100 protein-coding genes and 4 pseudogenes (1 of these 104 running past the window's edge) are annotated in these 115,343 nt (G+C 39.4%); 15 read left to right on the forward strand and 89 right to left on the reverse strand.

Features of this window, described 5'->3' with window-relative positions:
* Nucleotides 1-376 precede the first annotated feature (376 nt).
* On the forward strand, nt 377-1,579 hold the full coding sequence (locus tag QRD39_RS04275) for an IS110 family RNA-guided transposase (RefSeq protein WP_285955781.1): 1,203 nt from the start codon (nt 377-379) through the stop codon (nt 1,577-1,579).
* A gap of 219 nt (nt 1,580-1,798) precedes the next feature.
* On the opposite strand, the gene QRD39_RS04280 is transcribed toward QRD39_RS04275, so the two are convergent.
* The 4 genes from QRD39_RS04280 to QRD39_RS04295 all read right to left on the reverse strand — a co-directional run bounded on the left by QRD39_RS04280 (nt 1,799) and on the right by QRD39_RS04295 (nt 13,904).
* The gene (locus QRD39_RS04280) at nt 1,799-6,400 is read right to left on the reverse strand and encodes a glycoside hydrolase family 70 protein (RefSeq protein WP_285955782.1); all 4,602 of its coding nucleotides are present in this window, start codon (nt 6,398-6,400) and stop codon (nt 1,799-1,801) included.
* A 424-nt stretch (nt 6,401-6,824) separates the two neighbouring features.
* Nucleotides 6,825-11,303, reverse strand: coding sequence for a glycoside hydrolase family 70 protein (locus QRD39_RS04285; RefSeq protein WP_008534376.1), 4,479 nt, complete (start codon nt 11,301-11,303; stop codon nt 6,825-6,827).
* 267 nt (nt 11,304-11,570) lie between these two features.
* Nucleotides 11,571-12,593, reverse strand: a complete 1,023-nt coding sequence (locus QRD39_RS04290) for a glycosyltransferase (protein ID WP_037600596.1) — start codon at nt 12,591-12,593, stop codon at nt 11,571-11,573.
* Between the two features lie 33 nt (nt 12,594-12,626).
* A complete protein-coding gene (locus QRD39_RS04295) occupies nt 12,627-13,904 on the reverse strand; it encodes a carbohydrate-binding domain-containing protein (protein ID WP_285955783.1) in 1,278 nt (425 codons plus the stop codon).
* A gap of 323 nt (nt 13,905-14,227) precedes the next feature.
* Here QRD39_RS04295 and QRD39_RS04300 point away from each other — a divergent pair, with 323 nt between their 5' ends.
* A complete protein-coding gene (locus tag QRD39_RS04300; protein ID WP_285955784.1) occupies nt 14,228-15,007 on the forward strand; it encodes a polyphosphate polymerase domain-containing protein in 780 nt (259 codons plus the stop codon).
* On the forward strand, nt 15,000-15,683 hold the full coding sequence (locus tag QRD39_RS04305) for a DUF4956 domain-containing protein (protein WP_285955785.1): 684 nt from the start codon (nt 15,000-15,002) through the stop codon (nt 15,681-15,683). The genes QRD39_RS04300 and QRD39_RS04305 overlap by 8 nt, the downstream gene beginning before the upstream one ends.
* A 154-nt stretch (nt 15,684-15,837) precedes the next feature.
* Here the strand turns inward: QRD39_RS04305 and hisE are convergent, their stop codons facing one another.
* From hisE to QRD39_RS04390, 18 genes and pseudogenes are all read right to left on the reverse strand, one after another.
* Complete coding sequence (gene hisE, locus QRD39_RS04310; protein WP_285955786.1) at nt 15,838-16,152, reverse strand: phosphoribosyl-ATP diphosphatase; 315 nt, start codon at nt 16,150-16,152, stop codon at nt 15,838-15,840.
* Nucleotides 16,153-16,160: 8 nt separating this feature from the next.
* Nucleotides 16,161-16,499 (reverse strand): phosphoribosyl-AMP cyclohydrolase, encoded by a 339-nt coding sequence (gene hisI, locus QRD39_RS04315; RefSeq protein ID WP_285955787.1) that lies wholly within the window; start codon nt 16,497-16,499, stop codon nt 16,161-16,163.
* Nucleotides 16,496-17,254: an imidazole glycerol phosphate synthase subunit HisF gene (gene hisF, locus QRD39_RS04320; RefSeq protein WP_285955788.1), complete on the reverse strand. Its 759-nt coding sequence runs from the start codon at nt 17,252-17,254 to the stop codon at nt 16,496-16,498. Before hisF ends, hisI begins: the two co-directional genes overlap by 4 nt.
* 1 nt (nt 17,255) lies before the next feature.
* Nucleotides 17,256-17,975, reverse strand: coding sequence for a 1-(5-phosphoribosyl)-5-[(5-phosphoribosylamino)methylideneamino]imidazole-4-carboxamide isomerase (gene hisA, locus QRD39_RS04325; protein ID WP_285955789.1), 720 nt, complete (start codon nt 17,973-17,975; stop codon nt 17,256-17,258).
* Between the two features lie 48 nt (nt 17,976-18,023).
* Complete coding sequence (gene hisH, locus QRD39_RS04330; RefSeq protein WP_285955790.1) at nt 18,024-18,632, reverse strand: imidazole glycerol phosphate synthase subunit HisH; 609 nt, start codon at nt 18,630-18,632, stop codon at nt 18,024-18,026.
* The gene (gene hisB / locus QRD39_RS04335; protein WP_008534357.1) at nt 18,629-19,213 is read right to left on the reverse strand and encodes an imidazoleglycerol-phosphate dehydratase HisB; all 585 of its coding nucleotides are present in this window, start codon (nt 19,211-19,213) and stop codon (nt 18,629-18,631) included. The genes hisH and hisB overlap by 4 nt, the downstream gene beginning before the upstream one ends.
* 19 nt (nt 19,214-19,232) lie before the next feature.
* Nucleotides 19,233-20,516, reverse strand: a complete 1,284-nt coding sequence (gene hisD / locus QRD39_RS04340) for a histidinol dehydrogenase (RefSeq protein ID WP_285955791.1) — start codon at nt 20,514-20,516, stop codon at nt 19,233-19,235.
* Entirely contained in the window at nt 20,513-21,163 is a 651-nt protein-coding gene (gene hisG, locus QRD39_RS04345) for an ATP phosphoribosyltransferase (protein ID WP_002883998.1), read from the reverse strand. The genes hisD and hisG overlap by 4 nt, the downstream gene beginning before the upstream one ends.
* A complete protein-coding gene (locus tag QRD39_RS04350; RefSeq protein WP_008534354.1) occupies nt 21,156-22,136 on the reverse strand; it encodes an ATP phosphoribosyltransferase regulatory subunit in 981 nt (326 codons plus the stop codon). The genes hisG and QRD39_RS04350 overlap by 8 nt, the downstream gene beginning before the upstream one ends.
* The gene (gene hisC / locus QRD39_RS04355; RefSeq protein ID WP_285955792.1) at nt 22,133-23,185 is read right to left on the reverse strand and encodes a histidinol-phosphate transaminase; all 1,053 of its coding nucleotides are present in this window, start codon (nt 23,183-23,185) and stop codon (nt 22,133-22,135) included. The genes QRD39_RS04350 and hisC overlap by 4 nt, the downstream gene beginning before the upstream one ends.
* Before the next feature lie 771 nt (nt 23,186-23,956).
* A complete protein-coding gene (locus tag QRD39_RS04360) occupies nt 23,957-24,346 on the reverse strand; it encodes a hypothetical protein (RefSeq protein ID WP_008534352.1) in 390 nt (129 codons plus the stop codon).
* Nucleotides 24,327-25,250 carry a phosphodiester glycosidase family protein gene (locus tag QRD39_RS04365; RefSeq protein ID WP_008534351.1) on the reverse strand — a complete coding sequence of 308 codons (924 nt, stop codon included), beginning with the start codon at nt 25,248-25,250 and terminating at the stop codon, nt 24,327-24,329. The genes QRD39_RS04360 and QRD39_RS04365 overlap by 20 nt, the downstream gene beginning before the upstream one ends.
* 154 nt (nt 25,251-25,404) lie before the next feature.
* Nucleotides 25,405-26,043 (reverse strand): annotated as a pseudogene (locus QRD39_RS04370) (peptidylprolyl isomerase).
* 109 nt (nt 26,044-26,152) lie between these two features.
* Nucleotides 26,153-27,415: a tryglysin-associated MATE efflux transporter WgkD gene (gene wgkD, locus QRD39_RS04375; protein WP_285955793.1), complete on the reverse strand. Its 1,263-nt coding sequence runs from the start codon at nt 27,413-27,415 to the stop codon at nt 26,153-26,155.
* The gene (gene wgkC / locus QRD39_RS04380; RefSeq protein WP_008534348.1) at nt 27,415-27,735 is read right to left on the reverse strand and encodes a PqqD family peptide maturation chaperone WgkC; all 321 of its coding nucleotides are present in this window, start codon (nt 27,733-27,735) and stop codon (nt 27,415-27,417) included. The genes wgkD and wgkC overlap by 1 nt, the downstream gene beginning before the upstream one ends.
* Nucleotides 27,732-28,850, reverse strand: a complete 1,119-nt coding sequence (gene wgkB / locus QRD39_RS04385; protein ID WP_285955794.1) for a radical SAM/SPASM peptide maturase WgkB — start codon at nt 28,848-28,850, stop codon at nt 27,732-27,734. Before wgkB ends, wgkC begins: the two co-directional genes overlap by 4 nt.
* 56 nt (nt 28,851-28,906) lie before the next feature.
* Nucleotides 28,907-28,999 carry a tryglysin family RiPP peptide gene (gene wgkA, locus QRD39_RS10170; RefSeq protein WP_434556763.1) on the reverse strand — a complete coding sequence of 31 codons (93 nt, stop codon included), beginning with the start codon at nt 28,997-28,999 and terminating at the stop codon, nt 28,907-28,909.
* Nucleotides 29,000-29,049: 50 nt separating this feature from the next.
* Nucleotides 29,050-29,912 (reverse strand): annotated as a pseudogene (locus QRD39_RS04390) (helix-turn-helix domain-containing protein).
* A gap of 290 nt (nt 29,913-30,202) precedes the next feature.
* Here QRD39_RS04390 and QRD39_RS04395 point away from each other — a divergent pair.
* Nucleotides 30,203-30,499, forward strand: coding sequence for a transposase (locus QRD39_RS04395; protein ID WP_008534345.1), 297 nt, complete (start codon nt 30,203-30,205; stop codon nt 30,497-30,499).
* 194 nt (nt 30,500-30,693) lie between these two features.
* Here the strand turns inward: QRD39_RS04395 and QRD39_RS04400 are convergent, their stop codons facing one another.
* From QRD39_RS04400 to cdaA, 18 genes and pseudogenes are all read right to left on the reverse strand, one after another.
* Nucleotides 30,694-31,428, reverse strand: coding sequence for a PHP domain-containing protein (locus QRD39_RS04400; RefSeq protein WP_037609112.1), 735 nt, complete (start codon nt 31,426-31,428; stop codon nt 30,694-30,696).
* A gap of 8 nt (nt 31,429-31,436) precedes the next feature.
* A complete protein-coding gene (locus QRD39_RS04405; protein ID WP_008534343.1) occupies nt 31,437-32,081 on the reverse strand; it encodes a TIGR01906 family membrane protein in 645 nt (214 codons plus the stop codon).
* On the reverse strand, nt 32,071-32,844 hold the full coding sequence (locus QRD39_RS04410) for a TIGR01457 family HAD-type hydrolase (RefSeq protein WP_008534341.1): 774 nt from the start codon (nt 32,842-32,844) through the stop codon (nt 32,071-32,073). The genes QRD39_RS04405 and QRD39_RS04410 overlap by 11 nt, the downstream gene beginning before the upstream one ends.
* 1 nt (nt 32,845) lies before the next feature.
* Complete coding sequence (locus QRD39_RS04415) at nt 32,846-33,589, reverse strand: acyl-ACP thioesterase domain-containing protein (RefSeq protein WP_008534340.1); 744 nt, start codon at nt 33,587-33,589, stop codon at nt 32,846-32,848.
* Nucleotides 33,590-34,726, reverse strand: coding sequence for a radical SAM family heme chaperone HemW (hemW, locus tag QRD39_RS04420; RefSeq protein ID WP_008534339.1), 1,137 nt, complete (start codon nt 34,724-34,726; stop codon nt 33,590-33,592).
* A 95-nt stretch (nt 34,727-34,821) separates the two neighbouring features.
* Nucleotides 34,822-35,556 carry a hypothetical protein gene (locus QRD39_RS04425; RefSeq protein ID WP_285955795.1) on the reverse strand — a complete coding sequence of 245 codons (735 nt, stop codon included), beginning with the start codon at nt 35,554-35,556 and terminating at the stop codon, nt 34,822-34,824.
* A 204-nt stretch (nt 35,557-35,760) separates the two neighbouring features.
* Nucleotides 35,761-36,843, reverse strand: coding sequence for a hypothetical protein (locus QRD39_RS04430; protein WP_286657710.1), 1,083 nt, complete (start codon nt 36,841-36,843; stop codon nt 35,761-35,763).
* A gap of 64 nt (nt 36,844-36,907) precedes the next feature.
* The gene (gene rfbB / locus QRD39_RS04435; protein ID WP_003096936.1) at nt 36,908-37,954 is read right to left on the reverse strand and encodes a dTDP-glucose 4,6-dehydratase; all 1,047 of its coding nucleotides are present in this window, start codon (nt 37,952-37,954) and stop codon (nt 36,908-36,910) included.
* Between the two features lie 202 nt (nt 37,955-38,156).
* Nucleotides 38,157-38,750: a dTDP-4-dehydrorhamnose 3,5-epimerase family protein gene (locus tag QRD39_RS04440; protein ID WP_008534332.1), complete on the reverse strand. Its 594-nt coding sequence runs from the start codon at nt 38,748-38,750 to the stop codon at nt 38,157-38,159.
* A complete protein-coding gene (rfbA, locus tag QRD39_RS04445; protein WP_002888905.1) occupies nt 38,750-39,619 on the reverse strand; it encodes a glucose-1-phosphate thymidylyltransferase RfbA in 870 nt (289 codons plus the stop codon). Before rfbA ends, QRD39_RS04440 begins: the two co-directional genes overlap by 1 nt.
* A gap of 201 nt (nt 39,620-39,820) precedes the next feature.
* Complete coding sequence (locus QRD39_RS04450) at nt 39,821-40,909, reverse strand: NAD(P)/FAD-dependent oxidoreductase (RefSeq protein ID WP_008534331.1); 1,089 nt, start codon at nt 40,907-40,909, stop codon at nt 39,821-39,823.
* 66 nt (nt 40,910-40,975) lie between these two features.
* Nucleotides 40,976-41,803: pseudogene (locus tag QRD39_RS04455) on the reverse strand (ZIP family metal transporter).
* A gap of 12 nt (nt 41,804-41,815) precedes the next feature.
* Nucleotides 41,816-42,604, reverse strand: a complete 789-nt coding sequence (locus QRD39_RS04460; protein WP_008534326.1) for a Nif3-like dinuclear metal center hexameric protein — start codon at nt 42,602-42,604, stop codon at nt 41,816-41,818.
* Nucleotides 42,594-43,280, reverse strand: coding sequence for a tRNA (adenine(22)-N(1))-methyltransferase (locus QRD39_RS04465; protein WP_008534325.1), 687 nt, complete (start codon nt 43,278-43,280; stop codon nt 42,594-42,596). The genes QRD39_RS04460 and QRD39_RS04465 overlap by 11 nt, the downstream gene beginning before the upstream one ends.
* Before the next feature lie 96 nt (nt 43,281-43,376).
* The gene (locus QRD39_RS04470; RefSeq protein WP_037608797.1) at nt 43,377-43,817 is read right to left on the reverse strand and encodes a GtrA family protein; all 441 of its coding nucleotides are present in this window, start codon (nt 43,815-43,817) and stop codon (nt 43,377-43,379) included.
* A gap of 2 nt (nt 43,818-43,819) precedes the next feature.
* A complete protein-coding gene (gene glmM, locus QRD39_RS04475) occupies nt 43,820-45,172 on the reverse strand; it encodes a phosphoglucosamine mutase (RefSeq protein WP_008534323.1) in 1,353 nt (450 codons plus the stop codon).
* Between the two features lie 224 nt (nt 45,173-45,396).
* On the reverse strand, nt 45,397-46,362 hold the full coding sequence (locus tag QRD39_RS04480; RefSeq protein ID WP_008534322.1) for a CdaR family protein: 966 nt from the start codon (nt 46,360-46,362) through the stop codon (nt 45,397-45,399).
* Nucleotides 46,359-47,210 (reverse strand): diadenylate cyclase CdaA, encoded by an 852-nt coding sequence (gene cdaA / locus QRD39_RS04485; RefSeq protein ID WP_021152019.1) that lies wholly within the window; start codon nt 47,208-47,210, stop codon nt 46,359-46,361. The genes QRD39_RS04480 and cdaA overlap by 4 nt, the downstream gene beginning before the upstream one ends.
* Nucleotides 47,211-47,311: 101 nt before the next feature.
* On the opposite strand from cdaA, the gene murT reads away from it, so the two are divergent.
* Nucleotides 47,312-48,655 (forward strand): lipid II isoglutaminyl synthase subunit MurT, encoded by a 1,344-nt coding sequence (murT, locus tag QRD39_RS04490; protein ID WP_037608795.1) that lies wholly within the window; start codon nt 47,312-47,314, stop codon nt 48,653-48,655.
* A complete protein-coding gene (gatD, locus tag QRD39_RS04495; protein ID WP_008534320.1) occupies nt 48,655-49,443 on the forward strand; it encodes a lipid II isoglutaminyl synthase subunit GatD in 789 nt (262 codons plus the stop codon). The genes murT and gatD overlap by 1 nt, the downstream gene beginning before the upstream one ends.
* Before the next feature lie 56 nt (nt 49,444-49,499).
* Here the strand turns inward: gatD and mprF are convergent, their stop codons facing one another.
* The 6 genes from mprF to udk all read right to left on the reverse strand — a co-directional run bounded on the left by mprF (nt 49,500) and on the right by udk (nt 56,410).
* Nucleotides 49,500-52,055, reverse strand: coding sequence for a bifunctional lysylphosphatidylglycerol flippase/synthetase MprF (gene mprF, locus QRD39_RS04500; RefSeq protein ID WP_285955797.1), 2,556 nt, complete (start codon nt 52,053-52,055; stop codon nt 49,500-49,502).
* Nucleotides 52,052-52,771 carry an alpha/beta fold hydrolase gene (locus QRD39_RS04505; protein ID WP_285955798.1) on the reverse strand — a complete coding sequence of 240 codons (720 nt, stop codon included), beginning with the start codon at nt 52,769-52,771 and terminating at the stop codon, nt 52,052-52,054. Before QRD39_RS04505 ends, mprF begins: the two co-directional genes overlap by 4 nt.
* A gap of 387 nt (nt 52,772-53,158) precedes the next feature.
* Nucleotides 53,159-53,398, reverse strand: a complete 240-nt coding sequence (locus QRD39_RS04510) for a hypothetical protein (RefSeq protein WP_021145608.1) — start codon at nt 53,396-53,398, stop codon at nt 53,159-53,161.
* Nucleotides 53,399-53,468: 70 nt separating this feature from the next.
* A complete protein-coding gene (locus QRD39_RS04515) occupies nt 53,469-53,729 on the reverse strand; it encodes a YiaA/YiaB family inner membrane protein (protein ID WP_143568146.1) in 261 nt (86 codons plus the stop codon).
* Nucleotides 53,730-53,818: 89 nt separating this feature from the next.
* Entirely contained in the window at nt 53,819-55,738 is a 1,920-nt protein-coding gene (locus tag QRD39_RS04520; protein ID WP_285955799.1) for an ABC-F family ATP-binding cassette domain-containing protein, read from the reverse strand.
* 36 nt (nt 55,739-55,774) lie between these two features.
* A complete protein-coding gene (gene udk, locus QRD39_RS04525; protein WP_002888889.1) occupies nt 55,775-56,410 on the reverse strand; it encodes a uridine kinase in 636 nt (211 codons plus the stop codon).
* Nucleotides 56,411-56,501: 91 nt separating this feature from the next.
* Between udk and QRD39_RS04530 the strand changes: the two genes are divergently transcribed.
* Nucleotides 56,502-57,584: a DEAD/DEAH box helicase gene (locus QRD39_RS04530; RefSeq protein ID WP_285955800.1), complete on the forward strand. Its 1,083-nt coding sequence runs from the start codon at nt 56,502-56,504 to the stop codon at nt 57,582-57,584.
* A 55-nt stretch (nt 57,585-57,639) separates the two neighbouring features.
* On the opposite strand, the gene QRD39_RS04535 is transcribed toward QRD39_RS04530, so the two are convergent.
* The 9 genes from QRD39_RS04535 to acnA all read right to left on the reverse strand — a co-directional run bounded on the left by QRD39_RS04535 (nt 57,640) and on the right by acnA (nt 69,463).
* Nucleotides 57,640-58,803: an ATP-grasp domain-containing protein gene (locus tag QRD39_RS04535; RefSeq protein WP_285955801.1), complete on the reverse strand. Its 1,164-nt coding sequence runs from the start codon at nt 58,801-58,803 to the stop codon at nt 57,640-57,642.
* Between the two features lie 40 nt (nt 58,804-58,843).
* A complete protein-coding gene (locus QRD39_RS04540; RefSeq protein ID WP_285955802.1) occupies nt 58,844-59,584 on the reverse strand; it encodes an esterase family protein in 741 nt (246 codons plus the stop codon).
* 50 nt (nt 59,585-59,634) lie between these two features.
* Nucleotides 59,635-60,462 (reverse strand): alpha/beta hydrolase, encoded by an 828-nt coding sequence (locus QRD39_RS04545; RefSeq protein ID WP_285955803.1) that lies wholly within the window; start codon nt 60,460-60,462, stop codon nt 59,635-59,637.
* Nucleotides 60,463-60,577: 115 nt separating this feature from the next.
* Nucleotides 60,578-62,011 (reverse strand): NADP-dependent glyceraldehyde-3-phosphate dehydrogenase, encoded by a 1,434-nt coding sequence (locus QRD39_RS04550; protein ID WP_002888882.1) that lies wholly within the window; start codon nt 62,009-62,011, stop codon nt 60,578-60,580.
* 212 nt (nt 62,012-62,223) lie between these two features.
* Nucleotides 62,224-63,957, reverse strand: a complete 1,734-nt coding sequence (gene ptsP / locus QRD39_RS04555; protein WP_143568150.1) for a phosphoenolpyruvate--protein phosphotransferase — start codon at nt 63,955-63,957, stop codon at nt 62,224-62,226.
* A 4-nt stretch (nt 63,958-63,961) separates the two neighbouring features.
* Nucleotides 63,962-64,225: a phosphocarrier protein HPr gene (locus QRD39_RS04560; RefSeq protein WP_002884015.1), complete on the reverse strand. Its 264-nt coding sequence runs from the start codon at nt 64,223-64,225 to the stop codon at nt 63,962-63,964.
* A 259-nt stretch (nt 64,226-64,484) separates the two neighbouring features.
* The gene (gene icd / locus QRD39_RS04565; RefSeq protein ID WP_285955804.1) at nt 64,485-65,660 is read right to left on the reverse strand and encodes an NADP-dependent isocitrate dehydrogenase; all 1,176 of its coding nucleotides are present in this window, start codon (nt 65,658-65,660) and stop codon (nt 64,485-64,487) included.
* A 13-nt stretch (nt 65,661-65,673) separates the two neighbouring features.
* Entirely contained in the window at nt 65,674-66,798 is a 1,125-nt protein-coding gene (locus QRD39_RS04570) for a citrate synthase (protein WP_008534297.1), read from the reverse strand.
* Between the two features lies 1 nt (nt 66,799).
* Complete coding sequence (gene acnA / locus QRD39_RS04575) at nt 66,800-69,463, reverse strand: aconitate hydratase AcnA (RefSeq protein ID WP_285955805.1); 2,664 nt, start codon at nt 69,461-69,463, stop codon at nt 66,800-66,802.
* A 321-nt stretch (nt 69,464-69,784) separates the two neighbouring features.
* On the opposite strand from acnA, the gene nrdH reads away from it, so the two are divergent.
* The 3 genes from nrdH (at nt 69,785) to nrdF (ending at nt 73,366) form a co-directional block, all read left to right on the forward strand.
* Nucleotides 69,785-70,009 carry a glutaredoxin-like protein NrdH gene (nrdH, locus tag QRD39_RS04580; RefSeq protein WP_008534294.1) on the forward strand — a complete coding sequence of 75 codons (225 nt, stop codon included), beginning with the start codon at nt 69,785-69,787 and terminating at the stop codon, nt 70,007-70,009.
* 91 nt (nt 70,010-70,100) lie between these two features.
* The gene (gene nrdE, locus QRD39_RS04585) at nt 70,101-72,260 is read left to right on the forward strand and encodes a class 1b ribonucleoside-diphosphate reductase subunit alpha (protein ID WP_285955806.1); all 2,160 of its coding nucleotides are present in this window, start codon (nt 70,101-70,103) and stop codon (nt 72,258-72,260) included.
* A 146-nt stretch (nt 72,261-72,406) separates the two neighbouring features.
* Complete coding sequence (nrdF, locus tag QRD39_RS04590) at nt 72,407-73,366, forward strand: class 1b ribonucleoside-diphosphate reductase subunit beta (protein ID WP_002887602.1); 960 nt, start codon at nt 72,407-72,409, stop codon at nt 73,364-73,366.
* 90 nt (nt 73,367-73,456) lie between these two features.
* Here the strand turns inward: nrdF and ileS are convergent, their stop codons facing one another.
* The 18 genes and pseudogenes from ileS to QRD39_RS04680 form a co-directional block, all read right to left on the reverse strand.
* Complete coding sequence (ileS, locus tag QRD39_RS04595) at nt 73,457-76,255, reverse strand: isoleucine--tRNA ligase (RefSeq protein ID WP_285955807.1); 2,799 nt, start codon at nt 76,253-76,255, stop codon at nt 73,457-73,459.
* Nucleotides 76,256-76,502: 247 nt separating this feature from the next.
* Nucleotides 76,503-77,378 carry a DivIVA domain-containing protein gene (locus QRD39_RS04600; RefSeq protein WP_021152032.1) on the reverse strand — a complete coding sequence of 292 codons (876 nt, stop codon included), beginning with the start codon at nt 77,376-77,378 and terminating at the stop codon, nt 76,503-76,505.
* A gap of 27 nt (nt 77,379-77,405) precedes the next feature.
* Nucleotides 77,406-77,570: pseudogene (locus QRD39_RS04605) on the reverse strand (DivIVA domain-containing protein); the annotation flags it as partial.
* 52 nt (nt 77,571-77,622) lie between these two features.
* Nucleotides 77,623-78,426 (reverse strand): YlmH family RNA-binding protein, encoded by an 804-nt coding sequence (locus tag QRD39_RS04610; protein WP_285955809.1) that lies wholly within the window; start codon nt 78,424-78,426, stop codon nt 77,623-77,625.
* A complete protein-coding gene (locus QRD39_RS04615; RefSeq protein WP_008534285.1) occupies nt 78,426-78,683 on the reverse strand; it encodes a YggT family protein in 258 nt (85 codons plus the stop codon). Before QRD39_RS04615 ends, QRD39_RS04610 begins: the two co-directional genes overlap by 1 nt.
* A gap of 3 nt (nt 78,684-78,686) precedes the next feature.
* Nucleotides 78,687-79,268 (reverse strand): cell division protein SepF, encoded by a 582-nt coding sequence (locus tag QRD39_RS04620; protein WP_008534283.1) that lies wholly within the window; start codon nt 79,266-79,268, stop codon nt 78,687-78,689.
* A gap of 4 nt (nt 79,269-79,272) precedes the next feature.
* Entirely contained in the window at nt 79,273-79,956 is a 684-nt protein-coding gene (locus tag QRD39_RS04625; RefSeq protein ID WP_285955810.1) for a YggS family pyridoxal phosphate-dependent enzyme, read from the reverse strand.
* 2 nt (nt 79,957-79,958) lie between these two features.
* Nucleotides 79,959-81,281, reverse strand: a complete 1,323-nt coding sequence (gene ftsZ, locus QRD39_RS04630) for a cell division protein FtsZ (protein WP_285955811.1) — start codon at nt 81,279-81,281, stop codon at nt 79,959-79,961.
* 28 nt (nt 81,282-81,309) lie between these two features.
* Nucleotides 81,310-82,692 carry a cell division protein FtsA gene (gene ftsA / locus QRD39_RS04635; protein ID WP_002887627.1) on the reverse strand — a complete coding sequence of 461 codons (1,383 nt, stop codon included), beginning with the start codon at nt 82,690-82,692 and terminating at the stop codon, nt 81,310-81,312.
* A gap of 126 nt (nt 82,693-82,818) precedes the next feature.
* A complete protein-coding gene (locus QRD39_RS04640) occupies nt 82,819-83,946 on the reverse strand; it encodes a cell division protein FtsQ/DivIB (RefSeq protein WP_285955812.1) in 1,128 nt (375 codons plus the stop codon).
* Between the two features lie 9 nt (nt 83,947-83,955).
* On the reverse strand, nt 83,956-85,026 hold the full coding sequence (locus QRD39_RS04645) for a UDP-N-acetylglucosamine--N-acetylmuramyl-(pentapeptide) pyrophosphoryl-undecaprenol N-acetylglucosamine transferase (protein WP_285955813.1): 1,071 nt from the start codon (nt 85,024-85,026) through the stop codon (nt 83,956-83,958).
* A 3-nt stretch (nt 85,027-85,029) separates the two neighbouring features.
* Nucleotides 85,030-86,382, reverse strand: a complete 1,353-nt coding sequence (murD, locus tag QRD39_RS04650; protein WP_285955814.1) for a UDP-N-acetylmuramoyl-L-alanine--D-glutamate ligase — start codon at nt 86,380-86,382, stop codon at nt 85,030-85,032.
* Between the two features lie 129 nt (nt 86,383-86,511).
* A complete protein-coding gene (locus tag QRD39_RS04655) occupies nt 86,512-86,781 on the reverse strand; it encodes a DUF3165 family protein (protein WP_285955815.1) in 270 nt (89 codons plus the stop codon).
* Between the two features lie 19 nt (nt 86,782-86,800).
* Complete coding sequence (typA, locus tag QRD39_RS04660) at nt 86,801-88,651, reverse strand: translational GTPase TypA (protein WP_285955816.1); 1,851 nt, start codon at nt 88,649-88,651, stop codon at nt 86,801-86,803.
* A gap of 141 nt (nt 88,652-88,792) precedes the next feature.
* Nucleotides 88,793-89,761 (reverse strand): ROK family glucokinase, encoded by a 969-nt coding sequence (locus QRD39_RS04665; RefSeq protein WP_285955817.1) that lies wholly within the window; start codon nt 89,759-89,761, stop codon nt 88,793-88,795.
* A complete protein-coding gene (locus QRD39_RS04670; protein ID WP_008534273.1) occupies nt 89,736-89,960 on the reverse strand; it encodes a YqgQ family protein in 225 nt (74 codons plus the stop codon). The genes QRD39_RS04665 and QRD39_RS04670 overlap by 26 nt, the downstream gene beginning before the upstream one ends.
* Before the next feature lie 108 nt (nt 89,961-90,068).
* Nucleotides 90,069-90,506, reverse strand: coding sequence for a Fur family transcriptional regulator (locus QRD39_RS04675; RefSeq protein WP_002887639.1), 438 nt, complete (start codon nt 90,504-90,506; stop codon nt 90,069-90,071).
* A gap of 88 nt (nt 90,507-90,594) precedes the next feature.
* Nucleotides 90,595-91,116, reverse strand: a complete 522-nt coding sequence (locus tag QRD39_RS04680) for a Dps family protein (RefSeq protein WP_021152040.1) — start codon at nt 91,114-91,116, stop codon at nt 90,595-90,597.
* Nucleotides 91,117-91,225: 109 nt separating this feature from the next.
* On the opposite strand from QRD39_RS04680, the gene QRD39_RS04685 reads away from it, so the two are divergent.
* Nucleotides 91,226-91,876 (forward strand): prepilin peptidase, encoded by a 651-nt coding sequence (locus QRD39_RS04685; protein ID WP_285955818.1) that lies wholly within the window; start codon nt 91,226-91,228, stop codon nt 91,874-91,876.
* A gap of 35 nt (nt 91,877-91,911) precedes the next feature.
* Here the strand turns inward: QRD39_RS04685 and QRD39_RS04690 are convergent, their stop codons facing one another.
* The 6 genes from QRD39_RS04690 to QRD39_RS04715 form a co-directional block, all read right to left on the reverse strand.
* Nucleotides 91,912-93,327 carry a serine hydrolase gene (locus tag QRD39_RS04690; protein WP_002887646.1) on the reverse strand — a complete coding sequence of 472 codons (1,416 nt, stop codon included), beginning with the start codon at nt 93,325-93,327 and terminating at the stop codon, nt 91,912-91,914.
* Between the two features lie 97 nt (nt 93,328-93,424).
* Nucleotides 93,425-94,030, reverse strand: coding sequence for a superoxide dismutase SodA (gene sodA / locus QRD39_RS04695; RefSeq protein WP_008534268.1), 606 nt, complete (start codon nt 94,028-94,030; stop codon nt 93,425-93,427).
* 94 nt (nt 94,031-94,124) lie between these two features.
* Complete coding sequence (holA, locus tag QRD39_RS04700; protein ID WP_285955855.1) at nt 94,125-95,159, reverse strand: DNA polymerase III subunit delta; 1,035 nt, start codon at nt 95,157-95,159, stop codon at nt 94,125-94,127.
* Between the two features lie 76 nt (nt 95,160-95,235).
* Nucleotides 95,236-98,058, reverse strand: coding sequence for a phosphoenolpyruvate carboxylase (gene ppc / locus QRD39_RS04705; protein WP_285955819.1), 2,823 nt, complete (start codon nt 98,056-98,058; stop codon nt 95,236-95,238).
* A gap of 176 nt (nt 98,059-98,234) precedes the next feature.
* Nucleotides 98,235-98,627 (reverse strand): DUF4430 domain-containing protein, encoded by a 393-nt coding sequence (locus QRD39_RS04710; RefSeq protein ID WP_008534264.1) that lies wholly within the window; start codon nt 98,625-98,627, stop codon nt 98,235-98,237.
* Nucleotides 98,624-99,097 carry a hypothetical protein gene (locus tag QRD39_RS04715; RefSeq protein WP_285955820.1) on the reverse strand — a complete coding sequence of 158 codons (474 nt, stop codon included), beginning with the start codon at nt 99,095-99,097 and terminating at the stop codon, nt 98,624-98,626. The genes QRD39_RS04710 and QRD39_RS04715 overlap by 4 nt, the downstream gene beginning before the upstream one ends.
* A 291-nt stretch (nt 99,098-99,388) precedes the next feature.
* Between QRD39_RS04715 and QRD39_RS04720 the strand changes: the two genes are divergently transcribed.
* From QRD39_RS04720 to QRD39_RS04735, 4 genes are all read left to right on the forward strand, one after another.
* Nucleotides 99,389-100,117, forward strand: a complete 729-nt coding sequence (locus QRD39_RS04720) for a metal ABC transporter ATP-binding protein (RefSeq protein WP_008534261.1) — start codon at nt 99,389-99,391, stop codon at nt 100,115-100,117.
* A complete protein-coding gene (locus QRD39_RS04725; protein ID WP_037608790.1) occupies nt 100,107-100,946 on the forward strand; it encodes a metal ABC transporter permease in 840 nt (279 codons plus the stop codon). The genes QRD39_RS04720 and QRD39_RS04725 overlap by 11 nt, the downstream gene beginning before the upstream one ends.
* A gap of 20 nt (nt 100,947-100,966) precedes the next feature.
* Nucleotides 100,967-101,893 carry a metal ABC transporter substrate-binding protein gene (locus tag QRD39_RS04730; protein ID WP_285955821.1) on the forward strand — a complete coding sequence of 309 codons (927 nt, stop codon included), beginning with the start codon at nt 100,967-100,969 and terminating at the stop codon, nt 101,891-101,893.
* Nucleotides 101,894-101,972: 79 nt separating this feature from the next.
* The gene (locus QRD39_RS04735) at nt 101,973-102,620 is read left to right on the forward strand and encodes a metal-dependent transcriptional regulator (RefSeq protein ID WP_285955822.1); all 648 of its coding nucleotides are present in this window, start codon (nt 101,973-101,975) and stop codon (nt 102,618-102,620) included.
* A gap of 48 nt (nt 102,621-102,668) precedes the next feature.
* Here the strand turns inward: QRD39_RS04735 and htpX are convergent, their stop codons facing one another.
* The 10 genes from htpX to QRD39_RS04785 form a co-directional block, all read right to left on the reverse strand.
* Nucleotides 102,669-103,568, reverse strand: a complete 900-nt coding sequence (gene htpX / locus QRD39_RS04740; RefSeq protein WP_164376425.1) for a zinc metalloprotease HtpX — start codon at nt 103,566-103,568, stop codon at nt 102,669-102,671.
* A gap of 1 nt (nt 103,569) precedes the next feature.
* Nucleotides 103,570-104,130, reverse strand: a complete 561-nt coding sequence (locus tag QRD39_RS04745) for a LemA family protein (RefSeq protein WP_285955823.1) — start codon at nt 104,128-104,130, stop codon at nt 103,570-103,572.
* 148 nt (nt 104,131-104,278) lie between these two features.
* Nucleotides 104,279-105,283 (reverse strand): DNA/RNA non-specific endonuclease, encoded by a 1,005-nt coding sequence (locus QRD39_RS04750; RefSeq protein WP_285955824.1) that lies wholly within the window; start codon nt 105,281-105,283, stop codon nt 104,279-104,281.
* Between the two features lie 143 nt (nt 105,284-105,426).
* Complete coding sequence (locus QRD39_RS04755) at nt 105,427-108,762, reverse strand: YSIRK-type signal peptide-containing protein (RefSeq protein WP_285955825.1); 3,336 nt, start codon at nt 108,760-108,762, stop codon at nt 105,427-105,429.
* 532 nt (nt 108,763-109,294) lie between these two features.
* Entirely contained in the window at nt 109,295-110,230 is a 936-nt protein-coding gene (locus QRD39_RS04760; RefSeq protein ID WP_285955826.1) for an Rpn family recombination-promoting nuclease/putative transposase, read from the reverse strand.
* A gap of 84 nt (nt 110,231-110,314) precedes the next feature.
* Nucleotides 110,315-111,400, reverse strand: coding sequence for a HigA family addiction module antitoxin (locus QRD39_RS04765; protein WP_285955827.1), 1,086 nt, complete (start codon nt 111,398-111,400; stop codon nt 110,315-110,317).
* The gene (locus QRD39_RS04770; RefSeq protein WP_285955828.1) at nt 111,393-111,731 is read right to left on the reverse strand and encodes a type II toxin-antitoxin system RelE/ParE family toxin; all 339 of its coding nucleotides are present in this window, start codon (nt 111,729-111,731) and stop codon (nt 111,393-111,395) included. Before QRD39_RS04770 ends, QRD39_RS04765 begins: the two co-directional genes overlap by 8 nt.
* A 120-nt stretch (nt 111,732-111,851) precedes the next feature.
* Complete coding sequence (locus QRD39_RS04775; RefSeq protein ID WP_285955829.1) at nt 111,852-113,456, reverse strand: type I restriction-modification system subunit M; 1,605 nt, start codon at nt 113,454-113,456, stop codon at nt 111,852-111,854.
* Between the two features lie 42 nt (nt 113,457-113,498).
* Entirely contained in the window at nt 113,499-114,251 is a 753-nt protein-coding gene (locus QRD39_RS04780; protein WP_285955830.1) for a hypothetical protein, read from the reverse strand.
* A gap of 27 nt (nt 114,252-114,278) precedes the next feature.
* Nucleotides 114,279-115,343, reverse strand: the 3' portion of a protein-coding gene (locus QRD39_RS04785) for a P-loop NTPase fold protein (RefSeq protein ID WP_285955831.1). Its footprint extends 837 nt past the window's final position; only the last 1,065 of its 1,902 coding nucleotides appear in the window; its start codon lies beyond the right edge, outside the window — the gene reads right to left on this strand; its stop codon occupies nt 114,279-114,281.

Consider the following 115,343-nt stretch of genomic DNA (forward strand, 5'->3'; position numbering starts at 1 on the left):
CGTCTGGGCTTCGGTTTTAGAAACTTTATTAACTTTAGGAAGCGTGTTTTCATCACTCTGAACATACAAAAAGAGAAGACCTATCAGGTCCTCTCTAGATGTTAGCTTTTCGTCACCCACTACAGTTGACAAACATACTAAGATTAGTAGTGAAGAAATCTCCGACGGGAGAGAGTACTCACTACTTTTTCTTTATGTTAAAGTAGTGGTGTCTTGTAAAGTCGTAGGGCTCTATGGCGCTAGACGTCGCTTGACAAACTGGCAAGACACCTTGTTTTAGGTGGAGTTTGATCAAAGTATGTAGGACGCTAAACGTCGCGTATTGAAAATAAAATCACTAAAACATGGAATTATTCAAGACAAAAGAGGTAATGTCATGCGTGCAGTATTTGGAATTGATGTTAGTAAAACAAGTTCTGAGGTGGCCATTTTAGTCAACGGTGAGAAGGTTCATGGCTACACCATACTCAATGATGCCATTGGATTCAATCGCCTGTTGGGCGACTTGAAAACTGTTCATAACCCTGAGATTATATTTGAGGCTACAGGCGTCTATTCTCGACGTCTTCAAGCCTTTCTTGAGGAATATAGTTACGCTTACACACGGCTAAATCCGCTGGAAGCTAAGAAGCAATTGGACAGTCTGCGAGTTCGTAAAACAGATAAAATTGACGCTGAAAAACTGGCTAAATCTCAGCTTGTGCACAATCGTAAACCAACTTACGTGCAGGAAGAAGTTTATCAACACCTGCGTGATTTAAGCCGTTTCTATCAAAATATGACAGAAGATCTTGTTCGAACTAAAAACCGTCTGCACAAGGTCCTACAAGTCACATTTCCTGAATTGGAAAATCTATTATCCACACCTACTGGAGAGCAATATTGGAACTTAGTGATGGCTTTTCCATGCAAAGAGGATGTATTAAGCCTATCTCAAAGTAACTTGTGTGAGATTATCCGTCAATCTACCTCCAAACGCATCTCTGAAAAACGTATTGCTTACCTAACTGATAAACTTATAAAACTCGCTAAACAATCTTTTTGTGCGGTCAAGAAAACCTCTCCAATGCTTGAAGAGGTTCGTTACTATGCTCAAGAATTGCTTCGTCTTTCTGAACGCAGACAAGTTGTCTTAAACGACATGGTAGCTCTAGCTCAGCCTTTACCAGAGTATGACATCTTACGGTCAATTCCTGGCATCGCAGAAACCACAGCGACATCTATCATTGGCGAACTGGGAGATATTCGTCGCTTTCAGTCTTCCAATCAAATCAACGCTTTTATTGGCATTGACCTGAGACACTACGAATCTGGGAACTTTCTCGCCAAGGAACACATCACTAAACGAGGTAACCCCTATGCCAGAAAAATCTTGTTCAAGTGCATTCACAACATCGCTTCAGCTAGTCATACTAATCCCTGCCATATCGCTGACTTTTATGAGAAACGAAAAAGACAATCGACAATAGCTTCAACTAAGCCACATACGATTGCCTCTATACATCGTCTCATTCGAACAATGTATTACCTCATTACGCATAACAAACTTTACGATTACTCTTTGACCCAAAATCGATAAGGCTGTCTATGCCGTATTATTGTAACACCTTGTTTCAAAAAATACCAGATGAGGTGTTTTTTTAGCATGCCCATTTATGGATAAAAAAGGGTTAAAAATAAGACAGTAACCTCAGAATAGATACTGTCTTATCTCTTTTTTTACTTAAAGCCTTGATAGACTTGACAAATGGTAGAAAAGAGCCGAAAAAAGAGAACCGAAGTTCTCCTTTTCAATCTATTAGTTTAACACTTTAGGTGGGTAAGCAAGACCAGTTTTATCAAAGTAAACGTAGACTCCTGGTTGGATTTCTACCCATGTGCTGATGGCTTTCTTACCACTATCACCATAGTAATAGCTAATACGACCATTACCAGCAGTTACCGTTTGTCCTTTTACTTGTTTACCATCTTTAGCGAAGTAATAAGTATCAGCACCAATTTTAACTTCACCAGTTACTGTCTTACCATTAGACCCAATATAATACCAATTGTTATCACCTGTTGTGAAGAATTCATTAGTCAAACGTTCACCTGTTGCAGTATCGTACTTGCTATAGGTACCATCTGCATTCTTAACAACATCGCCCTTAACTTGGCTTCCATCCTCTTTAAAGTAGAGGTGTTGTCCATTGATAACTTGAGCACCTGTAACAGTCTTACCGTTAGCGCCTGCATAGTACCATACATTTCCATCAGTTGTGAAGAATTCGTTAGTAACTAACTCTCCAGAACCGTCTTTGTACTTACTATAAGTACCATCTGCATTCTTAACAACGCCACCTTTGACTTGACTTCCATCTTCATTAAAGTAAAGTTTTTGACCATCGATAACTTGAGCACCTGTAGCGGCAACACCATTTGCATCAAAGTGGTACCATTTACCGTCGATGTTTCTCCAAGTGTTCTTGATAGCATTACCAGTATGAGCTTCGAAGTAATAAGTCTTACCTTTATAGGTTACTAACTTATCTTTGGCTTGGAAACCATCTTCACCAAAGTATTGTGTGAAACCATCAATAACCGTAATACCTTTGGCCATGACACCTTCTTTAGTGAAGTAACGGAATTTCACAACCTTAGATTCTTTACCATCTTTATCAGTTTCAGTTACATCAAATTTAGTGTAACCACCCTTATACATTTGGCCTTTATAGTTATAAAGGTAAGTATTACCGTTAGCATCAACATAGAAGGCATTGCTCAACATGATACCATTTGGCAAGAAACGATAAACATCTTTACCATTTGGTGAGTATTCACCATTTGTAACCATGTGACCACGTGCGTCAAAGTAATAAGTATTACCATTGAAGGTTACAAAGGCAGATTTAGCTTGAGTACCACTTGTACCGAAGTAAGTGATTCCTTTACCATCACTTGAGAATCCAGTAATAACCTTTTCTTTGCCTGTCAATTGAAGAGGGATGAAGTTACCATCTTTAGTGACAGTGAAGTATTTACCAGTTGCTTCATCGCTAAGTACATAGCCAACACCACGTTCAAGAACGTTTGTTCCGTTGAAGTATTCAGCCTTCCATTGTTTCAATTTAACAGAATCATCAATTGGTTTACCAGTTGAGATCATGTTTACCTTGAACATTTCAGGGTACTTAGCTTTAAGCTCAGCCAAGAATTCACCACCGTATTGAGCTTGGTAATCTTTGCCTGATGACTTAGTGTTAGCCACATAAAGTGAATGATCGATGATAGCGTCTGCAATTTTACGGCCGGCACCATCAGTACGAGTTGCTGTTACAACTTCTTTACCTGGCAATTGGTAAATTTGGTCTGGAACCCAGTCAGCGATTGCTTGGATACCAGCCTTGTGAAGTGCTTTAAGAGCATCACGTAAATCTTCTTTAGAACCGTATTTATTGTTCTTACTCATAGCAAGATCGTAACGGTCTGCAAAAGCATAACCATTTTGGATAACTGAGTCAAGGAAGGTACCATCGTCAGCAGAAACAAATTGAGGTGCCATTTCAAATGATGTTACGCCCCATGATTTGAACAAATCAACATTTTCAGCAATCTTACGGTTAGTATAAACTGAAGGATCTGAACCATCTGGAATAGTTTGGAAGTTAGAGAAACCTTCGTAGATCAATTGTGAATCATAAGCTTCAGTCGCTTTAAGAGTCAACTCTCCAGCTTTTTTAGCTTCTGTTGAAGGCGCTACTCGGATATCTTGATCATCTGAAGCTCCAACTGGAACCCAAACTGCTACGAAACCAGACATATCAAATGTTTCATAACCCTTGATGTCATTAGCACCGAAAGTCAAGACACCATTGCTGTCTGTTTCTTTCACATAACCTGCTGCGATTGCATCTGCATCAGATGTAAAGTTCTTGATACCATCAGCTGTACCAACAATCAAAGCACGGTATTTTTGGTTGGCATGGATTTTACCCATTTCAACATTTAGCTTAGCTGACTGATCCAAAGTCAATTTTGGATTGTTTGCTACAAGTGTCACCTGACCAGACGTACGGCTGTATTTAGAACCTTGAGTATCATCAGCTGTCATAATATCTTTACCATAACGGACTGACGTATAGACTTCATTTGTGCGGTAGAGTTCAACATCTGACTTGTCCATCTTGCCATCAGTTGGCAACCAGTATGAACATTGCGCTTGACCACCAGAAACATACTTGATACGGCTCTTCATCAAGTTAACAATGGTATCGTAGTATGGAGATTTGGTTTCCATATAGTTACCATCATCAGTGTAGAGATCACCATAATAAACACGAGTGATAGTTTCCATGTTTTGCAACATGACAGCATAGGCTGCTGGAATATTGTTCAAAGTGTATTTCTTATTATTACTGAGCATGTCTTTGTTATAAATCTCAAAGGCACGTTTCATCTCAGAATCAGTGATGGTGAAACCATCTGATTTTTCGTTGATTTCTTTCTTGATGATTTCAGCAATAATATCTTGAACGTTATTATCATGAGCACGGATAAAGACATAGTTTCCTGACGCATCACCGTATTTCTCATTGTATTTACCAATTGTAGACTGTTTAACGGTTCCGTCTTCATTATAAGCCTTGCTGCCATCCTTGTTAATCCAATCTGTCTTAACATCACGTTGTGTCGTGTTGAAGGTATTGTTATACAAAGGACTAACAGCTGGTGTACGTTCTTTGATTGGTTTAGCCAATGAGAAGAGGAGGGCCAAACGTTGTTTGTTTTCCATGGCAAGCGCAGCACCATCAGTCTTGTCATTGTAGTGGTTGTCATTAAGACTCCATGCTTCAAGAACAGAGATATGGGCAAGCGCATTTGCTTCAGACTTGTTCACGCCATAGTATTCACGGAAGTAGTTTGTATAGAGTTGGAGCATGTCAGCATTGACATTATCCACCGCATCAACACGGATACCATCAAAGTTAGCATCCTTGTCCCCCATAACGATTGAACCCCAGTTCATGAGGTAGTGGATTTGGTTCAATTGTTCCGCTTGAACTACTGGGTTTGACGTATCCACGTCATTGGCAAGCAAGAAATCAAAACCACCCATATGATTTGGATCTGACTGCTCATCAAGGACTGACTTATCAATCGTACCAGTTTGGTTAGTCGCCGTACGGTTCAAAAGACGGTAGTTTGAGTTCGCCCAAGGTGTACGAGGATCATTCACATAAAGAAGGGCGCCACCTTGAAGGTGGTCTTCTCCTCCACCTTTAGAAAAGTTTTCAGTTTCTTTGTTCCACTGTGGTTGTGTCTTCACAAATGCAGAAATCGCTTCACGCAACCATTGTGTTGATTTTTCAGATTGAATCTTTTGTTCAATCTTAACTTGAATGTTCTTGGCAGCACGGTTTAAGTCAACCTGCTTATCTGTGCTTGTGTATTTAGCATCCAAGTTGAAGACTTTAGACATGTAGTTCAAGTAGTTAACTTGTGTATCAACATTTGGCCACCATGCCATCAAAAGTGGACGGAAGTCTTCTTTAGTAGAGGCTTGCCAAGTCACACCATCCTTGATGATAGAGACTGGACGGTACCAGCTATCTGCAGTCAAATAACCATCAATCAATTCAAAACTTGCTTCAGATGAATCATAGGCACGGTTATTTTTTGAGAAGCCATCAACAATATTTGTTGTTCCTTGTGTGAAAGAGTATGTTGATGAGCTTGTAAGGGCACCATCTTTACCAAAGTAAAGCAGTTGACCATTTACAGTGATCGCAAAGTTTTCTTTGTGTGAACCATCTTTATTGACATAGTAGTATTTACCATCAATGTTTTTGATGTTTTTCAAGGAAAGCGCAGCTTCTACTTCTGAATCTTTCAAAGCAGCTTCTGGCGCTTTAACTTCTGTGTTTACAACTTCAGCCTTCACTGTTGCTGGTTGTTCTTCTGCTTTTTCAGTTGTAACAGCTGGTGCATCTGTTGTCACAACTGCTTCTTTATTTGGAACAGCTGCCACTGCTACATCAGCAGTAGTTGCTGTTTTAGCTACTTCAGCTGTTGCTTGTGTATTCGTTGTAGTTGCTGTTTTAGCTGCTTCAGCTGTTGCTTGTGTATTCGTTGTAGCTGCTGTTTCGACAGTATTTGTTTCTTTAGCAGGTGTCAAAACATCTGCTTCTTTTGTATTTGTACGTTTATCGACTTCTTTGGTTGCTTCAGTAGAAGTAACTAAATCGGCTGTTGTATCTGAATTTGGTTGAGTTACTGTCTTATCTTGAGTTTCATCCGCTGAAACTGAAGATGTTGTTGCAGACAATCCTCCTACGACAGTAGCAAGTGCTGCAGAGGCAACTGCAATTGTAACCCATTGCTTCTTAACTTTATGAAGCTTATAGTGTACCTTATTTTCCATTATAATTTTCCCCGTGATTTTATTTGTCAAAATCAGACTGAAATCTATCCGATTTCAAACAATTACATTATATCATTATTTTCTAACTATTTTTCAAATTAATTGTATTTTTATAAAATATATGTAATATAATAGTAATATTAGAAAGGTTTTGTAATGCGCCTGTTTCATAGGTTTTCAATTCTCATTTTATATCATTTGATAACTGAAACTATTTTTTAGAAAATGTCTAGAACACTTGATTTAATAACATTTGTAGCCTTTCTGACTCAAAATTGATATTTGTCAGATTTTTTTCTTTAAGGAGCAAAAAAAGGTGAAATTTCTTTAAACGATTCTCGTTTTCAAGAAATTTCACCTATAAATTCATGTCAAATCATATCGTTTTTCACTTAATCTCTCAGATTAAGATTAGATTGATTGATTATTTATCGAAATCAGCATAACCATTTTCATCGAAGAAGACAGTCTTACCGTCTTGGAAAGTGATCCATGTGTTTGTCACACGTTCGCCAAGAACTGATTCGTAGTATTCTACTCCTTTTGGTGTGCTGATTGGGCTACCTTTAACTTGGCGTCCCAATTTATCAAAGTAATATTCTTTACCATCGATATTTTGGCGTCCTGTTACAGCCTTACCATCTTTGAAGTAGTACCAAACATTGTTACCAGTTGTCAAGAAACGGTTATTGAGACGCTCACCTGAATCTTTATCATAGTAAGAGAGTGATCCGTCAGCATTCTTAACAAAGTCACCTTTGACTTGACTACCATCTTCTTTGAAGTAATAGTTTTTACCGCCAACACTATAGGCACCTGTCACGATTTCACCATTATCTTTGGCATAGTACCATGTCTTACCACCATCAAGAGTGAAGAAATCAGATTTAACTTGGCTACCATCAGCATTGAAGTAATAGTTAAGGTGGTCAATCGTTTGACGACCTGTGGCGAGGTTACCATCCTTATCAGCATGGTACCACTTGCCGTTCACTTCGAAGAACTTGTCTTTTACTTTATAACCGTTATCTACAGTGTAGTAGCTGATTTTACCGTTTTCAGTAACAAAATCACCTTTAACTTGGGCACCATTTGCACGGAAGTAGTATTCGTGACCATCCAAAGTAAGGGCACCTGTCACATTCTTACCAGCTGCATCACGATAGAACCATGTTGAGCCATCAGTTGTGTAGAATTCACCCTTCGTAGCTTGTGCATAGCCTTGATCGTTGAATTCATACCAGATACCATCGATTTCTGCCCAACGGTTTGTATAGGCATTACCTGAATTTTTATCGAAGAAGTAGAGTTTCCCATCTGGAGTCACATACTTAGTACCTTTAGCTTGGAAGCCATTTTCATCAAAGTATTGCAATCCTCCACCAGCATAAGTCAAGCCAACTGCCATTTCTCCAGTTGATGAGAAATAACGGAATTTAGCTTCTGTTTCTGAAGTACCTTCTTTCGGTACATCGAATACAAAGTAACCATCTTTGTACTGCTCACCAAAGCTACCAAAGTAATAATATTTACCATCCTGTTGATAAATAGAATCACGAAGCTGGATACCGTTTGGCAAGAAGAAATAAGTCTTACCATCGACATCTTGACGACCAGTTAACATATAACCTTCTTTATCGAAGTAATAGTAATTTCCAGCATATTTAATGAAGGCATTCTTAGCTTGGAAACCACTATTATCAAAGTAGGCCATACCCTTACCATCATAGTAGAAACCTGTCTTACCACCTTGATCTGTCAAAGGTTTTGGCAAGAAGATACCATTATCAGTAACTTGATAGTAGCGACCAGTAGCATCGTTGCTGAGAACATAACGACTACCACGACCAAGGATATTAGTACCATTCATGTACTTAGCAGACCATTGCTTGATTTTAACAGATGGATCAATCTTCTTACCAGTTGATATCATCACATCTTCAAACAACTGTGGATATTTCTTTTGGAGCTCATCAAGGAACTCACCACCATATTGAGCTTGGAAGTCCTTACCTGATGATTTAGAATTTGCAACATATAAAGTGTTATTGATATAAGCATTGGCCTTTGGAGTACCATAACTATTAGCACGTGTTGCTGTTACAACTTCTTGTCCTGGCAATTGGTAAAGTTGATCTGGAACCCAGTCAGCAATTGCTTGAATACCTTGCTTGTGAAGGGCTTTAAGTGCATCACGAAGATCTTCTTTAGAACCGTATTTGTTATTCTTGCTCATGGCAAGGTCATATCGGTCAGTAAAGGCATAACCATTTTGGATAACAGAATCAAGGAAGGTACGGTCATCAGCCGATACAAATTGAGGAGCCATCTCGAATGATGTGATTCCCCATGACTTGAAGAGTTCTGCATTTTCTGCAATCAATTTATTAGTATATTGGCTATCTTTTTCAACAAAATCTTGGAAGTTTGAGAAACCTTCATAGATAACTTGTGAGTCCAATGCTTCAGTAGCAGAAAATGTCTTGTCAAGTTTCTTATCTGAACCTTTAACACGGATATCTTGGTTATCAGGTGCACCTACTGGTACCCATACACCAAGATAACCTCTCATATCAACAGTACGATACCCCTTAATTTCATCTCCACTAAAAGTCAAGTTCCCTTCAGCATCAGTGTATTTAATTTTTCCAGCTGCTGCTGCATCATTTTCGTAAGTGACAATTCCCTTATCAGTACCAAGAAGTAATGGACGGTAGGCTTGGTTAGCATGAAGTTTACCCATGTTAACTTTCAAAGTACCATCACCCAGTGAGAAATCCTGATTATTGGCAATAAGGGTCAACATACCAGAATGTTTACTTGTTTCTGCTACACCCGTAGTTTGGTCAGCAGTCATAATATCTTTACCGTAACGAACAGATGACAAGATTTCTTTTCCATTGAACGTGTCGACTTTCATCGATTGTCCACCTGAAACATATTTCATACGGTTCTTCAAGAGCGTTGTGATAGCATCGTAATAAGGAGACTTGGTAGCCATATATTGACCGTTATCCGTATAAAGATCTCCATAATAAACACGAGTTACCTGCTCCATATTTTGAAGAATCAAAGCATAGGCGGCTGGAATATTGTTAATAGTATAACGTTTTTCTGCCTTCTTCATATCTTCATTATAGATTTCAAAGGCACGTTTCAATTCAGCATCAGTCATGGTATAACCATCTGATTTTGGATTGATCTCTTTTTGAACGATATCACGAATGATATCTTGAACAAGGTTATCATGAGCACGCGCAAAGATGTAGTTAGCTTGTGTATCTCCATACTTACTATTATTTGTACGGTCTGTCAAACTGCTAGTAATCAAATCTTTCAATGAAGAGCCCGATCCATAAAGTGCACCCATAATTGCATAACGAAGGTTATTATCCATGGCAAGGGCTGCACCATCATGTTTTTGATTATAAGCATTATCATTTAAATCCCAAGCTTCAAGGATAGAAATGTGAGCGAGTGCATTGGCTTCAGATTTATCCACACCAAAGGCCGCACGGAAGTAGTTTGTATAAACTTGGAGAAGGTCTGCATCGACATTGTCAACTGCATCAACACGGATACCATCAAAGTTAGCATCCTTATCACCCATAACAATTGATCCCCAGTTCACAAGATAGTGAATTTGGTTCAACTGCTCAGCTTGCACAACTGGATTTGAGTTATCAACGTCATTGGCAAGTAGGAATTCATAACCACCCAAGTATCTTCCTGTACCATTTAGAGAACCATCTTGGTTACTTGGTGTACGGTTAAGCAAACGATAATCAGAATTTGCCCAAGGTGTCTTATCATTATTGACATAAAGAAGGGCTCCACCTTGAAGGTGGTCAGCTTGTGTATAGTTTTCTGTTGCAACACTCCACTGCTCTTGTTCCTTAACAAATGAAGAAATTGCTTGACGAAGCCATTCTGTTGATTGTTTAGCAGAGATTTCTTGCTCAATCTTAATTTGAATAGTCTTAGCAGCTGCATTCAATTCTGATTGACTTTGGCTGGTTGAATAAGTTGCGTTAAGGTTAAAATGTTTAGAGAAAGTATTGAGGTAGGCCACTTGTGTATCTACATCAGGCCACCATGCCATCAAAAGTGGACGGAAGTCTTTCTCAGTTGACACGCGCCATTTTTCACCATTTTCCAAAATAGTGACTGGACGGTACCAGCTATTTGGCGTCAAATACCCATCTACCAACTCAAAGCTTTCTTTCTTAGAATCGTAAGCACGATTATGTGAAGAGAAAGAATCAACTAGATTAGTTGTACCTGGTGTGAATGAGTGTGTTGATGTGCTTGTCAAAGCACCGTCTTTACCGAAGTAAAGCAACTGGCCATTAACTGAAACAGCAAAATTTGTTTTGTATGAACCATCTTCTTTGACATAATAGTATTTTCCATCAACTTGCTTAATGTTGTCCAAAGAAAGCGCTGCTGTTTCTTCTTTTTCAGTAACACCAGATTTTGGTTTTTCAGCTACTGTAAGCGTTGTATCTGTCGCTACAGTTGCATTTGCTGGTGTTTCTGTAGCACCATTAGCTACTGCTGCACGATCAGTCGCTGCTGGTGCTGCCACATTAGTAGTTGTATCAGTTGTAGCCGTTGCTGGTGCTGGAGTTGCTACAGTATCTGTAGTTGTTGCCTTGTCATTTGTTACTGCTGTAACATCTGTCGTAGCAGTTGCTGCTGGAGTCTCTACTTCATGCGTTTCGACCACAACATCGCTTTCAGCTGTCGTAGTAGCAACTGGTTCTGTTGTTTCATCGGCTGAAACCTTTTGATTAGCTACTGTAGCACCACCTACAATAGAGGCAAGTGCTGCCGAAGTGACGGCAATCGTCACCCATTGCTTCTTAACTTTGTGAAGCTTGTAATGTACCTTTTTTCCCATTTTAGGTCCTCATTTCATTTTCCTAGTTTGAATGAAAATCTACATAATTCAAACAATTTCATTATAGCATATTTTTTTCAAGCATTTGGAGACTTTATCAGACCTTTTAACTTTTTAATCATAATGTAAATTGAAAAACATTTCGACAAATATTAAAAGCTACCGAATCTAGAAAACGGTAGTCTTTTTCTATTTTTTAGGAAAGTTTTTAGAGGTCATTGATTAAGCTATCTCTATGCAATCAGTTGGCAATTTTCAAGCCAGCTATTAAGCAAAAACCACGTTATGTTGAACCCTGTAACTGACTAAAAAGAGCAAGGTTTCTGTGACCAATTTTGCCAGAACCAGTCCCAAACCAATGGCAACTAGACTACTAAGTAAGAAATAATTACAAGCCAAGAGGACCAGGACCAACATAAAGTAGCGAACACTCGATCTAAAGAGGGAGCTTGTCGGATTGAAGACCACATTAGCGTTTAGTAGACACTGGCTGGAAGCCGAAATCACTCGAGCTAGCACGACCGAAAGGAGGAGATTTTTCGTCAAGGCAAAGAGCACAAATAAGGCGGTTGCATCAATGACTGAGGCCAAGACGGCCGTGCCAGAAAACTTTAAAAAAGGGCTGTAAATACGGATGGAATCACGAATGGGCCGAAAGTGCGAGCTTTTATTCTCCTCCAGATAAACGGTCTCGATAGGGACTTCTGAGATTTGGTGACCTGACTTTTTGGCTTCAAGCAACATGTTAAACTCGTACTCAAAACGATTGCCATCTAGATTAAGCAACCATGGAATCAGGTCCGTTGACATGCCTCTAAGCCCCGTCTGGGTATCCGTTACCTTCTGACCTGTTACTAGACGGAAAAGCCCCGCAGTCACTTTATTTCCAAAGCGACTTCGTGCTGGCACTTTACCAACAAAGGCACGCGCACCCAAGATAAGATGACTTGGATTTTCCTCGGTCGCCTTGGCTACACGGACAATATCCTTAATCAGATGCTGACCATCGCTGTCAACTGTTACTATAGGTTGAGCAGACAGATGTTGGCTGACCACTTCTTCTTGGATATAAGCGAAAGCAGTCTTTAAAGCGGCTCCTTTTCCTTTATTAATCGGGTGTTTAAGGACCGTAGCTCCAAAAAGGGCTGTTTCGTCGTAATAGTCGTTATAGCGTGGTCCACTCCCATCATTGACAACAATAATGCGTGATTTAGGGAGTTTTAAAGTAATATCTTGAACCACCTGAATCAGGCGAGTGTCTGGTTCATAAGCTGGAATAATAATATACATAGGCACTTCCTTTCTGTTTCATCCTATGATTCTTTAGTGACCTCCGCTAAAGCCACCTGGTTGCCCACCACCTTGGGGACCACCACCTTGAGGGCCACCCCCACCAGGCATTGAGTTTTCAATCTTAGTTTGTTTTTCACCATTGATAGTAATGTCACCACCGGTATAGGTCGCTGAACCGTCAAAGTCAAAGCCAGATTGACCGGTTAAGTTAATCGTTCCACCCGTAACGGTAATATCACCATTTGAATCAATTGGGTCTGTGTCACCTTGACCAACCTCGACATTAAGAGTTCCACCTGTCATCTTGAAGAAAATCTCACTTTGACTGGCATTACTATTAGCAGCATTGATACCGTCATCTGTCGCATAGACATCGATATTTCCACCATTAATAGTCACAGATTTACCTTCAATACCTTCGGTTGATTTTTCAACTTTGTAAGTACCGCTATCAATAATCAGGTCACCAGAGGCATGAATACCGTCGTCACCAGCCTTGATAGTCATGGTATTATCAGACAGATACATGGTCCCTACTGAGGTGTCGTCATCATTGTCGACCTTAACGCCATCTTCTTCGGCCTCAATAGTCATGGTTGTTCCTGTGATATTAAGTTCATCATTGACATTGAAGGCATCACCGACTGAAGTAATCTTGTAGGTACCGCCTGTTATATGAAGACTGTCGTTTGCTTTAATACCGTTGTTTTTCTTGGCATCAATGTTAAGAGTACCTGACCCATTAATTGTCAAATCTCCCTTAGAGAAAATCACGGCATCCGCATCTTCATCACTATTAGAACTTGAATCAGAGAGGGTGCTAGTGGTTCCATCTTTAAGCGTTAGGTAGACATGTCCGACTTTTGTAGCGTTGATTGGTGCATTTGTATTTGTCATGGTAGCACCATCTAGAACAATATGGACATCATCTGAATCCCCAGCATCCACCTTGATTTGCACACCATCAGATTTTCCAGAAATGACGTAAGTCCCAGCTTTGGAGATGGTTACGGTTGAATCTGATACCGTTATGCCATCACCTGAAACATCCGCAGATGAGCCTGATAACTTAATCTTAGAGGCAGAACTTTCATCATAAGATGTGTCCGAGTCTTTTGAAGTGAAATAGTTGCTGTTGTTATTAGTCGTTTTCTTACTAGTTGTTGCGGTTATAGCACTTGTTTTTGATGTCGTGCTTGACGTCGTCCCCGTTGCTTGACTGTTTGATTGGCTACAAGCTGTCATGACTGTTAGGGCTGTCGCACAGGTTACTAAAGTCGTCCATTTTTTTAGTCTTTTTGATTTCATATCTTTTTTTCCTCTCGGATTCGTTTTGATGATTACAGTTTACGGAACTTCCCTAAAACATTTCTGAAGGTTAACTAAAACTTTTCTTAAGTTAAGTTTGGTGAAAGTTTGACTTAGGCCTTCTTTCAGAAAAGTTCCATAGACTAATAGGCGAGCAAGTGAGTGCTATATAAAATAGTACATTTTCGCTCAACTTTTCTACTATAAAAAAGAATTAAAATAATAAGTCGACTGTTTAGGAATAGAAGTTTCTGCAATAAATTCCCTATTTTCCTGGGAGTTGCTTTACGGCTTTGTATCTTATCTATAAAAGGAGTTTTTTCATGGTTAAACAATTGGAAACACGTTTTAAACGCATTGAAACAAAATATATGGTCTCAAAGGAAAATCTTGAAGACCTGCTCACTGATCTTAAGGAGTATTTGGTAGAGGATGACTATCCGACATCTACCATTTCAAATATTTACTTTGATACGGATAATTTTGACGTCATCCAAGATGCCCTAGATGGTAATCACCGTCAAGAGAAAATCCGCATGCGTACCTATCTCGCCAATCCCAAAAGTGATAGCAAGGTCTTTCTAGAGGTCAAAGCTAAGGATGAGGAGGGAATCGGTCATAAGTTTCGTCTCGTTTCAACTCCACTTGCCATCACAAACTTGATGACAGACGGTAAGAATCATGGTCAAATCACTGACCGTCAGCTGTTACAGGATATTCACCAGTTACGCCAGCGCTATGATGAGGGCCTCAAACCTCGCATGTATATCTACTACGACCGTTTTTCAATGAAAGAAAAAGAGACTATCCAAGGCTATGCCTACAATAAAGTTCGTGTGACCCTAGACCAAAATCTGACTTACCGTGATGAAGACGTCAGTCTCTTCAAGGGAAATCATGGTTTTCCCCTTCTTGATGAAGATACGATTATCATGGAAATCAAGGCACCTGGTCAAAAGCCAGACTGGCTTCAAGCTATCTTAGACAAACATGGTTTGGAAGAGCAGAAATTCTCAAAATACAGCTGTGCCTATCATAAGTCTCAAGGTCTAGACTACGGGCCACATCCAGTTCAAGAAAAAGGAGCTGCTGCCTATGTCTAATCTCTTCAATTCTATCTTTAATGATGCAACCGCAACTGCAAGTCCCCTTCAACTCATGCTGGCCTTACTGGTCAGCCTTGTTTTAGGCTTGACCTTGACCTGGACTTACAAATACCGGACCCTCTACACCAGAGAATTTGTCATCAGTTTAACCCTACTTCCATGTTTGATGACCCTAGTGATCTTCCTTGTCAATGGTAGTTTGGGGACCTCTATCGCCGTGGCGGGGACCTTTAGTCTCATTCGTTTTCGTTCTGCTACCAGTGGTTCCAGAGAGCTAATCGCCGTCTTTATGGCCATGATTATCGGTCTGGCATCTGGGACAGGCTATTTGCTACTGGCCGTCCTCTTCACCGCCTTTCTATTGGCTGTTTGGCTTCTTTTGGAAAATCGTCAAAGTCGTACCGACAACCAACGTCGTAGACTCCTGACCATTAATGTCTCACATCAGGACTTGATTGATCAAAAAATCACTAAAGCCTTACTCAATTTCACCAGTGAATGCGACCTGATTTCCCTTAACACCACAGGTGGGGGTGAGAGCATGCAACTGGTCTACGAAGTGGACTTGAATCCCCAAGTGGACGACTTCCAATTGACGAATCACTTGATTTCAAATATTGAAAATTGTGATCTTGCCCTAACCAAAAAAGCTAAAAAGAAAAAGAATTTGTAATACACAAAAACATCTCCGACTTATTTCGGAGATGTTTTTGTGTATTACAAATGATTTCTCAAAGAGAAATGAATTACTTAAGCATTATTTGAATCTTTTTTCAATACAATCACTTCAAACTTTAATTCTTAGTCGCAATCGGTTGAGATAATCCTCAATAATCCGTTACTTCTTTTCGGTCATGGACATTGCTTTGCTTGCCTTGTCGTGCCTTAAGTACGGCTTCAACGTCTTCAGGGCTGACCCCTGTTTCAACGAGCATGACGGCTAGGTGATAGAGGACATCTGCTGTCTCGTTGGCAATTTCTTCTTTATCAGCATTCTTAGCTCCAATCACAACTTCTGTTGCTTCTTCGCCAACCTTTTTAAGAATCTTGTCTAGCCCCTTGTCAAAAAGGTAATTGGTATAAGACCCTTCTTTAGGATTATTTTTACGATCTAAGGCTTCCTTACAAAGTGTTTCTAACATAGCTACTCCTATCTATCTTGATTGTCATCATATATATCCGTAAAGAAACAGCTGTAGGCTCCTGTATGACAGGCTGCTCCTTCCTGTTCCACAGCGATAAGCAGAGTGTCCTGATCACAATCTGTCTTGATGCTTTTGACATGTTGGAAATGACCAGATGTGGCTCCCTTATGCCAAAGCTCGTTTCTAGAACGGCTCCAGTAATGCATTTGTTTGGTCTCTAGGGTCAACTGATAGGACTCCTCATTCATATAGGCCAACATGAGCACCTGCCCCGTCTTGTAGTCTGTCACAATAACCGGAACCAGTCCTCCTTGTTTCTCAAAATCAAGTTTAACCTCTGTCATCGTCTCACCTCAATTCCTGCATTTGCCAAGGCTTGTTTGGTATCACCTATATTTACCTCACCGAAGTGGAAGATAGAGGCTGCCAGAGCACCCGTCGCTGTTGTCTTTTCAAAGACCTCTACAATGTCCTCAATATTTCCCGCACCACCAGAAGCAATGATCGGAACATCGACGACTTCTGCCACACGATTGAGCATTTCCAAATCAAAACCAGACTTAGTGCCATCCTTGTCCATGCTGGTTAAGAGAATTTCTCCAGCCCCCAAGGCAACGACTTCTTGAGCCCATTGGATGAGGTCCCTACCTGTATCCTTACGGCCACCCGCCACAAAGACATGCCAGCTACCATCAGCCATCTTTTTAGCATCAATCGCAGCCACTACACACTGGTTCCCAAATTTTTGAGCACAATCAGCGATTAGTTGCGGGTTGGCAAGGGCCGAGGAATTGACGGCAACCTTGTCAGCACCGGCTTTGAGCATCTTATTCATGTCTTCAACTGAACGGATACCACCACCAACTGTGAAGGGGATAAAGACCTGATCGGCAACGCGTCGCACCATGTCAACCGTTGTTTCACGATTATCTGAAGTCGCTGTGATGTCCAAAAAAACAAGTTCGTCACAGCCAGCCTCATAATAGGCACGCGCAGAATCAACAGGATCACCAACATCTGTCAAATTCACAAAATTGACCCCCTTGACGACACGACCGTCCTTGACATCCAAACAAGGAATAATACGTTTTTTAAGCATCTTAACCTCCGAAAGACTTGAGTTGGTCTAATGTGATATTGCCGTTATAGTAAGCTTTACCGACAATGGTTCCTGCCACACCAATCTCTTCTAGGTAATCTAAGTCGGCTACTTCTGCAATCCCACCGGAAGCGATGACTTTGGCGGTTGTGAGTTCAGATACCAAACGTTTGTAGTGATCAAGATTGGGTCCTGTCAGTGTGCCATCTCGATCAACATCTGTATAGACAAAGAGGGTTACGCCCATCTTTTCCATTTCCTTGGCCAAGGTAATATAGTCCACATTGCTGGTTTCTAGCCAACCTTCAGTAGCGACAAACCCTGCCTTGGCATCAATACCCACGACAATTTTATCAGCACCAAATTCCTCTAAAGCTGCTCGAACGAAGTCAGGATTTTTAACCGCCATTGAACCGATAATGATACGGTCGATGCCAACTGCCAAATAGTCACGAATCTGCTCCAAGGTACGGATACCGCCACCAACCTCAATGCCAAGTCCAGAAATCCTCTTGACTTCTGCAATTAAGTCACGGTTAGTGGCTCGACCATCAAGGGCACCGTCCAAGTCGACGACGTGAATAAATTGAATGCCAGCATCCTTAAAGGTCTTTGCCTGCTCAATAACATCTGGATTGACAACGGTTTGTTGGTTGAAATCTCCTTTGAAGAGACGAACAGCCTGTCCATCCTTTATATCAATTGCTGGTAGAATTTGCATCTCCCCTACCATCCTTTCTAAGTGAAAAAACTTTGCTCTCAAGAGCTTTTAGGCTTTGCATAAACCTACAAATTTTTCAATAATCCCTAAACCAATATCACCTGATTTTTCAGGATGAAATTGGGCACCATAAACATTGTCTTTATGGATCATGGCTGGTACTTCAATACTATAATCTGCAGTGACATCAATATATTGGATAGGGACATCCGTGAAATAACTGTGAACGAAGTAGACGGCTTGGCCGTCTAAACCATCTGTCAAAGGGCTGGTTTGCTTAAGAGCCAAATCATTCCACCCCATATGTGGGACAGGTTGCTCCTTGCTGGCTGGAATAGCACGACAGACACCTGGAATAAAGCCGAAACCATCTGTTTCCTCATGTTCCAGTCCTTTTTCCGTTAAAATCTGCATGCCTAAGCAGATTCCTAAAAGTGGAACTCCCATTGCTACGGCCTCTTTGATCACAGCTACCAAACCTCTACGCTCCAATTCTGCCATGGCTGTTGGATAAGCACCCACACCAGGTAAAATCAACCCATCAGCCGCTAAGATTTTGTCTTTATCGGCAGACAATTCTGCCGTCACACCGATTTTTTCAAGGGCCCGCAGAACATTGGCGGTATTCCCCGCATCGTAATCAATGACGATAATCATAGCATCCCCTTTGTCGAGTTTACGCCGTGAATGTCAGGATTGACTGTGATGGCTTCACGCAAGGCACGTCCTGTTGCCTTGAAGAGACTTTCTGACTTGTGGTGATTATTTTTTCCGTGGAGAATCTTGAGGTGGAGATTCATTTGAACATTGAAAGCCAAGGCTTGGAAAAATTCTTCGACCAGTTCTGTGTCAAAATTACCCAATTTTGGATTATCAAAACTAGCATCAAAGACCAAGTAGCTACGTCCAGACAAGTCTAAACTTGCCATGCCGAGGGTTTCATCCATAGGGACAAAAGCCGTTCCATAACGGTTGATACCTGCTTTATCGCCCAAGGCCTCTTTAAGAGCTTGGCCAAGGACAATACCGACATCTTCAACGGTGTGGTGACTATCAACCCAAAGGTCGCCATCAGCCTTCACCACCAAAGACATACGGCCGTGACGGGCAAACAAGGTCAACATGTGGTCAAAAAATCCGACACCTGTTTGAATATCTACTGGTTCTTGAGCATCCAAATTGAGGCTTAACTTAATTTTGGTTTCAAAGGTATTACGTTCAATTTCTGCTTGTCTCATAACTTCTTCCTCTACTCTCTCAATTATTGTCGTTTCTGACTTCAATAGCCTTAGCGTGGGCCTGCAAACCTTCTGCGTAAGCCAAGGTTGTGATATCGTGCTGAGCCTTATTGACTGCTGCCTTATCGTATTGCGTATATTGGATACGTTTGACAAAATCGTGCACGCCTAATGCTGATGAAAAGCGGCTGGTTGCTGTCGTTGGAAGAACGTGATTGGCACCAGCATAGTAGTCACCAATTGGTTCACTGGTAAAGTGACCAAGAAAGACGGAACCCGCATTTTCCACTTTTTCCAGATAATCATAGGCATTGTCCATAGCAATTTCCAAATGTTCTGGCGCAACCAAGTTCATGAGTTCAAACATAGCATCTGTATCATTGGCGATAATAATTCGGCCGTTATTTTCAATAGATGGACGAGCAATCGCCTCACGTGGCAAAAGCTTGAGTTGACCTTCAATCTCACTTTCAACTGCATCAGCCAAGGCTTGAGAATCTGTTACCAAAATGGCGCGTGCGCGTGTATCGTGCTCTGCTTGAGACAAGAGGTCGGCTGCCACATAGGTTGGATTGGCACTACTATCAGCGATAACACCAATTTCTGATGGTCCTGCAATCATATCAATACCGACAATACCATAAACTTGTTTCTTAGCAGTCGCCACGAAAATATTACCAGGACCTGTAATCTTGTCCACTTTTGGAATTGTTTCTGTACCAAAGGCCAAGGCCGCAACCCCTTGAGCCCCACCGACTTGGTAAATGCTATCCACACCAGCCAATTTGGCGGCTACCAGAATCGCAGGAACAAAGTGCTCTTGAGGCGGCGTAATCATAATAATCTCTTTAACCCCAGCAATTTTGGCAGGAATAACATTCATAAGAACTGATGACGGATAAGCCGCAGTTCCTCCAGGCACATAGACACCCACACGATTGATAGGACGAATCAATTGACCACGAATAACACCCTCACTTGGTTGGTCCTCAAAACCAGTCTCCAACTGATGTTTGTGATAAGATTCAATGTTTTCTTTGGCATTGACTAGGGCTTGGTAAACCTCTGGATCAATCTCTTTAAAGGCTTGATCAATCAAGTCCTGTCCAACTTCAAAATCAGTCAAGTCAACCTTATCAAATTTAGATGAATAGTCACGAAGGGCCTCGTCTCCACGTTTTTTAACGTCTTCAATAATGGCTTGAACCGTACTTTCAACGTCTCTATTTTCTTTTGACAGTTCCAATTGCTCCTGATAAAGAAGCTCCGCAATTTCTTTATTTGTTCCAGTTAATCGTTTCATTCGAACGGTACCTCCTCGTTTCCTACAAGTGATTCAATCTTACAAATGAATGGTAGAACTTCCTTGTTATTTTTCAAAGAAGCCTTATTAACAATCATGCGTGCTGAAATCCTGCAAATATCTTCATAAACTTTTAAGCCATTAGCAACAAGGGTATTCCCTGTTTCCACAATATCGACAATGGCATCTGCTAGACCAATGACAGGGGCAATCTCAACGCTCCCTTGAATCGAAATAATCTCGACATCCTCACCCTTTTGATTAAAATAATCCGTCGCAATGGTTGGATACTTGGTAGCAATACGTTTACGCTTATGGTCATCAGGGTTATAGTCTTCTGTTGATGCTACGGAGAATTTACAAAGGCCAAAATTAAGGTCTAACATTTCCAAATAACCTGTCGGATGTTCAACCAAAACATCCTTCCCAACAATCCCAATATCTGCGACACCATGTCGGACATAGGTGGTCACATCTGGTGCTTTGACCAGGAGAAAACGGAAACGTTTGTCAGGACTTTCGAAAATCAAATTACGGCCCTTATCAGCCATAAAAGACATGTCAAAGCCAGCTTTTTCTAGTAATTTAACCGTATCTTTCTCAATACGTCCCTTAGTCAAGGCAATTGTGATTTGATTGCTAGTCATCCAAGTCACCTCCAAATTCCACATCGTCATGTACTGCTTGATAAACTGAGTCGATATCAATGGCCCAGCCAACCGCTGTTAACTCGGTAGCTCCAAAGCGTTCAAATAGTTTATCGTAACGGCCACCTGATACAAAGGCATCTGGTACCTTGTCACCGAAGACCTTAAACATCATGCCAGTGTAGTAAGGCACTGCTGGCAATTGAGCCAAATCAAGCGTCGTCTCTGGGAGACTATCTGATAAACGATTAGTTAAAACTTCCAAACTATCCAAAGCCGTCAAAAAGGCTTCACTGTCTGTTAACTGTCTAGCCTTGGTCAAGACAGCATTTGTCTCACCAAACAAGAAGGGTAACTGCTCCAAAACCATGTCATATTGACTTGGATTTTCTTTGGTAAACTCCTTAAGACCGGTGATCGATTTATCACGGATATAGGCCGCCAACTCTGCTTCTTTTACAGCTGGAAGGTTTAATTCTTCAAAAATGAGTTGTAGGAGGCGGGCATGTGAAAATTCAAACTTGTAATTTTTGACCCCTGCAGCATCTAGAGCCTCTTTAGCAGAAGCTATTGCTTCTTCCAATGCCTGATGAACTGGAAAACCAATGATTTCCACACCAGCCTGCGTATGCTCATTGGACAAGCCACGCATTTCCTCATTGTAGTTAAAGACTTTTCCAGAGTAAGAAAATTTAATCGGTGTATGAACTTGAGTCGAAGCAATCACACGCCCAATTTGGCTAGTAATATCAGGACGTAAACTAACAAGATCTCCATTTTTGTCAAAGAAATTATAGTTTCCATTGTCCACAACATCACTAAAGACTTCGAAATGCTCTAAGGTTGGTGTCTCAATCCGAAGAAAGCCCTTTGTCATCAACAAGTCACAGATACGGTGTTCAATCTGATACATGGTACGGGCACGTTTGAAAAGTTTATCGTGCATTCCTAAGGCTAATGTCGTTTTTTTCATGCTTGTAACTCCTGTATTGTCATTAATACGCGCTCCATCTCATCCTGCGTCCCAATAGAAATGCGTAGTCTGTCTGAAATACGCTCCACTTTTGGAAAATAACGGACATAAATTTTCTTACTTTGGAGATAGTCAAACAATTGGCCTGCCGTCATTCCGTGCGGTTTAACCAAAACAAAATTGGTTTTTGAAGGCAGCACATCAAAGCCAATAGCTTGCAATTCTTGACTAAACCAGTCACGTGTATCCATAATCTTAGCGCAGATATCCTCATAATAATCCCAAGACTGAACGGCTGCAGTCGCCAAGACTTCTGCGATGCTATCCACATTATAGGGATTGACCGAATTTTTGACGGCATTGATCACAGCCATTAGCTTTGGACTTCCGATGCCATAGCCAACACGCAAACCTGCAAGTGAGGCGTCCTTAGAAAAGGTCCTGGTGATAAATACATTTTCATACTTTTCTAAGAGAGGTAAGGCAGTCTCCCCACCAAAGTTAATATAGGCTTCGTCAATAATCACAACTACTGACTGATTGGCCTTTACAATCTCTTCAATTTGATCGAGAGGTTTATAAATACCTGTTGGCGCATTTGGATTAGTAAGGACAATCCCACCATTTTCAACCAGATAATCTTGAGTATCAATCTCAAATGAAGTACTCAGAGGCACTTCTCTAAAAGGGATATGGTACAAATCTGCCCAAACCTTGTAAAAGCCATAGGTCAAATCTGGAAACAAGACTTCTTCCTCGCTGTTAAAGAAAGCTAGAAATGCCATTGACAAGATATCGTCTGACCCATTTCCAATAATCACTTGATCAGCAGGAACACCTAACTGTTCAGATAAGGCTTGACGCAAAGCCGCTTGATCCAAAGTCGAATACTTGCGTAACTGATGGGCATCAAAGGATGCTAAAGCTTGATGGACCGCTGGACTTGGTCCATAGGCATTTTCATTAGTATTCAACTTAATGATATTTTTCTCAGCAGGCTGACTACCCGCCACATAGGGTTCAATCTTTCGTAATCCTTTGATTTCCATAGTTTATCCTTTCTGTTCAACTCCGACCAAGTGTACGGCTAGCTACAAATACTAAAAGCAAGGGTAACAAAAAACGCCCTCGCAAAAACAACTTTTGCAAGGACGTTGGCACGTGGTTCCACCTTAATTCGAACAGGGGTCACCCCCTCTTCCTCATGAAGTCACAAGGTCTCTCTTGTAACTCCTAGTCTCTAACGGAACCACCCGTCGTACACTACTGTCATCCAGAGTTCGCATACGCTCTCAAGAATGTGTCGTCTTTGATCTCATGCGTTCTCAGCTTCCCGCATTCTCTGTGAAACGATCTGACTTTTTCTATCAACGATTTCGATTTTAGTTTATTTTACCTGAAAATTCAGAACAAAGCAAGTCTTTTTTGTATATTTTTATAAAAAGTTGAAAATCATGTATATTTAATAGCAGAAACAAGCCTTTTAAGACTTTTCTTAGGTGATGACGGACGCGTGTGAAATGATTCGGTGGGTGATTCTAGCTATCAAAAAAGTTCCATGCCTAAGTTTTGAACCTCATGTCTCAAAAATCCCTCGCACCGCAAATACGATAGATTCAGGTATTTTCATCACTATAGAAGATTTCGTTCTATCTAAATTCCTATCACAAAAAAATCAAGCTCAGTTATTTTTTATGAAAATGTCTTTAAGCAAATTCCTCATTTAAAATAATTTCTTCATTTTATGGTTTGTATATTTATCCTAAATATTTTTTCAAAGCAAGACAAAAAGCCTGAAGCAAAGCTCCAAGCTCTTATTGTTAAGCCAATTTTCTAGGTCTGATAAATCCTGTCATAATACTCAAACAAAGTAGGCCCGCAGCAACATACCAATAAGGCATATCCACGCTAGTTGTACGGCCTGAAACCTCAACGATTCCCTTAACCATACAGGCACTAGCTACAACTGCAATAGATGAATTAAAGAGAAGTTTTGAAAGACGTGTTTTCACCCAAGACATTCCCAACCCTGTTAGTAGATAGATGAGAGCCCCAGCTAGTGGTGCAAAAAACATCATACGCATAAACATGGACGATTCCCCATAAGAAAATCGCTCATAGACAAAGGTAAAGACTAGACTAAAGATAGTTAGACCGATATAAGTGAAAAAGTGTCTGCTGGCTGATTTTTTAGTAACCGACGTAAACAATATCGCTCACCGCCCTTTCTGAGATTTTATTTCCGTTTGTGGTTGGCTTGTTAATGACTTGACCATTGAAATACATGGTAGATGAGCCACCCCCATCAAGGTTGTAGGCTGTCGTCACGCCATAAGATTTCATCAATTCTGCCATTTCATAGAGGGTCAAGCCTGATGACTCACTGGTACGTCCATCCGAGACAATAACAATATAGTGCACACTGCCATCACTCTCTTCGATGACTCCGATAGCTGTACGTGGATTGTCGGCCATGGCCTGACCAACCTCTTCATTTTCCGAAACAGCTACCTTACCATTTTCAACCAAGGTTGGACCAAAAGCAAAGGTATTCACCACACCTGAATCGACCAATTTTTGAGCCGTTGTATCGCTCTCCTTAAAGGTCTTGAAGCTACCATCTGAGTATACTGCAAGGTCCTCGTAGTCACTGTTTCGATCAGTATCACGATAGACTTGACCATTTTTAATCACATAGCCCGACTGATTAGCCCCGTAATAGTCACCATTGATGGCAAAGATTGCATTATTTTGCTGGGCAATACTTGAAGTAGTGTCGGTGATGTTGGTCCCATAGGTATTTTGTGCCAAAGCCGTTTTAAGGTAATCTGCACTTGAAAGCTGGATATCGGCCACATAGTAAGTGGTATCACTGGTTTTACCTGTCGTGATTTTGATATCCATATTGTCATCTTTATAAGTCGTATCCGTCTTAGTCACCTTACCAGTGCTAGTAGATGCCGTCGACGAAGCTGTGGTTGAGCTAGTCGTATTGGCCGAAACCGTTGAGACCGCTGAAGGAATGACAAAGACCTTTAAGAGAGAGTAAACATTTGCTCCCATCAGAAAAAGGGTAAAGAGTAAGGCATAGGCATGCCTTTTTAGAAATTTCATAGAAGACCTCCAATTTTGAAAGATAAGATAGAAACCATAAGTTCCTTTTGCTTGACATTAGCATAACAAGCAAAGCTTAAAATCTTCTATAATTCCCACAACTACGCCTTTTCTTTAAGCTTCCCTTAAGAAAAAAGCAGAAGAGTAACTCCTGCTAGTTGGTCTCACTTGTAGTAGTGCCTTGAATCTTTGGAATGCTTGAGTTAACTCCATCAGAAGTTTCTTTTAAATCCTCTAACTTTCTATTCCAAATAGTTACCTGATTGACAAGGAGTTGATCTGACATTTTGGCATAAGAAAGTTTAAGAGAGGTCGTTTCTGTCTGTGTACTTTTCTGAGCCTTATCGCTGACATCAGACACATAAACAACTTGATAAGTAACCTCTGTCAGGGCTTCATTGTCTTCTGTATTGACATAGATTTGAGCAGTTTCGAAGTGATAATCCAACATATAATCCTTATAGACTTGGTTGATGGATTCTTCTTGACGAGCGACTTCTTCCTTATAAGCAGAATCTGTCATATAGGGCTTAATACGGTTGTTGTTCTCTCCCAGCTTTTCCTTGGTAAAGTACTGCGTAAGAAATTCTTTGACCAGCTCATCAGAAATAACACTCGCCTTTTCCTTTTCTTTCTCTTTGGTCAATAAATGATGAGCTTCAGACTGGATTTATTTCTGCGTGTGATTAGTCACAGACTGAGAACCAATGGTGTAACCCATCACAACAATAAAGCTGGTCACAGCTAGACCACCTAAACCAATCAAGAGCCGAGCTTTCATTTTACTCAACATGGATAATACTATCTCCTTCTTCATAAGATAGCACCATCATAACAAAATGGACTTGGAAAAGTTATCACAAAAAAAGATTTAGCATAATTTAAAACTAAATCCCTTTCTTTTATATAATTTTTTCTGAAGAAGCATGTCGTAAAAATATCAGGGACAAAACAAATAAATTCAACCCATATATGAAATATAACGACCAATAAGTTTGAACGTTTAAGAATTGTAGTATGGTTAGAATCATAACACTAGCAAGATTTATTAAAATAGATGTATGCAAAACAAATTTTTCATTTCCAAAGCTTTGTAGTAACATTTTAGAACTTTCGTAAATGGGAGATAGCCCCATAGCTAAAAATGTATACAAAGTAATAGGTACAATATTTGTTGTGATTTCATCAGAAAGAAAGTGAGATAGAATATTTGATGATAACACAACAGGACAAGCAAGTAACATACTAGCAATATATGAATTTTTAAATATAGTTTTCAAAAATTCTTTGACATGTCCCATTTTCTCTGCTTCCGGCAAATAGACGGAAACTGTTGTCGAATATACAAAAGAAGGAACACGAATAATTGAAAGTAGCTGACTAATAACAGCATAAATCGTAAGTATCTCCAAACCCAGTCTTGCCATAAATGCATCAAACACTATAATAAATAACACACTTTCTAGAACCTCTTGACCAACTAATGGGATACCAAATTTTACTAACTCTAATTTCGTTGTAGACTTCACAAATAGAGACTTCCAAATCATTGGATAAACCATGAATAAATAGCTACAAGAAACAAAACACAAAGATATAATCGTTGATATAGCAGCTCCTCTAATTCCTAATAGTGGTACCAATACATAGTTCAATAATACATCTAATACTGAGCTTGCCAATCCGATCCACATAATTAGTCTTGTTTCCTTTTGAACTCTCAATAGATTAGTAAGTGAAAAATTTAATAGTGTCAAAATTATATAGGGGGACGTAATAACTAAATAATTTGTTGCTAATGCTAATAAACTACCTCTAAATCCATAAAGTCCACTCAACATAGTTTCTCCGTAAAAAATTACAAAAAAAGCAAATGCTGTGCCAATAATCAAATTTATGATTAAATTTGATTTCAACAAATCGTTAAACCTGCTGTATTGTCGGTTAGAATAAGCCTTAGAACTTTTAATATTAAAAGACAGACTAAAGGCCCCTAAAAGACCACCAAAAGCAAATAGCATATTCTGAATAATAGATATTCCCGATAAAATTATTGATGAGTTATTCACAGCAAAATGTAAAGCCAGCTGTCCAATAATAATTTGACCAATGTTAGTCAAAACTAGTGGCCCTGCAAATCTGTTCACTTCTTTTGAATCTATCATTATTGCTCCCTAAAAGGTATTAACTGTAAATATATATCAGACTTAACTAAATTTGCATAAATAATATGTAAAATTGGTGTTTCTTCTAAGAAAGATATGATTGCTTGCTTACACTCTGCCGCAGATACATCATAGTTTTGCTGTAACAGTTCTACAATATTATCCAATGAAAAATTTTTGGAAATACAATAAAGTATTTCTGCACCTATTTCATCAAACGAATAATACTCTAAATCAAGTCTATCGTATCCTATATACTCATTTTCTACTTTATTTACAATGAAATCCCTCTTACCTTTTATAACGAAATGTTCTTTCATACGACTTCCACATCTCCTTTTTGTTCATAAAAGCAAGCTAAATCAGAACCCAATAAAGTTCCATCCAATTCCAGAGCACTGCATCGGCATCCTCCACCACACCATGGTAATGGACATTCCGCACATTTGCCGGAAATATCATCAAATGTAATTGATCTTAGTTTATTAAATACAATCGAATTGTGCCAAATTTCACTAAACTTTTGTTTTTTTACATTTCCAGCAACTAACTCATCTATCCCGTTCATCAAATCACAGCCATATACATCTCCCTTGTGATTGATTGAACAGGCTCTGATACCGGCTTGACACGATATCTCCCTTTGCTTATCAAAATTTATATCTACTTTTTGGTGCCAAACACTTTCTAACAGATCCAATCTATTATAAAACGCAAGCGGAAAATAATGTGTCCAAAAAACATCACTTTCATTTGGTGGAACAATTTTAAACTTAACTTTAAATTCTCCCCTAGAAAGTCGCTCAGTTAAATCAAGAAAAACTGGATACCAGTTTTTCTTATCCGCCAAAATACTACCATCATTAGCTCTACCAGTCGGACAGATAACCATTACTGACATATACTCTATACCAAGCATATCATTCAATCTTACAGTATTTATCAAATCATTGACATTATGCTTACCTAAGGTAAATAATGTTGATACAGGTAAGTTATATCGTTGTAAATTTTTAATTCCCTCAATAGCTTTCTTAAAACTTCCTTTTCCTCGTTGACTATCGTGTACACTAGATTTACTACCATCTATTGTTACACAAATTCTGTCTAAATTCAGTTTTGATAACTCTCTAGCAATAGAATCTGTGATTAAGTTTCCATTCGTATTCAAAACCTTAGCAAATCTATATTGATTAAAAGCTTTCAAAATGTCAAGGATGTCTTCACGCATAAAAGGTTCTCCACCAGTCACACCTACTCTTGGAACACCCATCAAATCAAGCTCTCTAAAAACAGAATCCAACTTTTCTACGCTCATTTCTCCTTTTTTACTTGCAAAAGGACCAGCTTCTGCAGAACAATAGGAACAATTTAAGTTACACCGATTGGTTACACAAACATCTACTAATAATGGATATGGTGAATAATCTCTCATATATTTTCCCTCCTAAAAACATATAGGCCAACAAATGTTGACCTACAGTTGCTTTCTTAATGCTTACCCCAACTGTTAACTTTAGTTGTCTTAGGAGCATTAAACTCTTTTTTAGGTGATATAGGTCTTTCCTCCTTAATTTGATAAATCTATTATATCTTTTTGAAATAAGTGTCGAAATTTTTCCCATATCTGCGTATTACCTATTACTTGCTAAAATTTTTTCTAGATGTCCTTCATAAGTTTTTGCTAGATGGTTACTTCCTGCTAGTTTCATTGCTCCAATACACTTTTTCATTTCAATAATAGCTTTATGGTCTCCCTCTTTTTTATACTGATATAGATGTTGTGCATACTGGAAAACGAGGCGTTCATAGACTTCTGTTTCAATGAAGAAACATTGATTTAATTGTTTTTCAAAATACAAAGCATCTATGAACTTTCCTCTTTCAACACATGTGATATAACCATTTAATAACATAGTTGAAATCAACCGTCTATTATTAGGAATCTCTTTATAAAAATCAGAACGTCTTGACATCTCTCTGGCTAAAACCATAAAAACATCGTGTTTTAGAACATCTAAGGTATTTGCAAAAATCAGTAATTCATAATAACCCCAGTATTCCACACCAAAAAGATAGTCTGTTAATTCAATTAAATCTTGTTCTGAATAATAGTCTTCGCCAGACAAATCTTGCAAGCGTATTTTTAATAAAATAGTATTAATGTGATAAAATTTCTCTCTCTTAGTCTTTGACTCCATTTGAGAATAAAGTAGTTTTTCAATCCTTCAATATCATGATTAGATACAAAATGGCGTACCTTTGACAAGATTTCGTTAAGTTCATCACGGTGAAAATCATGAACGGCATACATAAATTCATCAATTGGCATGTTAATCTCATCCAAGATGAGCATAAATTTTGAAATGGTTAAATCAGTCTCCCCTTTCTCAAAGCGAGAGAGCTGAGACGTTGATATACCAGCCTTAGCAACATCTTTTAATCGTAAACCTCTTGATTCTCGAAAAGTTTTAAAAATTTCTCCAAAATTTTTCACTTCAATCCCTCCATCACGCATATATGGGAATAATTTTTCTTTGACATCATAATAGCATACAATTAAGAAAAACAAAAGAGAGGATTTACACATGAAAAAACAACAACTATTATCATTTCTACTCCTTCTATTTGAAGGAATTCTTGTAATTGTTGTAGGCTAATTATTTGTCTACAACAAGTAACCATCGTTCTTTTTCACCCCAACAAGTCAAAACCACCCGTGAGAATGATATGATACCTCTTAAGTAGACAAGGTAAATACCTAAAATCTACTTAAGAGGTATTTTTATGTCTAGAAGAGAAAGATTCACCCCATACGAGAAAGAACAAGCTTGTCTCAATTATATTAATGATAATCGTTCCAAATCTGAGATATATAACTGTCTCCATATTTCCACAAGAACGATTCAAGATTGGGCCGCCATCTATAAAAAATATGGGATTTTAGGATTCACAAAGAAAACAAAAAAACGTTCCTATTCAAAAGAATTTAAAATGGAACTTGTAGAAAAATGTATTAGTGGTGAGGCTTCATCTATTGATTTCGCCCAACCGTATCAACATGATACTTACAATTCCATGTAGTATGTGCTAAACTATTATTATCCTGTCTCATCAGGGGTCCTCCTTTTGTATATTAGTTAGTGGTCGGGAAACCTTATCTAATATAACACTTTAGGGGGACTTTTTTGATACATCGCTAAAAGCTTTTCGGAACCACTAGCATAGCTAGTGGTTTTCGTAAGACAAAAAGACAGCCTCAACTGAAGCCATCTTCGCTATATAATCATATCTTCAGTAATGTCAAATTCTCTCAAGAGCTCCTGAATCGTATCAAAGTTCAGACGGAAATGCTCTAATTTATGACCATCAGACCCTATAGAATACTTGCGACATCCCAAATCCTTAACAAGGCCTAGAGCATAACGGTAGAGGTCTTCGTGATGATAAAGATACATGCTCTTTGCATTCAGCTCAAAAGCCAAATCATTAGCAATCATTTTCTGGAAAATACGTTTGAGTTGTTCTTCATAGACTTTTAGCTCATCAACAGTCACATCAAACAGGCGGAAACCATAGTCAAAGTGGGCCAGAACATCTGCGTCCACACGACCAATAGCGTACTCCAACTTGTCCAGATACTCTTGAATAATGCTTGCCTTGTCCATATCCGCTACCTCATCATCAAGATAATCATTGACCCCATTATGGTGAACAGATAAAAGTTTGAGATCATAGTCCTTACCATCCAGAAAGTCTAAAATATCCCTTTCCCTAGGTTGGTAATAACCAATCTCGATACCACGTTTAATACGATTACCATACTTACGGTTAAGACTTTCAATCTCACGACTATAGGCCTCATACTCGGGCACATCATCCTGTTTGGTATAAGGATTAGAGAGATCATAATGCTCAGTCGTTACAATCTCCCCATCAAAATGCGTCAAATAATCAGTAAAGTTCGCATCCGAATCATAGGAATGATGGGTATGCAAATGGTTATCACGAATAGACATAACTACTCCTTATTTTTCAAATACATTGTAAGTTGCTTATGGGCCAACCAAGTCAAGCTCACCATGATTCCCTCATAAATAATAAAGAAAATCACAAAGCACTGAAGAAAGTACTCTTCTGGCAAAACATTGATAATCGGGTCCAAGATTGGATTAAAGAGCCAACTGCTATCCCCAGGAAAGAGGGCTTCATGAAAGAGCGTAAAAAACTCATCAAATCCGAGAAAAAGCCCCACAACCCCAATAAGGACTGGCAAGAGTGCTAGACTCATATAAAGTTTAACGTAAAGACCAAAGGTCCCTTTCTTCACATTACGCCAAAGAGAAGTTACTGCTGGATAAGCTAGTAGAATAACAAGCCCCTGAACCAAATGAAAGAGCCACTTCACATCATGGAAATGCTTAAGCCCACTCTCCGATGATGGAAAATCAGGCATGGACAGATGACCAACCCAAGGAAAGGTCAGGTACTGCATGAGGATATTGAAATTATGCCAGAGCTCTGTCTTGCCAAGAATGACATAGTCCAAAAGATGCATCCAATCAATATCAAAATAATAAAAGCCCCATGCCAGATAAATCGTCACTAGGATAGACAGGGCCAAGAGCCAAATCGGAGTCAGAACAGCCTCAATTTTAGTTCGCATCAAAATCCCACTCCGCTAGACTAGAAAGCACATGGTCTGGTTTTACTGGTAAATCCGAAACTTCTTCCGCCTTGGTAAATCCAGTTGTTACAAGAAGTGTTGGAAAGTCATTTTTTATGCCAGCTGTAATATCAGTCAAGTAATTGTCACCAACCACGATAGTTTGGCTACGTTCTGTCCCAAGGATTTCAAGAGCCTTGTTCATGATAATAGCTTTAGGCTTACCAATAATGATTGGTTTCACACGGGTAGCCGCCTCGATAAGAGCTAAGAGGGAACCAGCACCTGGAAGAAGACCACGTTCAGTTGGGATATTCAAATCTGGGTTAGTTCCAATAAATATAGCCCCTTTGTGGATAGCAAGCGTTGCTTTAACCAACATTTCGTAAGTGACTTCACGGTCCAATCCAACAACAACATAGGCAGGATTTTTCTCATCTACCGTATACCCCGCTTCTGCAATTGCAGATTTAAGTCCAGTCTCCCCGATAACATAAACCGTCTTGCCACGATTCATATCGTTCATATAGTCAACTGTCGCCAAGGTTGCTGTGTAAATAGTTTCAAGAGGCGTTTCTAATTCGCATTGATTACGCAAAAGTTCTTGCACCATCTCTGGTGTACGCATACTGTTATTAGTTACAAAAAGATAAGGAATCTGGCGCTTCTGCAATTTCTTAACAAAAGCCTCCCCTTCAGGAATACGGTCCTTACCCTTGTAAATGGTTCCATCTAAATCAATCAAATAACCCTTATATGTCATCTTACTCGTCTCCTATTTCCTTCCATTGGATGATGGCATGAGCATGAATATTGCCATCAACACAAATCTGATGTTGACTACTCAGACTCTCTTGGTCAAACTCATAACCAGAATATATTTCCGACCCATGATGAATCTCTTTCACATACTTAAGATCAATGTGGGCTGGCGTGTACTTGGTCAAAAAGTTCAAATCGAAAACATCCAACATCCACTCCAAATACTTACTATTGTTAACGTGACCATTCATGTCTAAGTCAAAATAGCGCACACGGTATAAGGTATCAACGGGATTTTCCAAAACCTTGTAGCGAGGACCACGAAGCAACTTTTTAGTTTTTTCAGCTTCATAAGGTGCCACCAACTCGTCTGGAACCTCAGCTACCTTACGTGTCTCATAATCCATGAGGGCAAAAGTAGTCTTAAAGAGCATGATTTGCTGACCAGCTTCATCAGTGATGTAAAAATTACGGTAACAGAAAATCTTATTATAGGAAATAGCTTCCGTTGTAATGGTCACCTTTTCATTGTAGCGAGGCAGGCGGTCAATCTCAATCGCATAGTCTGTCACAATCCAAACCAGACCATATTGATCAAAAACTGCGTCGTCCGCATTCCCAAGAGACTCAGACTGCATGGCTGATACTTGCAAGGAAAATGCCAACAAATGTGGTAATTTCACCTGATGCGTGATATCCGTCTCATAAAACGGAATCTGATAAGGAATACTAAACTTTAATCCCATCTAATCCTCCAATATAAATTGCTCAGCGACATTATCTCCCAGAAAGAGGCCCCGTTTGGTCATACGAATCACATCTGGATCCTTAACCAAAAGCCCATCTGCTTGTAGTTTTTCCACAATGTCCCCATAAGTATCTGCAAATGATAAGCCAAACTTCTCTTCAAACCGTTTGATAGACACGCCTGATTTTTTCCGTAAGCCAAGGAAGAATTCCTCCTCCATCATCTCCGCCTTAGTCAGATGCTCCTCGTGAAGTCTAGCATGCCCATCCTCTGCTATAGCCTTTAGGTAATGCTGGATAGGACCACGATTACGGTAACGAACACCATTGACATAACCAGAGGCCCCAGCACCCACACCATAGTACTCATCATTATTCCAGTACATGAGATTGTGACGACTCTCCATCCCAGGTTTGGTAAAATTGGAAATCTCATAATGCTCAAAACCATTTTTTTCCAACTCTTGAATAATATAGTCAAACATCTCTGCTTCCAAGTCTTCAGTTGGCAAATTGAGCTTACCCCGACGCATCTTATTCATAAAGACCGTGTGATGTTCCAAGATCAAACTGTAGAGACTTAGGTGTGGAATATCCAGTTCTATAGCCTTTCTCACATTTTCCTTAACCTGATCCATGGTTTGACCAGGTAGGGCATAAATGAGGTCAATGGAAATATTATGAAAACCAGCAGCCTTCAAACTATCAATACTTTCATAAATTTGTGCTTGATTGTGACTGCGACCAATTTGACGCAAGTGCTTGTCATCAAAAGTCTGAACCCCTAAAGACACTCGATTAACAGCAGATTTTTTGAGTACTTCAATCTTATCAACCGTCAAATCCCCAGGATTGGCCTCAATAGTAAATTCCTCCAACTTAGACAAATCCAAGTTCTTCTGAAGATTGCTTAAAAGATAGTCCAATTGCTCGGCAGAAATAGCTGTCGGTGTCCCACCACCAATGTAAAGGGTGCGAAGTTCCTTGATATCTAAAAGCTCCCACTCACGAATCAAAGCCCGTAGGTAGTCATCAACGGGCTGATTTTTAATAAATACCTTGGAAAAGTCACAATAATAACAAATTTGTGTGCAAAATGGAATATGCACATAGGCTGACGTTGGTTTTGTTTGCATGTAACTATTCTACCATTTTTTAAGCAGAAATGAGACCTTGAAAAAGAAGAGTTTGACGCAAAAAAGAAGCTATCTCTTCAGATAGCCTCTTCCTATTATTTTGTTAATGAGAATGGGAAAGCTTTGTAGTTACTATAATCAAAGCTTGGTCCCAAATCAGAGATGAATTGGACTGGCGTGTAGGTTCCATTTTCAAGAATAAAACCAGGCTTAGCTTGGAAACCAGCTCCCCCTAGTCCAGTAATACCAGGAAGCAAGGTTGAAAAATCGCCACCTTCCCAAACGTAGAGATTACCAGAAATTTGAACAGCTTTTGCAGTCGTTGAACTTTGACGATAGGGTTCGTAATCGACATTGAAATTAGCTTTTGAAGTGACGTTACCATTGGCATCTACTGTGAAACTAATATCTGTCGCCTGAGGACTGGTACCAGTCCAAGTTCCCACTAATGCTGCTGGAACAGGAGCGTCACTTTGACTATCCCTTGTTGTTTGACTAGACTTATTGGAATCAGAAGTAGCACTGCTACTTGCACCTGATTGAGCATCATTTCCAGCTGTAGCTTGATTTTTTGAGGAGCTAGCTTCAGGAGTACTCGCTTCTTCTTGACCTTGGTCTTTTTTTGAAGCTGACGCATCTGACTTAGCCTGTTTGTCGGTCTTCTTTTCAGTTGACCTTGTAGATGACTTAACTAACTGAGATGTTGAAGGTATAGATGATGCTGCGGTGTCTTTTTCTGACTTAGACCCACATCCGACAAGGGTTGCAGAAACAGCTACAGACAGTAAAACAAGTGAGCAAACACGGATAACTTTATCTTTCATTTTCATAAACCTCTTTCTATATGTCTATTATATCTATTTTGTTACAAAAATCAAGCATAGTTTGTAATTTTGTAACATTTATGTCATTATTTGTATTACTGTCTTAAGTTAATATGTCTGTGTAAGCAAAAAAGTCTATCATTCCTATGGGAATGATAGACTTTGGACTATTATTTAAGAACGATTCATCTGCGAAAGGTATCCTAATTACTATTTGTCTTCTCTTTCAAGATAACCTGTATAAGAGAGATGGTTGAAGCCCTCCAAGATAATAATGCGCTTGCCACCATCCACAACGACATAACAATATGACTTTCTCGCATCGTGGTAGATGTCATTAACACTCTTAGCCTGATAACCATGTGACTTAAGAGACTTCTGTATTTTAGCAAACTCTTTTTGCACCTCATCATTATCTACGCTGCCCGATTGATCCACCATATATTCTTTTAAAGGCTTAGCAATTAAGATATCTTTACCATCAGAATCTGTAGTAACAACCCCATTTTCAGAGATAGTCCCTTCTCCTTCTGAATCATCATCGGAATCAAATTTTTTCCATTTGCCAACAAAAACTTTTGGAACCGCTACCTTATGAAAAAGATATATCTTTTTTAAATCTTTGGTACTTCTTGATCCGTAGTAGAGGTCTGATAAGAATAAATCTAGAACTAAGTTTGTCCCATCTTTCTGAATCAGATTATAGTAGCCAAACACATCCGTCTTTACCAGGATGATCTCTTTGGTCTGTAATTGGTATTTCTTGTCAAAATCAGCAATCGTTTTTAGTTTTGAATCACTGACGTCCTCTAAGCTTGTTTCAAACTTCTGTCTTACTTTCTGACCAGTAGAGATTTCTTTGATTTCTTCTTCCCTATGGCCTGCAACAAGTTTTGATTTTTTCCCACTTAACTCATAAACCAAACCAGCATTATAACTAGTTACCCACAAACCATTCAAGTTTGTTTCTTTGAAAGAAAACAAAAAGACACCAAGACTTGTTGCTAGGACAAGAAATAAAGCAATACCCAAACCAATAAAAGTCTTCTTCCCAAACTTTTTCTGTTTAACAAAGACAAGCTGCTGTGCTGAAGTTTGGTTGACCATCTGACCAGTCACTTGATTTGGTAAAGGCGTGGCTCCTGCAGGCACGGAATTTCCATTGTTAGAAAAAGTAGCTTGTCTACCTTCCATAACAAACTCACCATTTTGAAGAGCCTGCTGACACTCCTGAATAGTGGGCTTACGATTATTAATCACTTCAAAATATTCAATCCATTCTTTTCGATTCATCATCTCTCCTAACAGTTCTTAACAGAAAAATCTATCACTCGATTGGAAGTGATAGATTTTTCAATTATTTAAGCACTTCTTGTGTCTTAGCATAGTTAGCTTCAACAGCTTCTTTTTCAGCTTTCCACCAGTCTTGGTGATCGGTATACCACTTGATTGTTTCTTCTAAACCTGATTCAAAGTTTGTGAATTGTGGTTCCCAACCAAGTTCTTCACGCAATTTTGTTGAATCGATTGCGTAACGCAAATCGTGACCAGCACGGTCTGTAACACGGTCGTATGCGTCTTTTGGTTGACCCATTTTTTCAAGGATAAGCTCAAGCACTTCCTTGTTGTTCTTTTCACCATCGGCACCAATCAAGTAAGTTTCACCGATACGACCTTTAGTGAGGATAGCCCAAACACCAGTTGAGTGGTCGTTAGTATGAATCCAGTCACGGACGTTTTTACCTTCACCGTAAAGTTTTGGTTTAATTCCTGACAAGATATTAGTGATTTGACGTGGGATGAATTTTTCGATGTGTTGGTATGGTCCATAGTTGTTTGAGCAGTTTGAAATTGTTGCCTTAACGCCAAATGAACGCACCCATGCTTTAACGATAAGGTCTGAAGCAGCCTTAGTTGATGAGTAAGGTGATGATGGGTTGTATTTGGTTTCTGCGGTGAATTTTTCACCAGGACCTTCACCATGTCCAGGAAGGTCTTCACGCAATGGAAGGTCACCATAAACTTCGTCTGTTGACACGTGGTGGAAACGAATGTCGTATTTACGAGCTGCTTCCAAGAGTGTGTAGGTACCAATGAAGTTTGTGTAGATGAATGGAGATGGGTCATTCAATGAGTTATCATTGTGACTTTCAGCCGCATAGTGAACAATGGCATCCGCCTTAGCAGCCAATTTGTCTACCAATTCAGCATCAGCAATGTCCCCTACAACCAATTCAACACGGTCACCAAGGATTTCTTCAATGTTAGCACGGTTACCAGCGTAAGTGAGTTTGTCAAGGACAGTCACATGTACGTCTGGATGATTGTTGTAGACATAGTGTACGAAGTTTGAACCGATGAAACCTGCGCCACCGGTTACGATAATGTTTTTGTATTCAGTCATTTTTTCTCCAAATTTCTTTGTTCCTTAATCGTTCCTTTAGCTAGTGAGGGACGCCAGCAACCCTTCGGTTTCATGGCTAAATCTGGAGCCGAAGTCTCCGGATTTCCCTACAAGATTCCCTAAGGGAATCTTGTTTTCACTAGGGCAGGAACAATCTTATAGCGCTCCTTGTAGTCGCGATTCTGCTGTGCAAAGTTCGTTCTTACAAATCCTCTGGTTTGAGTGGTTTAACGTCTTTGAGCAATGGGTGATTTTTGTCTGCTTCTGAGACTTCTGCTTCTTTCAAGTTTTCCCACTTGATATCAAGACTAGGGTCAGCGTAGTAGACAAAGGCGTATTTTGGTTTAAGTTCGAGTGCCCAGTAGTCATTCACAAGATAGCTGTAGGCGACCTTATCAGACAAAACTTGGAAACCATTGGCAACACCACGAGGAACGAAAATTCCTTTTGAGGCATCAATCACTGTTTGGTAGGTATTTCCAAAGGTTTCGCCCTCACGGAGGTCAACCCAAGTTCCAAGGACCTTTCCTTCATCTGCTACTGAGATGTATTTGTCCCATGGCTCAGCATGCAAGCCACGCAAAACATTTTTACGGGAGAAGGAAACGTTATTTTGCAATTTGCCTTCAGCAAAGAATGATTCTGGAAAACCAAGTGGCAACATCTTTTCCTTTTGGAAGTTTTCCTTGAACCAGCCTCGGTTATCACCATGCACCGGGATGTCAAATTCAATCATGCCTGGGATAGCATCAATCTTGTGTGCTGCAAGTTCTTTTCCAAAAAATTGTTCTGTCATTATGCTTCTCCAATCAAACGGAGCAAATATTGTCCGTATTCATTCTTTTTAAGTGGTTGTGCCAATTCGAGGACCTGCTCTTTAGTGATGTAGCCCATACGATAGGCAATTTCTTCAAGGTTAGCCACTTGAACATTTTGCAAACGCTGAACCGTTTCAATGTACTGCGCCGCTTGCAAGAGACTTTCGTGAGTGCCTGTATCCAACCAAGCAAAACCACGTCCCATCAGCTCAACAGAGAGGTCCCCACGATCCAAGTAAGCCTTGTTAACATCAGTGATTTCAAGCTCTCCACGAGGACTTGGTTTGATGTTTTTAGCAATGTCCACGACATCATTGTCATAGAAATAAAGACCAGTTACAGCAAAGTTTGATTTTGGATGCTCTGGCTTTTCTTCGATGGAAATAGCGTTCATATCATCATCAAACTCAACCACACCAAAACGTTCTGGATCCTTAACTTGGTAACCAAAGACTGTTGCACCTTTTTCCTTAGCTTCAGCACGTTGAAGCATAGCAGAAAGGCCATTGCCATGGAAAATATTGTCACCAAGGACTAGGGCAACGCTGTCATCACCGATGAAGTCTTCACCAATAATAAAGGCCTGCGCCAATCCATCTGGACTTGGTTGCACAGCGTATGATAGTGAAATACCAAACTCTGAACCGTCACCGAGGAGCTCTTCAAACCGTGGAAGGTCCTGTGGTGTTGAGATGATGAGGATTTCCTTGATTCCAGCCAACATGAGCGTTGACAATGGGTAGTAAATCATTGGTTTATCATAAATCGGCATCAGTTGTTTTGATGCAGCACGAGTCAATGGATACAAACGCGTCCCTGAACCGCCTGCAAGAATAATACCTTTCATAAGAAGGCTCCTTTTTTCTCTAATATATTACCTTTATTTTAGCATTTTTCAGCCCCCTTGTCACGACAAAGCCAGAGCTATTAAGCTTTCATTAAGAAAATCAAAGCTGTCCATTTTCTTAATAAAAAAGAATCAGCCAACGTTTCTCTATAGTAAGAGAAAGCTAACTGATTCTGAATATTTGGGGAAGGATAACTAGTCTTAATCCTGTTTCTTTATGTAATTAGCGACTGGATAATCTGTACTGTCCAAGTTACCAGGTCGGTTCATGACCAAATCAACCAGATTTTTTCCAATCAGTGGCCCTGTTGTAAGACCAGAGGAACCTAAACCTGAAGCAACGAAGACGTTTTTAAGCTCTGGAACTTCTCCAAAGAAAGGTGAGAAGTCACTCGTGTAGGCTCTCGTTCCCACACGTTCCGAGAAGGACTTGTCAGTACTTAAGTCAGGGAAATAGGTCTTAGCCTCCTCCTCCAGAACTTCTAAAACAGCTTCATCAACTGTCAAATCAAAGCCTTGATCATTCTCATGACTGGCACCTACCGAAATCTTTCCACCCGCAAATGGAATGACATCTAATTCGCCCTCTGGCATCAGAACTGGTAATTTACCAGTATCCATGCCCTCAAAGAAATAGTCTCGTAACTGACCTTTTTGAGGACGAACATCCACTTCAAAACCAAGGGGTTCAAGCGTTTGACCTAGCCAGGCACCACAAGCGAGGATGACCTTATCAAAAGTTTGACCATCAATCTCATAAGTACCATCGTCAAGAGGAGAGAGTGTAACTTGACCTTCTAACTTTTCAAAACCAGAAGCCTTAATCAAAGTAGCAGTCAGTTCTGCACCTTCGACTCTGGCTCCCCCAGAGGCATAGAGATAACGGTTAAAGCCAGTGAATTCAGGAAGGGTACTCGCATTTTTAATAGAGAGTTCACCAATAATGGGTGATTCTTCGAGTCTGGTCTCAGCATGCTCATACAAACCATCCAATTTACTATCGTCTTTCTTAAGAAGGGCCACACCAGACTGATCATAGAAACTCTTGTCATAACCATCATTTCCAAGATCTGAAACTAACTCTTGGTAAAAATCAGCTCCCAGTCTAGCCATGCGATACCAGGCCTTATTACGACGCTTGGAAAACCAGGGACTAATAATTCCTGCTGCTGCCTTGGTTGCCTGTCCAAGACCATGGTCAAAAACAGTAACTTCTACTTCTTTTTCCTTTGACAAGTAATAGGCAGCCGTTGAACCGACGATGCCTGCGCCAACAATTGCAATTTTCATTTTTTACTCCATCTATTTGAAAAGAGCTGAGTCCTATACACATAGGCACAGCTCTTTGTATTTCTTTTATCCCAAGGCCACATCCATAACCATCATGACGACAAAGCCAACCATAAGGCCCAAGGTTGCTACATCAGTATTACCATTAGTCTGTGATTCAGGAATCAATTCTTCCGTTACTACAAAGATCATGGCACCAGCCGCAAAAGCCAAAGCGTAAGGGATGATTGCCATCATCCACATGACAAGAGCGGCACCCATAACTGCACCTATAGGCTCAACGATAGCTGACATAGACCCCCAATAAAAGGCCTTAAGTCAAGATTTTCCATCTGCTCGAATTGGGATAGAAAGGGCTACACCTTCAGGGACATTCTGCAAACCAATCCCTATAGCTAGACCAATGGCTCCCATCAGACCCGCGAATGTCATATTGCCACCAGCCAAGGCTCCGAAAGTCACACCGACTGCTAATCCCTCTGGAAAATTATGAATCGTAATAGCCAAAAAGAGTAGGGCTGTCTTTGACAATTTCTTCTTACGAGGTTGAATACCTTCTGCTTTTGAAATATCATTTCCCAAATGCAAGTGAGGGACGACAGCATCAATCAAACGAAGAGCGACACCACCAAGTAAGAAGCCAGCTGCCGCTGGAAACCAAGACCACTTCCCATAGCCATTTTGGCTAGCATAAGCTAAAGAAGGGTCCAAGAGTGACCAGAATGAGGCCGCAATCATGACTCCAGCCGCAAAGCCCATCATGATATCTAACAATTTACGGCTAATATGCTTGAAAAAGAAAACAATAGCCGAGCCGACAATGGTACAACCCCAAGTGAAAAGACCAGCAAGTAAGGCCAACAAGACCACATGTTGATGTAAAAGCCAAGTCACAGATAGATCCTCCTAGAGATGGTCAAAGGGATTAGTTGACGACTGACTTTCAAGAATTGTCACATTCCAGCCCTTCTCAAGCTTCCAAGCCTCAAGTTTCTCAGCAATCTTTGCGATAAAGAGAGCTTCAATATGGTGACCAGGATCAATTGCCAAGAGGCCATTGGTAATCATTTCCTGACCAGTATGGTAATAAACATCACCCGTGATAAAGACTTGTGCGCCCTTTGTCAAAGCATCCTTGTAAAATCCTTGACCGCTACCACCACAAATAGCCACACGGTTAACAAGAGGATTTTCATGATTATAACGAACCAGGCGAATACTATCTAAGCCAAAAACAGACTTGACTTTAAGAGCAAGTTCTTCAATGGTTTGTGGCACAATATCACCCACTCGACCGATTCCTTGTTTGTCAGCAGTCTCCGTCAAATAAGTCGTCTTCTTAATATCAAGTAAGTCACAAAACCAATCATTGAGACCATCATCCACCACATCAATATTGGTATGACTCACATAGACAGCAATGTCGTTCTTTACAAGATCAAGCAAAATATCACGGTCAGGCGAAGACACCAAATCCTTAACCGGACGGAAAATAGGGGCATGTTTGGCAATGATGAGGTCCACACCTTTTTCAATGGCTTCGGCTACTGTATTCTCACGAACATCCAAGGTAACCATGACCTTCTGAATTTCTTTGTCCAGACTGCCAATCTGCAAGCCAACCACATCACCTTTCATGGAAAGTTCCTGTGGACAAAAGCTTTCATAAGACTTGATAAGTTCACTAGCTAACATGGTTCAAAACCTCCTTAATGGTTTGGATTTTCTCTTCGACAGCTGCACGGTCAGACTGATTGGCAAGAGGAATGGATCCTAAAGCAATCTCCAATTTATTGTTTTCACGTTGCCATTTGAGCTGGAAGACTTGAGACTGGTCTTTCATGAGATGAGGTCCAAAGCGAACCTCTTTATCTGATAGAGTCATTTGACCAGCCTCAGCCACCATAATTTCGTAGTATTTGCCATTTTCGGTCATGATGGCTTCTGCGACAATGACAAAACCATTTTCCATCAACCAAATACGAAGGTCGTCTTCACGATTATTGGGTTGCAGAATCAGACGTTCCACACCTTTAAGTTTATCCTTACCAGAATCAAGAATATCCGCAATCAAACGTCCCCCCATACCACAAATCGTGATAGTTGTGACAGCATCAGAAGGTTCAAAAGCTGCCAAGCCGTTAGCCAAGCGCACGTCAATCTTATCTTTGAAACCAGAAGCTGAGACATTAGTAAGAGCAGATTCATAAGGGCCTTTCACCACTTCACCAGCAATAGCTGAGTGAATCAAGCCCTTTTCAAGTAAATAAATAGGGAGGTAGGCGTGGTCACTACCTACATCTAAAAGTTTTGCGTCTTTAGGGACGAAGGTTGCTACGTCCTTAAGGCGTTGAGATAATTGTACGTACATCTTTCATCTTTCTATTTTTAAAGTCTCTTCATTATATCAAAAAAGGAGGTTGGTAAGAAATGCTTTTAACACATTTCCTAGCAACTTCCTTGTATCTTATGTCTTGTCTCCAGTAAAGACAAAGAATTTTGAAATAACGTAGTTAAGAACAATAATCAAAACTTGTGAGAATAAGCTTTCAATTCCATTTACCCAAGCATGACTATGACCAACAAATTGACCGATAATCTCTGGATAGGTATCTACCAAGAAATAGGCGAGAGCCAAATCAAGAACTAAGGTTAAGAGACGAGCTCCCACAAATTTAACAAAGCGTGTAGCCATACCAGCTTTTGCTTGACTGAACACAAAAACATCATTCGTGAAAAAAGCAAAAACGATGGCAATGGCATTTGCCAAAACTGCTGATAGGGTACCTTGTTGACTCACAGCGAAAATCAAGGTACGACTAACCATATAAACTACAGTCGCCAAAACACCAAAGAAAAGGTATTTAAAAACTTCTGTGGCCATAAAAGCTTTAAGCTTATTAATCATATTTAGTCCAACCCAATTTCCGCACGGACGACATCCGCAATAGTGTCAACATAGTAATTCACTTCATCATCTGTTGGTGCTTCTGCCATAACACGAAGGAGAGGTTCTGTACCACTAGGGCGAACCAAGATACGACCGTTCCCAGCCATCTCAGCTTCCATTTTTTCAATGATAGCTGCAATCGCAGGAACTTCCATGGCTTTAGTTTTCATGCTATTTTCCACACGAATATTAACCAGTTTTTGAGGGTAAATCGTCACTTCTGATGCTAATTCAGACAAGCTCTTACCTGTTTCAATCATGACTTTAGTCAATTGAATAGCTGTCAATTGACCATCACCAGTTGTATTGTAATCCATGATAATAACGTGACCAGACTGTTCACCACCAAGGTTATAGCCATTTTTACGCATTTCTTCTACAACATAACGGTCACCAACGGCAGTCACGACCTTGTTAATTCCCTCACGATCAAGTGCCTTGTGGAAACCAAGGTTTGACATAACAGTTGTCACAATTGTATTTTTAGCCAACTCACCTTTTTCAGACAAGTGTTTACCGATAATATACATGACCTTGTCGCCATCAACAATATCACCATTTTCATCAACAGCGATGAGACGGTCACTATCCCCATCAAAGGCAAGACCAATGGCTGAACCACTTTCTTTAACCAAGGCTTGCAATTGCTCTGGATGTGTTGAACCCACTCCAGCATTGATGTTAAGACCATCTGGTTGATCCCCGATAACCGTAATATCGGCATTCAAATCAAGGAAAACATTACGAGCTGACACAGCAGCTGCACCATTAGCAGTGTCCAAGGCAACCTTCAGTCCACCAAGATCAACACCTGTTGCCACCAAGAATTTTTCATACTTGCGAAGACCTTCTGGATAATCTACAAGTGTTCCAAGACCCTCAGCTGATGGACGTGGAAGAGTATCCTCTGCTGCATCAAGAAGGGCTTCAATTTCCGCTTCACGCGCATCATCCAATTTAAAGCCATCTCCCCCAAAGAACTTAATACCATTATCAAGAGCTGGATTATGGCTGGCTGAAATCATAACACCAGCACTGGCATTTTCCGTACGTACCAAGTATGAAACACCTGGAGTCGCAAGTACTCCAAGTTTGTAGACTTCGATACCTACTGATAAAAGACCTGCCACCAAAGCTGATTCTAACATTTCCCCTGAAATACGTGTATCACGTGCCACAAAGACCTTAGGACGGCCAGTTTCGTGTTGGCTAAGCACATAACCACCGAAGCGACCTAATTTAAAGGCCAATTCAGGCGTGAGCTCAACATTAGCTTCTCCACGAACACCGTCTGTTCCAAAATATTTACCCATAATTTTATTTTTAGTGCCCCAGCACTAAATCCTCCTTAAACTTTGATGCTGTCTAACAAGAGCAAAAGTAATCTAGTGAAATCTACCTAGATAGTTTAACTTTATCTGATTTCACCGATATTTTCAACCCTTCTTGTATAACTTTTTGGCTATTGCGCCAATTTTACCAGATTAAGCCTTCTCCATTTTGTCTATTTTACATAAACTTGGAAAATGGCCATTCTCTATTTTTGGGTGACCTTCAAATTAACTTTAACCGTATTTGGTTGCACTGTCACACCATCAGCTGAAAGCTTGAGCGTTTGTGTAGTATCCTTGGTCACATGACTAATATCTACTGGAACAGTGATGCTATCAATCTTATCCATAGCTTCCTGACTACCAACAATGGTCACATGGCCTCGATCAAAACTATAACTGATACTAGACACATTGCTAGCCTTATCTCCAGTCAACTCTACCTTAACAGGGACAGATTTGCTCAATTTTCTCAAAGTAATTTTGGCATGAACCTTAGCTGGAGAAATCGAGCTAGCCAAGACTGTCCCATTAGCTGAAACAGCTTGCAACAATAAGTTGCCATCATAATCATCAGACAAGTTGGCACCGCCTTCCAAAACTGCTTGAACGTGGTCAATTTGATTGATGATATCTTCACTTGATGTCACCTCTACCTTGGTTTCATCCAAGCTAACCTTTTTTACTTCGTAGCCATTAGCCAACTTATCTGGTGTGATATTTGCAACCACATCAAATGTCTTGCTAGCTTTTTTACCAATGGTTGCTGTCAAGGTCGATGGCGATACTTGGGCAGACATTCCAGCTGGTAAATTCTTAACCTGAATAGGAACCCGACTTGTCCCTTGGCCAAGATTTGACAAATCTGCAACTAACTTAAAATGGCGCGTATCGCTTGTTGCTTCAGTCGTCAAAGCTAACTGAGTAGTCGCTGTCAAATAAACCTCAGCGTCATAAGAATAACCACTGATAAAGTAATTATCACTGTCGTACTTAATATCTACAGGAACAGATTCTACTGTTTGCGTGAAGGTATTCGAAGCACTTGAGCTATTACTTTTATTTTGCGTATTACCAGACCAAGCCGTGACGAATAGCGTAACCGCAAAGAAGAGCGCAACTAGTATTTGCCACCAACGATCATTTTTTAATACACGGACAATGCGTTTCATTTTTTGCTACCTCCCATCCAACGTTGGAAGAATGACTGACGAGGTTCTTGCTCTTTCAACAAAATAAGACTCAACTCTTGCTCAAACTCTTGAATGGACAGTCCATGCAAGAAATTGCCCTTATAAGCAATGGAAATCGCACCTGTTTCTTCAGATACGACAAAAGTAAGAGCATCTGTTTGCTCTGAAAGACCAATAGCGGCTCTGTGACGTGTTCCGAATTCCTTAGAAATTTTATTAGATTCCGAAAGCGGTAGATAAGAACAAGCCGTCGCAACCTTATTATCTCTGATGATAACTGCCCCATCATGAAGCGGTGTATTAGGGATAAAAATATTAATCAACAGTTCCCCTGTTACAACTGCATCAAGAGGAATTCCTGTCACAATTTGTTCTTGCAGAGTTTGCGTCTGTTCAATAGAGACGAGGGCTCCAATCTTACGAGGGCTCATGTACTTAGCGGCTTTAACAAAAGCTTGAACCAATTTCTCATCCGAACTCACTTCTTTATTTTGCAAAAAATGCTGGGGCGTACGTCCAAAGGTTTCCAGTGCTGAACGAAGCTCTGGAGCAAAGATTACAACCGCCGCAATGGCACCATAGTTGATGACCTGATTCATCAAATAAGAAATCGTTGTAAAGCCTATAAAATCAGAAATAAATTTTACAAAAATAAATAAGACTACCCCTTGAACTAGGGTCATGATTTTGGTTCCCCTCAGGGCCCTAATAAAGCGGTAAATTAAAAAAGCAACAATCAATATGTCCAAACTATTGACGATAACTTTCAACGGACTATCAAAGAGTGACCGCCAAAAATCAATATCAATGGACGACAGTATACCCATACATATCACACTTTCTTTTAATTTTTAAACAGTTCCTATTATACCACGAATTCAAACTATTTTGAGACTACAATCACTACTTTTTGTGATAAAATAAATTCATGACTATAAAAACTACCATGGGTATCTTGGCAGGAAAGACTAGCCACTTTGTCCTCTCCAAATTAGGACGTGGCTCAACCCTCCCAGGAAAAATCGCCCTTAAATTTGACAAAAACATTTTAGACACACTGGCCAAAGATTATGAAATCGTCGTTGTTACAGGAACCAACGGAAAGACTCTAACAACAGCTTTGACAGTTGGAATCTTAAAAGAAGCTTTTGGTGACATTGTGACCAATCCTAGTGGAGCCAACATGATCACAGGGATTACTTCTACTTTCCTAACCGCTAAAAGAGCTAAATCAGGTAAGAAAATCGCTGTCTTGGAGATTGACGAAGCCAGCCTACCAAAAATCACAGAGTACATCACCCCAAGTCTATTTGTCTTCACAAATATTTTCCGTGACCAAATGGACCGCTACGGTGAAATCTATACTACTTATCAGATGATTTTAGATGGTGCCGCCAAGGCACCCAAGGCTACTATTTTGGCTAATGGGGACAGTCCCCTCTTCAACTCTAAAGAAGTGATCAATCCCGTACGTTTCTATGGTTTTGATACTGAAAAGCATGCGCCAGAGCTGGCCCATTATAATACTGAAGGCATTGTCTGTCCTAAGTGTGAGCGTATTCTTCAGTATCGCCTCAATACTTACGCTAACTTGGGTGACTACACCTGCCCTAACTGCGATTTCCACCGTCCAGAATTAGATTATAAGCTAACGAAGTTGACTAAAATCACTAACACGACTTCTGAATTTGTCATTGATGGACAAGACTACAAGATTAATGTCGGTGGTCTCTACAACATCTACAATGCCCTTGCTGCGGTTTCTGTTGCTGAATTCTTCGGTGTGGCTCCTGAAAAAATCAAGGCTGGGTTTAATAAAAGCCGTGCTGTCTTTGGACGCCAAGAAACCTTTAAGATTGGCAACAAATCATGTACCCTCGTACTCATTAAGAATCCAGTTGGCGCTAGCCAAGCTCTCGAAATGATTAAGCTTGCAGATTATCCATTTAGCTTGTCAGTTCTTCTTAACGCCAACTATGCTGACGGTATTGATACTAGCTGGATTTGGGATGCCAACTTTGAAAGCATTCTCGACATGGATATTCCTGAGATTAATGCTGGTGGTGTCCGTCACTCTGAAATTGCCCGCCGTCTTCGTGTGACTGGCTACCCAGAGGACAAGATTACGCAAGCAGAAAAGCTCGAAGATATTATGGCCTTGATTGAAAAGCAAGATTGCGACCATGCCTATATCCTAGCTACCTATACTGCCATGCTTGAATTTCGTGACATTCTTGCCCAACGTCATGCTGTCGGAAAGGAGATGAACTAATGACCTATACTTCTCTCAAATCTCCAGAAAATCGTGACTACACCTACGACCTAAATGTTGCCCACCTTTATGGTAATCTGCTCAATACCTATGGGGACAATGGGAATGTCCTTATGATCAAATATGTGGGGGAAAAACTTGGTGCTAAAATGACCTTCGACATCGTTTCTGTTGGGGACGACTTTGACAAAGATCACTACGACATGGTCTTCTTTGGAGGTGGTCAAGACTACGAACAATCCATCGTTGCCAAAGACCTACCATCTAAACGTGACGCTATTGATCAATTCATCCAAGATAATAAGGTCATCCTAGCCATCTGCGGTGGTTTCCAACTTCTTGGACAATATTACATCCAAGCTAACGGGGTTCGCATTGACGGCATTGGTGTCATGGGCCACTACACCCTCAATCAAGAAAATAACCGTTACATCGGTGACATCAAGATTCATAACGAAGAATTCGATGAAACCTATTATGGCTTTGAAAATCACCAAGGACGTACCTTCCTTTCGGATGACGAGAAACCACTTGGAAAGGTGGTCTACGGTAATGGTAACAACAAGGAAGATGGTTCCGAGGGTGTTCACTACAAGAATGTTTATGGTAGCTACTTCCACGGCCCAATTCTTTCTCGTAATGCCAACCTCGCCTACCGACTGGTAACTACTGCTCTTCGTAACAAGTATGGCCAGGACATTTCACTGCCAAGTTATGATGACATTCTCTCAAGCGAGGTAGCTGAAGAGTATGCAGATACTAAATCAAAAGCAGAATTCGAAAAGTAAGTCTTCTACATAGCAAAATAGCGAAGCCGATTGGCTTCGCTATTTTCATGTTATCTCTATTTCCAAAGACGTCTTTTCTTCATTCTGTCTTCAATTTTACGATTATCTATCCTTAGAATAGCAATCATATCAAACAAGAGCCAGGTTCTTTTTGGATAGACAATATATTTTGGAGACCAGATTGGAGAGAATTTTTCCTTATAACGTTGGAGGCCACTGAAAGAGTAAAAACGCTGTGCAAAAACATAAACCAGATTGGCAACCTTTTCTTCTAAGAAACTATCTTCTTCAGTACCGACGTTGGCTAGGGGAGCCATTCCCATATCAAAGTACTGCTTGCCTTCTGCTTGGAAGTATTGGAAGAGTTTGACAAAGAGGTAGTCCATAATGCCTTCAGGTGCCTTTTCAAAGTCATATCGCATGAGGTCAATCGTGGCCACTCGTTTATTTTTGGTTGGCATGATATTGGCAAAGGCAACAATTTCGCCCTCTTCACTCTCAACAATGGCAATCGGCGCTTGTTGCAGATAGGCTTCATCGAAGAAACCAAGAGAGAAACCTTTCTCCTTACGACCGTTAAGCCAAACATCTGAGACAGCTCTCATTTCCTGCATTTGAGTCTCTGAAAATGGCGGTTGAAGCAATTTAAATTGGAAACCAGCTTTTTCCACGCGATTAGTCGGTTTACGGAATTTCTTACCATGCTTTCCTTCAACCGAAAACGTCGTCAAGTCAACCATAGCATTTTCCCCAAACTTCATGAAGTCAAATCCATAGTCATGAAGCATGAGGGTAATGCTTTCATCTGCCTCATAAAATAGGGCTTGCAGATTCCAATCAGATAAAGCGCTTAGAAAGGCTTCCCAGGCTGGTCGATAATAATCTTCATTCCCAATCGGATTTCCCATAACCACGCACTTGTTACTGGTTTGGGCGAATTGGAAAACTACCTGGTCCTGTCCATCAACACGATACCAAAAGAGGTGTTTGTCATGTAGGTAAGCCAAAGCACTTTCTGATGCACCTCCATATTTTGACAAAAGAGCTGTAAAACGTTCATCATCCATTTTTTGACCGAAAGTCTTACGAGGTGCCAAAATTTTCAAGAGCCCCCAAACAATGGTTGCAATGATGACAGCTGCCAATAAAATATTAAACCAGATATGGATAAAATGTCCAAGAACATCACGGCTCTTCGGTGGCAAGAGATGAGACCAGAAGCCATTTCCCCCTAAAACAAGGAGAACCAAAATAGTAAAGGCAAGAAAGAGGAAATCTTTAGTCTTATCTTCCCAGCTATACACAAAATAACGATGGATCAATTTCTTTCTGATAATTAGCACAATCACCAAAGAAAGTGAAATCAAGAAGGTCATGGCCCAAGAAATGCCATTAAGATTGACATAAATCAAGGCTAAGACAAAGGTTAATAAAGAGGCAGGAAATGCTCCCTTAACCCGACGCTTAATGAGACGGGCCATGAAAATAAAGAGGGTTCCAAATAAAATACTTGGGAACTGCCAAATCAACTGTTCCTGAATTGGATCAAAGCGGTTAATCAAATAGACATAAGCCAACCGATCTGGAATTAAAGCTGACAAAATCAAGAAGATTCCCAAAAAACGCAAGAGATAGACCAAGAAACGGTATAGGCTCCCTGCAAATACCCGTGAAGAAACCCTAAAGTACTTATCGTTAATACGTCCTCCCATGTGTTTGAAAAAGAAGACAACTCCCAGCAAGAATGGAATGACATAGTAAGTCAAACGATAAAGTAAGAGCAAGCTAACCGCCATGGCATTACTAACACCCATGGATGTCAAACCAGTAATGACAATAAGATCAAAACTACCAATCCCTCCTGGAATCATTGAGAAAATACCAATGATAACAGCTAGTAGGTAGAGCGGAATCAGATTGTAAAGATGAACATGTAATCCCATCAAATAGGCGACACTGACAAAGCTCCCAAGAGCAGTTCCCCACTCAGCTGTAGAAGCCAAAAGCAGACTTAGCCTCGTTTTCAAAGGTACCTGCCCAAAATAGGCCAACTTTTCCCGACTGGAAATAAAGAAAATAAAGGGCAAATAAAGGAAAATCCCTAACAAAAGCAGCCAATACTTTCTTAAATCTGGACTCAGAGGAAGAAACCAAAAACTAACAAATACCAAGCCACTCAAGAGTGACAATCCCGACATAAAGTAAGGCAATAAACGCGACAGTGCTTTAACACCCGTCTTTTCCTGCCCATCCTCAGAATAGAAAGAATACCGTAAACCGACATCAACCAAACCAGCAAAACCAGCCAGGTTATTAATCGTATTCACCGCCCAACTCGTCTCTAAAATATAGGGTTTGGAATAATCCGTCTCTAACTCCTTATTCAGGATTAAATCATAAAACAACATGGGGAGTACGGCGACTAACCCAATTATAATCATGAGAATAAGGTGCCAAATAGACAAGCCTGACAGAGCCGATTCTAACGACTCTAATGTAATGGTTCGCTTCAACCGGACCAGTTCAATAACGACAAGAACCGTAATTGAAATAAAGAAGATGGATTTGATTGCTGTTTTTAAAGGTTGTAATCTCTCCAAAAGACTCTTCATGCCACCACCTCTTTTCGACTAATTCTCACTAAATCACGAATCATTTGATTAAAGACCTTGTATTTTCGTTGAGATAAACGGTGTCCTTGCCGACGCTCAACATACAGCTTATGAATCGGAAAGAGTTCCGAAATCTCTTTGGAATGCCTAAAACTAATAACATCCCTTTGCCCCATAACCACCCAAACAGGATAGGGTGCCTTGTGTAATTGCTCCCTATCCAAGGGTAAATCATGCAACATGAGACCTGTTACTTTTGCCATAATATCCATTTTAGCTGAAAATGGCGATAAGGCCTTCAAACAAAGATATTGTAAATGAACCAAGAACCTAGAACGTCTGGTCAAGCCATTAAAGGTCATGTTACCCGCATTTAGTAAGAGACCCGCAATCCGGTTAGGAAAGCGACTAGCATAAACCATAGCTAGATTGGCCCCATCACTGTGACCAACAAACAAGGCCTTTTTGATATTTAAAAATTGCAAAATTTCCTCCAAATCGGCAGCCATCTGTTCAAAGGTCATCTTAACACTCTGACGACTGGATCTACCGTGATTACGACTATCAATAAAAATTAATCGATAGTCTCGATATAGAATTCCTTGCTTAGCAAAGTAGTTTCCAGACAAATTATTGCCATGCAAAAAGACAATTGGAAAACCCTTACCAAGATCACGATAATAGATGATTTGACCATCTTTAACTTTGAATTCCATAATATTACCTACCTTTTCACTACCATATTCTTATACGATGATTAGTCTTATAAGGCATAAGGTCCGATACCATAAAACAAGGTGCTCAGACCCTCTCATTCCATTATAACACTTCCCTTAGGTAAGAGTCAGAATATTTGTGCATTTTCTGCAAAAAAGAAAAAGCCTTTTCAGGCTTCTTTAAATAAAATCTTTTTGAGACTTCCCTTAAGTGAGTACGGACGTCAGCGACCTTCTTCGAAGTTCCATGACTAATTTTTGAGCCTAAAGTCTCAAAAATTCCGAGTGGCTGGTTCTAAAATGATTCAGCCACTTTTCTCACAACAGGAAGTCTCGTCTAGCTTTCTTCGATTGTTTTACGAAGAAATTATTTGTATTTCTTGTATTCTATGCATGCATTAAATAACTACCACCTTCACCAAAATCAAATGTAAAATCAATTGCTGTATTCATATCTTCTGTATAAGAAGCAGTGGTTACTACGGTATTCTCTTCATTATCATATTTTGTTTTCTCAGAAATTTGATGATTTTGAGTATCTAAAATATAAAAATTTTTATAATCATGAAAATCAATTTCATATGCAAGATGGTTTTTATTATAATCATCTATATTTACTAAAGACACTTTTTGATTATTTGGGTAAATAATTAAATGGCACTATTCAAAAAGAAAAAGCCTTTTCAGACTTCTCCTCTTACTGTTCGAAAGTTTGTTGGGCAATGAGTTTGTTATAGTTTTCTTCATCTTCTTGGTTATCACGGACAACCTTAGATACTGTAAATGATGATGAGATCAAACCAACACATCCCATAAGGTAGTAACCCTTAACCATCAAAGGCTCTTTAAGGGTGTAAAGGCCAATTAACATCAAAATAACGAAGAAGGCAAATGATCCCCAAGCCATCATATTGAAAGATGTTGTGTTACGGTACACTTTTTTCTTTACTTTGTTCATAAAGCTAGTCTCCTTTTATATACTAAGACTGTTATATCAACAATGTAAACCTTTCACAACTCAAAACATGAAAAGGCTCTCATATTTCCTTAACCTTCCAACTGTTCTGATAAGTCGCTCCACTCTTCCATCAGAGCTTCTTGGGTAACTGATAACTCATCCAACTCTTTCTGCAAGTCAGATAATTCCGCTACTTCATTTGTTTCAAGCATGGCAGCAGAGATTTCCTCCAAGCGTTCTTCAATGGTCTCTAGCTCGTTTTCAATTTGCTCAATGCGTCGGCTTAGTTTACGCATCTCTTTCTGATTGGCTTTTTGAGCTTGATAATCATTAGCACCTGCCGAAGCTACTTGAACCCCTTCTTGTCCTTGATTTTCTTCCGCCTCAAGTCGTGCCAACTCTTCAAGCTCAGACTTCTTCTCAAGATAATAATCATAATCCCCAAGATAAATGGTTGCCCCATCCTCAGAAATTTCCATCACTTTTGTTGCCACACGATTGATAAAGTAACGGTCATGGCTGACAAAGAGAAGCGTTCCATCAAAGTCAATAAGGGCATTTTCCAAAACTTCCTTGCTATCAATGTCCAAGTGGTTGGTCGGTTCATCCAGAATCAAGAAGTTATTGTTTTCCATTGATAGTTTGGCTAGGAGCAGACGAGCCTTCTCACCACCAGAGAGCATCGAAACCGACTTTTTAACATCATCACCTGAAAAGAGAAAAGCTCCCAGACGGTTACGAATCTCAACTTCAGGAGTTGTCGCAAAATCATTCCACAACTCATCAAGAACAGTATTTGATGGTGTTAAAGCAGATTGAGTCTGATCATAGTAGCCAACTTCAACATTGGCACCATAGGTTGATGTTCCCTTAATAAAAGGCAATTGCCCCACTACCGACTTGATAAAGGTCGTTTTTCCGATACCATTAGGCCCCACAATAGCAATAGCATCCATCTTCTTAACATCTAGAGAAATAGGCTCTGAGAGAATCTCATCGTCGTAACCAATGGCAACATCCCTAACTGTCAAGACCACATTCCCAGAGACCTTATCCGCATGGAAAGTCATATTGGCCGATTTCTGACCTTCCGTTGGCTTATCCAGGCGTTCCATTTTCTCTAGCTGCTTGCGACGAGCTTGAGCACGCTTAGTTGTAGAGGCACGGACAATATTACGATTAACAAAATCCTCTAGCTTAGCAATTTCTTTTTGTTGCTTTTCAAAGTTCTTGGCTTCAGTAGCCAACTTTTCAGCCTTGAGATCCATGAATGTTGAATAGTTTCCGACATAACGATCCAAGCTATGTTTGGTCAAATCTAGGGTTACCGTCGCTACCTTATCCAAAAAATAACGGTCGTGACTAACAATGATTAGGGCACCCTGATAATTGACCAGGTAATTCTCCAACCAGGCAATGGTTTCGATATCCAAGTGGTTGGTCGGTTCATCTAGTACCAAGAGCTCAGGCTTCTCAAGAAGCATTTTTGCCAAAGCCAAACGGGTATTCTGCCCCCCAGAAAGTTCTGAAATAGGCATCTCCCACATGCTTTCGTCAAATTTAAAACCATTGAGAATAGCTCTAATATCAGATTCGTAAGTAAAACCACCACGCTGTCTAAAATCCTCGGAAAGTCGGTCATAGTCGGTCATTAGCTTGTCTAAGTCTGCCCCAGTCAACTCAGCCATCTTCATTTCCATGTCACGCAGACGTTCTTCATCTGCACGAAGACCTGCAAAAACATTTAACATTTCAGCGTAAATGGTATTGCTAGACTCAAAACGACTATCCTGAGCTAGGTAAGACAGGTTCAAATCACGTTTCGTATTAATCTCACCACTTGTCGGCGCTTCCTCTCCAACTAGGATTTTCAATAAGGTTGATTTCCCAGCACCGTTACGTCCAACAAGGGCAATACGATCTCGCTCATCCACCTGAATATTAATATTATCAAAGAGCACATCTCCTGAAAAAGAGCGCTCTATTTTGTTTCCTTGTAAAATAATCATAACATTTTAATTATACCAAAAAAGCCAAGCTCTTGCTTAGGCTTCCTTACTTTCTTTCAAGATGCTTGCTACCTTAGTATTAATCAAATCGATAGCAACAGTATTTGTGACACCTTCAGGAATGACCACATCCGCATAACGTTTCGTAGGCTCGATAAACTGGTGGTACATGGGTTTAACCACACTGATATATTGATCAATAATACTATCTAAGCTACGACCACGTTCTTCCATATCACGCTTGATACGGCGAATAATACGAATGTCATCATCAGTATCTACAAAGAGCTTGATATCCATCAAATCACGCAAGCGTTTATCCTCAAGTACTAGAATCCCTTCAACGATGAAAACATCCTGAGGCTCCTGACGATAAGTCTTGGCACTACGAGTGTGTTGCGTATAATCATAAATCGGAATATCCACCGGACGCCCAGCAATCAACTCATTGATATGTTCAATCATGAGATCTGTATCAAAGGCAAAGGGATGGTCATAGTTAGTTGACACACGCTCCTCAAAAGTCAAATGAGACTGATCCTTATAGTACGAGTCATGTTCAATCATGGCAATTTTTTCATCTGGAAAATTGGATAAAATGGCACGAGAAACACTGGTCTTACCACCACCAGAGCCACCCGTAACCCCAATAATAATCGGTTTTTTAGGCATGGTAAATTCCTATCTAATAGAGTCTTTCTCATCTATTCTACACTAAATCATGATATAATAAAAGCAAATCCATATAGAAAATGAGACTTTTATGTTTACAAACTTTCCTGAACAATGGCAAGACCTCCTTAGAGAAAAAGGAATCACAGCAGAAACTGCCATTCAAAAAGAACTCTTTGCACCAATCACAGAAGGGGACAATGTTTTGGGTATCAGCCCAACTGGAACAGGTAAGACTCTGGCCTACCTCCTCCCAATTCTCCTTTCTCTAAAGCCAAAAAAAGCTCAGCAATTGCTTATCCTAGCACCCAATTCTGAGCTTGCTGGACAAATTTTTGATGTGACCAAACAATGGGCTGAGCCACTAGGGCTCACTGCTCAACTCTTCCTTTCTGGTTCTAGTCAAAAACGCCAGATTGAACGTCTGAAGAAAGGACCAGAAATTCTTATCGGAACCCCTGGTCGTGTCTTCGAACTGATTAAACTCAAAAAAATCAAGATGATGAACGTCAACACCATCGTCCTTGATGAATTTGATGAGCTTCTTAGTGATAGCCAATACCATTTCGTAACAAAAATCAGCCACCATGTCCCTCGTGACCATCAAATGGTCTACATTTCAGCGACTAACAAAATTGACGATCAAGATCTTGTGGAAAATACTATTGTTTATGACTTGTCTGACCAAAAACTTGACACCATTAAACATTATTATATCAGTGTTGATAAACGTCATCGTGTCGAACTTCTCCGTAAGTTTTCCAATATTCCTGACTTCCGTGGCCTTGTCTTTTTCAACAGTCTTTCTGACCTTGGCGCTACTGAAGAACGCCTTCAATTTAATGGAGCTTCAGCAGTATCACTTGCAAGTGACACTAACGTTAAATTCCGTAAGGTAATCTTGGAAAAATTCAAAAATCATGAGATTTCACTTTTACTAGGAACTGATTTATTGGCACGAGGAATCGATATTGAAAATCTTGAAGTGGTCATCAACTTCGATATTCCTCGAAATCGGGAAGCCTACACTCACCGTGCAGGACGTACTGGTCGTATGGGAAATGAAGGTAGTGTCATCAGCTTAGTAACCCATCCAGAAGACCTCAAAAAACTAAAAAAATTCGCCAAAGTTTCAGAATTGATTCTTAAAAACCAAGAACTTCACGAAAAATAAGGCATGACAAAAGCACTTCAGTTCAAACGCTGAAGTGCTTTTTAACACATACAGATTAAGCTTTTTTACCAAAGTCTTCAATCATTTGTTCCATTTCTTCACGACTAGGTGTTGTCAACATGTAGAGGTAATCACCTTGCAACTCTGCAAAGGCGGCAGGCATGATTTTCTTAACCTTAAGTTGATCATGGTATTTATTGAAGAGTTCTTCTTCTGAATAAGCGTAGTGAGAATTTGCACGACGTGATGTTGCCAAACAGTAAAGTGGTTCAAAGTGAGATGCTGGGAAAGGCTCCCCAACAACGACATCCGCATAACCCTTGTACAAATCAATAGAATGAGCATAGTTATAAACATCAATAGTGAAACCACCGGCAGGGCGATTATTATACTCAATTGCAATATAATCATCACCTTCACGGAAGAATTCAATATGGAAGAAACGTTCCTTCATACCAAATTCTTTGATAATAGCTTCACCATACTGACGTAACTTAGGATCCATATCCTTAAGAACGTAGTAAGAATTATCCATCTTGTAAAGCATCAAATCAAGTGGCGTATGGGCATAATCAAAAGTTGTTGAGAAGACAATATTGCCATTACTATCCAACAAACCATCAAAAGTACAGATTTCACTTGAAGTCACAAATTTTTCAAAGAAATAAACTGTTTCATGATCCCACTCAGCCTTGAAATGATTGATATCGTCCTCAGTTTCAAGTTTGAATGTTGCAGCTGCACCGACACCGTTGTCTGGTTTAGCAATCATTGGAAGTCCGATTTCGGCTACAGCCTTATCCACATCCGCATCTGTCTTAACCACATCACCTGGTACAACTGGGACACCAGCTTTTTGGAAAAGCTTTTTCATCTCAGATTTGTATTTTGTCTTCTTGAGGTCCTCCGGCTTAGCACCAAATACATTAAACTGTTCACGAAGGGCTGCGTCCAATTCCAACCAGTATTCATTATGTGACTCAATACGATCGATTGGTCCATGTTTATAGAAGAGAAAGGCAACTGCACGTTTCACTTCATCCAAATTTTCCAAATTATCCACTCGGAAGTATTCAGTCAACGCATCTTTCAAAGGCTGATCCAATTGTTCATAAGGCTCTTGACCAATACCGAGAACAGTGATTCCCTTATTAGCAAGTTCAACAGTAAACTGTTGGAAGTTTTGTGGATAGTAAGGTGAAATAACAATATAATTCATTTCTGATTCCTCTTTTTTAGTTACTCAGTAGATAAGAAAATTATAGGTTCATGTTGTCAAGGAAGTATGGCATCTGTTTACGCCACCATTCCCAATCGTGGGCTACATCGTACCCCCACTCAGAGAACCAAGCTGGAATATTCTTTTGTTCAAAAGCTTCCTTAAGTTTGTAATAAGAAGGAAGACCATCTTGTTCCCAGGCACCAAGACCTGTACACACAACAATTTCAGATTGACGGTAATGATCAATAAACCAACCATCATTTTGGTTCCAAATATAATCTGATGGTGAGTTTTGGTAAATAGCCTCATCTCCTCCGTATTCACCAACAAAGAAACGTGCATCATAAACACCGCTAAGGGCTACTACTTTATTGAAAACGTCAGGGTGTTGCAAGAAGAAATTAAGCGCATGGTAAGCACCCATTGAACAACCAGTTGTCATCATAGGATCAAACCAACCAGTCTTGTGTTTGATGAATGGAATGGCTTCTTGAATCACATAACGTTCATAAGCACGATGCATTTCTGCACGATCGTGTGGATTTTTCCAATCGCAAAGCCAGCTCTCACTGTCTACACTTGAAAGTGTAAAGAATTGCACACGCCCTTCTTCAATGAAGCGTTCACAAGCATTAATCATACCAAAATCATAGTATTCATTGTGACTTCCACCTGATGAAGCAAAAACTACCACAGGAATACCTGCGTGCCCATAACGATTAAGATACATTTCACGGTTCAATTGACCACTCCAGTGGCTAAGATGTTCGATATTCATAGTTTAAATCCTTTTCCTAAATTGCTATTAAATAGTTATGACATTAAAGACTAGTCCCACTTCTCAGCGAAAAAGCGTAAACAGTCTGGTAAATTCTCAGCCCATGCCTCTTCATTATGTTCAGCACCGGATTGAATGTGAACTTTGATATTCTCCAAATCAACACCACGGGCAATCAAATCATGATAATAACTCAGTGACGAATCAATATAAGCCTGCTTAATATTACCAGCCATCAGGGTCTTGTCCGTATCGTCAGCCTCCTCTGTCCCTACATAAATATAAACACGCTGATCAGAATCTAATTTTTGACGATCCATATAACGGTCAAAAGCATCTTGATGCAACCAGTTAGCTGAAGAAAATACTCCTAGACACCCAATCTGGTCCTTATAATCAAGGCCCATAAACTGAGTGATGTTACCACCAAGTGAAGAACCAATCATGGCAGTGTGCTGGCGGTCTGAAAGAGTACGGTACTCTTTATCAATGAAAGGCTTCACCACATCCATGACAAACTCTGCATACTCAACTCCCTTTCCTCCAAACTGAACACCAGGAATATTAGACTCTTGATACTTCCATGCAGAATACTCATTCATACGATTTGGACCATCATTATCAATAGCCACTACAATCATACGAGAAATATCCGGATTACGCTTGAGAGTCGGAATAATTTTCCAAGAATAACCTGAAAATGCTTCCTTACTATAAAGAACATTCTGACCATCATGGAAATACACAACAGGGTAAGAACGATCTGTATCTGTTTCATAATTTTTGGGGAGAAGAACACGCACTCGTCGAAGTTTAGCAGTATATGGTACTTCCAACTCATGCGTTTTCATCACCAAGTAAAAATAAGATTTATTCATTATCAGAAAACTCACTCTATTCAAAATTTGACTCTATTATACCATATTTTTACAGAAAAAGAGCCTTATTACTAAGGCTCTCTTGACTTTTTACAATTATTGACTAGCTTAACATTTAGTATTTTGCAATATCAAATACTGTTGATTTCACACGAGTCATAGCTTCAATAGAGTATTTCACACCTTGAGTACCGGCACCAGATCCTTTAACACCAAGGAATGGGAAGTTATCTGTACCACGTTGTGTTTTATTATTGATGTGAACTGTACCAACTTCAAGTTGTTCAGCAATAGCAAATGCACGTGGGTAATCTTGTGTAAAGACAGCACCTTGAAGTCCATATTCAGATTGGTTAGAAATCTTGATTGCTTCTTCAACTGAAGATACACGGATGAATGGCAATACAGGACCAAATGGTTCTTCCCAAGCAACACGCATATCTGTTGTTACATGGTCAAAGACTGTTGGATAGATAAGGTTTCCTTCTCGTTTCAATTCAGTTTTAGCAGTAGCACCTTTTTCAACAGCATCATCAATCAAACCTTGTACAAAGTCAGCTGATTTAGTATCGATAAGTGGTGTAACACTTGCACTTTCTTCAGGCATACCAACAGTGATATTAGCAACCAAAGCAGTTACTTTTTCTACCAATGCATCAGCAACGCTATCCATTACAAGAACACGTTTGATAGCTGTACAACGTTGGCCTGAGTAGTCAAAGGCACCTGCCACGATGTTTTTAGCAGTCAAGTCAAGGTCAGCATCTTCAAGAACGATAGCTGAGTCTTTACCACCAAGCTCAAGCATGATTGGACGCATTGCTGCCAAACGACCGATATTTTCACCAACTGGAGTTGAACCTGTAAAGTTGATAAAGTCAACTGCTTTGTGTTCAACGATGTAGTCACCGATAACAGAACCACGACCTGTGATTGAGTTCAAGACACCAGCAGGGATACCAGCTTCAACAAATGCTTCAACCAAAAGAAGACCTGAGATAGAACCTTGTGTTGGTGGTTTGAAGGCAACAACGTCACCAGCAATCAAGGCAGGAGCAATTTTAGAACCAGCCAAGTTTACTGGATAGTTGAATGGTGAAATAGCAAGGACAAGACCTACTGGTTCACGACGAACAACAGCGATTTTTTTCTTGCTACCAGCATCAAAGGCACCACCTTCAAGTACTTCACCTTCCAAACGCAAACCTTCTTCAGCTGCATAGTGGATAATTTCAGCAGTACGAACAACTTCACCAATTGCAGATTTCAAACCTTTAGAAATTTCTTTAGAAAGAACTCGTCCGATCTTATCAGCATCACGTTCCAAGATATCAGCTGCTTTATGAAGGTAAGCTGCACGTTCAGCGTATGAAAGCGCACGCCATGCTGGGAGTGCTGCTTTAGCTGCTGCGTAGACTTCGTCTACTTCAGCTTGGCTCATAGCTGGAACTGATCCAAGTTCCTCACCGTTTGCAGGTGCGTAGATAGTAATTGAATTTTCAGATGTTTTCCACTCACCATTGACATAGTTTTTGTATTGTTTAGCCAAGATAGTAACTCCTTTTATCTATTATAAAACCTATTCTATCATTTTTTTCCAAATATTCCAAGATTAAAACAAGGATTATTCAGAAAATTTTGACAAAAAATAATTAAAGTTCTTAACCTAGGTTAGACGTATTCTACTCCTAAAAAGACATTGAGTCAATTATTTTGTCTATGCAAAAAAAGCGAAAGCACAAGCTTCCACTTTTTTTCTTATTAGTCTACGTTAACGTATTCTTTTGAAAGTTCAAGAACTTCTTCCATTGTTGAACATTCAGTAAGTGCGCGGTTAGCGTATTCTTCCATTTTAGCTGTGTCAAGTTTCTTCATCAAGCTACGTGTACGAAGAACAGATGTAGCTGACATAGAGAACTCATCCAAGCCCATTCCGACAAGAAGAGGAACGGCTGTTTGGTCACCAGCCATTTCACCACACATACCAGCCCATTTACCTTCAGCATGCGCAGCTTTGATAACATTGTTAATCAAACGAAGAATTGATGGGTTATATGGTTGGTAAAGGTATGAAACTTGTTCATTCATACGGTCAGCAGCCATTGTGTATTGGATAAGGTCATTTGTACCAATTGAGAAGAAATCAACTTCTTTAGCAAATTGATCAGCAAGCATAGCTGCAGCTGGGATTTCAATCATGATACCTACTTCGATGTTGTCTGCAACAGCAACACCTTCAGCAATCAATTTAGCTTTTTCTTCTTCGAGAATACCTTTAGCAGTACGGAACTCTTTCAACAAAGCAACCATAGGGAACATGATACGCAATTTACCGTGAACAGATGCACGAAGCAAAGCACGCAATTGAGTACGGAACATTTGATTACCAGTTTCAGAAATTGAGATACGCAAAGCACGGTAACCTAAGAATGGGTTCATTTCTTTAGGAAGATCGAAGTAAGGAAGTTCTTTATCCCCACCGATATCCATTGTACGAACGACAACAGGTTTACCATTCATACCTTCAAGAACCGCTTTGTATGCCTCATATTGGTCATCTTCAGTTGGAAAGTCTTGAGAGTCCATGTACAAGAACTCTGTACGATAAAGACCAACAGCTTCTGCACCATTATCGTTAACACCTTCAACGTCTTTAGGTGTACCAATGTTTGCAGCCAACTCGAAGTGTTTACCATCAGCTGTTACTGTTTGAGCATCTTTAAGGAGAGCCCATTCAGCTTTTTGTTTAGCATAAGCTTCACCGGCTGCTTTAAACTCAGCAATTTGCTCTTCAGTTGGGTTAATCACAACTTCACCAGTAATACCTGAAACTGCCAAAATGTCTCCATCTTTTACAAGTTCAGTAATATTGTTTGTACCAAGAACAGCTGCGATTTCAAGTGTACGAGCCATGATAGCTGAGTGACTTGTACGTCCACCAATGTTAGTGACAAAAGCTTTAACAAATTGTTTGTTAAGTTGAGCAGTGTCTGATGGTGTCAAATCATGAGCAACAACGATTGATTCTTCGTTAATTGTTGCTGGGTTTGGCAATTTCTTACCAAGCAAGTTAGCAAGCACACGTTTTGTAACGTCACGAATATCCGCTGCACGTTCTTGCATGTATGGATTGTCTTCCATACCTTCAAAAATTGCAATGAACATGTCAGTTACTTCAGTCAAAGCAGCTTCAGCATTAACTTGTTTAGCACGGATAGTTTCTTTGATTTGACCAGTCATTTCTGGGTCAGCGAGAACCATCAAGTGAGCATCAAATACGGCTGCCGCTTCTTCACCAAGGCTTTCAACTGCTTTTTCACGGATAACAGAAAGCTCGTCCTGTGACGCCGCTAGAGCAGCATCTAGACGAGCCTCTTCTGCACTTGTATCTTCAACTGTATTAGTTTCAAATGACAAATCCGGTTGAACAAGCAGATATGCCTTAGCAACTGCAACACCGTCAGATGCTGCGATTCCTTTAAGCATTTCTGTCATATTCTTATGCCAATCCTTCTTTTGTCATTGTTTCAGCGATTGCTGCGATTGCGTCGTCAGCATCAGCACCTTCTGCAGAGATAGTTACGTCAGCACCTTGACCAACACCAAGGCTCATAACACCCATGATAGATTTAAGGTTAACTGCTTTACCTTTGTAATCAAGAGTGATATCTGAAGCAAATTTGCTTGCTGTTTGAACAAGCAAAGTAGCTGGACGTGCGTGGATACCTGTTTCTGCTACAATGTGGAAATCTTTAGAAGCCATAATGGATTCTCCTTCTTAATTTGGAATATTTGAGTTATCGATGATAACCCTTACAATTTAGAATTATAACATAGCTAATTCATATTATCAAGGTTAAAACATACTTTATGAAAAATTTCCTAAGGGTTTCTTCTCATTTAGTCATGTCCTTTCAAGATTTTATTCTCTCTTTTAACTATTTGTTACAGAAATAAAGATAAATCCGAAAGTTTTTTCATTATATTTTCATAGGGTGTTTTCATAAAGGCTAAGTTAGCGTTTAGATACGATTTAAGATGTTTTGACTAAAATCACTTGTTGAAAAAGCTGTTTTTTCAAATGCAAGGTCAGCTGTAAAGATACCCTCTTGAAATGTTTTTTCAATAGCAGCAGTGATTAATTGAGCAGCTTCTGACCAACCGATATAATCTAAGAGCATGCACCCAGATAATAGTACCGAACATGGATTTGCCTTGTCTTGATCTGCAATATCAGGAGCCGTTCCATGTGTCGCTTCAAAAATAGCATGGCCAGTTTGATAGTTAATGTTGGCTCCAGGGGAAATTCCGATACCACCAACCTGTGCGGCCAAGGCATCACTGGCATAATCACCATTCAAGTTGGTCAAGGCAACCACATCAAATTTTCCTGGATTTAGAAGAATCTGTTGTAGGAAGTTATCTGCGATGATATCGTTAATCTCTAAACGGCCAGCAAGTAGGTCCTCTTTATACTCTTCCTGTGCCACCTCGTAACCCCATTTACGGAAACCGCCCTCAGTAAATTTTTGAATATTGCCTTTATGGACTAGGGTTACTTTTTTGAGATTATTCTTGAGTGCATAGTCAATTGCTGAACGAATTAATCGTTTACTTCCTTCAATTGAAATTGGTTTAATACCGATACTACTTGACTCTGGGAAACGAATTTTAGTCACACCCATTTCTTTCTGCAGAAAAGCAATGACTTTCTTTACCTCTTCCGTTCCTGCTTCCCATTCAATACCTGCATAGATATCTTCGGTATTTTCACGAAAAATAGTAATATCCGTTTTTTCTGGTTCTTTAAGAGGGCTTACCACTCCTTTAAAGTAACGAACTGGACGAACGCAGGCATAGAGGTCAAGTTCCTGACGTAGAGCAACATTTAAAGAACGGATTCCACCACCAACTGGCGTTTCAAGAGGACCTTTAATAGCTGCCAAACTGTCTCGAATAGCTTCTAAAGTAGCTTGAGGTAACCATTCTCCTGTTTTGTCAAAAGCCTTTTTTCCTGCTAGAAGCTCTTGCCACTCAATCTGACGCTTACCATCATAGGCTACCTCTACAGCCTTATTGAAGATGGCTTGAGCATTTTTCCAAATATCACGACCAACACCATCTCCTTCAATATAAGGAATAATAGGATTATCAGTAACCTCTAGGTGACCATTTCCCATTTTGATTTTTTCTGCCATAGATTTTTCCTCACTAACGTTTTTCTAAAGGAATATAAGTTAAGTTTTCTTGTCCAATATATTGAGAACGTGGACGAATCAATTTATTATTTTTTTGTTGCTCCTGAATATGTGCAATCCATCCTGCGACACGACTCATTGCAAAGATGAGCGTGAAGATATCACTATCGATACCCAAAGAATGGTAAACCGTCGCTGAATAAAAATCGACATTGGGAATCAAACCTTTCTTAATTTTCATGAATTCCTCAATCTCTTGCGACATATTAAAGAACTCTTGATTTTCCGTATTCTCAGTCAACTTCTTAGCCATATCTCTCAAGAATATTTCTCGAGGATCCTGTTTTTTATAAACACGATGTCCAAATCCCATGATTTTTTCTTTAGAGTCCAGTTTTTCTTGCAGATAGGCACTAACATCACCAGATTCATGGACTTCATTTAGCATATCAAAGACGCGCTCATTAGCACCACCATGGAGAGGGCCTTTTAACGCTCCAATAGCTGTCGTAACACAAGAATAAATATCTGTAAGGGTTGAAGCACAAACACGCGCTGCAAAGGTTGAGGCGTTCAACTCATGATCTGCATGAAGAATTAAAGCCTTATTCATAGCTTCAACTTCAATAGTAGATGGTTCAACCCCATTCAGCATGTAAAGAAAATTTGCCGCAAAGCCTAAATCTTCACGTGGTTTCACAGGCATCTGACCCGTCCTTAAACGAGCGAATGTTGTAATAATTGTTGGCAACTTAGCCATCAATTCAATACTTTGTTGATAGATGGCTTCCAGGGAGCGCTCCTCAGCATGGACATTATATACCCCTAATAATGAGACTGTAGAACGCAGAACACTCATGGGATGCAAATGAGGCCTTGATTGTATGAGAATACATTGCTCAACCGCATCTGAAATATCATAATTCTTACGCAATTCCGCTTCAAAATATTTAAGTTCCATTTGCGTTGGTAGATGCCCATTCCACAAGAGATATATGATTTCCTCAAAAGAAGCTTTATTATCCATAAATTCTGAAATATCATAGCCTGCGTAGGATAAATGATCATCAATAATAGACGAAATACGTGTATTACAAGCAATCATATCCTTCAGACCATTTGTTTCAACTGTTGTCATATTATGCTCCCTTCAATTTTTTTCGAACAACCATTGGTAGAATACCACCATTCTTATAGTAGCGAATATCAGCGTCTGCATCAAAACGGACTAATACCTTAAATGTTTTTGTTTCAGAAGACGTTCTAGCTGTTACGGTGATAACATCGTGGACACCAGGATTTTCCGAAAGATCAAAGCTAAATGTCTCCTGTCCTGTCAAACCAAGAGACTCAGCTGATTCTCCTTCCATAAATTGAACTGGTAAAATGCCCATCATTACTAGGTTCGAACGGTGGATACGTTCAAAGCTCTCAGCAAGCACTACTTTTACACCAAGGAGATTTGCGCCTTTGGCTGCCCAGTCACGGCTTGAACCCATTCCATAGTCTTTACCAGCAATCACAAGCGTGTCTTGATTAGCTTCCTTGTATTTCATAGCCGCATCATAAATAGGAATGATTTCACCATCATATTTAGTATATCCACCAATTTTACCCTCTGCCAACTCATTTTTGATACGAATATTAGCAAAAGTTCCTCTCATCATCACTTCATGGTTTCCACGACGACTACCATAGGAATTAAAGTCCTGATAATCCACTCCGTGTTCAGAGAGATAATTCGCTGCAGGACTATTTCGGGCAATATTACCAGCTGGAGAAATATGGTCAGTTGTTACTGTATCTCCAAATTTCGCTAAAACTTTCAAATCAGTCAGTGGTTTAATGGACAAGTCGTCTCCCAAGCAATCAAAATAAGGTGGGTTTTGGATATAGGTTGATTCTAGATTCCATTTATAATTTTGACCTTGCTCAGTTGGAATAGCATTCCACTTCGCACTGTCTGAAAAGACATTGGCATATTCATCTTGGAAGAGTTGACGAGTCACGAATTTATCAACATATGACTCAATTTCATCACGAGATGGCATGATATCTTCTAGATAGACAGCTTTGCCATTTTCATCAACCCCAAGAGCTTCAGTAGTCAAATCAATATTGGTGTTACCAGCCAAGGCATAAGCAACAACCAAAGGTGGGCTAGCTAAAAAATTCGCTTTAACCAGAGGATTGATACGTCCTTCAAAGTTACGGTTTCCTGATAAAACAGCACTTGCCAACAAGTCATTGTCAGAAATAACTTTAGCCACTTCTGGTCGTAGATCTCCTGAGTTACCAATACATGTCGTACAACCATAACCAACTAAATTAAAGCCAAGTTTATCCAAATATGTTTGCAAGCCTGAAGCTTTGAGATAACCTGTAACCACTTTAGATCCTGGCGCCAAAGAGGTCTTGACTGTTGGAGAGACTTTGAGCCCCTTTTCAACAGCCTTTTTAGCTAAAAGACCCGCAGCCATAAGAACGTAAGGATTTGAAGTGTTGGTACATGACGTAATCGCTGCTATTGCCACATGACCAGTCTGAATCGTCTCTAAATGTTCCTCAAAATCAACTTGAGCCGTCTTTTCTAATTCCTCACGATCAAGACCAAAACCACGGACACCTGCTTCTCGAACTACAGCATCCTGGAATTCTTGTTTAGCATCGGATAAGAGAATCAAGTCTTGTGGGCGTTTTGGACCTGAAATCGAAGGTTTAATGGATGACAAATCAATTTCAACAACCTTGGTATAGGTAGCTTCTTTGCTAGGATCATAGAAAAGATGGTTAGTTTTAGCGTAGGCTTCTGTCACCTTGATATGTTGCTCATCACGGTTGGTCAAACGCATGTAGTTTAAGGTTTCCTCATCAATTGGGAAATAACCACAGGTCGCACCATATTCCGGTGCCATATTAGCCACTGTAGCACGGTCAGCTAGAGATAAACTCTTCAAACCAGGACCAAAGTACTCAACGAATTTACCAACAACATTTTCAGAACGAAGCACCTGAGTAATCTTGAGGGCCAAATCGGTTGCCGTCGCAATTTTAGGCAGTTCTCCTGTCAAACGAACACCTATAACCTCTGGGATTGGGAAATAAGATGCTTCACCAAGCATTGCTGCTTCGGCTTCAATTCCTCCGACACCCCAACCAAGAACACCGATACCATTGATCATAGTTGTGTGACTATCTGTACCAAACATAGAATCTGGATACAAAAGCCCATCTTTTTCAATAATAACGTCACTTAAAAATTCAATATTAACTTGGTGGATGATACCTGTTGCAGGTGGAACGGCACGATAATTTTCAAAGGATTGTTCAGCCCACTTAAGAAATTCGTAACGCTCATTGTTACGCTTAAACTCCAAATTAATGTTATCTTCAAGAGACGTGCTACAACCATAAGAATCTACCTGAACAGAGTGGTCAATCACCAAGTCCACAGGAATCTCTGGATTAATAAGTTCTGCCTTTCCTCCATTCGCTACAATTGCATCACGCATGGATGCCAAATCAACAACAACAGGAACTCCGGTAAAGTCTTGAAGAATAACACGACTTGGTTTAAAAGGAACTTCCGAATTTATCGAAATATTCGGAAATTTCAAGATACTACTAATGTGAGATTCTGTAACATCAACACCGTCCTTTTTTCTTAAAAGACTTTCAAGTAATATTCTAATCGTATAGGGTAGGTTTTCTACCGTAACACCCTGCTTTGTCGCAACTTTTTCAATATCATAAAACGTAAAGTCTTGATCTTTTACAGTCAGATTTGAGCAATATTCTTGCATACTAGAACCTCCATTAGTTAAAAGTTTTTTTCATTTTATACCTATTTTTTCTAAAATACAAATGAAATTGGCATTTTCATGTCATAAAAGCTCACATAATTAGTTAGTTGACTCCTTTTTCCAATAAATATTGACTGGTGTCAAAAAACTTTAAAAAGGCTTAAAAACACAATATATGGGGTTGTGTTTGAATACTAAACACAAAATATTGTATTTTTGTCGGTTCAACCTCTTGATTTTTCCCTATATTTTGGGTATTCTATTAGAGTTCCAAAAGTGACCTTTAGTCACTTAAATTCATTATTAAAAGGAGTATTTGCAATGGCAAAGATTACATTGTTTTCAAAAAACAACTGCATGCAATGCAAAATGACAAAAAAATTCTTAGAAAAGGAGAATGCTGATTTCGAAGAAATCAACATTGATGAGCATCCAGAGAAAATTGATTATGTAAAAAGCCTTGGTTTCACAGCTGCTCCAGTTATTGAATCCGGTGATATCGTCTTTTCAGGATTTCAACCTGCAAAACTTAAAGAAATTCTCTAACTCTCAAGTTTTCATTATAGAAAGGAACTTGTTTGCTTAGTTTAAGGAATAAATCTTAATAAACCATTAAACTAAGTTTGGTATCAGTATTATGTCTTTAAAAAATCTTGGCGATGTTTCTTATTTCCGCCTCAATAATGAAATCAACCGTCCAATTAACGGTCAAATACCTTTGCACAAGGATAAAGAAGCCCTTCATGCCTTTTTCCTTGAAAATGTTAAGCCAAATTCAATGGCATTCAACAGCATCACAGAAAAAATTAATTACTTGATTGAAAATGACTATATCGAGTCTGAATTCATTGGGAAATACGAACCTGCCTTCATTGAGAAATTGTCTGCGGAAATTTACTCTCAAAATTTTCGTTTTCAATCATTTATGTCGGCTTACAAGTTCTATCAACAATACGCTTTAAAAACTAATGATGGCCAGTCTTATCTTGAAAGTATTGAGGACCGTGTTCTTTTTAATGCCCTCTACTTTGCTGATGGCGATGAACATCTAGCCAGTGATCTTGCTAATGAGATGATTCACCAACGTTATCAACCTGCTACTCCTTCCTTCTTGAATGCTGGGCGTAGCCGTCGTGGAGAACTTGTTTCATGTTTCCTTATTCAAGTAACTGATGACATGAATTCTATCGGACGTTCTATTAACTCAGCCCTACAGTTGTCACGTATTGGTGGTGGGGTAGGTATTAGTCTCTCTAACCTACGTGAAGCTGGTGCTCCTATTAAGGGGTATGCTGGTGCAGCTTCTGGTGTCGTGCCAGTAATGAAACTCTTTGAAGATAGTTTTTCTTACTCAAACCAACTTGGTCAACGTCAAGGTGCTGGAGTTGTTTATCTTAGCGTCTTCCATCCAGATATCTTAGCTTTTCTTTCTACTAAAAAAGAAAATGCCGATGAAAAAGTTCGTGTCAAAACTTTATCACTAGGTGTTACCGTACCTGATAAGTTTTACGAATTGGCACGTAAGAATGAAGAAATGTATCTCTTCAGCCCTTACTCTGTCGAAAAAGAATACGGGAAACCATTTAACTACATCGACATCACAGCTATGTACGATGAATTGGTTGCCAATCCCAATATCACAAAAACTAAGATTAATGCGCGTGAGTTAGAAACTGAAATTTCTAAACTCCAACAAGAATCTGGTTACCCATATATCGTCAATGTTGATACAGCTAACAGACATAATCCAATTGATGGTAAAATTGTCATGTCCAACCTTTGTTCTGAGATTCTCCAAGTTCAAACACCAAGTGAACTGAACGATGCACAAGAATTTGTGAAACTCGGTACAGACATTTCATGTAACCTTGGATCTACTAACATCCTTAACATGATGACATCGCCTGACTTTGGACGTTCTATCAAGGCTATGACGAGAGCACTTACTTTTGTTACAGATAGCTCTAGCATCGAAGCTGTACCATCTATAAAAAATGGTAACCAACAAGCTCATACCTTTGGTTTAGGTGCCATGGGGCTCCATTCTTACCTTGCTAAAAACCACATTGAATACGGTAGCCCTGAATCTGTTGAATTCACTAATATCTACTTCATGCTTATGAACTACTGGACTTTGGTTGAATCTAACAATATTGCCCGTGAACGTCAAGAAACCTTTGTTGGTTTTGAAAAATCTAAATATGCCGATGGTTCTTACTTTGATAAATACGTTACGGGACAGTATGTTCCTAAATCTGACCGTGTTAAAGAACTGTTCGATGGCCACTTCATTCCGCAAGCAAAAGATTGGGAAGAGCTTCGTGAGTTAGTTAAGAAAGATGGTCTCTATCATCAAAACCGCTTGGCAGTTGCACCAAATGGATCAATTTCTTATATTAACGACTGTTCTGCTTCTATCCACCCAATCACACAACGTATTGAAGAACGTCAAGAGAAGAAAATTGGTAAAATCTACTATCCAGCTAACGGACTCTCAACAGACACTATTCCTTTCTACACTTCAGCTTACGACATGGATATGCGTAAAGTGATTGATGTATATGCTGCTGCTACTGAACATGTGGATCAAGGTTTGTCATTAACACTTTTCTTGCGTAGTGAACTACCAAAAGAAATTTACGAATGGAAAACAGAAAATAAACAAACAACTCGTGACCTTTCTATCCTTCGTAACTATGCCTTTAACAAAGGAATCAAGTCAATTTACTACATTCGTACTTATACAGACGACGGGGAGGAAGTTGGCTCTAACCAGTGTGAAAGTTGTGTTATTTAACACTCTAAAATATCACTGTTCTTATTCATAAAGGGTATTAAAAAGGTCGGTTCGCCGACTTTTTTAATAGATAAACTCAAAAAGCTATGTCATGATTTTGAATTATGATAAAATAGAAACGATATCAATAAAGAAAGAGGTTTCTAATGGAAACTTACTATAAAGCCATTAACTGGAATGAAATCGAAGATGCGATTGATAAATCTACCTGGGAAAAATTGACTGAACAATTCTGGTTAGATACACGTATTCCACTTTCAAATGACCTTGATGATTGGCGTAAACTTTCAGCTGAAGAAAAAGATTTGGTCGGAAAAGTCTTCGGTGGCTTGACCTTACTAGATACTATGCAATCACAAACAGGTGTTGAAGCTATTCGTGCCGATGTTCGTACACCCCATGAAGAAGCTGTTTTGAACAACATTCAGTTCATGGAATCTGTTCACGCAAAATCCTACTCTTCTATTTTCTCAACTTTGAACACTAAATCTGAAATTGAAGATATTTTCGAGTGGACCAATAGTAACGAATACTTGCAGACCAAAGCAAAAATCATAAACGACATCTATGAGAATGGAACACCACTTCAGAAAAAGGTTGCATCAACTTTTCTTGAAACCTTCCTTTTCTACTCAGGCTTCTTCACACCTCTATATTATCTAGGTAATAATAAGCTTGCCAATGTCGCTGAAATCATTAAATTGATTATCCGCGACGAATCTGTTCACGGAACCTATATTGGCTATAAATTTCAACTTGGCTTTAATGAATTACCTGAAGAGGAGCAAGAAAGCTTCCGTGAATGGATGTATGACCTTCTCTATGAATTGTATGAAAATGAAGAGCTCTATACTAAGTCTCTCTATGATGGTGTTGGGTGGACTGAAGAAGTCATGACTTTCCTTCGTTACAACGCCAACAAGGCCCTCATGAACTTGGGACAAGATCCACTTTTCCCAGATAGTGCAAACGATGTTAACCCAATCGTTATGAATGGTATTTCTACAGGAACTTCCAACCACGACTTCTTCTCTCAAGTTGGTAATGGTTACCTTCTAGGTACTGTGGAAGCCATGCAAGACGATGATTATAACTACGGACTATAAGAAAAAACTAGCTGAGCTAGTTTTTTCTTGTCTTCAATACTATATTCGAAAAACAAATAGAAAAAGAGTTCAATCTGAACTCTTTTTAGCTTATTTTGCTTTAACTTCAAAGCCTTCTGCTACACCTTCAGCAAAGTTTTCTTCAACAATGCTAGCACAGTGATCACAGATTGTTGCATTATAGCTACGTTCCTTGGTAGTTGGATCAATACGACGACAACGATCACAAACTTCACCTGAAGCACGTTCTACAGTGAAGGCAACATTTTCAAAGCTCACAGCTGATTCAGGAGCATCTCCTTCAGCAATAGTCAATGCTGAAACAATCAAAAGTTGAGCAAGATTTGTATTCAAACCTTCAAGAAGTTCTTTAACTTCAGCATCTGGATAAATAGTCAAATGAGCTTCTAGTGATTTACCGATAATCTTCTCATTACGAGCTTCTTCCAAAGCTTTTTGAGCTTGACCACGGAAATCCATGAATGCTTTCCATTTTTCAAGGATTGCTTCTTGATTTTCGAAAGCTTCTGCTTCTGGCAACTCTGACAATTGAACAAACTCTTCAGTTTCAAATTCAAGATATGACCAGATTTCTTCAGCAGTGTGAGGAAGAATTGGAGTCAAGAGTTTTGTGATCTTAACAAGAATATCGTAGAAGACTGTTTGCATTTGACGACGTTCAAGAGAATCTGCACTCTCAATGTAAACCACGTCTTTAGCAAAATCAAGATAGAAAGCTGACAACTCTACATTAATAAAGTTAACCAAAGCTTTGTAGATAGTCAAGAACTCAAAGTTTGCATAAGCGTCACGAATGATCTTAACCAATTGGTTGAATCGGATAGTCATGTACTGATCCACAGATCGCAATTCTTCAAAGGCCACAGCATCAGTTGTTGGATTGAAGTCTGATGTATTAGCAATCAAGAAACGGAGCGTGTTACGGATTTTACGGTAAGATTCAGATACTTGGCTAAGGATATCCATTGAGATACGGACATCATTGGTCGTATCAACACTTGTTACCCAAAGACGGAGAATTTCTGCACCAAATTGCTTTTCAACATCACTAGGAGCAATCGTATTTCCAAGTGATTTAGACATCTTTTCACCCTTACCATCGAGGGCAAAACCTTGAGACAAGAGTTGTTTATATGGTGCGACACCATGATTGGCAACTGATGTGATAAGTGATGAGTTAAACCAACCACGGTATTGGTCAGAACCTTCAAGATAAAGGTCAGCTGGATAAGTCAATTCAGGTCGATTAACGACAACACCATTCCATGATGAACCTGAGTCAAACCACACATCCATAATATCATTTTCTTTAGTGAACTCACCGTTTGGTGAACCAGGATGTGTGAAACCTTCTGGAAGAAGATCTTTAGCATCACGTTCCCACCAAATAACAGATCCATGCTCTTCAAAAAGTTTAGCCACATGTTCAATCGTTTCCTCAGTCATGATTGGTGTCTTATCTTCAGCATAGAAGATTGGGAGTGGAACACCCCAAGCACGTTGACGAGAGATGACCCAGTCTCCACGGTCACGAATCATGTTGTAAAGACGAACTTTACCCCATTCTGAATGGAATTTAACTTTTTCAATTTCATCCAAAATTTCTTGACGGAATTTAGATACAGATGCAAACCATTGAGGGACTGCACGCCAGATAATTGGTTTTTTGGTACGCCAGTCAAATGGGTATGAGTGAGAGATTTCTTCTTTGGCAAGAAGGAGATCACCAAGTTTATCAATGACTGTTGGTACAACTTTATCATAGAACTGACCTGCAAAATCAGGACCTGCATTTTCCATCATGATACCACGTTCATTGACCGTTACAGCAACTTCTAAGCCATTGGCAACACCGACGTTATAGTCATCTTCACCAAAACCGGGCGCTGTATGGACGATACCAGTACCAGAATCCAGTGTAACATGATCACCAAGGATAACCAATTCATCAACTTCTGAGTCCCATGGGTGTTCGGTTACAATTTGATCCAATTCTTTTCCTTGGTAAGTTGCAAGTACTTCAACATCTTCCCAACCAAATTTTTCAGAAAGACTTGGCAATAGCTCAGAAGCCACAACATATTTACGGTCAGATCCAGCAGGCTTAACAACTACATAATCAAAATCAGCTCCCATTGTCAAGCCTCGAGACGCTGTAATAGTGAATGGTGTAGTTGTCCATACAACGATATAGGTATCGGTATCCAATACGCCTTTACCATCCTTAACTTTATTAGCATAGTAAAGAGATGTAGAAACTAAATCATGGTATTCGATTTCTGCTTCAGCAAGCGCTGATTCTGATGACCATGACCAGTAAACTGGTTTCGCACCTTGGTAGATGTAACCTTTTTTAGCCATCTCACCGAAGACACGAATTTGTGCAGCTTCATAGTCAGGTGTCAAAGTTACATATGGGTTATCCCAATCAGCTGAGACACCAAGTCGTTTGAAATCTTTACGTTGCTTGTCAACTTGTGAAAGCGCATAGTCACGACACATTTTAAGGTATTCAGAGCGTTCGATTTCTTTACGTTTCACACCTTTTTTAGCCAAAACCTGTTCGATTGGAAGCCCATGAGTATCCCATCCAGGAATATAAGGTGCATAGAAACCAGACATTGATTTAGAACGAACGATAATATCCTTGGAAATTTTATTCATGGCATGTCCAACGTGAATATTACCATTGGCATACGGAGGGCCATCATGAAGGGTGAAGTGCGGTTTTCCTTGGTTCAATTCTTGACGACGTTGATACATATTAGCATCTTCCCACTCTTTTTGCCAGAGAGGTTCTTTATTAGGAAGTCCAGCACGCATAGGAAAAGCTGTCTTACCAAGATTTAGGGTTTCTTTAAGTTTCATTCTATCTCCTCTTCAATATAATTTACAAAATAAAAAGAGCCTTCATCAAAAAGGACGAAAGCTCGTGGTACCACCTTTGTTTAGAGCAAATATAAATTCGCTCCCTCATATGTCCGTAAGGAGGACCATCCTTCTAACTTACTTTATTCAGTCAGAACCAAAGAAAATGATAACCGGCCAAATAGGGAATGTGGGACTCACACCATCTCCCACTCGCTGAAAATATACTTGGTAAGTTTTATTTTTCTTATTCGCCAATATTCAATTTAAAAGTTTGTGTTTCGTTAAGGTTTACTTCACCTGTTGTTTCAGGTTGAAAATCAAAATCTTCATCTACTGGTGCAGAAGTTGGAAAGTCTGCTGCTTCGCTATCGAAAGAATCTGAGTTACCGAAATCAACTGGGGTCGAAACAGTTTCATTAGTTTCTTCAAATTCTTGATTAGAGAAATCTTCGACTTTCTTGTTACTTTCAGCAACACGACGTTGAAGTTCAGCCATTTCATCAGGAGTAAATTGACGCGTTGCATCAAATGAAGCTGCATCATTTGAATCTGGGACATGTTCGTCCAAAACTTTTTCAACAACTTCTTTAAAGGCAGCATCTGAGTTTTGAAGATAAATAGCTGTTGGTTGCAACAATTCACCCCACTCTGGAGCACTTGCTAAGCTAAGTTGACCTTCAACTGCAGCCAAAAGACGTTGATGGAAAACACGACTTTGACGTTTAAGCTCTTCTGTCTCAATAGCAACACGTTTCGCTTCATCAGTAGCATCACGAAGAATTTCAGATGCTTTAGATTTAGCTTCTTCAACCAAATGCGTTGCATTGAAGTTAGCTTTATTAATCAAGTTAGCTGATTCGTCAGCTGCTGAAGCTTTAACTTTTTCAGCTGTTTCTTGAGCCAAGATAACTGATTGGCTTAGTGATTCTTTCATTTCATCAAAATAAGCCAATTTTTCTTCAAGCTCTTTTACACGAGAAGCAAGCTCACGATTATCACGAACTAAATCTTCATAATCATCAACGATAATATCAAGAAATTCATCTACTTCTTGTTCATTGTATCCACGAAATTTAGTTGTAAACTGTTTATCTTTAATATCAAGTGCTGTGATTGCCATTACAGGCCTCCTTTATTTTTTTACCATTTCTTCAAGCTCTTTTACACGAGCAGCAAGTTCACGATTTTCATGAACTAATTCTTCATAACCATCTACGATAATATCAATAAATTCATCTACTTCTTCTTGATTATAGCCACGAAATTTAGTTGTAAACTGTTTTTCGATAATCTCAAGTACTGTAATTGCCATTACAGATCTCCTCTATTTACATTACCATCTCTAATGATTTTAAACTAAATACCTACTTTTTTCTTCGTCTCAACATGCTATTAATAGTGACTTTAGCTTTACCAGATTTTGAAAATCCTTCTTGTTCGGCCAATCGAAATCGACCGAAACCCCGAACCGAAATCATATCACCAATAGTAATCAACTGGTCAGCCTTCTCAACTTGTCTATAATTTAATTTGACTTTACCAGATGAAATCAGCTTCAAGGCCCTAGAGCGTGATAAATTTAACACGGTTGCTAACACATTGTCAAGACGCATGCTAGAAAGTAAAACAAAAGAATGTGAGTAGTTTTCTTGATTTGTAATCCAATTCCCTTCACTAACATCCTTAAGTGTAACGGAAACATTACCAATCTTTTTGATAGTCATTATAGCATAGTTTGCTAGGTGAGATGCTATCGAAAATTGAATACGTCCATCGTCATTGATAATAATGTCACCAAATACTTGACGTTCAAGTCCAAGTTGATTAATCAAAGCCCCCAAAACTTTTGGATGAGTCAAGGTGTTAAACTGTCTTGCATAAGAAACCTCTAACCGCTTAATCTCAAAGTCATCATCAGAGAGTTCATAATAATCCGGAGCTATAATAACTCTTCTGTACTCCTCCGTCTCAAGATTTGAACTTACAAAGAATTTTAATTGATAGTAATTTGCTAAATCTTCAACAATTTGAATCTCACGGGGATTTAAGAAATCAGTCAAATAAGGACTATACCTATCTTCAACCAATTGGCAAAATCCCCTGACCTTTTCTAAAAAAGGACGTTCATCTAACGAATAATGCTGTTCAATATTTTTATTTTCTGACATCAGAATAGAATATTCCTAAGAATAGTGAGAGAAAAATTCAACAAAAGAACGATTACGATGATTGAAAAGTCAACACCAGCAAAGACCAGATTCAGACGACGAAATGGCGCAAGAATCGGATTAACAATTTGTCTAATGATTCTTCCAAGGCTAGTGTCATAGGCTCCTGGAAACCAAGATAACAAAGCGTAGACAACAAGAAGTATCTCTGCAACATTAACGACACGTGCCCAAATAACATATAGTAATATAGACATTGCTTAACGTCTCTTCATGTCAAAGTCAAAGTTAGCTTCTTGATTACCGTGTGCCAAACCAATCTCTTCAATATCAACAACGACATTGATTGGTGTAAGCAAGTACATTGAAGAGCCAACTTTTTGAAGATTCCCGGTAAGTACTTTACTTGCACCATCAATGAAATCAAGACAACGACGAGCTTGTGCCTCTAACATATACTGAAAATCAATCAAAACACATTCATTTTCGATCAAAAGTTCTACAATTTCCTGAGCATCTTCATATTTCTTAGGATATTTAATTGCAATTGTTGTTTTTGTTGTACTCATTTGATGTGGTCCCTGATTTGCTTGTGAACGACTCAAAGGTAAACTACGAAGAACTTGTGTTTCCTGCAAGTCTGCGTTAACATGTTGACGACGAGGAGGAACTGTTGCCTGTGAACGCTCAGGTTGACGTTGCTGACGAGGTTGTGTCTGCACTGGTCTCTGCACTTTTACAGGACGTTTTTTCTCTTCTTCTTTTGCAGCATCTTCATAATCGGTTACTTCGTCGGTATCAAAATATGAAACAATTTTATCAATTGTGTCTTTTAATGCCATAAGGTTAATCTCCGTTCTCTTTAAAAAATGCACTGCCGATTCTGACAAAGGTTGATCCATTTTGAATTGCCTCATCAAAATCTCGACTCATCCCCATGCTTAATTGATCACAAGGAACATTCTTTATTTTTTTCTCTTGAATTGATTTTCTAAGTTCATTTGTCTGTGAGAAAATCACATCAAGTTCTTGATCATCTGCATCAATTGGTGCCATTGTCATTAGTCCAACAATACAAATGTTATCAAGATTTTTAATTTGGTCTAGAACTGTATCAAGTTCTTCAGGCGAAAAACCATGTTTCGATTCCTCACCTGAAACGTTAACTTGAAGGAAACATTTAATCGTATGATTGGCACGCTTTTGAATTTCCTCTGCTAATTTTACAGAATCCAAGGCGTGAAAATAATCAACTAAATTAATAACATCCTTTACTTTTCGACGCTGTAAGGTACCGATAAGGTGCCAGGTCAAATCATAATTGTTTAAAGCTTGATACTTATCTAAGAATTTATCCACGCGATTTTCAGCAATGTGTTTAATTCCTGTTTTAACCAATTCTTCAGCAATATCACTAGAGACATATTTGGTTACGGCAATAATATTGACTTCATCACTAGAGCGATTAGCCTTCTCACAAGCTGCCTTTACCGCTTGATAAACATTATTTTTATTTTCTTCTATAGTCATTATTAACGATTTTTAAAGAATGGTGGTGTTTCCAACTCATCATCATCCTCAACTTCACTTGAAAATGTAGACATAGTCAACTGACTATCTAATTGGCCAGTTTCAGGACGTGAGATATTATCACGTCTTAAGTCCCAATTTCCAAAAGCAGACTGCTCTTGTTGAGATGCTGCCGCTGCAGGATGAACCCCTGTTTGAGGCATTGAAGGTGTTTCATTATAGTCAAAATTTGGTTGACGTTCAAATGAAGGTTGAGAAACTGGACGTTGTTCTTCTTGAATCGCTTGCTGAACAGGTGCTGCTGGTTGTGACGGTACTGATGTCACTTTGCGAGGTTGAGCTTTCACTCCCGCTACTTTATCAGCACGATCTTGACGAACTCCTGTGGCAACAACAGTTACACGAATCTCATCTTTCAATGTATCATCAATCGATGTACCCAACCAAATGTTAACACCGTTACCAGCTGCTTGGCCAACAATTTCAGAAGCTTCTTCAGCCTCTGTAAGAGTCATATCAAGACCACCAGTTACGTTAACAATTACGTCTTCTGCACCATCAATAGTAGTTTCAAGAAGTGGCGAGAAGATTGCTTTGCGTGCAGCTTCAACAATACGTTCCTCACCAGAACCAATACCAATACCCATAAGCGCATTACCTTTGTTTGCCATAACTGTTTTCACATCAGCAAAGTCGAGGTTAATCAAGCCTGGATTAGTGATAAGATCCGTAATACCTTGGACACCTTGGCGGAGAACATTATCTGCTTCGCTAAGGGCTTCAAGAAGTGGAGTTTTCTTATCAACAATTTCAAGAAGATTGTTGTTTGAGATAATAAGAAGTGTATCAACTTGCTCACGCAACTCTTGAATACCTTCAACCGCATAAGCACCACGTTTGTTACCTTCAAATCCGAACGGACGTGTTACAACTGCAACTGTCAACGCACCTAAGCTTTTGGCAATACGTGCAATTACTGGAGCTGCTCCTGTACCAGAACCTCCACCCATACCGGCAGTGATAAATACCATGTCAGATCCTGTAAGTGCTTCTGTAAGTGTTTCTTCACTTTCTTCAGCCGCCTTACGACCAACTTCAGGTTGACCTCCGGCACCAAGTCCACGGGTCAATTTAGGGCCCAATTGGATAACTGTTTCTGCTTTTGAAGAGCTGAGCGCTTGAATATCAGTATTAGCTGCGATAAATTCAACACCAGAAAGACCTTCTTCAATCATTCGGTTGATGGCGTTTCCGCCACCTCCACCGACACCGATAACTTTAATGACAGCACCTTGAACAGATGCGCTATCAAATGAAAAACTCATTTTATTTCCTCGCTTTTTCTAGATTAAATTAATCGAACATACTACCAAAGATACCACGAACACGATCTCCAAGTTTTTGTTTTGGTTCATGATTTCCTTCTTCAACTGGCAAAGGCACTTCGATTGTATTCTCAACTGGAATAGGATTAGGTTGTGGAGCCACTCGTGGCGCTGGTGATGGTGCTGGAGTTCTGTCAAAACTCAATGCGGGAGCCTCATTGTCGATAGGTTTACGACGGAGATACTCTTCACCAGATACTGCTCGTTGAGCAATAATATCAACTTCTGTAAGAAGGCCAACATACTCAACAAGACTAATCACATTTGCAAACATCGGATTACGAATGCCTACTTGATTTGGTACGTAAAGTTTGACATTTGTCTCAAAAAGCTCTTGAGCAACTTCAACTACACCAGGCATAATAGCTGTACCACCTACAAGGACGATACCACCAGGTAAATCAAGTAGACGACCACGAGTCAAATCTTGTTTCACTCTGTCCAAGATATGTTTCACACGAGCTGAGATAATTTCAGCAAGGTATTTTTCAGTGATTTCAACAGGTGAATTTTCACCTACAACTTCAACTTGAACAGTTTCAGATTCACTTGCTTCGTCAATATCAGCATTACCAAAATTAAACTTAAGCGCTTCTGCAATCTGCATAGAAGTCTTCAAAACCTTTGAAATATCCTTTGTGATGTATTCGCCACCTTCAGAATAAATATTGGTAAACTGAAGTTCTTGCGCACGCATACTTGCAACGGTAGTTTGACCGCCACCCAAATCAATGACTGTAGCACCAAACTCACGTTCACCTTCATTTAAGACCGCACGTGTCATCGCAAGAGGTGAGATAATAATATTCTCAACCTTAATACCTGCACGTTCAACCGTCTTACGAAGATTGTGAAGGATTGTTGTTGGTCCTGTATAAATGAGACCCCTCATTTCAAGACGAATTCCCATCATTCCACGAGGATCACGAATTCCTTGGAAGCCATCAACGATAAACTCTTCAGGAACTAGCGAAATAACCTCACGCTCAGGTGTAATGCTCTTAGTCAAGGCTGAGCGAACAACACTTTCAACATCTTCATCTTTGATTTCTTTTGATTCACTTGTTACAGGAATCATCCCTTGGGTAGGCTCAATTTGAAGAAGATTAGCTGGAAGCCCAACATTAACTTGCTCAATAACAATACCAGCTTTTTCTTCTGCTTGTTCAATAGCTGTTTTGATGGATTTCGCTGCAGCGTCAATGTCAACAATGATACCATCTTTCACACCAGAACTCTTAACATTACTTACTCCGATGACATTCATTGATCCATCAATAAATTCAGCAACAAGAACCTTAATCGAGCTAGTTCCTATATCTAATCCTGTAAAAAAGCCATCTCTAGCCATTCACTCGACCTCTCAATCTTTCCATTCAATATCTTTGTAAACTGTATAAAAACAGAATTATTCGGATACTATTGTACCATAAAAAAACGTAAAATGTCAGCATTTTACGTTTTTTATTATTCAATATTAACCCTGAGCTAGGGAAGTTTGATGTGAGTTTTCTTGCCCTACTGCAGGAATACTTTCTCCTTGGTCACTTGAACTTTCGGTATTAGTATCCTCTCCAGAACTTTGTACAGACGATTCTGACTCTTGCCCTTCTTCAGAAGTAGCACTGGTTTCTTTACTATCAGTCTTGTCTTTATCTTTCTTTTTATCCTTATCGGATTTTTCAGATTTTGATGCTTCAACTTCCGGAGTCGTCGTATAAATACCAACTTCCATATCAACAATAGTCCCATCTGAAAGATGTTTTTTAATTTTTTGGTAATATGGTAACTTGATTGTTAATTGAGATAGTGGGACACGGATGGTATTGCCATCATACAACTCAATAGTCAACAAATCTGAAGTTGCCTTGGTAGGTGTTAAATTAATAATCTGAATGTTATTTTTGATTTTAGCATCCAGTTGATTTAGCTCTTTTACAAGTTCTTCAATTTTCTTGTCATCATCTATTTTTAAAGTAATAAATTTATCTGGAAGATTTCCTGTTGAAACCGTTCCACCAGTTTTACCACTCTCGAGAATTGACATATAACCATTGCCAGTTTGACGATAAGCCACTATCGGGTATTCTTTTACTGCAATGTTAAATTGATTTGGAAAGTCATAGGTCACATTCGCTTTTTTAACCCAAACATTTGTTTTTTCAACAGTTCTCGCAACTTTGTTCTGATTTAAAAAGACATAACTAATATAATCTGTATCAAGAATACCACTTGCCACTTTCACATCTTCTGGCAAAGCATTTTTTGTTCCTGAGACAGTGATAATCTTTTGCTTAGACCAAGGCGAGATATAGAAGAGTGAAAACACAATTAAAATAGCAGCTGAGAAGACAATGAGACCAGCAAGATTTTGTTGTGCAATAGGAATGTTACTGCTTGATTTCAACTTATTCTTTTTTTTCTTCTTGGCCTTTTTTTTCTTTTTAACCTTCTTCTTTTCCGGTACCTTGTTTTCGATTGAAGTATTCTCTTTCTCTATGCCTTCAGAATCTTCGCTCTCTTTTTTTCTTAAAAATTCCAAGTTTCGCTTCTGCCACTCCGTCAGAACTTGTTTTTCTTGTGAATTTTGTTCCTTTTTTGCCATGAAATTCCTTTATTTATTTGAAATACTAGTTACTAATAGGTGGTAAAAATCATCAGGAGATGTGATTTCCTCAGATTTTGCCATAGCTTCTTTGTAAGTCTTTGCATTTTCAACAAGTTGTTCTAGCTCATTATTCAAAGTTGCCCAACTTAAATCAGGTTCCTGTAATTGGCGGGCATAACCTTTTCGTTCAAAATAAGCAGCATTTTCAAGTTGATCTCCACGGCTAGCTTCTTTCCCCAAAGGAATGATTACATGCAGTTTTTTCATCGCCAATAATTCAAAAATGGTATTTGAACCACCCCGAGTTACTACTAAATCAGCCAAATCCATAAGAGGTTGGTACAAATCTGTTACATAATCAATTCGGTAGAGATGAGGTTGTAAGGTATTTAATGAAGAATCACCAGAAATATTAATGACATTGTAGTGTTCAGTCAGTTGTGGAGTATTGCTAATAAAATCATTAAAAACCTTTGCACCAGCTGATCCACCGATAAAAAGAACGGTTTTCAAATTGGCATCAAACTGTTTCTTAATATTATCGAGGATATCTTTTTGGCCTGTTTGTGCCACACCAACCTTCGTAATAGCGCCAACATGTTTTGTCTTTGTCAACGCTTTTGGTTGCTCAAAAGTCGTAAACATCGTAGTTGCAAACTTGTAGGCAATTTTATTGGCTAACCCCATAGAAAGGTCAGACTCATGCACATAAACAGGAACTCCTAATAATTTAGAAGCAATCACTGGCGGTACAGAGACAAATCCGCCCTTAGAAAAAAGTGCTTGTGGCCGAATCTTTGCAATAATCGCAATAGATTGAAGGATTCCCCAACCAACTTTAAAAACGTCAAGCATGTTTTGCCATGAAAAATATCGACGTAGCTTCCCTGTAGCAATACTGTGGAAGGTAACATCTAAACCAGATTTAGAGATTTGTTCATGTTCGATGCCATGCTTATCACCAATATAGTGAACCTCCCATCCATCTTTGATGAACTTTGGAATTAAGATAAGATTTAGGGTCACATGTCCAACTGTTCCACCACCGGTAAAAACAATCTTTTTCGATTTTGCCATAGCTTATCCCTTCAATTGCTCAACCGTTGCGATAAATTCATCACCACGCACTTCAAAATTCTTGTACATATCCCAGCTGGCGTTAGCAGGACTCAATAAAACAACATCTCCTGCACTGGCTTGATCAAAAGCAATACGTGTTGCATCAGCTACATCTTTAGCATCAAGATAAGATACACCTGCTTTCTCAGCGGCACGTTTGACACGAGGAGCGGATTCTCCCAAAATAATCATTTTCTTGACTCCTGTAATATCAGGAACGAGTTCATCAAATTCATTACCACGATCTAAACCGCCAGCAATCAAAATGACTTTACTATTATCAAATCCAGAGAGTGCTTTTTGGGTCGCCAAAATGTTTGTTGACTTACTATCATTATAGAATTTCACGTCGTTAATGGTATCAACGAATTGAAGGCGATGCTTAACCCCTCCAAAACTTGCTAAAGTTTCTTTGATTGCCTGGTTTGAAATACCTGACAGCTTAGAAACCGCAATTGTAGCTAAGGCATTTTCCACATTGTGACTACCAGGAACGCCAATCTCATCGGCTTTCATAATCAACTCACCTTTATAGTAGAGACCTCCGTTTTCAAGATAGGCTCCATCTACTTTTTCCACAGTTGAGAATGGAACGACTTGTGCTTTCGTCTTAGTAGCCAACTCCTTAGCAAGATTTTGGTTAAAGTTCAAAATAATGAAATCATCTGATGTCATTCGATTTTGAATATTCCATTTGGCTGCCACATATGCTTCAAAACTACCGTGATAATCAATATGTGTTGGCATCAAATTGGTAATAACCGCAATGTGGGGATGGAAACTGTCAATTCCCATCAATTGGAAAGAAGACAATTCCATAACTAAGGTGTCTTGAGCGGTCACTGATTGGGCAACTTCTGATGCAGGGAAGCCGATATTTCCTGACAAGACGCCAGACTTACCACCATGATTTAGGACATCAGCAATCATAGTTGTCGTTGTCGTCTTACCGTTTGAGCCAGTTATACCAATAATCGGTGCCTCTGACACTAGGTAAGCCAATTCAACTTCAGTCCAGACTGGAATTCCTTTTTCAAGCGCACGGGCTACCATCGGATTGTCGTAGCGAATCCCAGGGTTCTTGACCATTAGTTCAAAATTTTCATCCAAAAGCTCAAGAGGATGTCCACCACAAACAACCTTAATTCCTTCTTCAAGAAGAGCCTGAGCCGAAGGGTTTTCCTCAAATGGTTTTCCGTCATTAACAGTGACGATAGCTCCTAACTTAGCCAAGAGGCGAGCTGCTGCTTCACCAGACTTTGCCAAGCCAAGAACCAAAACTTTTTTATTTTCAAATTGTGTTACTGATTTCATAATTCGTCCATTCTCTCAAATTGTATCATAACCATTTTACCTTTTATCCCAGCCTATTTCAAGAAGTTACCTCTTCTAAGCACAGAAAAAAGCCAATCTAGGCGATTGACTTTTTAAGGTTCATGTGACTTATTTTTCTTCTTGTTCAGTTTTTTCATGCTTTAGCTCTGACATGGAAAAGAAATCTTTTAAAGTAAAATAACTCAATACAAGCATTCCCACTGTGACAAAAAACTCACCGGGTAAACTGAAAAATTTGATGATTGATAACACTGCTAAAAGTAATAGCAATGCTGAGGTAACCATGACAAAGAGGAGATTCATGGTGTTTTTTACCGACTTGGGTGCAATAAAGAAATAAAATGACGAAATCAATATAGCAACAATCAGATAAAACATCCCTTCTCCTCCCTATAAATTATTCAGCTTCTGCTGCTTTCTTCTTACGTTTGTTAGCTTTATCACGCTCTGCTTTATTCAAAATTTGTTTACGCAAGCGGATAGATTCAGGTGTTACTTCCATGTACTCATCATCATCCAAGAATTCAAGTGATTCTTCAAGTGTCAAGATACGTGGAGTCTTGATTACGGCTGTTTGGTCCTTCGTAGCTGAACGTACATTTGTCATTTGTTTTGCTGTAGTGATATTAACACCAAGGTCATTTTCACGAGCATTTTCACCGACGATCATACCTTCATATACTTCTGTGCCTGGGTTAACGAAGATTGTACCACGTTCTTCAATACGCATAATTGAGTAAGTTGTCGCCTTACCTGTATCAATAGAAACAAGGGCACCACGGTGGCGTCCACCGATTTCTCCCGCTACAACTGGCAAGTATTGGTCAAAGGTATGGTTCATGATACCGTAACCACGTGTCATAGACAAGAATTCAGTAGAGAATCCGATAAGACCACGTGCTGGTACAAGGAAAATAATACGTGTTTGACCATTACCAACCATTTGCATATCAAGCATATCACCTTTACGTTCTGAAAGGGCTTGAATGATAGAACCTTGGTACTCTTCAGGAGTATCAATTTGAACACGTTCAAATGGTTCGCATTTTACACCATCAATTTCTTTAATGATAACCTCTGGACGAGATACTTGAAGTTCGTATCCTTCACGACGCATTGTTTCAATAAGAATTGACAAGTGCAATTCACCACGACCTGAAACCGTCCATTTATCAGGTGAATCAGTCGGATCTACACGAAGAGAAACGTCCGTTTGCAATTCTGCCAAAAGACGTTCTTCGACCTTACGTGATGTTACGTGTTTACCTTCACGACCGGCAAATGGTGAGTTGTTGGCCAAGAAAGTCATTTGAAGAGTTGGTTCATCAATACGAAGTACTGGCAATGGTTCAACAGCATCTGTTGGTGTGATTGTTTCACCAACGAAGATGTCCTCCATACCTGAGATGGCAATCAAGTCACCAGCTTTAGCTTCATCAATTTCACGACGCTCCAAACCAAAGAAACCAAAAAGTTTTGTAACACGGAAGTTTTTAGTTGTTCCGTCAAGTTTTGAAAGAGTAACTTGGTCACCAACTTTTACAGTTCCACGGAAGACACGTCCAATACCAATACGTCCAACAAAGTCGTTGTAGTCAAGAAGTGACACTTGAAATTGAAGTGGCTCATCTGAGTTATCTACAGGAGCTGGGATGTGATCAATAATCGTGTCAAAGATTGGAGCCATAGTGTGCTCTTGATCAGCAGGATTATCTGACAATGATGATGTACCATTAATCGCTGATGCATATACAACTGGGAATTCCAACTGATCATCATCTGCGCCGAGTTCGATGAAGAGTTCTAGGACTTCATCAACAACTTCTTCAGGGCGAGCTGATGGTTTATCAATCTTGTTAACAACAACAATTGGTGTCAAATTTTGCTCAAGCGCTTTTTTTAACACAAAACGTGTTTGAGGCATAGTTCCTTCGTAGGCATCAACAACAAGGACAACCCCATCAACCATTTTCATGATACGTTCAACTTCTCCACCAAAGTCTGCGTGCCCCGGTGTGTCCATGATATTGATACGAGTACCTTTGTAAGCAACGGCTGTATTCTTAGCAAGGATAGTGATACCACGTTCTTTTTCAAGATCGTTAGAGTCCATTGCACGCTCATCAAGTTCCTTACGTTCATCAAGGGTATGCGATTGTTTCAACAATTCATCTACAAGTGTTGTTTTCCCGTGGTCAACGTGCGCAATAATGGCAACGTTACGGATGTCTTCTCTATATTTAGTCATTTTTTCCTCTTTAATTTTTATTTCAACTTTTCAAGTATACCACAATTTTAAGAAAATGGCAGAACCCAGACCAATTGTAAACGTTTTTCAATAAGAAAAAGGTGTAATAAGACCCCAGTTGGTCAGATACACCTTTTCGCATTATTTTTGAATTGTAAGAGCTAGACTGGCAGCTCCAATGATACCAGCATCATTACCAAGCTCAGCCAACTTCACTTTTGTTGTACGACGTACTTGTGGGAAAGCATAACGTACAAAATAACTTTCTACTCTACTACGTAAGAATTCTCCAGCAGCTGAAACACCACCACCGATAACTACAGAATCAGGGTTAAGGATGTTTGAAATATTTGCTGTGGCAAGGCCAAGGTATTCTGACACTTTGTCAACAATACTATCGGCGAACTTATCTCCTTCAGCCGCAGCCATAAAGATATCTTTACTTGTTACTTGTTCACCGTTATCTACAGCAGCCTTAATGGCTGAATCACCTTCATACTCCTCGGCCATATGACGTGCCAAACGAACCACACCAGTTGCTGAAGCTACAGTTTCCAAACAGCCATTATTACCACAAGTACATTCAAAACCTGTTTCAGGTTCAACGATAATATGACCAATCTCACCACCAGCACCAGCAACACCGTGAATCAAATTACCATCAGCGATAACACCGCCACCTACACCTGTTCCAAGTGTTACAAAAACAACATCTGGATTGTTGGCACCAGCACCAACCCAACGTTCACCTAAAGCAGCCACATTTGCATCATTATCAATAGCGAATGGAATACCCAATTCTTTTTCAATGACAGATCCAACTTCTTGAGTGTCTGCCCAGTTTAGGTTGAAGGCACCTGTTACCGTCTTATTTTTACGGTCAACAGCACCCGGAGATCCCATACCAATTCCAATAAAGTCATCTGCAGTGAGTCCGTACATTGCCAAACGGTGTTTCAAGGAATCAATAATATTTGGAACGATGTGACGTCCATCTTCAAGCGTATTTGTTTCAATCGCCCATTTTTCCTGAACGCTACCTTCTGCAGTCAAAATACCAAATTTGACAGTTGTTCCACCAAGATCAATACCCAAGAGTTTTTTGCTCATTTTCTTTCTCCATTTCAATGCGATGCTCATGTCGTAAAATCATTTCAGCAGATAGATAATTGTCTTTATCAATTAAGCCATTCTGGTAAAGAGCCTCTAACTCAATTTTCATCATCTCAATATCATAAAGTCTTTTACCTAGATAAACTATTATGCCAAATTGCTTCAACAACTGTTGAACATCATATAAAGTTCTCATAGCAATATTTTAGCAAAAAGCTTCAGTCATGACAAGAGACTATTGAAAACCTTTACAAATTATCAATACAAAATTTAAAACCCAAGCCGATAAGACTCAGGTTTTAATCTATTGGCAATTCGGGCAAATGCCATGGAAAATCATCTGTTCTCGAGTGATACGGAATCCTGTCTGCGATTCAACTTCTTCCTTGAAAGAAGGAATTGGCAAGTCTAAGTCAGTGATATGACCACATTTTTCACAAACAATATTCAAATGATCATGTCCCATAAAATCATAGTAGGTCGTATTATCATTGTTTACTTTAATTTCTGAGACGATTCCCTCTTCAACCAAAACTTTTAGATTGTTATAAACAGTCGCAAGACTCATACCTGGGTTGTCAGGGAGGAGATCATAATATATCACATCTGCACTAGGGTGCTGATCAGACATCATCAAATAACGGATAACAGCTTTGCGAGACTCCGTCAATCGAATTCCCTTCGCCTTTAACTGATTCAAGACATCTTCATAAACGCTTAAACTACGTCGATGTTGAGACATATCGTCCATTCCTTCTTCTAAAAGTATTTTGTTAATATTATACACTTTTAAAGGAACTCTTGACAATCATCTTAACTCAGAAAAATGCTTATTTCAAGCCAGGTTCTTTACCAAGTTCAGCAGTCAACATCCATACTGTTTTATCAATTTCTGACTTAGCTGCAGTAAAGATATCATTTGAAGGAGCATCTCCTTCTTCATCTGTAATATCCAAACCAACTTGGAACAAAACTGACAAGTATTTATATGTATCAACCAACAACTGGATTTGATCAGTCATTGATTTATCAAAAGTACCTGTAGTTTCTGTCAATCCTGAATTAGATGAAAACTCAACGAGTGTTGAAAATGGTTCCCCACCAATAGTAATCAAACGTTCGCTAATAACATCAAGATGACCGTTCAAGCTATCCATTAATTCATCCATTTTTGGATGAAGATAAAGGAAACCAGAACCACGCATATACCAGTGTACTTGGTGGACAATTGAAGCTGCTACAGACAAATCAGCAACTGCTTGATTCAAGACTGCTTTAGTTTTAGTGTTTGTTGATGCTGTAACATGATCATTAACTGTTTCAGTGATAGTTTCTTTAATTGTATGTACCATATTTTTTCTCCTTATTTAGAATTACTATTGTTTACATCTTTATTTTAGAACATTTCTAAATAATAGTCAAATATAATGATTTTTTTGACTCTTTTTCGAATACATAGGTATGTTAAGTATCATTTATTTTTTTCTAGGAGCTTCCTTAGGCTCATTCATTGGCTTGGTTTGTGACCGTTTCCCCGAAGAATCCATAGTGACTCCTAGTAGCCACTGCAGCTTTTGTAAGCACTCATTGCGATTTTTTGAGATGGTACCTGTCTTCTCACAACTTATTCTAAAATCTAGGTGTCGTTTTTGTCAAAAAGCTATTCCTTATCGTTATCTCTTTATTGAACTGTTCTGCGGAATAGTCTGTTTACTCTTTTTACACCACTTTCTAGATTTCGCTGAAGCCTACTTTATTATTTTCAGTCTCTGTCTAACACTCTTTGATTTAAAACATCAATCTTACCCACTTGTTATTTGGCTACTTGGAACTACGCCTCTCATTTTTTTGGGAAACTTTTACCTAACCTTTACTTTAGGACTCGCACTCGCTATCCTAGCTTGCCTCAAACACCTAAATATCGGAGAAGGTGATTTTCTCTACTTGGCAAGCGCCTCGCTCATTTTCCCATTTTCTCAAATACTACTGGCTATCGAAATAGCTTGTCTTTTGGGACTTATTTATTTCCTAGTCAGTAAAGACCTCAAGCAAAAAATCGCATTTGTACCTTTTCTGTTTGTAAGTATTTTATTTCTCACCTTCATCAAATAAAGCAAAAAAGCCGATGATTTCGGCTTTTTGATTTATTAATTCATATTAACACGGTGCCACTCGTTAATCACATAACAGAGCATACCCAGTTGTTGAAGACCCCAACCACTAATTTCTGATGAGTCTTCAGTCGAACCACCGAGGTAACGTGTATAGATTGCTACCATGTAAGGTGTGTCTTCCATAACAATAGCATCAACGTTTAGTGCTTCACGGACATAACCTGGTTTTTGATAAATCGTTAAATCAGGAAGGTAGGTCTTATAGTACTCATTAGGGAATGATTCACCAATGTAATGGAGAATATCCTTGTAGTTGTCCTGATGTTTCCAAAGGTAATCCAAAACTTGAATGTAATAATCTGTTGTTGTCTTATTACCATGCATTTGGATAGTCTTAACATCACCTTTTGACTTACCATATTTATCAAGCATACCATAGAATTTCTCTATACCACCTAGGCGTTCTGCCAAAGCATAAGCTGGAGTATTTTCAGAGTATACAAGAGAATATTCTTGCATTTCTGGAATGGTCATTGAACCACCAAAGGCAGCAACATAATTATCATGCTCACCTTGATACTCATACTCAGTGTTCGTAATATCAAAACGTTCCGTTAAAGAAAGTTTGCCTTTATTGACTTCATCCATGACAAGCATGTTTAATGGCAGTTTGTAAGTAGAACCTGCAGTCATTGGCTGAGTATCATTCATGGAATAATGCTCATTAGTTTTGGTATTCTTGTATGAGAAAGCAATTTGGCTAGCATCAATACCTTGATCAGCCAGATAAGCTTCGACCACTTGGTTCAAAGTCATATTGGCATAGTCATAAGTCAAACCATTGGCCGCCATCGTGTTAGCATCAGCATCCATAACAGCTTGTTTAGCTTCAGCTGACTTGTTGGTTGGTGTGACCTTTTCCTCTTTTTCCTTCTCATCTTTTTTAGCCACTTTTGAACTGGATCCAAAAATATTTCCAAAGTTACCTGAGTGACCAGCTTGCTTACCGCGCCCTGCTAGAGCAAGCATAGCAATAAACAAAAGAACCACCAAAGCACCTAGGAAAGCCAAAATAAGGTAAGCTTTTTTATCATCTCGAGATGACTTGGATTTTGACTTAGATCTAGATTTCTTAGAACGCTTGCTCCTTAATGCTAAAGGTTCAGTTTTTGGTTCCTTTTCCTTTTGTTCATCTGATACGACTGTTTCCTTAGCAGGCTTCTTATCTACAGATTTTTTAGAAGACTTTTTATGTTCTTTTTTCGTTTCTTTCTTCTTGGACTTTTTGGCGTCTTTTTTGACATCCTTTTTATCATCCTTGATATCATTTTTGCCGTCTTTTTTGATATCGTTTTGAAGGTCTTGTTCTAGCGAATCTTTCTTCTTGTCTTTAGTTTTTCGGCGACTTCCACTATACTTTTTGCTTGAATGTTTTTTCTTTTTTTTCATAACAATAATAGTTTAAGCTATAATGCCCTAAAAAGCAAGGAGATTTTACAGCCATATTACAAAAAAATCACCCTCAAGAATGAGGATGATAATAGACTTATTTAGCTGCTGCGTAAAGCTCAGCAACTTTATTCCAATTGATGATTTCAAAGAAGGCTTTGATGTAGTTTGGACGTACGTTACGGTAGTTTAGGTAGTAAGCGTGTTCCCAAACGTCAAGTGCCAAGATTGGTTTTTTACCGTCTGAGATTGGTGTATCTTGGTTGGCAGTTGAAACAACTTCAAGTTTACCTTCTGCGTTAACTACAAGCCATGCCCAACCTGAACCAAAACGAGTTGTTGCTGCTGCAGTGAAAGCTTCTTGGAAAGCTTCAAACGAACCAAAAGCTTCGTTAATAGCAGCTGCTACTTCTGCAGTTGGTTCTTGTTTTTCTGGTGATAAAAGTTCCCAGAAAAGTGCGTGATTAAGATGTCCACCACCATTGTTAATAAGTGCTTGACGGATATCTGCTGGAATTTTTTCGACATCAGCCAAAAGCGCTTCAAGGTCTTCACCAATTTCAGGGTGTTTTTCAAGCGCAGCATTAGCGTTTGCTACATAAGTTGCGTGGTGTTTGTCGTGGTGAAGGGTCATTGTTTCAGCATCAATGTATGGTTCCAATGCATCATAAGCGTAAGGAAGGTCTGGAAGGATAATAGCCATATTAAGGGTCCTCATTTCATTTTTTCTTCATTTTACCCTAAAATGATAGAGCTTTCAAAAAATTTGCTTACTAAATCACGAAAAATCTCAAATATTAACGATGTGAGCCTATCTTCAGAAGTGCTAAATCAAACAAATACTCTTTATCGTAAGTACCAGTTTTAATCTGATAATCAGTCTCAATCAAACTCTTGATACTCGTCTTCAAAAATTCTATAGATAATGGACGACTGTCTCTAAGAGCATAGCGAATCTGATATGGATTAACTTTACGTCCTAGATAATCCGAAAGGCTTACGACAATTTGCTGTTCACTTTTACCTTGAGCAGATAGGAGTTTCACTTGTAAATAGGTGCGAAATTGTCCCAACATAACCGCTATTAACTTAATGTCATCCTCTCCCTGGAGGCGCAAATCATGAACCAGTTCACGTACCCCATTAATGTCACCTCGTAAAAGGAGTTGGGTCATGTCAAAGATATTATCCTGCAAGCTCTTTGGGATGGCTTCAGCAATATCCTTGGATGAGATGTTCCCTTCCGCTTTGTAGCCCTTTAAAAAGGCCATGTTTTTTTGAACATCTGAAAAGTCAAAATTTGACTTGATTAAGAGCTCCTCAAAAACACCTGTATCAAAAATAAGTCCCTCTTGATGCGCTTTTTTTTGAAAATACGTTTTAAGTTCCGCATCCTTTAGAGGACTGGTTTCAAGTACCAAGGCATCACGCTTTAATAGTTTTACTAAGCGACGCTTACCATCAAGTTTACCCGATGCCATTAAAACAAGTCGAGTCGTTTCCACAGGTGACTGAAGGTAACGTTCAAGCCGTTTTAGCTCCTTATCATCCAGATAAGATTTTTTCGCTGTGGTCATATCTGCGAAATGATCAAAAATGACCACCTTCTCATCCGCAAAAAAAGGCATACTTTCTAAATCCAGTTCAGCCTCCTGATAGGTCGTCTCAGACATATCAAAATAGGAATAGGTCAAGTCACTGGGATCAAAACCGATTTGTTTTAAAAATGTTTCTTTAGCTTGACTATACTGCCCCAAATCTTCACCAGCTAAGACTGTTAACGTTGGTAGGGATTCTTTAGACAGCTTTTCAATGGTTTCCATAGCAATCATGGTTTTATTATAACAGAAATTTTGCCATAACAAAAAGCCCACCACAATAGTGATGAGCAAAAGTATGTCTGTTTGATTAACCTGAGTTACGAAGTCCTGTTGCAATACCATTTATAGAAATATGGATAAGACTAATTTCGTCATCAGTCAAAACATTGTTACGAAGACGTTTAATCAATTCAATTTGGATGTAGTTCAAAACGTTGAAGTATGGCAAGCGGAAGTCTAGACTTGCTTTAAGTGATGGGCTTTCATCAAGGAAACCATCATGTTTTTCAATAGCAAGAATAACATTCTTAGTCAATTGCCATTCATCCAAGATAATATCGAAGACACTACGGACTTCTTCATCTTTCGCCAATTGTGCATAGTGGAAGGCAATATTCATATCTGATTTTGAAAGTACCATGTCAACATTCGACAAGAGTGAACGGAAGAATGGCCATGTTTCAAACATATGTTGAAGTTTTTCAAGGTTACCTTCTTCAGCTTGAATATAATGATTGAAGGCTGAACCAACCCCATACCAACCTGGGAACATGATACGGTTTTGTGACCATGAGAATACCCAAGGGATGGCACGAAGACCAGAAATTTCAGTGATAGTTTTACGAGCAGCTGGGCGAGAACCAATATTCAAACTTGACACTTCTTTGATAGGACTAGCTTCAAAGAAGTAATCGTAGAAATGTTCATTTCCAAAGACAAGGTCACGATAAATAACATTTGAATCGTGAACAATTCCGTCCATAACCTCACGGAAATCAACCAATTCTTCTGGATCGGCAATTTGACGTGTCACCATACGGTCAAGAGCAGCTGAAACAAGCATTTCAAGATTGTAGTAAGCAGCATCCTTGTTACCATATTTATTACCGATAACCTCACCTTGTTCAGTCAAGCGGATACGGTCTTTGATTGTACCAAATGGTTGAGAAGTAATGGCATCATATGATGGGCCACCACCACGACCAACAGTACCACCACGACCATGGAAGAAGGTAATCTTAATACCACGCTCTTCCCCAATCTTAGTCAATTCATTTTGAGCCTTGTAGAGGGTCCAACCAGATGACAAGTAACCACCATCTTTGTTAGAGTCTGAGTAACCCAACATGATTTCTTGGTAATTGTTACTATTTTTAATCCAACGTTTAACAATATCATAGCCAAGATATTGTTTCATAATATCGTTAGAGTTTTCCAAGTCTTCGATAGTTTCAAAGAGAGGAACGATTTGGACACGTGCACGTTCTGTATCAACCAAACCAACTTCTTTAAGCAAGATAGCCAATTCAAACATATCAGATACACTTTCAGTATGAGAAATGATATGTTGTTTGATCACATCTTCACCAATATGGTCTTTCAAAAGACGAGCTGTGCGGAAGATAGACAATTCTTTTTCAAGGATTTCAGACTTAGGCACATTAGTTGATGACAAAGTACGAGGATCTTCTTGCAATTCCTTAAGAAGAACGGCAACTTTTTCAACCTCAGTCAACTCACTATAGTTATCAACAATGTTTGCTGACTTAAGCAACTCAGCAACACAAGTTTCATGAACACTTGAGTCTTGACGCATATCAATTGTAGCCAGATAGAAACCAAAGACTTCCACTGCTTGAAGAAGCTCTTCGAAATCACCTGAAATCAAGACAGCATCGTCATTTTCAAGAAGTGAATTTTTAATTGCCAAAAGGTCATCATGGAAAGCTTCGGCTGTTTCATAAAATTCAGTCGTTTGTTGAGAGACAGCTTGAAGACTTTGGCTGAGACGTTGTTGCACGTAATCAGCTACAACTTCACCAGTTGAGACTGAACCGAAGCTAACCTTTTCAGAAAGACGTTTAGAAACTCTTTCCTTGTTAAAGTTACCTTCTTTGAAGAAAAGAAGCGTTTGAATCAATTTAGATTGAATGTAACTGAAAGCACGACGATAAGGTTCATTTTCACGATAAACTGATGTATCTGGAGAATGTTTCGCCATTTCTGCTACTGTTTCTGAAACTTCAGTCAAACGTGATGAGAGTGAGAATGAACGGTAAAGGTTATCAACTTTTTCAATATAGTAATTGAGGATAACTTCACTTTGAACCGTTGCAGAAAGTTTGAGGGTTTCTGCTGTTACAAATGGGTTCCCATCACGGTCACCACCAATCCACATACCCATTGTAATAGGTGTTGGATTATCAAGTTCGATTCCTTTTTCAACAGCTAAACGTTTGAATTCGTGCGATAGGTTTGTAATCGCCTTAATCAATGAGGAGTTGTAATACTCCATAACGTTAGTGATTTCGTTTTTAACCTTAAGTTTCTTTTCACGAATGATATCAGTTTGCATCATGATTTCCACATAACGACGCAAATCCGCATACCATTTGTCCTTGTTAATAAGACCAGCCTTCACATCACGATGCTTACGGAGAAGTTCGTGAATATGGTTAGTCAATTCAAGCATTGTTTTACGTTGAACCTGAGTTGGGTGAGCTGTCAATACTGGCACGACATTAACATGTTCAAGAATGTCACGCGCATTGTCACTTTCAGCGACAACATCAAAAGTCTCAGACAACTTACCAAGGTAGGTTTCGTCAATATTATTTTTGTGGTTAACTTCATAAGCCAAGTCAACGTCCTCAGAGATGTTAATCAAAAGAGGCAACAAAGAGAAATAGCGTGATGCCACGACCATATCGTCATTTGTCATTTTTGAAATGGCTTGTGTAAGGGCCACATAGTCACCTTCATCATAAAGTTCAACCAAATGTCGGATAGTTGTGAGGCCTTGCTCTCCAGCCATGCCTCTTGTTGCATCATCCAACAATTCTTTCAAGATACCAACTTCTTCAGAGATGATTTCCTGGTTGTTACTGCTTTCCAATTTGTTAAAAGCCAAACCGTATTCTCCTTACTTTATGTAGTACCCTTTTATCATATCACTTTTAAAACAAAAGTAAACTATTTTTTCTGTAAATCGTCAGTTCTTTGGGAATCTTCGGACTTTTTTGAAAAACATCTTGCTCCTATTTCCGAACTTTATTAAAAAAAGACTCTTAAACAGAGCCCAGAATCTTAATTATATTTCTCTTGGTAGAATTTGATTTCATCACCGTTTTCAACTTTAAGTTGATTAGCGGCTTTCTCACCTAACTTGCCATTGACATCGAACATCCAATAGATGCCCTTGTCTTTATCTTGAGAAATACCGTCAATCTCAGTAATAAAACCATCATTTTCTTGGACTGGATAAACTTCTTCCAAGACATCAAGAACAGTATCACCTTTTTGGATATTTACTGCTTTCTTCTTACTTTCTTTTTCTGTTTTCAAAATCAAGGTTACCTTGCCTTGACTCTGAGACTGCTGGCTACTTGTTCTTGTGAGCTTAGCTGCTTCGCTTTTACCACAAGCAACTAAGGTGACAAGAGAAAGGGCAAGAACAATATATGACAATATTTTTTTCATTTTACAAACCTCCTAAAAATAGACTGGATAAATGGATAGAATAACAGTGTTGATACTGCATGGTAAGTGTCATAAAGTAAGCCTGAGATAACGAAGGTCAAGCCACTCTTGAACAGAAGACCATAACCATAATCCATTAAAACACCATAGAGAAAGGACAAAATGGTTACCAAAACAATCTGCCAAACTAATGATAACCGAGGGGCAATCAAACTCCAAAGAGCCATCAACACTCCAAAAGTCAAAATCTGATTAAAAACCCAAGGGCCAAAGCCATATAGAAAGCCTGAGATAGCCATGGTTAGAGCCATAATGAGTAGACCATCCACCAAACCTAAATAAAGGACAGCGACAAAAAACATAGCTGTTATAGGCTGAATATTGGGAAGCCCTATAAAAGCTGACCGTAATCCAATGGCCAGTGCTGTTAGAATGGCAATACGTGTCATTCGTTGAATTGTAAATTCCATACCTCTATTATGCCAAAAATATGGAAAGATGACTAGTTTTCGAAAATAAAAATTAAATGATTTCTTGAAAAAAAGAATGAGACAGTACAAATTGTGGAAAATACTGTTCTTTTTTACCTCCTCAAAAGTATCAAACAGTCTGACCGATTAGAATAGTTGATATAAAAATGTACTCTCATTCACTACCCTAAGATCATTAAATTAACACGATTTAGTTAACCATACTTAATTCAATATATTCACTTGACTTAATTTTTATTTTAAGGTATATTAATTAACAGGAGGCAACTAATGATTCAAATTGAAAATATTAATGTGTCTTACCAACAGACATTAGCTCTAGATAATATCACCTTAAACCTAGACGGACCAAGTATCACTGGGATTATTGGACCTAATGGTGCTGGCAAATCAACCCTAATTAAAGCACTTATTGGTATTATCCCTCACTCTGGGCAATTCCTATTCAATAAACAGCCTATTCGTCAGCAATTGAATCATCTTTCCTATGTTGCACAAAAGGCGGAGATTGATTTTAACTTTCCAATTACTGTCAGAGAGTGCGTCTCTCTAGGCCTCTATTCTAAAACCAAGTTCTTTAAACGTCTATCTAAAAGAGATTGGTCTAAGGTCACAAAAGCTTTAGCTCTACTCGGTTTAAATGATCTGGCTCATCGCCAGATAAGCCAATTATCAGGTGGCCAATTTCAACGGGTTCTGATCGCTCGTTGTCTTCTACAAGAGGCAGATATCCTCCTATTAGATGAGCCCTTCGTTGGGATTGATTCCGTTAGTGAGGATATTATCATGAACACCTTGAGAGAACTTAGGAAACAAGGCAAGCTTATTCTCATTGTTCACCATGATTTGAGCAAGGTCCCTCATTATTTTGACCAAGTCGTTCTCCTCAATCGTAAATTGATTGCTAGCGGGCCTACTAATCTTGTTTTTAATGAGGCTAATCTCCGTAAAACCTACGGAAACAGTTTATTTTATAAAGGAGATTCAAATGTTTTCTGAATTTATTGATGGTTTGCTTAATTTCCACTTCTTGCAGAACGCCCTTATAACGGCTTTAGTTGTTGGAATTGTCGGGGGGGCTGTTGGTTGTTTTATTATTCTAAGAGGCATGTCACTTATGGGTGATGCGATTTCACATGCGGTTTTACCTGGAGTAGCCATTTCCTTTATCTTAGGTATTAATTTTTTCATAGGAGCTATCGTCTTTGGTCTTTTAGCTTCTACTATAATTACCTATATCAAAAGCAATTCCATTATTAAGAGTGACACAGCAATCGGTATTACCTTTTCGAGCTTTCTAGCTCTTGGTATTATTCTCATAGGTATTGCAAATAGTTCCACAGATCTCTTTCATATTCTCTTTGGAAATATTCTGGCTGTACAAGACTTGGATATGTGGATAACGATTGCCGTTGCCCTTCTCGTACTAACAACTATAACAATTTTCTTTCGCCCTCTACTCCTGACATCCTTTGACCCAATCTTAGCTAAGTCTATTGGAGTTAAAGTCACTTTCTACCATTACTTACTTATGGTTATTCTAACCTTGGTTGCTGTAACTGCTATGCAAAGTGTTGGCACTATTCTTATTGTAGCTCTTTTAATCACACCGGCTGCCACCGCCTATCTATATGCTAATAGCCTTAAAACCATGATTCTCCTCTCATCAGGTTTTGGGGCCCTAGCATCTGTTCTAGGTCTTTTTATCGGCTATAGTTTTAACATTGCGGCCGGTTCAAGTATTGTACTAACATCTGCCCTTCTCTTTCTCATCAGCTTTTTCATCGTCCCTAAACAAAGTGGCATGAATAAGACTTATCAACAATAAAATAACAGGATGGAAATATTATGAAAAAAATACTATCAACAATGGCACTATTACTTTTAGCGGTAGTTGCTTTAGCAGCATGTAGCAATAAACAAGGCAGTAGCAATGATAAATTACGAGTCGTTACAACTAATTCCATTATTGCCGATATCACCAAAAACATTGCTGGAGATAAAATCACTCTCCACAGTATTGTCCCCGTTGGTAAGGACCCTCACGAATACGAACCTCTTCCTGAAGATGTAAAAAAGACGTCACAAGCTGACTTGATTTTTTATAACGGTATCAATTTAGAAACTGGTGGGAATGCCTGGTTTACTAAGTTGGTTAAAAATGCCCATAAGATAGAAAACAAAGATTATTTTGCAGTTAGTGATGGTGTTAAGGTAATTTACCTTGAAGGTCAATCAGAAAAAGGCAAGGAGGATCCCCACGCTTGGCTTAATCTGGAAAATGGGATTATTTATGCGCGAAATATTGCTAAGCAACTCATTGCTAAGGACCCCAAAAACAAGACCTATTACGAAAAGAATCTAGAAACCTATACTAACAAACTTAGTAAACTGGACCAAGAAGCTAAAGAGACCTTTAAGAACATTCCTGATGAAAAAAAACTGATTGTCACTAGTGAAGGATGTTTCAAATACTTCTCTAAAGCCTATGGAGTACCATCTGCCTACATCTGGGAAATCAATACTGAAGAAGAAGGCACACCGGACCAGATCAAAACACTTGTGGAAAAACTCCGTCAAACCAAGGTACCAGCTCTCTTTGTCGAATCTAGTGTCGATGACCGCCCTATGAAAACAGTCGCTAAGGATACCAATATTCCTATTTATGCAAAAATCTTTACAGATTCTATTGCCAAAAAAGGGCAAAAGGGCGATAGCTACTACAACATGATGAAATATAATCTGGATAAAATCGCCCAGGGCTTGAATCAGTAAAAATCTTGTCTGAGATATGTTCTGTATTCTTCTGAAAAATCTGTTATACTAAGGTGAGACTATTTTCAAAGGAAAAGACATGACACCTAATAAAGAAGACTACCTCAAATGTATCTATGAGATTGGTACTGAAGAAGGTAAAATCACTAATAAGGAAATCGCAAACCGCATGGAGGTGTCTCCACCTGCTGTGACGGAAATGATTAAAAAATTGATTTCAGAAGACCTCATCATCAAAGATAAAGACAAGGGCTATCTCCTAACGGAAACAGGTACAATCAACGTTGCTGAACTCTATCGGAAACATCGCCTTATCGAAGTCTTTTTGGCGGACCACTTGCAATATTCTTGCGATCAAATTCATCAAGAGGCTGAAATTTTAGAGCATACTGTCTCTGATCACTTTATCAATGCTCTTGACCGCCTACTCAATTATCCTCAAACTTGTCCACATGGCGGGCAAATTCCCAAATCAGGTCAACTCATAGAAGAATTTTATAACCAAACTTTTACACAAGGCCTTGCTCCTGGAGACTATGTCCTTCGTCGAGTTCAAGATCAAATTGATCTAATCCATTATTTGCATACTGTCGGTCTTAAAATTGGAACACCTTTTACCTTGGAAGGCTTTGACCCTTTCACACAACTCTACCGACTACATATTGATGGAAAGGACATCCAAATCCCAGAAGCCATTGCTAGTAACCTTTATATCGAATCAATCTAAAAAGAGAGGCTGATAGACACCCTTAGAAGTGTCATCAGTCTCTCTTTTTTACATATGTTTTAAGCGTTCCACCCGTTCTGAGATTGGTGGGTGAGTGTAAAAGAGCTTCTGCAAACCAGATTCCTTTTTAGGATCATTGATATAGAGCGCAGCACTGGCATCATCTACGTGATGTTGCATAGGAGCACTATTATCAAGTTTGAGTAGAGCGTTAATCATACCTTGTGGGTTACGTGTCAATTCGACGCTAGAAGCATCAGCTAAAAATTCACGCTGGCGTGAAATGGCCAGTTGAACCAAGGTGGCTGCCAAAGGTGCCAAGATAATAGAGATTAAGGAAACAATGAGAAGAATAATCTCCAAACCACTGCCTCCATCACGATCATCATCACTCCTACGGCGACCGCCACCCCAGAACATCATATTGCGTGCCATTCCAGCTAACATGGTAATGGCAGAAGCCAAGGCCACTGCAATGGTAGAAATACGAATGTCATAGTTGCGAATATGGCTTACTTCATGTCCCATAACTCCTTCAAGCTCCTCACGGTTCATAACCGCAAGGAGACCTGTTGTAGCTGCTACTGCAGCATTCTGAGGGCTAGAGCCAGTCGCAAAAGCATTCATTGAAGGATCGTTGACAATAAAGACACGTGGCATGGGAATCTGTGCCACCATTGCCATATCCTCAACCACATGATAAAGATCTGGGGCTGTTTGTTCATCCACTTCTTGTGCACCATTCATGGCCATAACAAGATTGGTTGACTGAAAAATCATGGTCACAGCATAAATGAAACCAATAACCAAGGCAAGAATCAATCCACCATAACCAGAACCTAGCCAAAGATAACCAACAGCATAACCAACAAGACCCAACAAGAGGAAAAAGACCAGAAGTAAAAGCCAAGTCCTTCTCTTATTTCGAGCAATTTGATCAAATAACATATTAGTTACCTAATCCACTGAAATCAACCTTAGGAACAGCTTTTTCTGCTTCCGGTGTTTCAAGGAATTCAGCAGCCTTAAAGCTAAACATCTTAGCAATAACATTGCTTGGGAATGTTTCCAATTTCACATTGTAGTTACTTGTCACACTGTTATAAAGTTGACGTGAATAGGCAATTTTGTTTTCAGTGTTTGTCAACTCTTCTTGAAGCTGGCTGAAGTTGGCACTAGCCTTAAGGTCAGGGTAACTTTCAGCTACCGCAAAGATTCCAGAAACCTGGCGTGTCAATTCATCACTAGCACGCATCGCTTCTGCTGGCGAAGTCGCCGCTGCTACTTGATTACGAAGTTCTGCTACTTTTTCAAGTGTTGAACCTTCGTATTTTGCATAACCTTTAACAGTCTCAATCAAGTTAGGAAGAAGGTCATTACGACGTTTCAATTGAACATCAATTTGACTCCATGCCTCCTTAGTTTGCATACGGCTTTTAACCAAGCCGTTATAACTTGCAATAACAAAAATTACAAGAACAACGATAATGGCAATAATAATCCAAATCATATTTTTATTCCTTTCTTGTACTGAAAAAGAGTCAATTAACCTCTCTTTCAAGTATCTTTGATAGTCTCAGTATATCAAATTTTCAGATAAAAGTGGTAAAATCTGAGTCGTTTTACAAAAAAGCTGGACATCTTGTCCAGCTTTTGTATTACTCTTTAGACGTGTGTCGTTTACCTTGGGCTAGGGCATCTGCTTCTGTCATTGTAACGACATTTGCTTTGTTGGTATTGCTAGGCATACTGTTGATGTCATACCAATAAACATCTGCTGTACCATGACGCGCCACATAAACTGTTCTACTTTCTTCTTGTGTAGGTTGCACAGGCTCTGGCTCAGAACTTGGTTGTTCAGTCACCTGTGAACTCTCAGAACTAGGCTCAGATGGCGCTTCAGTAAATTCAGTAACCGTATTTGTCGCTGTCCCATCTGCATAATTGATTTCTGCATTTGGTGATTGGTTATCCAAGATAACATGCGTAACTCCCTTACTGTCAAGAGTCTCCTTATCTCCACCAAGTTTAATTTCCAAGAGATTTCCAGAACTATCAATACCAACATACTGAAGTTCTACTTGACGAGGCAACAACTCATCTCCACTGTAGATAGCTGTTACCTTATAGTCTAACCAATAGTTAGGGTGGAGTGCTAGCCAGTTATCCAAGCGATTCTCATAATAAAGCATACCTGACTGATTACCTTCGTCGGTTCCTTTATAATTTCCAGAATTCAACCAGGCAGTCATAGGTACTAAATTCTTGCCCTCGTCATTGACACCAGAAAACTGATAGCCAATCAAATGCCCTCGATTCATTAGCCAAGATTTTGATTTACCGTCACCATAATAAAACTTATAGTTATGCCATCCTACAGGATCATATTTTATTTTACCGGGACGCTTATTCTTCGGCTCGTCCTTATCTTGTAACTGTATATGAGCACTGTGGGCACGTCCTAACTGGTCCTTCTCCTCCATGACAAACTGCTTTTGACCATTAAAAGTCAAGATACCATTGTTCTCATCCGCTTGAACCACTTGAGAGCTCACAGCCGAAGATTGTTTGCTAGTATCAAATGAAAATCCGAATCCTAAAGTAAATACTAAAACAAGAAGAGCAAATAAACGAATCCTACTATTTCTTTTTTCTTTCATCATCTTAACTCCTTAATTTCTCTTATCACTTTAATTATACAGGACCAAATCAAAGTGGATGATTAAAAATAAAGAATAATGATATTAGGTATCTTAGAGCTTGCTTAAAAACAAAAACACCCAATTTAATGGATGTTTCTTACCTATTATTTACCTGCTTTTTTACCTTGTTTTGTAAGATAAACTGTAGATATACTTAGTGCTGCAGCAACTCCGACAAGAAGGAAGACCGTTGTCGTATTAGACTTACCTTTTTCTTTTGAAGTGCTAGCTTGGCTTTCAGAACTCTTGGCCACCTGTTTTGCCTCAGTTGCTTTATCAATACGGGCGACATTCTTAGGTGTGTCATCCTTCTTGCTTTCCGCCAATTCTGACAAATCACTGCTAATCTCTTTGGCAACACCTTCAGAGCTTGTAAGTGATGCCGCTTCTGAGGCTAATGTTTCAGAGGCCATAACCGCCATAACTTTACTTGCAATCACATCCACAGACTTCTCATTCAAAAGAGAATTAAAGCGAATAGCTTCTGAGGCGAGCTGACTACTTGTTACAGAGATTTTTAGGTCATTGTTATAAGCGACCTGACTATTTGGCGAGATGCTGACAACTTCAGATGTACGTGCTGTTGTTGGAGCTTCAGAAACTTTGACATCAACCTGACTTGTTGAACCCTTTTCAATAACTTCTGAAGAAACCTCGCTAATCGGATCCTTTTGTGTACTTTCTGAAGTTGGAGATGTCTCTGGGCTGTCAGAAGTAATTGCTACGTCAACCTGACTAGTAGATGAAGCTACTGAAGTTGCCTCATTCTTTGGTGACTCAGAGGCTGGAGCAGTTGAACTTGCTTCACTCTTTGGTGTTTCTGATGCTGAAGTCTCGGAGATTACCTCACTGTTAGATACTTCAGAAACTGGAGTGCTTGAACTTTCCTCACTCTTTGGGGTTTCTGAAACTGAAGTCTCGGAAGCTACTTCACTGTTTGATGCTTCAGAAACTGGAGTGCTTGAACCTCCCTCACTCTTTGGGGTTTCTGAAACTGAAGTCTCGGAAATTACTTCACTGTTTGATACTTCAGAAACTGGAGTGCTTGAACTTTCCTCACTCTTTGGTGTTTCTGATGCTGAGGTCTCAGAAACTACTTCACTAGTTGATACTTCAGAAACTGGAGTGCTTGAACTTTCCTCACTCTTTGGTGTTTCTGATGCCGAAGTTTCGGAAACTACTTCACTATTGGATGCTTCAGAGACTGGAGTACTTGAATCTGCTTCACTCTTTGGTGTTTCTGATTCTGAAGTCTCGGATACCACTTCACTAGTTGATGCTTCAGAAACTGGGGTACTTGATCCTGCTTCACTCTTCGGTGTTTCTGATGCTGAAGTCTCAGATGCCACTTCACTGTTTGATGCTTCGGAAACTGGGGTGCTTGATCCTGCTTCACTCTTTGGTGTTTCTGATGCTGAAGTCTCAGAGACTGGATTATTGACTGGCTTTGGCTCAGACTTTGTTGGAGAAACTGTTGAAACAGCTCCAACAATCGTCGCCTTATTGTCAATCGTATTATTTGATATACGGATTTCTCCATTACCATTGTCACCCATCTCAAAGTTTTTAGTAATCACTGGATCAGCCAAGGTATTCAATAGTTTATTATCGTAGACATCGACATTCTTGATTGTTCCACGAACTTGTTGGAAATCAATCGCACCACGATGGAGGTTATAGAGGTCATTAGTTGTCCCTGAACGTAGAATGGTATTGTCATGAATCTTAATTCCAGAATCATTGAGGTCAAAATTGTGACCTGCAAAGACTGTGTTCACACGAATACCTGCTCCAGCAAAGACGTCCTTGATGAGGTTTCCTGAGATTTCATGACCCTTACCACCAAAAATACCGATACCAGCCGCACGCCAGCCTGATTCAATGGTGTTGTTGAGGAATTTATTATTTTCCTCGGCTGCGGCATTTGTCCCATCTGAAATACTTGACCAGATAGCCAAACCATCATCACCATTCCCACGGATGTTAGAGTTTTTTACCGTTGAATTCTTGGTTCCTTGAGCAAAGTTAATACCATCAGCCAAGTTATTACGGATACGAGCGTTTTCAATAACAAGACCGTCCGTATACTTCATATTTCCCGTCTGGTCGTAGTCTCCAATCCACATACCAACTTCAAAATGCTGAACCCAGATGTCATGAATTTTCGAATCCTTGCCAAGTGTTCCCGAAATAGCCTTGTACTGTGCATCCTCGTTATAACGAGAGGTCAAGTTGGAATCCATATAAAGATTGCTCAACTCAATACCATTACTATTATGACCGAAGACAATTCCACCACCATAGCGTTTATCACTTGTAAAGTGCAGTTGTGTATGCCAAACACCAGCACCTGAAATTTTTAGATTATCAGCTTCGATATTAACTTGTTTGTCGAAATTGAAACGTCCCTCTGGAATATAGACAGATTTTCCGCTAGCTTTAGCTTCCTCAACAGCCGCAAGTAGGGCAGCTGTGTCATCACTATCATCATTGGCAGATGCACCCTTATCCACAATACTTATGCTATTTTCACCTTGGGCAACTGGCGCTGGAGCCTGTTCTAGCTCAATAAAATCAATACCATAAGGGACATTGTCATCTTTCTTCTTAACCAAAGAAATCTTATCACCAGATTTCAATTGGATGTCCTTGAGGAGAAGACGTGTCTCATCAAAACGGAAGCGTGCACTTGATCCATCAACGACTTGATCATATTCGTGGTCACCTTTAAGGTACTGCCATGCTGAGTGAGATGACAAATCAAGATTACCAACGCTTGAACCATTAACCTGCACATCCAACTGACCTGATGCACCATCAGGTATTGTATAACGCACATTCAAAGCATTGGCTGGCTCGGTGACATTGAAAGTAACTGCTGCATCTTTTTTAGGAAGCTCGACATAAGTTTGGTTCGTCGCTTCCACGGCCGTAGATTCCATGTCAGTTGACTGTTGGATTGTAGCTCCATTTTCGATAGTCGCATTTTCTGCTTCATGAGTCGTGTAAGGCATTTTGGCACCGTAGGCATCTGTGTTATACTCCTTGCCTTGTCCTTGACCCTCAGTCGCATTGGTTAAGACATTTGCTGACGTTCCTTGATTTTGAGAGGTGCCTGTCTCAATCACTTGATCGATGGTCGGAGTCTGCTCAGCTGCTTGAACAGTCCTTACCTGAGGTTGAGACGGCATAATATTGGCAGGCTGAGAAGCTTGCACACTCTCTGATGCTAGCTCTGAAGTCGCCAACTGAGCTGTTGAAACCGCTTGAGGGGCCTGCGCTTGATTTGAAGCATCAGTCAAGTCACTAATCGATTGTGCCTCGTCAGCCTGAACTGCTTGCCCATTGGCAAGGGCCATGAAGCCAATCAAAGCCGATGCTGCCCCAATGGAATATTTTCGGATGCTGTACTTTGGTTTTGTTTTACTTTCTCTAAACAAGTTAATTCTCCCGATACTTTTTTTCACAATCTCTCCATTTTAGTTTTAAGCTATTCTCGAACTAAAAACAGAGACTCTTAAATATTTGATGTACTTAATGATGCTGTTGTTTCTTTAATCCAAAACAAACCAAAACAAATTATAAGTCATGAGAACACAAAATAAAAGGCTAAGTAATCCATTTTAACAAGGCCTTAACAAAAATGTCATATTAGAAAGTTCAGTTATTCATTTCTAAATTATAGTCTAAAAATGTCGCACAAAAAGGTAATTTCTTTCACGTGTAAGAAAGAGAAAACTCTAAACTTCCATAAAGGCTTATTTAGCAAGATTTATCGGCTAAAACAATCAAATTGTATTAAATCTGTTTTCTCAGATTTATGTCAAACGTTTGACAGTCTTTTTTAATTTTACGATTCAAAGTATTATTTTCCGAATGTTTAAGTATTACAAATGTTAAATACCCAAAAATAAAAAAAGAGACAAAAACTGCCTCTGACTTTTCAAATAAATGTTTATTCCTAACTGATTCTTACGATAACAATGTCTCTAATTCTTCAACCGATAAACCAGTCACATCCGATACTACTTCTAACGACAGACCTTTTGACAGCATCTTACGAATCAGTTCTAGTTGTCCCTCATAACGACCTCGTTCTAACCCTTGTTTAAGTCCACGCTCTAGTCCTTGCTCTAACCCTTGTTCCAAGCCTTCTTCACGTGCTTTATCGATAGCTGTTTCCATAGTCATGTCATAATTTTCTTGAATACGTATGCGTTCATCAATCATCGCCTTTTCCTCCTGTGTCCAGCTGGATGAATCCAGTAATGAATCGGCATGCGTGACCGCTTGACTAGGTTCCTTAGAAAATGGGAGATTTCCAAAAAACTCTAGCCACTGCCGCCCTTCATCCGTAATATGCTTACCTTTATTATACTTATCCAACTCTAAAAAGGCAATCTGAAGAAGGTTCTGACGTTTTCCGTCCTTATAGTAAGAATTCAAAGGCTTGCCCGTCCGACTATTGGCCATCCAATAAGTATTAATCGGGGATTCCTCATCAGGCAACAAGGTCTTCTCCAAGATAGCTATACCATAAACAGGCTCCATCTGTTCGTACATCTTGTGTGTCTGTCCTTGTTGGCGTAATTGTTGCACATTTTCCACCAGCTGGTTAGCCAAATAATAATGAAAACGATTGAGAAAATAATGCTGCTTGCGCACCTGAATCTCAATGATGACCTCGGTTCCATCATTCAACTTAGCTCGAACATCCACTGAAGTTGAGAAGAGCTCATCCTCCTCAAAGTCCTTTTTATGAAGCTGTGTCCCCTCCAAAATCTGAGCATCCACAACATCCAAATCCAAAATATCTCGAATAAAAGCCACCGTCACCTCGGGCAGGCTAAAAATCTTCTTCGCCATGATATCCAAGGTCGGCGAGACATGCTTGTGTCTTTTTTCCATCTACCTCTCCTTAAGAAAAAATAGAGGGGTGGCCCCTCTACTTCTATTATTCGGAAAAAGCTTTTGATTGCACTATAAGATCCATTAAGAAACCAAATAATAGTTCACTTTTAAGTCTCTAAATTGATCATAACCCAAATACTCATCATTCTGCAATCGACCTAAAACAATGCTAGGATGAATACCGATTTCTTCAGCAAATTTCTTAATCGCTTGTTTATCAAAGCAACCTTCATTTATAAATCTTTGATAGTCTTGAGGGGCAATTAGTAAATCTTTCGCAAATTGGTCTGCTAGTTCCTCAGAACGTCGATAAGAGTCGCTACCTTCATCATCGGACGAAAAGTCATTCTGCAGAATATGGCCAATCTCATGGAAAAGTGAAAACCAAAAAATATCCGATGCTTTATTACGATCTGTTAATAACAACAAGACACTACCGTTTCCAAATTTTTTTGTTGCACCATTTAAATTGGCATTTGCTAAAGCAGGAAGGCCCACTAGGACAACCCCGCACTCTAGCAAGATATCGGTCAACTCTTGAGCAAAATCCTTTGGATCTTTTCTTGTCAATTCTCTTAAAGTTGGTAAATTTTTCTCTAACTTTCTACGATTAAGCTTCGTGGTCGTTTTATTTCGAGCTTTTTTTGAAGCCAACTCTAACATGATATTGGAATTAACGATACTCTTTTCGGTAAAGTCACGTGTATTACGATAACTCACTAAATGGTTAAAAGTCACGAGATATTCTAAACTCGATACTTCTAGAATCTTCCGAAGCTCTGTAATCTTTTCACCGATACCATATCGCTTCTCTGGAACGTATCCTTTTTTCTTAAAATACTTAAAGTCAATCATCTCGCAGATTTCCTTCTCGCAGCCTTGATCAAGCTCTTTTTGTTCTACAATTTCAGCCACTTTCACATCATAAATGTTTTGAAGGTTGAGCCAAGTCTGCATAGAAACACCACTTAACTTGGCTAACTTATGAGCTGTCTCCTTACTAATAGACTCCTCAGCATTAACTAGCTTGCTGACAGTCTTGGCAGAGACTCCCAAACGCTCCGCAAATTCTTTCTGAGTTACGTTATAGTCCTCAATTAAGTCTTCAACATACTGACCTGGATGAAAAGCAACCAGGTCTTTGTACTCAACCACTTTTTTACTCATAATGATTGCTAACCTCCTCTATTTTCAAGATTTCGATTTCTACCGGACTAGAAAATACCTTATCAAAATCTTCCTCACGAAATCCTACAATCAAACGATAGGAACTCCTTCGAACATCTATATCTAAGGCAAACTGTCCATTTCTCTTTCCCCTTAATTGGTGAAAATGATACTTAGGAAAGGCCGTCACACTAGCCAAAGAATCCGATGCTTCCAAAAGGTTAATCAACTGATGCAACTTTAATGCAACCTTATCCGAAAAATCCTTTTTCGCTCGCCTCAGCTCAGTGCACTGTTTCTCAACAGTTTTATTTGTATAGATTAGCTTCATAAATTCCTTTCCGTTCGATTCAAATTACCTTTTTGGTAATTTAATATTATCAAATTCATAGAAAAAAGACCAGTCAAAACTTCATTTGACTGATACTTCTTTTATCATTTAACTAATAAACTACCCCTTAAATGCTTCCACAAAAGCCTTGAGTTCTTCGTCCGCTTCTTGTGTCGTTCCATGAAGCTGACCAAGCATGTCGAGAAGTGAGGCTGTCTGACTTTCAATCGTCGCATTGGTCTGATTAATCTTAGCCACAATCTCGGTCAAGGGCTCCACTTCTTCTTCCTCAAAGGTATCCACATAGCGAGGAATATTAAGGTTGTAGTCATTTTCCACAATCTCTTCAAAGCTAGCCAGATGGGCGAACTTGTCCATATCCTCACGACTCTTATAAGCATCAAGAATCTTTTCAATATGGGCATCCGTCATGATGTTCTGATTTTTCCCCTTATCAAACTCCTTAGAGGCATCGATAAAGTAAACATCACGATTGGTGCGGTTCTTTTTGAGGATGATAACCGTCGTCGGAATACTGGTGTTAAAGAAAATATTAGCAGGCAGTCCGATTACCGTATCAATAGCACCTTCTTCCAACAAAGCCTTACGAATGGTCCCTTCAGCATTACCACGGAAGAGCACCCCATGAGGTAGGACGATGGCCATGACACCATTATCTTGTTTCAAGTGATAGTAACCATGCAAGAGGAAGGCAAAATCGGCCTTAGACTTAGGTGCTAGTTTCCCAAATGGTGAGAATCGAGGATCATCCATGAAACCTGAGCTGGCAGACCACTTGGCTGAATAAGGTGGGTTCATGAGAACACCGTCAAAGTTAGTCGGCTCTTGGGTTGGCCAATCCTCATCCAAGGTATCTGCGTTGTGTAAAAACTGGTTTTCAATCGGCACACCATGCAGAATCATGTTCATACGTGCCAGGTTATAAGTTGAGGTGTTCAACTCTTGACCAAAGTAAACCACTGTCTGTGGCTGGCGTGAATAGCGTTTGGCATTAAGCAAGAGCGAGCCTGACCCCATAGTCGCATCGTAGATGGTAAAGCCTTGCTTGTCTTCACGACCTAAAAAGGCAATCTGAGTCATGAGCTTGGCAACAGGTTGCGGTGTATAGAACTCACCAGCTTTCTTACCTGAATCCGTCGCAAACTGACCGATCAAGTACTCGTAAGCATCCCCCAACATATCACCTGCATGACCTGCCACATCTAGGACAGCCAACTCTTTCATCACAGCCGCAACCGTCTGGTTTTGCTTTTGAGGAGTCGCCCCAAGTTTCTTAGAGTAGAGGTCGATGTCTTCAAAAAGGTTTTCATAAAGCTCGTCACTCTGCTCAATATCACGGAAGCCTTGAGCCAGGTCCTCTAACTGAAAGCTTCCATCGTTCACTCGTTCCACTAAGGCCGTAAAGGTCAAGTCAGGATGAATGGCATAGCTCATCTCATCAGTGATGACTGCTAAAAGGTCCTCGTGAGTCTCCTCATCCTCGTAGTATTTACGATAGACTGCCAATGCCTCATCCAAGCTTTCTGTCTCTTCCTCCATGGTCTCTGCCACAAAAAAGAGCATCTTGTCCGACAAATACTTGTAAAAGACCATACCCAAGAGATAAGACTTGTAGTCATTGGCATCCATCTTAGAGCGGAGCACATCCGCTGAGTTCCACAGCGCTTGGTAGAGCGACTGGGAGGTTTGTGTTGTTTCTGACATAATGTTTCTTTCTTTGTATTTTTGAATGTTATCCTATTAGTTCTAATAGCCAATCACGTTTGTTTCCACTTCTTTGATGACTTGATCTGAAATCTCAGAAATGGGAAGTTGGTAAATGGTGTTTTGACGTGGGTTAAAAATGCCTAGTTTTTCAATGGTTTGAAACTCTAGATGAATCGAACGCCTACCCATGAGATAGTAAATCAATAGCTGCAAGGAATGGTCCTTATTAGGCTTGCTGGTGGTGACTTTAAAGTCCCAAAGGGTATCTTTGGTCAGGAAATCCCCATCACCAGTCGTTATGGTAGCTGTATAAGCCCCTTCCATGGTAAAACCATCCGCAGTCACAGGACCAAAGGCCTTGAAAAAGCTCAAACTACGCTCAACCATGGTACGAATATTAGCAATAGTCGCCTGATCTGGAACAATCCCCTCCACTGGACGATAAGCCAGAGGACCAGCACGAAAAGCACTATCAAAACCTGCCAACTGACAAGCCTTAGTAATCGACAAATCGTCTAGCCCTTTAACATCATCCAGAAGACCAAAAGTCTTAGACTCCATCCTCATGGCACGAGCACCAAGCAAGGAAATCTCAAAAGCCTCCTCAACAGCTGTCCCATCCATGAAACGACTGAGATAGTCCACAGCAGTCCCAACCAAACTAGCCGCAATAGACTCCTCAGGATTAAGACCCTGACCATCATCAAGCGTCGTCACAGTAAAAGCCTTAACAGGCAGATAACCACCACGAGGCTGCTTAATCTGTTTAATACGTTGTGTTACTGATACCATGTTTGTCTCCTTTGAAAATACTCTTGCTTATCTTTTATGTCTTTCATCAATTTTTTCAGTAAATATAAAACCTTCCTTCTCCATCTTTTCAAGTATTGGTTTAATCTTAGAAATGACAGACTCCCTAAAATCAATATAATCATCTGGAAATTTGGACAAATATCTACCAATCCAAATAGTATACCTCTTATCCTCAGGAATAATATCAAAGTCTTTAATATCAAAGTCTTTAATATCTAAATTATTTGTGATAATTGATTGAAATCTCCAAAATGACAAAAATTCCCTGTTATCAAATAAATCTATACATTCCCATATATTTCTATCCCAATTTATAAACTGTCTTGATAGATTTTCACAATGTAGATAGGTTAAAAGTATAAAATCCTTTCTCTTATATTTCAAGATAGTTTCAGGAGTAATTATTAGGTTGGTGTAAGACTTTCCTAACTCAGGGAAGCTCAATACATTGTGCTTTTCTAAAATATAAATTATTTGTGACTGATCATATCCCAGAGGCTCAAAAATAGCCTCTATTCTCTCAATTCGTTTAGCATTAAACTCCTCACCATCTAAGTCCATAAGGTCAGTTTCTTCACCATTAACTGAGTAATAAAGTTCCGAAAACCTTTCTTGGATTATAAAATTCATCGAGGGACTATTTTTTAATTTCAAGGATTCTTTTATGGCTATCTCGAAGAGTTGGTTTTGTTGGTTCTCAGAAAATGTTTGATACTGTGTATTTAAATATTGGTAAAAATCAGTCAATTTATCCGACTCAACCAATTCTTTAACTAAATCTTCTGACATATTATCAAATAAAATATCTAATTCATCTTCTGTACGATTAGAAGATACTTCGTAAACTTGATATCCTTGCGGATTTCTATTAAAACAAAACGGATAACCTAAAATTTCGAATCTCTGGATTTTAGATAATTGTTCTTTTATCGTGAGGCCTTTTTTAGTCACACTTTGAAAAACTGTTTCCTCGGAATCCTTGATTGTAATGGAAACACCTTCAATAATATTATTATATAGTTCTGGATAAAATAGATAAGCATAAATCACTAGTAATTGCTGCTCAACTTG

The sequence above is a fragment of the Streptococcus raffinosi genome, assembly GCF_030284685.1.
Classification (GTDB): Bacteria; Bacillota; Bacilli; order Lactobacillales; family Streptococcaceae; genus Streptococcus; species Streptococcus raffinosi.

What these genes read in the sequence shown, in the direction of transcription:
- QRD39_RS04275 (WP_285955781.1), top strand. Translation starts at nt 377, where the DNA reads ATGCGTGCAGTATTTGGAATTGATGTTAGTAAAACAAGTTCTGAGGTG.
- QRD39_RS04280 (WP_285955782.1), bottom strand. Translation starts at nt 6,400, where the DNA reads ATGGAAAATAAGGTACACTATAAGCTTCATAAAGTTAAGAAGCAATGG.
- QRD39_RS04285 (WP_008534376.1), bottom strand. Translation starts at nt 11,303, where the DNA reads ATGGGAAAAAAGGTACATTACAAGCTTCACAAAGTTAAGAAGCAATGG.
- QRD39_RS04290 (WP_037600596.1), bottom strand. Translation starts at nt 12,593, where the DNA reads ATGTATATTATTATTCCAGCTTATGAACCAGACACTCGCCTGATTCAG.
- QRD39_RS04295 (WP_285955783.1), bottom strand. Translation starts at nt 13,904, where the DNA reads ATGAAATCAAAAAGACTAAAAAAATGGACGACTTTAGTAACCTGTGCG.
- QRD39_RS04300 (WP_285955784.1), top strand. Translation starts at nt 14,228, where the DNA reads ATGGTTAAACAATTGGAAACACGTTTTAAACGCATTGAAACAAAATAT.
- QRD39_RS04305 (WP_285955785.1), top strand. Translation starts at nt 15,000, where the DNA reads ATGTCTAATCTCTTCAATTCTATCTTTAATGATGCAACCGCAACTGCA.
- hisE (WP_285955786.1), bottom strand. Translation starts at nt 16,152, where the DNA reads ATGTTAGAAACACTTTGTAAGGAAGCCTTAGATCGTAAAAATAATCCT.
- hisI (WP_285955787.1), bottom strand. Translation starts at nt 16,499, where the DNA reads ATGACAGAGGTTAAACTTGATTTTGAGAAACAAGGAGGACTGGTTCCG.
- hisF (WP_285955788.1), bottom strand. Translation starts at nt 17,254, where the DNA reads ATGCTTAAAAAACGTATTATTCCTTGTTTGGATGTCAAGGACGGTCGT.
- hisA (WP_285955789.1), bottom strand. Translation starts at nt 17,975, where the DNA reads ATGCAAATTCTACCAGCAATTGATATAAAGGATGGACAGGCTGTTCGT.
- hisH (WP_285955790.1), bottom strand. Translation starts at nt 18,632, where the DNA reads ATGATTATCGTCATTGATTACGATGCGGGGAATACCGCCAATGTTCTG.
- hisB (WP_008534357.1), bottom strand. Translation starts at nt 19,213, where the DNA reads ATGAGACAAGCAGAAATTGAACGTAATACCTTTGAAACCAAAATTAAG.
- hisD (WP_285955791.1), bottom strand. Translation starts at nt 20,516, where the DNA reads ATGAAACGATTAACTGGAACAAATAAAGAAATTGCGGAGCTTCTTTAT.
- hisG (WP_002883998.1), bottom strand. Translation starts at nt 21,163, where the DNA reads ATGACTAGCAATCAAATCACAATTGCCTTGACTAAGGGACGTATTGAG.
- QRD39_RS04350 (WP_008534354.1), bottom strand. Translation starts at nt 22,136, where the DNA reads ATGAAAAAAACGACATTAGCCTTAGGAATGCACGATAAACTTTTCAAA.
- hisC (WP_285955792.1), bottom strand. Translation starts at nt 23,185, where the DNA reads ATGGAAATCAAAGGATTACGAAAGATTGAACCCTATGTGGCGGGTAGT.
- QRD39_RS04365 (WP_008534351.1), bottom strand. Translation starts at nt 25,250, where the DNA reads ATGAAATTTCTAAAAAGGCATGCCTATGCCTTACTCTTTACCCTTTTT.
- wgkD (WP_285955793.1), bottom strand. Translation starts at nt 27,415, where the DNA reads ATGATAGATTCAAAAGAAGTGAACAGATTTGCAGGGCCACTAGTTTTG.
- wgkC (WP_008534348.1), bottom strand. Translation starts at nt 27,735, where the DNA reads ATGAAAGAACATTTCGTTATAAAAGGTAAGAGGGATTTCATTGTAAAT.
- wgkB (WP_285955794.1), bottom strand. Translation starts at nt 28,850, where the DNA reads ATGAGAGATTATTCACCATATCCATTATTAGTAGATGTTTGTGTAACC.
- QRD39_RS04395 (WP_008534345.1), top strand. Translation starts at nt 30,203, where the DNA reads ATGTCTAGAAGAGAAAGATTCACCCCATACGAGAAAGAACAAGCTTGT.
- QRD39_RS04405 (WP_008534343.1), bottom strand. Translation starts at nt 32,081, where the DNA reads ATGCGAACTAAAATTGAGGCTGTTCTGACTCCGATTTGGCTCTTGGCC.
- QRD39_RS04410 (WP_008534341.1), bottom strand. Translation starts at nt 32,844, where the DNA reads ATGACATATAAGGGTTATTTGATTGATTTAGATGGAACCATTTACAAG.
- QRD39_RS04415 (WP_008534340.1), bottom strand. Translation starts at nt 33,589, where the DNA reads ATGGGATTAAAGTTTAGTATTCCTTATCAGATTCCGTTTTATGAGACG.
- hemW (WP_008534339.1), bottom strand. Translation starts at nt 34,726, where the DNA reads ATGCAAACAAAACCAACGTCAGCCTATGTGCATATTCCATTTTGCACA.
- QRD39_RS04425 (WP_285955795.1), bottom strand. Translation starts at nt 35,556, where the DNA reads ATGAAAATGAAAGATAAAGTTATCCGTGTTTGCTCACTTGTTTTACTG.
- QRD39_RS04430 (WP_286657710.1), bottom strand. Translation starts at nt 36,843, where the DNA reads ATGAATCGAAAAGAATGGATTGAATATTTTGAAGTGATTAATAATCGT.
- rfbB (WP_003096936.1), bottom strand. Translation starts at nt 37,954, where the DNA reads ATGACTGAATACAAAAACATTATCGTAACCGGTGGCGCAGGTTTCATC.
- QRD39_RS04440 (WP_008534332.1), bottom strand. Translation starts at nt 38,750, where the DNA reads ATGACAGAACAATTTTTTGGAAAAGAACTTGCAGCACACAAGATTGAT.
- rfbA (WP_002888905.1), bottom strand. Translation starts at nt 39,619, where the DNA reads ATGAAAGGTATTATTCTTGCAGGCGGTTCAGGGACGCGTTTGTATCCA.
- QRD39_RS04450 (WP_008534331.1), bottom strand. Translation starts at nt 40,909, where the DNA reads ATGAAAATTGCAATTGTTGGCGCAGGCATCGTCGGTTCAACGGCTGCC.
- QRD39_RS04460 (WP_008534326.1), bottom strand. Translation starts at nt 42,604, where the DNA reads ATGTTAGCTAGTGAACTTATCAAGTCTTATGAAAGCTTTTGTCCACAG.
- QRD39_RS04465 (WP_008534325.1), bottom strand. Translation starts at nt 43,280, where the DNA reads ATGTACGTACAATTATCTCAACGCCTTAAGGACGTAGCAACCTTCGTC.
- QRD39_RS04470 (WP_037608797.1), bottom strand. Translation starts at nt 43,817, where the DNA reads ATGATTAATAAGCTTAAAGCTTTTATGGCCACAGAAGTTTTTAAATAC.
- glmM (WP_008534323.1), bottom strand. Translation starts at nt 45,172, where the DNA reads ATGGGTAAATATTTTGGAACAGACGGTGTTCGTGGAGAAGCTAATGTT.
- QRD39_RS04480 (WP_008534322.1), bottom strand. Translation starts at nt 46,362, where the DNA reads ATGAAACGCATTGTCCGTGTATTAAAAAATGATCGTTGGTGGCAAATA.
- cdaA (WP_021152019.1), bottom strand. Translation starts at nt 47,210, where the DNA reads ATGGGTATACTGTCGTCCATTGATATTGATTTTTGGCGGTCACTCTTT.
- murT (WP_037608795.1), top strand. Translation starts at nt 47,312, where the DNA reads ATGACTATAAAAACTACCATGGGTATCTTGGCAGGAAAGACTAGCCAC.
- gatD (WP_008534320.1), top strand. Translation starts at nt 48,655, where the DNA reads ATGACCTATACTTCTCTCAAATCTCCAGAAAATCGTGACTACACCTAC.
- mprF (WP_285955797.1), bottom strand. Translation starts at nt 52,055, where the DNA reads ATGAAGAGTCTTTTGGAGAGATTACAACCTTTAAAAACAGCAATCAAA.
- QRD39_RS04505 (WP_285955798.1), bottom strand. Translation starts at nt 52,771, where the DNA reads ATGGAATTCAAAGTTAAAGATGGTCAAATCATCTATTATCGTGATCTT.
- QRD39_RS04515 (WP_143568146.1), bottom strand. Translation starts at nt 53,729, where the DNA reads ATGAACAAAGTAAAGAAAAAAGTGTACCGTAACACAACATCTTTCAAT.
- QRD39_RS04520 (WP_285955799.1), bottom strand. Translation starts at nt 55,738, where the DNA reads ATGATTATTTTACAAGGAAACAAAATAGAGCGCTCTTTTTCAGGAGAT.
- udk (WP_002888889.1), bottom strand. Translation starts at nt 56,410, where the DNA reads ATGCCTAAAAAACCGATTATTATTGGGGTTACGGGTGGCTCTGGTGGT.
- QRD39_RS04530 (WP_285955800.1), top strand. Translation starts at nt 56,502, where the DNA reads ATGTTTACAAACTTTCCTGAACAATGGCAAGACCTCCTTAGAGAAAAA.
- QRD39_RS04535 (WP_285955801.1), bottom strand. Translation starts at nt 58,803, where the DNA reads ATGAATTATATTGTTATTTCACCTTACTATCCACAAAACTTCCAACAG.
- QRD39_RS04540 (WP_285955802.1), bottom strand. Translation starts at nt 59,584, where the DNA reads ATGAATATCGAACATCTTAGCCACTGGAGTGGTCAATTGAACCGTGAA.
- QRD39_RS04545 (WP_285955803.1), bottom strand. Translation starts at nt 60,462, where the DNA reads ATGAATAAATCTTATTTTTACTTGGTGATGAAAACGCATGAGTTGGAA.
- ptsP (WP_143568150.1), bottom strand. Translation starts at nt 63,957, where the DNA reads ATGACAGAAATGCTTAAAGGAATCGCAGCATCTGACGGTGTTGCAGTT.
- QRD39_RS04560 (WP_002884015.1), bottom strand. Translation starts at nt 64,225, where the DNA reads ATGGCTTCTAAAGATTTCCACATTGTAGCAGAAACAGGTATCCACGCA.
- icd (WP_285955804.1), bottom strand. Translation starts at nt 65,660, where the DNA reads ATGGCAGAAAAAATCAAAATGGGAAATGGTCACCTAGAGGTTACTGAT.
- QRD39_RS04570 (WP_008534297.1), bottom strand. Translation starts at nt 66,798, where the DNA reads ATGACAACAGTTGAAACAAATGGTCTGAAGGATATGATTGCTTGTAAT.
- acnA (WP_285955805.1), bottom strand. Translation starts at nt 69,463, where the DNA reads ATGCAAGAATATTGCTCAAATCTGACTGTAAAAGATCAAGACTTTACG.
- nrdH (WP_008534294.1), top strand. Translation starts at nt 69,785, where the DNA reads ATGGCAAAGATTACATTGTTTTCAAAAAACAACTGCATGCAATGCAAA.
- nrdE (WP_285955806.1), top strand. Translation starts at nt 70,101, where the DNA reads ATGTCTTTAAAAAATCTTGGCGATGTTTCTTATTTCCGCCTCAATAAT.
- nrdF (WP_002887602.1), top strand. Translation starts at nt 72,407, where the DNA reads ATGGAAACTTACTATAAAGCCATTAACTGGAATGAAATCGAAGATGCG.
- ileS (WP_285955807.1), bottom strand. Translation starts at nt 76,255, where the DNA reads ATGAAACTTAAAGAAACCCTAAATCTTGGTAAGACAGCTTTTCCTATG.
- QRD39_RS04600 (WP_021152032.1), bottom strand. Translation starts at nt 77,378, where the DNA reads ATGGCAATCACAGCACTTGATATTAAAGATAAACAGTTTACAACTAAA.
- QRD39_RS04610 (WP_285955809.1), bottom strand. Translation starts at nt 78,426, where the DNA reads ATGTCAGAAAATAAAAATATTGAACAGCATTATTCGTTAGATGAACGT.
- QRD39_RS04615 (WP_008534285.1), bottom strand. Translation starts at nt 78,683, where the DNA reads ATGTCTATATTACTATATGTTATTTGGGCACGTGTCGTTAATGTTGCA.
- QRD39_RS04620 (WP_008534283.1), bottom strand. Translation starts at nt 79,268, where the DNA reads ATGGCATTAAAAGACACAATTGATAAAATTGTTTCATATTTTGATACC.
- QRD39_RS04625 (WP_285955810.1), bottom strand. Translation starts at nt 79,956, where the DNA reads ATGACTATAGAAGAAAATAAAAATAATGTTTATCAAGCGGTAAAGGCA.
- ftsZ (WP_285955811.1), bottom strand. Translation starts at nt 81,281, where the DNA reads ATGAGTTTTTCATTTGATAGCGCATCTGTTCAAGGTGCTGTCATTAAA.
- ftsA (WP_002887627.1), bottom strand. Translation starts at nt 82,692, where the DNA reads ATGGCTAGAGATGGCTTTTTTACAGGATTAGATATAGGAACTAGCTCG.
- QRD39_RS04640 (WP_285955812.1), bottom strand. Translation starts at nt 83,946, where the DNA reads ATGGCAAAAAAGGAACAAAATTCACAAGAAAAACAAGTTCTGACGGAG.
- QRD39_RS04645 (WP_285955813.1), bottom strand. Translation starts at nt 85,026, where the DNA reads ATGGCAAAATCGAAAAAGATTGTTTTTACCGGTGGTGGAACAGTTGGA.
- murD (WP_285955814.1), bottom strand. Translation starts at nt 86,382, where the DNA reads ATGAAATCAGTAACACAATTTGAAAATAAAAAAGTTTTGGTTCTTGGC.
- QRD39_RS04655 (WP_285955815.1), bottom strand. Translation starts at nt 86,781, where the DNA reads ATGTTTTATCTGATTGTTGCTATATTGATTTCGTCATTTTATTTCTTT.
- typA (WP_285955816.1), bottom strand. Translation starts at nt 88,651, where the DNA reads ATGACTAAATATAGAGAAGACATCCGTAACGTTGCCATTATTGCGCAC.
- QRD39_RS04665 (WP_285955817.1), bottom strand. Translation starts at nt 89,761, where the DNA reads ATGAGCAAAAAACTCTTGGGTATTGATCTTGGTGGAACAACTGTCAAA.
- QRD39_RS04670 (WP_008534273.1), bottom strand. Translation starts at nt 89,960, where the DNA reads ATGAGAACTTTATATGATGTTCAACAGTTGTTGAAGCAATTTGGCATA.
- QRD39_RS04675 (WP_002887639.1), bottom strand. Translation starts at nt 90,506, where the DNA reads ATGTCTCAACATCGACGTAGTTTAAGCGTTTATGAAGATGTCTTGAAT.
- QRD39_RS04680 (WP_021152040.1), bottom strand. Translation starts at nt 91,116, where the DNA reads ATGGTACATACAATTAAAGAAACTATCACTGAAACAGTTAATGATCAT.
- QRD39_RS04685 (WP_285955818.1), top strand. Translation starts at nt 91,226, where the DNA reads ATGTTAAGTATCATTTATTTTTTTCTAGGAGCTTCCTTAGGCTCATTC.
- QRD39_RS04690 (WP_002887646.1), bottom strand. Translation starts at nt 93,327, where the DNA reads ATGAAAAAAAAGAAAAAACATTCAAGCAAAAAGTATAGTGGAAGTCGC.
- sodA (WP_008534268.1), bottom strand. Translation starts at nt 94,030, where the DNA reads ATGGCTATTATCCTTCCAGACCTTCCTTACGCTTATGATGCATTGGAA.
- holA (WP_285955855.1), bottom strand. Translation starts at nt 95,159, where the DNA reads ATGATTGCTATGGAAACCATTGAAAAGCTGTCTAAAGAATCCCTACCA.
- QRD39_RS04710 (WP_008534264.1), bottom strand. Translation starts at nt 98,627, where the DNA reads ATGAAAAAAATATTGTCATATATTGTTCTTGCCCTTTCTCTTGTCACC.
- QRD39_RS04715 (WP_285955820.1), bottom strand. Translation starts at nt 99,097, where the DNA reads ATGGAATTTACAATTCAACGAATGACACGTATTGCCATTCTAACAGCA.
- QRD39_RS04720 (WP_008534261.1), top strand. Translation starts at nt 99,389, where the DNA reads ATGATTCAAATTGAAAATATTAATGTGTCTTACCAACAGACATTAGCT.
- QRD39_RS04725 (WP_037608790.1), top strand. Translation starts at nt 100,107, where the DNA reads ATGTTTTCTGAATTTATTGATGGTTTGCTTAATTTCCACTTCTTGCAG.
- QRD39_RS04730 (WP_285955821.1), top strand. Translation starts at nt 100,967, where the DNA reads ATGAAAAAAATACTATCAACAATGGCACTATTACTTTTAGCGGTAGTT.
- QRD39_RS04735 (WP_285955822.1), top strand. Translation starts at nt 101,973, where the DNA reads ATGACACCTAATAAAGAAGACTACCTCAAATGTATCTATGAGATTGGT.
- htpX (WP_164376425.1), bottom strand. Translation starts at nt 103,568, where the DNA reads ATGTTATTTGATCAAATTGCTCGAAATAAGAGAAGGACTTGGCTTTTA.
- QRD39_RS04745 (WP_285955823.1), bottom strand. Translation starts at nt 104,130, where the DNA reads ATGATTTGGATTATTATTGCCATTATCGTTGTTCTTGTAATTTTTGTT.
- QRD39_RS04750 (WP_285955824.1), bottom strand. Translation starts at nt 105,283, where the DNA reads ATGATGAAAGAAAAAAGAAATAGTAGGATTCGTTTATTTGCTCTTCTT.
- QRD39_RS04760 (WP_285955826.1), bottom strand. Translation starts at nt 110,230, where the DNA reads ATGGAAAAAAGACACAAGCATGTCTCGCCGACCTTGGATATCATGGCG.
- QRD39_RS04765 (WP_285955827.1), bottom strand. Translation starts at nt 111,400, where the DNA reads ATGAGTAAAAAAGTGGTTGAGTACAAAGACCTGGTTGCTTTTCATCCA.
- QRD39_RS04770 (WP_285955828.1), bottom strand. Translation starts at nt 111,731, where the DNA reads ATGAAGCTAATCTATACAAATAAAACTGTTGAGAAACAGTGCACTGAG.
- QRD39_RS04775 (WP_285955829.1), bottom strand. Translation starts at nt 113,456, where the DNA reads ATGTCAGAAACAACACAAACCTCCCAGTCGCTCTACCAAGCGCTGTGG.
- QRD39_RS04780 (WP_285955830.1), bottom strand. Translation starts at nt 114,251, where the DNA reads ATGGTATCAGTAACACAACGTATTAAACAGATTAAGCAGCCTCGTGGT.